Origin of the sequence: Alkanindiges illinoisensis (genome assembly GCF_004377485.1) — a bacterium.
Taxonomy (GTDB): domain Bacteria; phylum Pseudomonadota; class Gammaproteobacteria; order Pseudomonadales; family Moraxellaceae; genus Alkanindiges; species Alkanindiges illinoisensis_A.
In genome coordinates this window covers 1-115,343 of sequence record NZ_SNTY01000036.1, presented here as the reverse complement: position 1 = coordinate 115,343, position 115,343 = coordinate 1, and the positions used below count along the sequence as shown (strand labels likewise).

Annotated in this window: 91 protein-coding genes and 5 pseudogenes (1 of these 96 running past the window's edge); 37 read left to right on the top strand and 59 right to left on the bottom strand. The window is 48.3% G+C overall.

The features are described from left to right. From E2B99_RS09515 to ilvD, 5 genes are all read right to left on the bottom strand, one after another. Positions 1 to 11: the 5' end (the start) of an alpha/beta hydrolase family protein gene (locus E2B99_RS09515; protein ID WP_134244742.1), read on the bottom strand. Its footprint begins 892 nt before the window's first position; 11 of the gene's 903 nt are visible here — the first part of the coding sequence; its start codon is at positions 9 to 11; its stop codon lies beyond the left edge, outside the window. Between the two features lie 4 nt (positions 12 to 15). Next, the gene (locus E2B99_RS09510) at positions 16 to 441 is read right to left on the bottom strand and encodes a MarR family winged helix-turn-helix transcriptional regulator (RefSeq protein ID WP_134244741.1); all 426 of its coding nucleotides are present in this window, start codon (positions 439 to 441) and stop codon (positions 16 to 18) included. A gap of 234 nt (positions 442 to 675) precedes the next feature. Continuing rightward, the gene (locus E2B99_RS09505; protein ID WP_205669666.1) at positions 676 to 1,266 is read right to left on the bottom strand and encodes a ComEA family DNA-binding protein; all 591 of its coding nucleotides are present in this window, start codon (positions 1,264 to 1,266) and stop codon (positions 676 to 678) included. Between the two features lie 107 nt (positions 1,267 to 1,373). Then, positions 1,374 to 2,693, bottom strand: coding sequence for a hypothetical protein (locus tag E2B99_RS09500; protein WP_134244739.1), 1,320 nt, complete (start codon positions 2,691 to 2,693; stop codon positions 1,374 to 1,376). Between the two features lie 336 nt (positions 2,694 to 3,029). Next, positions 3,030 to 4,736: a dihydroxy-acid dehydratase gene (ilvD, locus tag E2B99_RS09495; protein WP_134244738.1), complete on the bottom strand. Its 1,707-nt coding sequence runs from the start codon at positions 4,734 to 4,736 to the stop codon at positions 3,030 to 3,032. Between the two features lie 184 nt (positions 4,737 to 4,920). Here ilvD and E2B99_RS09490 point away from each other — a divergent pair, with 184 nt between their 5' ends. Both E2B99_RS09490 and E2B99_RS09485 read left to right on the top strand, forming a co-directional pair. Next, entirely contained in the window at positions 4,921 to 5,853 is a 933-nt protein-coding gene (locus E2B99_RS09490) for a LysR family transcriptional regulator (RefSeq protein WP_134244737.1), read from the top strand. 133 nt (positions 5,854 to 5,986) lie between these two features. Beyond that, positions 5,987 to 6,487 carry a hypothetical protein gene (locus E2B99_RS09485; RefSeq protein WP_134244736.1) on the top strand — a complete coding sequence of 167 codons (501 nt, stop codon included), beginning with the start codon at positions 5,987 to 5,989 and terminating at the stop codon, positions 6,485 to 6,487. 137 nt (positions 6,488 to 6,624) lie between these two features. On the opposite strand, the gene E2B99_RS09480 is transcribed toward E2B99_RS09485, so the two are convergent. The 13 genes and pseudogenes from E2B99_RS09480 to E2B99_RS09420 all read right to left on the bottom strand — a co-directional run bounded on the left by E2B99_RS09480 (position 6,625) and on the right by E2B99_RS09420 (position 35,596). Then, complete coding sequence (locus E2B99_RS09480; RefSeq protein ID WP_166739029.1) at positions 6,625 to 7,776, bottom strand: OmpA family protein; 1,152 nt, start codon at positions 7,774 to 7,776, stop codon at positions 6,625 to 6,627. Beyond that, on the bottom strand, positions 7,763 to 13,804 hold the full coding sequence (locus E2B99_RS09475; RefSeq protein ID WP_430981470.1) for an SdrD B-like domain-containing protein: 6,042 nt from the start codon (positions 13,802 to 13,804) through the stop codon (positions 7,763 to 7,765). Before E2B99_RS09475 ends, E2B99_RS09480 begins: the two co-directional genes overlap by 14 nt. 104 nt (positions 13,805 to 13,908) lie before the next feature. Further along, positions 13,909 to 16,623 (bottom strand): beta strand repeat-containing protein, encoded by a 2,715-nt coding sequence (locus E2B99_RS09470; protein ID WP_134244733.1) that lies wholly within the window; start codon positions 16,621 to 16,623, stop codon positions 13,909 to 13,911. A 34-nt stretch (positions 16,624 to 16,657) separates the two neighbouring features. Next, on the bottom strand, positions 16,658 to 17,152 hold the full coding sequence (locus E2B99_RS09465; protein WP_134244732.1) for a hypothetical protein: 495 nt from the start codon (positions 17,150 to 17,152) through the stop codon (positions 16,658 to 16,660). Positions 17,153 to 17,462: 310 nt separating this feature from the next. Further along, entirely contained in the window at positions 17,463 to 22,877 is a 5,415-nt protein-coding gene (locus tag E2B99_RS09460; RefSeq protein ID WP_166739028.1) for an SdrD B-like domain-containing protein, read from the bottom strand. Positions 22,878 to 22,884: 7 nt separating this feature from the next. Further along, on the bottom strand, positions 22,885 to 25,581 hold the full coding sequence (locus E2B99_RS09455; protein ID WP_134244730.1) for a hypothetical protein: 2,697 nt from the start codon (positions 25,579 to 25,581) through the stop codon (positions 22,885 to 22,887). Between the two features lie 27 nt (positions 25,582 to 25,608). Next, positions 25,609 to 28,242 carry a hypothetical protein gene (locus E2B99_RS09450; RefSeq protein ID WP_240687788.1) on the bottom strand — a complete coding sequence of 878 codons (2,634 nt, stop codon included), beginning with the start codon at positions 28,240 to 28,242 and terminating at the stop codon, positions 25,609 to 25,611. A gap of 525 nt (positions 28,243 to 28,767) precedes the next feature. Then, positions 28,768 to 30,135 (bottom strand): 16S rRNA (cytosine(967)-C(5))-methyltransferase RsmB, encoded by a 1,368-nt coding sequence (gene rsmB, locus E2B99_RS09445; protein WP_134244728.1) that lies wholly within the window; start codon positions 30,133 to 30,135, stop codon positions 28,768 to 28,770. Then, positions 30,132 to 31,133, bottom strand: a complete 1,002-nt coding sequence (fmt, locus tag E2B99_RS09440) for a methionyl-tRNA formyltransferase (protein WP_134244727.1) — start codon at positions 31,131 to 31,133, stop codon at positions 30,132 to 30,134. Before fmt ends, rsmB begins: the two co-directional genes overlap by 4 nt. A gap of 170 nt (positions 31,134 to 31,303) precedes the next feature. Beyond that, positions 31,304 to 32,113: pseudogene (zupT, locus tag E2B99_RS09435) on the bottom strand (zinc transporter ZupT). A 197-nt stretch (positions 32,114 to 32,310) separates the two neighbouring features. Continuing rightward, on the bottom strand, positions 32,311 to 32,412 hold the full coding sequence (locus tag E2B99_RS09430; protein ID WP_134244726.1) for a methionine/alanine import family NSS transporter small subunit: 102 nt from the start codon (positions 32,410 to 32,412) through the stop codon (positions 32,311 to 32,313). Next, positions 32,409 to 33,935 carry a sodium-dependent transporter gene (locus E2B99_RS09425; protein WP_134244725.1) on the bottom strand — a complete coding sequence of 509 codons (1,527 nt, stop codon included), beginning with the start codon at positions 33,933 to 33,935 and terminating at the stop codon, positions 32,409 to 32,411. The genes E2B99_RS09430 and E2B99_RS09425 overlap by 4 nt, the downstream gene beginning before the upstream one ends. 218 nt (positions 33,936 to 34,153) lie before the next feature. Next, a complete protein-coding gene (locus tag E2B99_RS09420; RefSeq protein ID WP_134244724.1) occupies positions 34,154 to 35,596 on the bottom strand; it encodes an aldehyde dehydrogenase family protein in 1,443 nt (480 codons plus the stop codon). 268 nt (positions 35,597 to 35,864) lie between these two features. Here E2B99_RS09420 and E2B99_RS09415 point away from each other — a divergent pair, with 268 nt between their 5' ends. Next, positions 35,865 to 37,280 carry a dihydrolipoyl dehydrogenase gene (locus E2B99_RS09415; protein ID WP_134244723.1) on the top strand — a complete coding sequence of 472 codons (1,416 nt, stop codon included), beginning with the start codon at positions 35,865 to 35,867 and terminating at the stop codon, positions 37,278 to 37,280. A gap of 182 nt (positions 37,281 to 37,462) precedes the next feature. Further along, entirely contained in the window at positions 37,463 to 38,341 is an 879-nt protein-coding gene (locus tag E2B99_RS09410; protein WP_134244722.1) for an SDR family oxidoreductase, read from the top strand. A 276-nt stretch (positions 38,342 to 38,617) separates the two neighbouring features. Here E2B99_RS09410 and E2B99_RS09405 read toward each other — a convergent pair whose 3' ends face one another. The 11 genes from E2B99_RS09405 to ribBA form a co-directional block, all read right to left on the bottom strand. Beyond that, positions 38,618 to 39,355, bottom strand: coding sequence for an FKBP-type peptidyl-prolyl cis-trans isomerase (locus tag E2B99_RS09405; RefSeq protein WP_134244721.1), 738 nt, complete (start codon positions 39,353 to 39,355; stop codon positions 38,618 to 38,620). Between the two features lie 197 nt (positions 39,356 to 39,552). Next, positions 39,553 to 40,308 (bottom strand): FKBP-type peptidyl-prolyl cis-trans isomerase, encoded by a 756-nt coding sequence (locus E2B99_RS09400; protein WP_134244720.1) that lies wholly within the window; start codon positions 40,306 to 40,308, stop codon positions 39,553 to 39,555. A 173-nt stretch (positions 40,309 to 40,481) separates the two neighbouring features. Beyond that, the gene (gene phrB, locus E2B99_RS09395) at positions 40,482 to 41,903 is read right to left on the bottom strand and encodes a deoxyribodipyrimidine photo-lyase (RefSeq protein WP_134244719.1); all 1,422 of its coding nucleotides are present in this window, start codon (positions 41,901 to 41,903) and stop codon (positions 40,482 to 40,484) included. 27 nt (positions 41,904 to 41,930) lie between these two features. After that, positions 41,931 to 43,769 (bottom strand): glutamine--fructose-6-phosphate transaminase (isomerizing), encoded by a 1,839-nt coding sequence (gene glmS, locus E2B99_RS09390; protein ID WP_134244718.1) that lies wholly within the window; start codon positions 43,767 to 43,769, stop codon positions 41,931 to 41,933. Between the two features lie 12 nt (positions 43,770 to 43,781). Continuing rightward, positions 43,782 to 45,146 carry a bifunctional UDP-N-acetylglucosamine diphosphorylase/glucosamine-1-phosphate N-acetyltransferase GlmU gene (gene glmU, locus E2B99_RS09385; RefSeq protein WP_134244717.1) on the bottom strand — a complete coding sequence of 455 codons (1,365 nt, stop codon included), beginning with the start codon at positions 45,144 to 45,146 and terminating at the stop codon, positions 43,782 to 43,784. 36 nt (positions 45,147 to 45,182) lie between these two features. Beyond that, on the bottom strand, positions 45,183 to 45,716 hold the full coding sequence (locus E2B99_RS09380) for a phosphatidylglycerophosphatase A family protein (protein ID WP_240687787.1): 534 nt from the start codon (positions 45,714 to 45,716) through the stop codon (positions 45,183 to 45,185). Beyond that, positions 45,709 to 46,650 carry a thiamine-phosphate kinase gene (thiL, locus tag E2B99_RS09375; RefSeq protein WP_134244715.1) on the bottom strand — a complete coding sequence of 314 codons (942 nt, stop codon included), beginning with the start codon at positions 46,648 to 46,650 and terminating at the stop codon, positions 45,709 to 45,711. The genes E2B99_RS09380 and thiL overlap by 8 nt, the downstream gene beginning before the upstream one ends. A 111-nt stretch (positions 46,651 to 46,761) precedes the next feature. Further along, positions 46,762 to 47,118 (bottom strand): roadblock/LC7 domain-containing protein, encoded by a 357-nt coding sequence (locus E2B99_RS09370; protein ID WP_134244714.1) that lies wholly within the window; start codon positions 47,116 to 47,118, stop codon positions 46,762 to 46,764. A gap of 26 nt (positions 47,119 to 47,144) precedes the next feature. After that, positions 47,145 to 47,603, bottom strand: a complete 459-nt coding sequence (nusB, locus tag E2B99_RS09365; RefSeq protein WP_134244713.1) for a transcription antitermination factor NusB — start codon at positions 47,601 to 47,603, stop codon at positions 47,145 to 47,147. A 4-nt stretch (positions 47,604 to 47,607) separates the two neighbouring features. Next, on the bottom strand, positions 47,608 to 48,078 hold the full coding sequence (ribH, locus tag E2B99_RS09360; protein ID WP_134244712.1) for a 6,7-dimethyl-8-ribityllumazine synthase: 471 nt from the start codon (positions 48,076 to 48,078) through the stop codon (positions 47,608 to 47,610). Between the two features lie 494 nt (positions 48,079 to 48,572). Then, entirely contained in the window at positions 48,573 to 49,679 is a 1,107-nt protein-coding gene (gene ribBA, locus E2B99_RS09355; protein WP_134244711.1) for a bifunctional 3,4-dihydroxy-2-butanone-4-phosphate synthase/GTP cyclohydrolase II, read from the bottom strand. 584 nt (positions 49,680 to 50,263) lie between these two features. Here ribBA and E2B99_RS09350 point away from each other — a divergent pair. After that, positions 50,264 to 50,836 (top strand): TMEM165/GDT1 family protein, encoded by a 573-nt coding sequence (locus E2B99_RS09350; RefSeq protein WP_134244710.1) that lies wholly within the window; start codon positions 50,264 to 50,266, stop codon positions 50,834 to 50,836. Positions 50,837 to 50,954: 118 nt separating this feature from the next. On the opposite strand, the gene E2B99_RS09345 is transcribed toward E2B99_RS09350, so the two are convergent. Continuing rightward, positions 50,955 to 52,280 carry a hypothetical protein gene (locus E2B99_RS09345; protein ID WP_134244709.1) on the bottom strand — a complete coding sequence of 442 codons (1,326 nt, stop codon included), beginning with the start codon at positions 52,278 to 52,280 and terminating at the stop codon, positions 50,955 to 50,957. Positions 52,281 to 52,367: 87 nt separating this feature from the next. On the opposite strand from E2B99_RS09345, the gene serB reads away from it, so the two are divergent. From serB to E2B99_RS09315, 6 genes and pseudogenes are all read left to right on the top strand, one after another. Then, on the top strand, positions 52,368 to 53,582 hold the full coding sequence (serB, locus tag E2B99_RS09340; RefSeq protein WP_134244708.1) for a phosphoserine phosphatase SerB: 1,215 nt from the start codon (positions 52,368 to 52,370) through the stop codon (positions 53,580 to 53,582). Between the two features lie 624 nt (positions 53,583 to 54,206). Beyond that, positions 54,207 to 54,536, top strand: coding sequence for an AciT family ciprofloxacin tolerance protein (aciT, locus tag E2B99_RS15035; RefSeq protein ID WP_134244707.1), 330 nt, complete (start codon positions 54,207 to 54,209; stop codon positions 54,534 to 54,536). Positions 54,537 to 54,822: 286 nt separating this feature from the next. Then, positions 54,823 to 55,311 carry an SCP2 sterol-binding domain-containing protein gene (locus E2B99_RS09330; RefSeq protein ID WP_134244706.1) on the top strand — a complete coding sequence of 163 codons (489 nt, stop codon included), beginning with the start codon at positions 54,823 to 54,825 and terminating at the stop codon, positions 55,309 to 55,311. 6 nt (positions 55,312 to 55,317) lie between these two features. After that, a complete protein-coding gene (gene bioB, locus E2B99_RS09325) occupies positions 55,318 to 56,304 on the top strand; it encodes a biotin synthase BioB (RefSeq protein ID WP_134244705.1) in 987 nt (328 codons plus the stop codon). A gap of 20 nt (positions 56,305 to 56,324) precedes the next feature. Then, entirely contained in the window at positions 56,325 to 57,479 is a 1,155-nt protein-coding gene (bioF, locus tag E2B99_RS09320) for an 8-amino-7-oxononanoate synthase (RefSeq protein ID WP_134244704.1), read from the top strand. A gap of 30 nt (positions 57,480 to 57,509) precedes the next feature. After that, positions 57,510 to 58,257 (top strand): annotated as a pseudogene (locus tag E2B99_RS09315) (IS5 family transposase). Between the two features lie 9 nt (positions 58,258 to 58,266). Here the strand turns inward: E2B99_RS09315 and E2B99_RS09310 are convergent. The 4 genes from E2B99_RS09310 to dtd form a co-directional block, all read right to left on the bottom strand. Continuing rightward, positions 58,267 to 58,668, bottom strand: a complete 402-nt coding sequence (locus E2B99_RS09310) for a DUF1622 domain-containing protein (RefSeq protein ID WP_134244703.1) — start codon at positions 58,666 to 58,668, stop codon at positions 58,267 to 58,269. Positions 58,669 to 58,778: 110 nt separating this feature from the next. Beyond that, positions 58,779 to 59,495 (bottom strand): hypothetical protein, encoded by a 717-nt coding sequence (locus tag E2B99_RS09305; protein WP_134244702.1) that lies wholly within the window; start codon positions 59,493 to 59,495, stop codon positions 58,779 to 58,781. A 28-nt stretch (positions 59,496 to 59,523) separates the two neighbouring features. Further along, the gene (locus E2B99_RS09300) at positions 59,524 to 60,414 is read right to left on the bottom strand and encodes a DMT family transporter (RefSeq protein WP_134244701.1); all 891 of its coding nucleotides are present in this window, start codon (positions 60,412 to 60,414) and stop codon (positions 59,524 to 59,526) included. 99 nt (positions 60,415 to 60,513) lie between these two features. Next, positions 60,514 to 60,954, bottom strand: a complete 441-nt coding sequence (gene dtd / locus E2B99_RS09295; RefSeq protein ID WP_134244700.1) for a D-aminoacyl-tRNA deacylase — start codon at positions 60,952 to 60,954, stop codon at positions 60,514 to 60,516. 212 nt (positions 60,955 to 61,166) lie between these two features. Here dtd and E2B99_RS09290 point away from each other — a divergent pair, with 212 nt between their 5' ends. The 4 genes from E2B99_RS09290 (at position 61,167) to E2B99_RS15105 (ending at position 64,696) form a co-directional block, all read left to right on the top strand. Continuing rightward, the gene (locus E2B99_RS09290) at positions 61,167 to 62,015 is read left to right on the top strand and encodes a sulfurtransferase (protein ID WP_134244792.1); all 849 of its coding nucleotides are present in this window, start codon (positions 61,167 to 61,169) and stop codon (positions 62,013 to 62,015) included. A gap of 32 nt (positions 62,016 to 62,047) precedes the next feature. Continuing rightward, positions 62,048 to 62,887 carry an archaetidylserine decarboxylase gene (asd, locus tag E2B99_RS09285; protein WP_134244791.1) on the top strand — a complete coding sequence of 280 codons (840 nt, stop codon included), beginning with the start codon at positions 62,048 to 62,050 and terminating at the stop codon, positions 62,885 to 62,887. 81 nt (positions 62,888 to 62,968) lie between these two features. Then, positions 62,969 to 63,646 carry a CocE/NonD family hydrolase gene (locus tag E2B99_RS15110; RefSeq protein WP_430981469.1) on the top strand — a complete coding sequence of 226 codons (678 nt, stop codon included), beginning with the start codon at positions 62,969 to 62,971 and terminating at the stop codon, positions 63,644 to 63,646. A gap of 24 nt (positions 63,647 to 63,670) precedes the next feature. Beyond that, positions 63,671 to 64,696: a hypothetical protein gene (locus E2B99_RS15105; RefSeq protein ID WP_430981468.1), complete on the top strand. Its 1,026-nt coding sequence runs from the start codon at positions 63,671 to 63,673 to the stop codon at positions 64,694 to 64,696. A gap of 96 nt (positions 64,697 to 64,792) precedes the next feature. Here E2B99_RS15105 and E2B99_RS09275 read toward each other — a convergent pair whose 3' ends face one another. Continuing rightward, a complete protein-coding gene (locus E2B99_RS09275) occupies positions 64,793 to 65,392 on the bottom strand; it encodes a nitroreductase family protein (protein WP_134244699.1) in 600 nt (199 codons plus the stop codon). 51 nt (positions 65,393 to 65,443) lie between these two features. After that, positions 65,444 to 66,019, bottom strand: coding sequence for a YceI family protein (locus tag E2B99_RS09270; protein ID WP_134244790.1), 576 nt, complete (start codon positions 66,017 to 66,019; stop codon positions 65,444 to 65,446). A 300-nt stretch (positions 66,020 to 66,319) separates the two neighbouring features. Between E2B99_RS09270 and grpE the strand changes: the two genes are divergently transcribed. The 4 genes from grpE (at position 66,320) to E2B99_RS09250 (ending at position 70,807) form a co-directional block, all read left to right on the top strand. Next, positions 66,320 to 66,898 (top strand): nucleotide exchange factor GrpE, encoded by a 579-nt coding sequence (grpE, locus tag E2B99_RS09265; RefSeq protein ID WP_134244698.1) that lies wholly within the window; start codon positions 66,320 to 66,322, stop codon positions 66,896 to 66,898. Positions 66,899 to 67,135: 237 nt separating this feature from the next. Beyond that, complete coding sequence (gene dnaK, locus E2B99_RS09260; RefSeq protein ID WP_134244697.1) at positions 67,136 to 69,091, top strand: molecular chaperone DnaK; 1,956 nt, start codon at positions 67,136 to 67,138, stop codon at positions 69,089 to 69,091. Between the two features lie 251 nt (positions 69,092 to 69,342). Next, a complete protein-coding gene (locus tag E2B99_RS09255; protein WP_240687786.1) occupies positions 69,343 to 69,726 on the top strand; it encodes a lysozyme inhibitor LprI family protein in 384 nt (127 codons plus the stop codon). Between the two features lie 190 nt (positions 69,727 to 69,916). Beyond that, positions 69,917 to 70,807 (top strand): matrixin family metalloprotease, encoded by an 891-nt coding sequence (locus E2B99_RS09250; protein ID WP_240687785.1) that lies wholly within the window; start codon positions 69,917 to 69,919, stop codon positions 70,805 to 70,807. A 64-nt stretch (positions 70,808 to 70,871) separates the two neighbouring features. On the opposite strand, the gene E2B99_RS09245 is transcribed toward E2B99_RS09250, so the two are convergent. Beyond that, positions 70,872 to 71,798 carry an ATP-binding protein gene (locus E2B99_RS09245; RefSeq protein WP_134244695.1) on the bottom strand — a complete coding sequence of 309 codons (927 nt, stop codon included), beginning with the start codon at positions 71,796 to 71,798 and terminating at the stop codon, positions 70,872 to 70,874. A gap of 128 nt (positions 71,799 to 71,926) precedes the next feature. On the opposite strand from E2B99_RS09245, the gene E2B99_RS09240 reads away from it, so the two are divergent. Continuing rightward, positions 71,927 to 72,703: an AraC family transcriptional regulator gene (locus tag E2B99_RS09240; protein ID WP_134244694.1), complete on the top strand. Its 777-nt coding sequence runs from the start codon at positions 71,927 to 71,929 to the stop codon at positions 72,701 to 72,703. Between the two features lie 40 nt (positions 72,704 to 72,743). On the opposite strand, the gene E2B99_RS09235 is transcribed toward E2B99_RS09240, so the two are convergent. From E2B99_RS09235 to E2B99_RS09225, 3 genes and pseudogenes are all read right to left on the bottom strand, one after another. Continuing rightward, complete coding sequence (locus E2B99_RS09235) at positions 72,744 to 73,556, bottom strand: DUF4850 domain-containing protein (RefSeq protein WP_166739027.1); 813 nt, start codon at positions 73,554 to 73,556, stop codon at positions 72,744 to 72,746. A gap of 246 nt (positions 73,557 to 73,802) precedes the next feature. Further along, a pseudogene (locus tag E2B99_RS09230) lies at positions 73,803 to 74,993 on the bottom strand (lytic murein transglycosylase); the annotation flags it as partial. A 258-nt stretch (positions 74,994 to 75,251) separates the two neighbouring features. Then, positions 75,252 to 76,052 (bottom strand): nucleotidyltransferase domain-containing protein, encoded by an 801-nt coding sequence (locus E2B99_RS09225; RefSeq protein ID WP_134244691.1) that lies wholly within the window; start codon positions 76,050 to 76,052, stop codon positions 75,252 to 75,254. Positions 76,053 to 76,491: 439 nt separating this feature from the next. Here E2B99_RS09225 and E2B99_RS09220 point away from each other — a divergent pair. After that, positions 76,492 to 76,917, top strand: a pseudogene (locus tag E2B99_RS09220) (GFA family protein). 199 nt (positions 76,918 to 77,116) lie between these two features. On the opposite strand, the gene E2B99_RS09215 reads toward E2B99_RS09220, so the two are convergent. After that, the gene (locus E2B99_RS09215) at positions 77,117 to 78,268 is read right to left on the bottom strand and encodes a 5-(carboxyamino)imidazole ribonucleotide synthase (RefSeq protein WP_134244788.1); all 1,152 of its coding nucleotides are present in this window, start codon (positions 78,266 to 78,268) and stop codon (positions 77,117 to 77,119) included. 46 nt (positions 78,269 to 78,314) lie between these two features. After that, positions 78,315 to 78,833, bottom strand: coding sequence for a 5-(carboxyamino)imidazole ribonucleotide mutase (gene purE / locus E2B99_RS09210; RefSeq protein WP_134244690.1), 519 nt, complete (start codon positions 78,831 to 78,833; stop codon positions 78,315 to 78,317). A gap of 411 nt (positions 78,834 to 79,244) precedes the next feature. Here purE and E2B99_RS09205 point away from each other — a divergent pair, with 411 nt between their 5' ends. Both E2B99_RS09205 and E2B99_RS09200 read left to right on the top strand, forming a co-directional pair. After that, the gene (locus E2B99_RS09205) at positions 79,245 to 79,652 is read left to right on the top strand and encodes an EF-hand domain-containing protein (RefSeq protein ID WP_134244689.1); all 408 of its coding nucleotides are present in this window, start codon (positions 79,245 to 79,247) and stop codon (positions 79,650 to 79,652) included. A gap of 225 nt (positions 79,653 to 79,877) precedes the next feature. Then, entirely contained in the window at positions 79,878 to 80,777 is a 900-nt protein-coding gene (locus tag E2B99_RS09200) for a hypothetical protein (protein WP_166739026.1), read from the top strand. 36 nt (positions 80,778 to 80,813) lie between these two features. On the opposite strand, the gene E2B99_RS09195 is transcribed toward E2B99_RS09200, so the two are convergent. Then, complete coding sequence (locus E2B99_RS09195) at positions 80,814 to 81,173, bottom strand: DMT family protein (RefSeq protein ID WP_134244687.1); 360 nt, start codon at positions 81,171 to 81,173, stop codon at positions 80,814 to 80,816. A gap of 181 nt (positions 81,174 to 81,354) precedes the next feature. On the opposite strand from E2B99_RS09195, the gene mpl reads away from it, so the two are divergent. The 4 genes from mpl (at position 81,355) to E2B99_RS09175 (ending at position 85,833) form a co-directional block, all read left to right on the top strand. Further along, positions 81,355 to 82,749, top strand: coding sequence for a UDP-N-acetylmuramate:L-alanyl-gamma-D-glutamyl-meso-diaminopimelate ligase (gene mpl, locus E2B99_RS09190; protein ID WP_134244686.1), 1,395 nt, complete (start codon positions 81,355 to 81,357; stop codon positions 82,747 to 82,749). 313 nt (positions 82,750 to 83,062) lie between these two features. Then, on the top strand, positions 83,063 to 84,409 hold the full coding sequence (locus E2B99_RS09185) for an NCS2 family permease (protein ID WP_134244685.1): 1,347 nt from the start codon (positions 83,063 to 83,065) through the stop codon (positions 84,407 to 84,409). A gap of 203 nt (positions 84,410 to 84,612) precedes the next feature. After that, positions 84,613 to 84,873, top strand: coding sequence for a GlsB/YeaQ/YmgE family stress response membrane protein (locus E2B99_RS09180; protein WP_134244684.1), 261 nt, complete (start codon positions 84,613 to 84,615; stop codon positions 84,871 to 84,873). A gap of 402 nt (positions 84,874 to 85,275) precedes the next feature. Beyond that, positions 85,276 to 85,833 carry a DUF4142 domain-containing protein gene (locus E2B99_RS09175; RefSeq protein ID WP_134244683.1) on the top strand — a complete coding sequence of 186 codons (558 nt, stop codon included), beginning with the start codon at positions 85,276 to 85,278 and terminating at the stop codon, positions 85,831 to 85,833. 314 nt (positions 85,834 to 86,147) lie between these two features. Here the strand turns inward: E2B99_RS09175 and E2B99_RS09170 are convergent, their stop codons facing one another. The 13 genes from E2B99_RS09170 to E2B99_RS09110 form a co-directional block, all read right to left on the bottom strand. Then, positions 86,148 to 86,564: a terminase small subunit gene (locus E2B99_RS09170; protein WP_134244682.1), complete on the bottom strand. Its 417-nt coding sequence runs from the start codon at positions 86,562 to 86,564 to the stop codon at positions 86,148 to 86,150. A gap of 622 nt (positions 86,565 to 87,186) precedes the next feature. After that, positions 87,187 to 87,753 (bottom strand): hypothetical protein, encoded by a 567-nt coding sequence (locus tag E2B99_RS09165; RefSeq protein ID WP_134244681.1) that lies wholly within the window; start codon positions 87,751 to 87,753, stop codon positions 87,187 to 87,189. Next, entirely contained in the window at positions 87,750 to 90,677 is a 2,928-nt protein-coding gene (locus tag E2B99_RS09160; RefSeq protein ID WP_166739025.1) for a DUF927 domain-containing protein, read from the bottom strand. Before E2B99_RS09160 ends, E2B99_RS09165 begins: the two co-directional genes overlap by 4 nt. Beyond that, a complete protein-coding gene (locus E2B99_RS09155) occupies positions 90,674 to 91,027 on the bottom strand; it encodes a CHC2 zinc finger domain-containing protein (RefSeq protein WP_134244679.1) in 354 nt (117 codons plus the stop codon). Before E2B99_RS09155 ends, E2B99_RS09160 begins: the two co-directional genes overlap by 4 nt. After that, a complete protein-coding gene (locus E2B99_RS09150; RefSeq protein WP_134244678.1) occupies positions 91,024 to 91,263 on the bottom strand; it encodes a hypothetical protein in 240 nt (79 codons plus the stop codon). Before E2B99_RS09150 ends, E2B99_RS09155 begins: the two co-directional genes overlap by 4 nt. Beyond that, positions 91,263 to 91,535 carry a helix-turn-helix transcriptional regulator gene (locus E2B99_RS09145; protein WP_134244677.1) on the bottom strand — a complete coding sequence of 91 codons (273 nt, stop codon included), beginning with the start codon at positions 91,533 to 91,535 and terminating at the stop codon, positions 91,263 to 91,265. Before E2B99_RS09145 ends, E2B99_RS09150 begins: the two co-directional genes overlap by 1 nt. A gap of 719 nt (positions 91,536 to 92,254) precedes the next feature. After that, entirely contained in the window at positions 92,255 to 93,511 is a 1,257-nt protein-coding gene (locus E2B99_RS09140; protein ID WP_134244676.1) for a tyrosine-type recombinase/integrase, read from the bottom strand. Between the two features lie 217 nt (positions 93,512 to 93,728). Continuing rightward, entirely contained in the window at positions 93,729 to 95,081 is a 1,353-nt protein-coding gene (gene mnmE, locus E2B99_RS09135) for a tRNA uridine-5-carboxymethylaminomethyl(34) synthesis GTPase MnmE (protein WP_134244675.1), read from the bottom strand. Between the two features lie 104 nt (positions 95,082 to 95,185). Continuing rightward, positions 95,186 to 96,883, bottom strand: coding sequence for a membrane protein insertase YidC (gene yidC, locus E2B99_RS09130; RefSeq protein ID WP_134244674.1), 1,698 nt, complete (start codon positions 96,881 to 96,883; stop codon positions 95,186 to 95,188). Between the two features lie 36 nt (positions 96,884 to 96,919). Continuing rightward, positions 96,920 to 97,216: a membrane protein insertion efficiency factor YidD gene (yidD, locus tag E2B99_RS09125; protein WP_134244673.1), complete on the bottom strand. Its 297-nt coding sequence runs from the start codon at positions 97,214 to 97,216 to the stop codon at positions 96,920 to 96,922. A gap of 11 nt (positions 97,217 to 97,227) precedes the next feature. Continuing rightward, a complete protein-coding gene (gene rnpA / locus E2B99_RS09120; protein ID WP_134244672.1) occupies positions 97,228 to 97,632 on the bottom strand; it encodes a ribonuclease P protein component in 405 nt (134 codons plus the stop codon). A gap of 38 nt (positions 97,633 to 97,670) precedes the next feature. Continuing rightward, positions 97,671 to 97,805 carry a 50S ribosomal protein L34 gene (gene rpmH / locus E2B99_RS09115; protein ID WP_026472118.1) on the bottom strand — a complete coding sequence of 45 codons (135 nt, stop codon included), beginning with the start codon at positions 97,803 to 97,805 and terminating at the stop codon, positions 97,671 to 97,673. 353 nt (positions 97,806 to 98,158) lie between these two features. Beyond that, positions 98,159 to 98,389 carry a hypothetical protein gene (locus E2B99_RS09110; protein ID WP_134244671.1) on the bottom strand — a complete coding sequence of 77 codons (231 nt, stop codon included), beginning with the start codon at positions 98,387 to 98,389 and terminating at the stop codon, positions 98,159 to 98,161. A gap of 239 nt (positions 98,390 to 98,628) precedes the next feature. Here E2B99_RS09110 and dnaA point away from each other — a divergent pair, with 239 nt between their 5' ends. The 5 genes from dnaA to E2B99_RS09085 all read left to right on the top strand — a co-directional run bounded on the left by dnaA (position 98,629) and on the right by E2B99_RS09085 (position 105,622). Then, entirely contained in the window at positions 98,629 to 100,014 is a 1,386-nt protein-coding gene (gene dnaA / locus E2B99_RS09105; RefSeq protein ID WP_134244670.1) for a chromosomal replication initiator protein DnaA, read from the top strand. A gap of 140 nt (positions 100,015 to 100,154) precedes the next feature. Continuing rightward, positions 100,155 to 101,309 (top strand): DNA polymerase III subunit beta, encoded by a 1,155-nt coding sequence (gene dnaN, locus E2B99_RS09100; RefSeq protein WP_134244669.1) that lies wholly within the window; start codon positions 100,155 to 100,157, stop codon positions 101,307 to 101,309. A gap of 21 nt (positions 101,310 to 101,330) precedes the next feature. After that, complete coding sequence (recF, locus tag E2B99_RS09095) at positions 101,331 to 102,452, top strand: DNA replication/repair protein RecF (protein ID WP_134244668.1); 1,122 nt, start codon at positions 101,331 to 101,333, stop codon at positions 102,450 to 102,452. Between the two features lie 33 nt (positions 102,453 to 102,485). After that, positions 102,486 to 104,993: a DNA topoisomerase (ATP-hydrolyzing) subunit B gene (gyrB, locus tag E2B99_RS09090; protein ID WP_134244667.1), complete on the top strand. Its 2,508-nt coding sequence runs from the start codon at positions 102,486 to 102,488 to the stop codon at positions 104,991 to 104,993. Between the two features lie 191 nt (positions 104,994 to 105,184). Continuing rightward, positions 105,185 to 105,622: a CinA family protein gene (locus E2B99_RS09085; protein ID WP_205669664.1), complete on the top strand. Its 438-nt coding sequence runs from the start codon at positions 105,185 to 105,187 to the stop codon at positions 105,620 to 105,622. Positions 105,623 to 105,767: 145 nt separating this feature from the next. Here E2B99_RS09085 and E2B99_RS09080 read toward each other — a convergent pair whose 3' ends face one another. Then, complete coding sequence (locus tag E2B99_RS09080; protein WP_134244666.1) at positions 105,768 to 107,801, bottom strand: ATP-binding cassette domain-containing protein; 2,034 nt, start codon at positions 107,799 to 107,801, stop codon at positions 105,768 to 105,770. A gap of 329 nt (positions 107,802 to 108,130) precedes the next feature. On the opposite strand from E2B99_RS09080, the gene E2B99_RS09075 reads away from it, so the two are divergent. The 4 genes and pseudogenes from E2B99_RS09075 (at position 108,131) to E2B99_RS09060 (ending at position 111,924) form a co-directional block, all read left to right on the top strand. Next, positions 108,131 to 109,123: a putative solute-binding protein gene (locus E2B99_RS09075; protein ID WP_134244665.1), complete on the top strand. Its 993-nt coding sequence runs from the start codon at positions 108,131 to 108,133 to the stop codon at positions 109,121 to 109,123. 221 nt (positions 109,124 to 109,344) lie between these two features. Next, positions 109,345 to 110,343 (top strand): putative solute-binding protein, encoded by a 999-nt coding sequence (locus E2B99_RS09070; protein ID WP_430981471.1) that lies wholly within the window; start codon positions 109,345 to 109,347, stop codon positions 110,341 to 110,343. Between the two features lie 131 nt (positions 110,344 to 110,474). After that, positions 110,475 to 110,810 carry an iron-sulfur cluster insertion protein ErpA gene (gene erpA / locus E2B99_RS09065; RefSeq protein WP_026472127.1) on the top strand — a complete coding sequence of 112 codons (336 nt, stop codon included), beginning with the start codon at positions 110,475 to 110,477 and terminating at the stop codon, positions 110,808 to 110,810. Between the two features lie 211 nt (positions 110,811 to 111,021). Further along, positions 111,022 to 111,924: pseudogene (locus tag E2B99_RS09060) on the top strand (metal-dependent hydrolase). Positions 111,925 to 111,980: 56 nt separating this feature from the next. Here the strand turns inward: E2B99_RS09060 and E2B99_RS09055 are convergent. Next, a complete protein-coding gene (locus E2B99_RS09055) occupies positions 111,981 to 112,247 on the bottom strand; it encodes a hypothetical protein (RefSeq protein WP_134244663.1) in 267 nt (88 codons plus the stop codon). Positions 112,248 to 112,277: 30 nt separating this feature from the next. After that, positions 112,278 to 113,408 carry an anhydro-N-acetylmuramic acid kinase gene (locus E2B99_RS09050; RefSeq protein ID WP_134244662.1) on the bottom strand — a complete coding sequence of 377 codons (1,131 nt, stop codon included), beginning with the start codon at positions 113,406 to 113,408 and terminating at the stop codon, positions 112,278 to 112,280. Positions 113,409 to 113,481: 73 nt separating this feature from the next. Between E2B99_RS09050 and tyrS the strand changes: the two genes are divergently transcribed. Further along, complete coding sequence (gene tyrS / locus E2B99_RS09045; RefSeq protein ID WP_134244661.1) at positions 113,482 to 114,693, top strand: tyrosine--tRNA ligase; 1,212 nt, start codon at positions 113,482 to 113,484, stop codon at positions 114,691 to 114,693. Positions 114,694 to 115,343 lie beyond the last annotated feature (650 nt).

Sequence of the window (115,343 nt, the reverse complement as noted above, 5' to 3'; positions counted from 1 at the left end):
GGTTTGTTCATTGAATTAATCCTGAAATTCCTGCCGGATATGGTGGAGCCAGCGTTCAACAATAGCCAGCTCATCGCTGGTAAACCCTTGCGTGAGCCGAAGATTAAGAGCCATAAGCTGGGCCTTGAATAACGTCAGCTGGTCTCTGCCCAAGGGTGTGAGCCACAAGCGGGTAGCGCGGCCATCCTCAGGACATTTTTTGCGCTCCAGCAGTTGTTGGCGTTGCATCCGGTCAATCAGGCCAGACACGGCTGACGGCACCAGATCCAGCGTCTGGGCAATATCACCAGCCAGTGCGCCATCCTGTTTTTCCAGCACAAACAATACGCCGGCCTGTGCTGCCGATACCTGAAAATCCGGCTTCCGATGTGACTCAATCCAGCGTTGCAATCGACGCTGGCTGCTGTTAAGCAGGAAAATGAAAAACGGTTTCTGACGCATCTTGGCGGTACTATTTATTTCATATGCGAACTAATTTAAAGGATTTAGGCTACTGCTGCAATAAATCATCAAAAATGTTTATTGACTGCTGCGTGCAAGCGCTTAAAAAATTAAGGTTTTACGCAACCATAAATAATTAATTCAAGCCTTTGAATTTAAAATTTTTTTACTGAACTATCATCAATTAAAAAAACAGTCCTATGTGATAGGCATGACTAACCCCTAACCTTTGTCTCACCGCTTTTTAAGGATAGTATCCACCACTTGCTGGTCTGGCGGTGCGCCATTGAAGCTTTCTCCATTCACCATTAAGCCACCTGATGATGCATATACTACATTTTGGGCAGCACTTAGGCCAATGATCCGATGCACGACATCTGGCCAACTTTCAAATGGGGAGTTTGTTCGTTCCTGAATAATTGTCCTTGCGGTATCCGGCCCAACACCCGGCATGCTGGCAAGTTCTGCCTCGCTTGCAGTATTAATTTCAACCGGATGCACCGTAAAAGGCGTACTGCTTGATGTGTCTGCCTGCGCCCGTCTGGTTAAAATTTCATTAGCCTGTGCCGTCTTGTCTTGAACCAATCGTTGTTCACGTGCAGCGTTGCGTTGAGCAATTTTTTCTAGCGTATTGGCGGCGGCAAGCTCGGCATAATGGCGCTGTACTGCTTCAAATGAAGCTTGATCAATACAATTAAAAGTTTCATTAATATGATAACCGTCTTCCTGTGCCCGTTGACGGGCTTCAACTGTTTTTAAGGGAATTCCATGGCAGACCGCCTGATACTCTGCTGACGCTTCCAGTTTTTGATCAGAGCATGCCACATTGAGCAGGCAAATTATCCCAATCCCTGAACAGGCTATAAGATTTCTTGGATGCATATTTTTCTAAAGAGTTGAATTAAATGTTAAAAGTGATGGATGGAATGATTTTATACGTTTGCATTCCTGTCCATTTCCAGCGCCTCAGCCAGCAGGCTTTCAATACGCCAGACCCGGTACAGGCTGTTAAACACCTGTTGTTGCTCACCAATTTGTAACACCATTACGGGCAAATCCGGCTGCTGATATGCCTCGCAGGTCGCTTGATTGGACGCTAGCCAGGCTTCGGTTTCTGGTAAATCAACCAGTTGTTGCTGGTCCAGTGCCATTGTCATTAAGCGCTGTACATGCGGTGTAAAACTGGCATCCAGCCCCCTGCACCAGACGCATTTAAGCAAATCCAGCAGGGTTTCACTGCGCTGTTCCTCATCCACACTATACAGAATGCGCGCCAGATTCAGGCTAGCGACCTGCGTTGGACGACAAAATGGTGCAATGCTGATCTCAGTCCGCCGTGACAAACGGGCAATCAAGCCCCAGTCAAACTCATCGCGCCCTTGATACGGCAATGGATGCACCCTTAGCGTGAGATTATAATAATCCACCAGTTCGCGCTTGATGTAGGCCAGAATCAGCCAGCTCACCGGGTCTTCCAGCGCCAGATAAATGTCCAGCCGGGCATGCAGCGCCTGTATTTCATTGAGGCTTTCCGGGTCATTGACCAGATGCTCGCCCCATTCAATATGATTAATTAAAAAAATTGGCTCGTTATTGAGTAATTTTTGCTGTTTTAGGCGCCGGGTCAGGCGCAGGAAATCATCAATGGCCCGGTAATGCCGCCCGCCAAACAGTAAAAATCCGCTGGCAATGGGTTCATCCACAAAGCGGATGGCGGGTAAATCAGGTGCTGTATTGCTGACAGATGCCGGAGATGGGCGCCGTGTGGCCATATAATGCAGGGTATTGAGCTTACCTTGCTGGTTTTGCCACAGCATGTGAAAAATATCCTGCAACAAATGCAGGTAATCCGTACCGCGCAAGGGCGAAGTTTTTAAAACAGTGGTGGCTTGCTGAATCAGGGCCGGACTGGGCAAACTGGCGCGAACCGTTTCGCTCACATCAAACACAAAACGGTGCTGGGCTGCCAATGCTGCTGCATCATCCAGCATATACTGCTGCCACGCTTGCGCACTCAATCCGTTGGGCGGTGGGCAGGCTTGCGTGCAAATCACAATCTTGAGTGGCTTTAAGCGCGGAATCAGCAATTCTTCCAGTTGCGGCAGAAGCTGCACCAACAGATAACTGTAGGCATCATCAAAGCGCAAATAAACCGTAATGCCATTGCGCGAAGACAGATGCCGTTGCCGGTAAGGCCGGTTGAAAAACCATCGGGAACGGATCGGGTCTAACCACCTTCGCGCCAGCGACATGAATATTTCCTTGCAATCACACAGGAGTTGTTAAGGGTTATCAATCTAGAATACTAATGGCAAGGACGCAAGTTTACTGTGTGCAAAAACCTGATGAAAAAACTAATAAGGCAAGCGACTGGTTCACCATTCAGTAAGTAAGCTATTGATTGACCAGAATAATTTTTGATAAGGTGCAACTGTTAAGGCCGCAGTTTTTAGATTGTGATCATCATGTCTTGACTGGATGAAAATATTGATAAAGATTGCCTTAAGCTAAAAAAATGCCCTGTCAGCATCAATCTAACAGGGCATTTTGGGAATGGCCGCTTATTAATACCAGACCTTTAGAACAGTTTAGTCCAGATTAACATCCGTTAATGCACCAGTTGATGCACTCGACACCAGACGGGCATATTTCGCCAGTACGCCACGGGTATATTTAGGCGCTGGACGAGTCCAATTGGCACGACGGGTGGCCAGTTCTGCCTCATCCACATGCAGGGTAATTTCACGGCTGACGGCATCAATACTAATGCGGTCACCGGTATTGACCAGGCCAATCAGGCCGCCTTCAAAGGCTTCCGGGGTAACATGACCCACCACAAAGCCATGGCTACCGCCACTAAAGCGGCCATCAGTAATTAGTGCAACAGATTGACCCAGCCCCTTACCCATAATGGCTGATGTTGGTTTGAGCATTTCGCGCATGCCGGGGCCGCCTTTGGGGCCTTCACCGCGAATTACCACCACTTCACCGGCTTGCACTTCACCATTTAAAATACCGGCCATGGCGCCTTCTTCACCCTCAAATACACGCGCCGGGCCTTCAAAGCGCAGGCCTTCCTTACCGGTAATCTTGGCCACCGAACCTTCTGAGGCCAGATTTCCCTTTAAAATGACCAAGTGGGAATCTTTTTTGATTGGTGCGTCAAACGGCATGATAATTTGCTGGTCAGCTGGATAATCCTGCACATTGGCCAGATTTTCAGCCAGAGTTTTACCAGTAACGGTCAGGCAGGAACCATCCAGCATGCCTGCATCCAGCATGCGCTTCATCAGGGGCTGAATCCCGCCAATGGCTACCAGCTCGGACATCATGTATTTACCGGATGGGCGCAGGTCTGCCAGCAGTGGGGTCTCCTTGCCAATGCGCACAAAATCGTCAAGGCTTAGATCCACGTCCACGGTACGTGCCATACCAATCAAATGCAGCACAGCATTGGTTGAACCACCCAGTACAATCACCACCTTAATGGCATTTTCAAAGGCAGCCTTGGTCATAATATCGCGCGGTTTAATGTCGAGGCGCAGCAGATTTAACACCGCTTCACCGGCACGGGTACAATCGTCCTGTTTTTCCTGTGACACGGCATCCTGCGCACTGGAACCCGGCAGGCTCATGCCCAGCGCTTCAATGGCTGATGCCATGGTGTTGGCAGTATACATGCCACCACAGGAACCCGGCCCCGGAATAGCCACTTCTTCAATTTGCTTGACCTGAATTTCGTTTAACTCGCCTTTGGCATGCTGGCCAACAGCTTCAAACACTGAAATCACATCGGTATGGCCCTTGCCCGGCTGAATGGAACCACCATACACAAAAATGGACGGACGGTTTAAGCGCGCCAGGCCCATGATGCAGCCGGGCATGTTCTTGTCACAGCCACCAATCGCAATCAGGCCGTCAAAACCTTCACAACCCGCTACCGCTTCAATGGAATCGGCAATAATTTCACGCGATACCATGGAATACTTCATGCCTTCGGTGCCGTTGGCAATGCCATCGGAAATGGTAATGGTATTAAAAATGACACCCTTACCGCCTGCTGCATTCACGCCGCTTTCGGCATCGCGCGCCAGGCCATCAATGTGCATATTACATGGCGTGACATTGGCCCAAGTGGAGGCAATGCCTACCTGTGGTTTTTTGAAATCTTCATCAGTAAAGCCTACTGCACGTAGCATGGCACGGGCCGGGGCGCATTCCACGCCATCAACTACCTGTGATGAATGCTTGCGTAAATTAAGGTTGTTCTGATTGTTATTGCTGTCATTACTCATGGGATGTTCCTAGTGTGCTTGGGATGTGCCTGCGCCGATAGCGTGGGTAGCATGTTTTACAAATTGGGGATAATTCTATGCCTTAAGCGCATTAAGGGAAAGGCATAACATCGTATCAACAGCATACCTATAACCCTATATCGAGTAAAATATATTAAACATATCAGAATGGGTCTAAAAATATATGACTACAACCACGCTAAGATCGCTTAGGCACTTCGTTGTAGTGGCAGAAGAGCTGCATTTTGGGCGAGCGGCGGCCCGTCTGCATATGACACAGCCGCCTTTAAGTCAAAGTATTCAGGCGCTGGAACAAGAATTAGGTATTGCCTTATTTAACCGCACTAACCGTAGTGTCAGCCTAACCCCGGTTGGGGCATTATGGTTACCGCATGTCCGCCACGTGCTGGATCAGACCGAGGCCTTACCGCAAGTTGCGCAACGATTGGCGCGCGGCGAAATCGGAACACTTCATTTAAGCTTTGTCAGTAGTACGGTTTATGGGCTTTTGCCAGAATTGGTCAGCCGTTTTTCGATGGCTTTTCCTGATGTTGAAATCACCTTAAAAGAAGCCACGAGCAACCTTCAGGTGCAATCCCTGTTAAACCATGAGATTGATATCGGGCTAGTGATTGCCCCGACCCACCGGGATTTTCCGCCAAACCTTGATTATCACCCGATATCCTCTGAGCCGCTGATCATTGCGCTTCCGCAGACATGGCTTAATGAAAAAAATAAAATTGGCGATAGTGACACCATCAATCTGCGTGATATGGCACATTTGCCCTTAATCCTTTTTCCCCGCGAAAGTTCACCAGCCCTGCACGATCTTATTACGGGATATTACGCCCAGCTTGGCATAGAACCCTTGCTTGGTCAGCAGGCCATCCAGATGCAAACGATGATTGGACTGATTTCTGCGGGAATGGGTTTTGCCTTGGTGCCTGATTCAATGCGGACTTTACAGCGGACTGGGGTTGTTTATAAATCCTTATATGGAGACGCACCAATGATGGAAACAGGACTGGTTTTACACACGCACCATGCCCCACCTTCAGCACGCAATTTGCTTCAACTGGCAATACAAATCCGTGAGAGGAACCCAAATTTCCTGTAGAGACCTTGGTGCGCTTGCTGGCAAAATTGATAAAAATTAATAGTGGATTCAGGTTTCTCCCCTGTTTAGGGGATAGCAATTTTCTGGCAGCGCCGTACCATTCTTGCTAACCCAACCGTTCAGGATGAACCCCATGAATAAGTCTTTTCTTGCTGCCATGATGCTTGTGCTGGCAGGCTCAACCACGGCACATGCCGGATTGCTGGATACCTTGAGCAAGGTCAATCAAGCGGTTAATACCGTGCGTGGCAATACTGCCAATGTTCCAGTGGCGACGCCTGCCCCGGCGCAACTGGCTGCTGACCACTCACAACTGATGCAAAGCTATGCAGCGCTGGATTGTGCCAGCTTGCAGGTGATGACAAATACACTAACGCAGCAGTTGCAGGCTGTACCGCAGGAAAATCAGGTGAGCAAAACCGCCGGTATGCTAGGCAAGGCTGGCGGACTATTTGCTTCGGTGGGTGCACTGGCGGGTGTGGATGTCCGGGCAGTCCAGCAGGTAGGACAAATGGCGCAGCAAGCCAACTCACTGGCGGCCAATACCTCTAGCGCAGCACCCCAAAATGTGATTGAACTCAACCAGCAACTGGCTGCATTACAGGTGATCCAGCAAGCCAAGGCATGCAAGTAAAGCTGTTAGAAGAAAATTAAAAAAATTCAGGCACGTTAAAACAATAAGAAACGTGCCTGATTTTCAATTGTAAGAACAACTGGACAAGCTACTAGAATTTTAAGCCAAAAGACTAAAACCAAAAAAAACAGCCTGAATTAATGTTCAGGCTGTAAGTCATTGGTTTGGGACGTGGTCTTAATTTCCTGTCCATCCGGGCTGGCATACACCAGCACCACCCGGCGACTTAAGGCATGGCCAGTGATAGCCACTGGATCGGCAATGAGTTGCTGCTCACCGGCAGCCACCGTGGCAATCCGGCTGGCATCCACACCTTGCTGAATTAAAAAGTTTTCAACGGTTTTGGCACGGCGCTGGCTTAAGTCCAGATTATAAGCCTGACTGCCGCGGGCATCGGTATAACCATACAGGGTTAGTGAATACGTGCTGTTCTTAACCAGCATCGTGGCAATATTGCTCAGTACCTGTGTTGAGGCTGGCGACAAGCTGGCCTGATCCAGCGCAAAATGTACCACGTTGGGCAGAACGTCCTGCGTTACTGGTTCAATGGCTGGCATGTCAGTAGTAGTTGCAACTGCTGGCGCAACTGTTGCAGCACTCACCAATGGCCATGGGCCAACCACGCCATGACAGCCTTTTTCAGGGCCATTTAACTGCTCAAGACTGGGATAATTAGCCTTACTCCACGCAGGCAAAGGCTGAGCTGCTGTTGATTGCGTCATAGCATGACAATTGGCTGCCTGATAATTGGCCTTGTCAATCAGGCGCTCAGCCGCCGCAAACAATTCACGCGAATGTCGCCAGCCCAGCTCACAATGTTCGGCAGCAGCCCACACCAGCATGACTTCTGCCTGTGCAATCTCGGTGGCCGCACAGTCAAAACCTGCCTGCTGTTTAAGCAGCTCGGCATTGACCCATAGATCACGGCGCATTACTTTGGAAGACTGAATTACTGGCGTGGTGCTGGAAATCGGCTGTTGCTGTTCGAGTTGCTCAATCAGTTGTCGCGCTTGTGTCTGTGCCTGTTGTTCGGCTGCCGTGAAGCTGCCTTCACTGTGCTGGTTGGCGGCATAGGTCAGCCACATTTGCGCTTTTTGCGCATGGTACTGGGTTAGTGCCTTATTACTTTGCAAAAATGGCTGAACTCGCTGTTGCAACGCTGCCACACTATTTTGTTCCAGCGGATTATCAGAATGATTGGCTACAGGCTGGCTCAGGGCTGGCAGACTAAACGCCAAACCACTGACCAGGCAGGCTGCCAGCGCCAGTTTTAACTTAATGGCCTGCATCGTCTGGCTCCTGCGATTTGTTGACATTGCTGTGATCAAAGTTCAGCAGGTCTTCATCAAACTTGAAACGGAAGCGTAAATATGGCCCCTGAATAGAGGTGCTGCTATCCGCCAGATCCTTGTCCTTGTAGCCGGAGAAGTTATAACCGGCAGACAGCCATAAATTGGCCGCCAACAAATAGCCGACTTCACCGCCCAGCAGCAGGCGACGGCCTTCGCTGGCATCGCTCCACAGCAGGCCGGCATTAATGCCTGCATCCCAGCGCTCGTTGATATCATACATGGCACGGCCACTTAGCAACTGGGTAGCGCCTGTGGACTTGATGCCTTCAAAGTCTGCCTTGACATACTTCACTGCATACTGACCAGACAGCGTGGTTTTGCGATTTGGGTGGAAGTTGGCATGGTTGGACAAAATGTACACATTGCGCAGGTATGGGCTGGACAGGTTGGTTTCGTCATTTTCATAACGGTATTCCAGCTTGGTCAGCGCATCAAAGCGGTTCTGGTCAAAGTCACGGTAGGCTGCACCAACCTGGAAACGGTCAATCACGCGGTCGCCGGTGGTGTCGCCCTTGTTGTCAATCTGGCTAAACACGTTCTTGGTCAGCAGGGTGACATCATCGGTCAACTTGTAGGCCAGACCCAATGTATTGAGCAAGGTGTCAGACTGATCCGCCCAGCGCATCTCTAAGCGTGCTACGCCTTTCCAGTCCGGATTGGTCAGGTATTCCAGACCAACCGAAGCCGCCGTGCTATCCAGTGACTGGTTGTCATTACCAGCAATCGCCTTCACTTTTTCCAGACTGGTGTTGGCATAAATTCCCTTGGCCACTTGCCAGCGGTTACGGGTTCCAATTGCCGCTTCGGCTTCACGCGCGCTAATGCCATCACGTACCCGGTATTCACTAAACACCGAACCATCCTGACTGTAATTGCTGTCAATCCCCACCACGGTAGTGTTGCGGCGCTGGGTGTCGTTTAGTTCATACAGGCCATTGATGCTGGAAATAATTTCCTGACGCGCGTACAAGCGGGCTTTTGGATTAATCTGGTAATTGCCACCTAATGCAAAAACCCGGCGATCCGCATCACTGATATCCTGCTCGTATTCAATAAAGGCATTGGAGCCTTCCCACGGCAGCGCACTGTTGAGCTTGGCGCGTACGGTGGTGCCATCATACGGGGTGCTGTTATTAATACTAGCCTGCTGGCTGGTAGCACTGGCAGCGCTCACGGTTTCTTCGTAGTAGCGCACACCCAGTTCCAGCGACATCAGGCGGTTTAAGGCGCGTTCCACACTGGCGGAAATGCCCTGACGCACGCCCTGATTGGCCTGATCTTCGGTACGAATGGCTTCAAAACGGGTTAAGCCCAGTTTTTCTACCCGTGCCTGTGCCTTAATACCACTTTCCTTGCGTCCAGCAGTAATTGGTGAAGCTGTGTTGTAAAAACCGCTATCTGCCTGATTGTGGTAAGCACGCAATTCAATATTATTGATGCTGTAATCCAGCTCAATGCGGCCAGCAGTGCCGGATTGCTCACCAGTGGCTGATGTGCTGGCATTAATGCTGGTTAAGCTGTTGGCCGGATCAATGGTGTTTTCACTACGCGCCACTTCAGCCACCAGCTTGGCACGGTCATTCAGCTTGATAACGGTATTGACACTGGCCAGTTGCTCATCGGTCAGCGGATGGTCACTCTTCACATAAGAACCACCCACTTGCACCTTATTGGTGAGTTTTACCGAGCCGGACACACCGCCCACGGTATATTCTTCACCGCCCTGATCGGCTTCAACAGTAATGCGCAGGTAAACCGGGTTTAAGTCGCTATCAACGCTGGAAACGGCTTCTTTTAAATAAATACTGTTGCTGAAGGTATCGACTTCATAGTCAGTAAATCGCGCCAGTGTACGCTGGGAAATGATCAGACCCGGATTATTACGGTCACGTACAATTACTTCGACTTTTTCACTGTTGCGCAGCACATCATCACTGCTCACCTGACCCAGTGAATACGGGCCGGTAATACCTAAGCCACGCTGTTCGCTGGTAATCTGGGTAGCATTGGTTTGCGCCACAAAGCCGGTGATTTTGGTGCGATCAGTTTCAATGCTGGTGCGCGCGCCAGTTAATGAGCGGTTGTACTGGCCTAACGACAAACCGTCATCATTGTCTGTGCGGGTCACATAGTCGCCATACATGACATACGAGCGGCCCTTGTCGACCCGCACATACAACTTGCTGGTAGATTGCGCATCAAAGCCCTTGGCCGCGGCATCCCCATACACCGGATAATATTCATCAGGACGGATGTCACGGAACAGGCGCTGGTCTTTGTCCTTGTCGGAGTCATAAGCCAGCGTCAGCAAATATTCGCCTTTTACCTTGCCTTTTAAGAATAATGCAGCACGGCCAGTTGCATTGGTTTTGCCGCCATTGCTGGATGCAATGTCATTCAGCTCTTCTTCAAAGCCATCGTTGCGGTTCACCTGACTCAGCTGCTTGGGATCAAATTTCTGGAAAGAAATGGCACCCTCAATGATACCAGCGGCAATCATCGGACGCAGTGCCGGCAGGAAGCGCACAGGCAGGTTGGCATTATAAATACCACTGGTCACATTTAAAGTGCCTTCGCCTGCCTCACTGGGTGCAGTAATTGGCACCAGCAGCGTTCCGCCTTCCACAAACACCTGAATGCCGGGCTGGCTGGCGTCCAGGTCTTTTAGTTCAACCTTGCCAATGGTGCTTTCCAGCGTAATCGGGGTACGGCTGGCCACCATGGTGCCGTTGTGATCAACAATTTTCAGCACGGCACTGAACACATCAGAACCGTTGGCCTGTGCTTCCTGCTTGGGTGCACTCAAGGCCAGCTTGCTCATTTGATCCGGGGCAATCACCTGAATCTTTTGCTGTTCACGCAGGTTGCCCATGGCATCTAGCTGGCGCACTTCAATCTGGTTGCTGCCCGGTTTGAGATCTACACCAATATAATCAAAACCCGCCACCTGAAAATCTGGCAGAATGGCTTTTTTGCCAATGCGCTTGTCATCAATGTGCTGGCCATTGACCCACAGCTCAATGGTTGCACCAGCCACGCCTTTCACCTGAACAGTGGTTTGCGCATACGGCAAGGTTTGGCCGTCTTTTAAGTTTAAAATCGTCAGCTGGTTGCTATTGGCTTCAGCCAGTGCTTGTTCAAGATCAACCAGTACGGGTGCCTTCACAGGTTCAATTTGTACCGCACGCAGTTCTTTAATCTGGTCTTTAGACAGTTCAATATTACAGTTGGCAGTAACACCTTGCGCACTGATGCAACCACTGGCGGGCTGGCTGCGTACATCGCCCACGCTATAGCGCAATGGGTCCAGTGACAAATCAGCCCGCAATACCTGTTCCAGATTGGCATTTTGTGCTTCAATTTTTTCCTTGCGCTTGTCGACCTGTTCAATTAGCGGCTGCGTACAGGTGCCTGCGCCATCGGCAATGGCAAAATCAGCACGATGCAATTCGCCACGCTTGAGGTCAACAAAACGGCTACCAGCATCACCGGCATTACGGTTGCCCAGCAATACCATTTCAGCATTGCCCGGCAGGGTGGTGCGATCCAGTTTTAACACGTGGGTTTTGGCACTCACGCCATAAAAATCATATTTGCCTTCACGGTCAGTGATGACATAGCTGCCATCTTCCATGAACAGGCGAATACCGGGTACACCACGCTCGCCCACATCCTGCATGCCATTGCGGTTGCAGTCCATAAATACCTTGCCGACAATAAACGCATCCGACATCAGCACGCCGGGAGTCACTTCAATTTTGGCCGAGGCTTCATTGGATTCTACACCGCTGGCATCACGCGCGCGTACGCGGTTAATGCCATCGCCATTCAAGGCATTGGGACCAATTTGCACACGGTACTGGATTTTAACTTCTTTATTGGCATCCAGATTACCCAGACCCAAAGTTAAATACGGGCCTTTGCCGCCCAGCGGATCATTCACCTTAACGCCATTAACCCGCGCCGTGCCCGCCACATAAATAAAGCCGCGTGGCAGGGTATCCTTGATCGATACATCCTGCGCCGCAGTTTTGCCACGGTTGGCCACGGTCACGGTGTATTCTTCAAAATCACCCAGCTCGGCAGTGGTGTGGGTGGCCGTTTTTTTCACAAACAACGGTGAGGTTGGCGTGGACAGTACCGGATCAACTGGAATGTCAATATTTAACGCCGGGTCGCCATTGTTCAGGGCAAAGTTGCCACCATACGACCACTGCGGATGAACGGCTTTATCACTGGAAAAACTCGGGTAAACCGTTTTATCACTGATAAAGGTATATTTGGTTGAACCAGGAATAGTGGACGTGTCTACTTGCAGGCTATAGTTACCGGCAATCACCTGCGGATAAATAAACTCACCCAGTTCATTGGTGAGCTGCGTGGCGGGAATTGGAATTAGCTCGCCGGTTTCTGCATTAACATTAAACGCCACATTGTTACCGACCGGATTGCCACTGGCATCCATCAGCGTAACTTTGGCACCAACAACCGGCTTGCCAGTTTTGGCATCAAATACAATTCCGTATGGGTTAATCAGCACATTGGTGCTGACATCATTAATGGTTGCCGTCGGGTTGCCGCTGGCGTCCAGACAGTTCACCAGACTGACCACCACGGTGTCGCGTTTTACCGTTTGCAGAATCTGGTCGTTGGGATTAGCTGTCGCGCTTTCTGTAGTATTTAGCTCATAATGAAATACGCCGCTATTGGGTTCGGTTTCCACACCAATCACTTCAACCATATCCCCGGTAACTGTGGATTTAACCCGGATTTTTACCTGATCGCTCACCGTACGGCTGGCATTACACTGGGCACTGTCCGCTGAAATATACAGGGGCTTATTCAGGCTGCCAGTAGCCAGAACACGGTTATAATTACCCGTATTGTTGCTGATGTCAGACTTGCCGGATACTACGGTTTTGGCAATATTGGACAGGATGGTTTTTTCACCGGTTGCCAGCTGGTATTTCACTGCAAACTGATTGTTTAAGGTGGTGTTAGCAATGTTATTGTTCATGCTAACGCTAAGCTGCACCCGCTCAATGCTGCGCGCTTCAATAGCCGGATAGGCCACCACCAGTTCATTAATACTTTTGAGGTCAGCCGGTTGCTGACGGCTATAACTGTTTTCACCAGTCTTAAATAAAATTTGTGCGGCCGGATTGCTGGCCTGGGCGCTTTTATAAATGGTGTTGGCCGGCAATGAATCCACCATAACCACCATGTCCTGCGCCTGCCCGTCAATAAACACGCGGGTTGGACGAATGGCCTGACTGCCTTTGTTTTCCAGCGTCAGGGTATAATTTAGGTCATAGCTTTTGCCGCTACCTGGTGTAAAGGTTTCCTGATCAACCGTTTTGCTGGCGGTAAGTTCTGGCAGGTAAGCCACCAGACTGTTGGTTGCTGTGGCAGTGACATTCGGGTCTTCAACCACAACAGCCTTGATGGGCAGGTTTAATTGCTGCTTGTCCTGCAGGCTGGCTGATGCTGTTGCCACCACCCACAAGTTAATGGATTGTAGGCGATCCAGTACAATAGAACCGCTCAGGACTTCATCAGTGGCGTCAAATTCGCCATTCTTGTTTTTATCAACATAAATCTTGATATTGCTTAAACCATTGGCTACCAGTTTTTCAATATTAATGCTGGCCTGGGTATTGCTGGTATTGGTCAGGGTATTGAGCCACACCACACGGGCACCAGCTTCTATTTCCTGGGTTGCAGGCTGGGTAAGCGAAATGGCGTACAGGGCTGCTACTTCAACCTGAACAGTATTGGATTCGGTATTACGGGTTTGGCCCTCTGGGGAAAGATAGGTGGCGTATGCTGTATTCTTGATTGCCACACCAGCAACTGGAATTACGGGTGTTGCCGCGTAACCCTGCTGAGCCATCATGATAGACGCTGCAAGTGTAGAAAGTAAGAATGTCGCTTGGTATGCGTTATATTTCGTATGTCGCAACACAGCAATATACCTTGAATAAAGTTTTAATTCAGATGGAAGCCGGTACTAGACCAGCTTCCATTAAAAACAACACATCTACTTTAATAGAACATTAAAATAAGCAGTTATGGCGTAACTGGATTAATTTTCACACCAAATTTCAGTTTGGCTGTTGCTGTAGGCGCCAAGTTGCCGACAGGGTTAGAAACATTACCCGTTGCACCAGCAGCCGGTGCAGTCACTGTACCTGTTGTGCCATCATTTGATGGAGTTGGCGCTGCAGCTAATGTAGTGAAAGCAGGAGTGGCATCATTAATGACTAATGTAGTTACCGGAACGCTACCATCATTGGTGGCGGTAATACGATAAATCACACAAGTACCTGGTTTGGCAGATATGGTTCCCTGAGTATAGCTAGCCAAGCCACTGTCTTCAGTACCATCACAATTTGCATCAAGTGCTTGCTCTTTCAGCAGACGAATCTGACCATTATTAATGGTCGTTACATCAGTGACTTTAAGTGCCGCAGGCGCGGTATCATCACCAATAACACCTGTTGGGGTAATCGTAATGGTAGCCACATCTTGCTGACCATCGGTGGCGCCAGCAGGTGCTTCAACTTTTACGAAGATTCTAACTGCTTCACCCGGTTGCAGACCAGCTCCGCCAGCAGTACCTGCCAGTAATGCAGTCAAGTTAGTACCAGTAACCAGCTCACCAGCGTCTGCAATACCATTGTTGTCTACATCCACATAAACAGAAGTATTAGTGCCAGTGAGGGTATTGCCAATTGCAATATTTAAATCAGTGCCAGCCAGACCTTCAGTGACATTACCAGTGTTGGTTAAAGTATGGGTATAAACAACAGTGCCGCCTGGAGCAATCTGTCCATTACGGTCTGGTGTAAAAATCAGACTACGGTTTTCATCAACGATCACCCGGTCTTTTAAACTATCCGTTAACCCAGTCGCTGGAGACAAAATGGTAAACACAAGGTCGTTATTGCCTGGCAATGCATTGGCTGGTGGGGTAACCACAGCAACCAATTTAACGGTTTGCCCGGCCGGAACATTACCTGTATTGGTAATTGGCGCACCATCAGGCTGCCCATCACCGTTGGTATCCTGATAAAACACTGCTGTCCAGCCTGATGGCAGGTTAGCAACGCTTAAATTATAGTTATCAGGATTGGTACCATCATTAGTGACAGCCAGTTGCAGGGTCGCAGGCTGGCCAGCTTCTACCGTAGCAGTCTGGACGATTAAGTCAGTTGCGGTGCCAGCAATGTATTTACCATCACCGTCAGCCACATTAGTGCTACCATTTTTGGTTAAGTCTACAGTAGCTGCTGTAATATTCACATTTAACGTAGTGACGTCATTAGCCGCGGCAGATGCATTATCTACTGGATCAGCCGTAACGGTTACGCTACCAGAAGTAATAGATGTGCTAGGTGGAGTAATCTTCACTACCACCAGTTGATTGGTATTCGGTGCAATAGGACCGGTATCAACTGTAGTGTCACCACTAGTATCGGTTAACGGGGTTACGCCATCAGCTTTAAAGAACTGAACTGTCGTACCTGCGACCAAGCCAGTCAAAACAGAAGTCAGATTATAGCTTTCAGTGCTGTTACCACGGTTCCAGACATAGGTATTAAAGGTTGCCGTTTCACCCTGTGCAATAGCTTTGGTTTGGCTATCTGTCTGTGTGGTGGTATTCCGTTCGCCATCATTATAGTTCAAAGTTGCCGAATCGTTGATGGCGCCCAAATAAGTTGCTGCTACAGTAACCGTACTTGGATTAGACGGTTCAGGTGTGGTAACGGGTGTAGTCCCTGTATTACCATTGGTTGGACCATCTGGATCATAGCTATAATATGCTGTGTTGGTAATCGCGCCAGCAGGAGCAGCAGCATTTACCGTCACTTTAAATTTCAAAGTACCAGTGGTGTTAGCAGCAACGCTTGGGATTTTAAAGGTTAAACGGCCAGCCTGAGTGATATTAAAATCATAGCCATCAGTATCAGCAGCATCGGTCAAATTCGTCCCTGAGCCACTCCACACGGCTGTGCCAGCTGTGTAAGTAAGATTGGCTGGGATAACGTCAGTCAAGGTAACATCCGTAGCTGTGGTATTACCTGTGTTTTTATAGGTTAAGGTATATTCAATAGTATCGCCAGATTTAACAGCAGATACGCTGGCAGACTTGGTCACCTGAATAACCGCATTGGCAGTAACGTTAACCGTATCAGTGTTGGTTTTTTGAGTCACACTATCAGCAGCATCAACTGCCACTTTAGAGGTTGCGCTGATGGTTAACTTACCATTTTGACCAGAAGTTGCAACAGCTGGAGTGGTGGTCACTACAATCAGGTTAACAGATTGTCCCGCAGTCAGCGTAACTGTTTGACCTGCCAGATTAGTAGTATTGTCAGCAACGCCATCGCCATTGGCATCCAGATAAACCTGAATCGTGGCGAAGTCAAAGTTATCGCCACCAATGTTGGCAGTATTAATGGTAAAGGTGTCAGTGCCATTACCGGTGTTGGTTAAGGTATGAACCAGAGATACCTGACCATTTGGGTTGGAAGTGGTCGTACGGTCAGCAGCCAGTGTAAAGCTGGCAACCTGAATAACCGTAGTTTTTACTTCATTGGACGTTACTGTTTGAGTGCGACCAGCTGCATCGTTATAGGATGCACTGGCAATGTTACTGATATTGGTTCCTGCTAGTGGTGCTGCAGCATGTGCTGCCGGTACCAGTGCCAGACCTCCAACCACGACTGCAATGGATGCAGCCAGCTGATTTAAGCGCGGTAGTGCGATGTGCTTTGACATCTTATTGCCCCTAGTTGTTTGTTAGACGGGTAAGTTACTGACCAACGGCACTGGCAGTGCTGTTGACACGGGTTTGTGCTGTCACAGTGATGGATTTTCCAGCAGGAAGTTCAGCAATGGTCCAGCGTAATGCACGATACTCTTGCAAAGGTACATTGACGGTTTGCGAGCCGGTTTTGCGTTTTAAGGGCATCGCTGCAAAATTCACCCCGTCAGTACTGGCTTGCGCCTGCGCAGGTGTTGATTTTGCTAAAAACTGGGTGTCCGCAGGGATTGGCAGGGTAGCAACCAGTCCTTTCACACTTTTTGCGGTATTGTTGGTATAGGTAGCACGATACTCAATGATGTCATTTGGCTTGGCTTGTTTTAATGGCTTGGCTGATGATTCGCCTTTTTGATTTAGCGTAATCTGGTAAGCCGAGAGTTCAACTGACACTGGCGGCTTGGCGGCTGGCGCTTCTGCCTGGGCTTCACCAGACATGAATGCAATTGCTACTATTGTTGTTGCAATGTAACTCAATTTACGCATTACTTCTCCCTAGGCTAAGCATCGTGATAACTAGAAACACTTGTTACCGTGGGAACTTAGCGCTTTACTGATAAAAAGGTCTTTTATATGCAACAAAATGTTGCATGCGTCACAATATTACGAGTTAATATAGCTTTTTAACTAAAAAATTTCTACTGTTACTTAACTACACAAATAATATACAGATAAGTGACTCATTTTAAATACCGACTGGTAAACCCGGCCCCAAATTGGGGCAGATTCACAGAATTCTCCCTGCTTATTTCAAGTTACCTACGACTAAAGATATAAGCTGTTATTCAGGTATTGATTAAGGCACCTGAACACAAAACCTTACTTTACCTTGCTGGTTTGGCAACAAGCTACCGCCAGTCTGCCATAGCAATGCGCCATTTGTATGACTGGGATTACAGCTACCCGATGGTGTGCTGGTACAGGAAGCGGTTTTGTAGACTGTTCCGGTAGGTACGCTATCTTTAATAATGACATCAATCAGGTTTTTGGTGGTGTTATTGCGGTAAGTAATTTCATACTCCAGATAACCCCCATTTTGCACCTGATTCTGCACGCCAAAGCTACCCGTATCGGTGGCTGTGGATGGACAGCTGGCCACACTGCGTACGCCTTTTTGCATGGTTAAGCCTGCACTGCCCAGTAACGTGGTGTCCTGACGTTGCAGGGTCGTACCTGTAATCTGGCTGCTGTCGGCCAGTGTTACGTTATAGCTGGCCTGCAATTGACCTAGGTGCTGTGCGCCCATGCTGGCAGTTGCTGGCGCATAAACCCGCTGCACCAGACAAACTTCTTCTGCGTTTTTGAGGCTTAGGGGCAGGCTTTGACTAAACAGGCCTTCCCCACTATCCACCTTGCCATTACAGTTGCTGTCGCGGTATACCACGGCTTGCCAGTTTTGGTCGCTACTGTTGGCGGGTTGCTGTGAGACAGTCTGGTTCAGGCTGCTAATGGTCAACACACTTTGAGCCGTCAAGCGATGTGGATAATCAGCTACGCCTCCGGCAGTAATGGTTTGCTGGCCATCTTCACTGAGCAATGCAGTTAAGCGTGCATCACCAAAGTTATGATTGCTATAACTGGCTGCGCCTGTATTACTTATTGTAATAGTGTCGGAGGTACGATTATAGCCTGTCGTGCCGCTAACTGAGGAATAACCTGTCAGATTGGTCTGGGCAATGCAAAAATTACCTGCGGGCAGATCAGTGGGCGATAGGCTAAAGCGATAGTCACCGTTGGCGTCTGTTTTGGTCGTCGCGATTGCTGTGGTGTTGGTACAGTTGTTAATGGTTACTATACTATTTGCAATGCCCAGTTCACCTGCATCTTTAATACCGTTGTAGGCATTGCTATTGACTGCGGTGCTGCCACTGTTGTCTTCAAATACTTGTCCGCTAATGCTAACGACCTGCTTTTCAACAATATTGATGCTGGCTGGGATTTGTAGTCGTGCTGTTGCATCCAGATTGGCAGCAGTACAAGCCTCTCCGTTAAGGGATAGTCCTATTTCGCCATACAGCCCTTGCGCATAATCTTCATTGCTACCTGGTGTATTGCGGTTTGCTATACGGTAAGTAATCCGGTTATAGCCGGTATTTAAAGTCACGCTGTTTTGAATATACGGGTTGGAACTCCATTTGCCATCTACACCCACCTGGGCACCATTAAGCATAATGTATGCACCGTCATCCAGCTGGCTGCCCGCATTGCCAATACATAATGAAGCTGTACTGGTGGCAGGCACATAAATACCTGTAGTTAATTGCCAGACCCGACGGTTATCACCTGCTTGAGTAGCGGGGTTCAGTGCCAGCAGGGTCTGTGATTTGGCTGTGTCGGTATTTAGGCTGGTAATAATGCGGCTAATCATTGGGCTATAAGTGCCTGAAGGGCCAAAGACACTATTATTGCCGCCAATCGCTGCCTGAGTCAGATAAGCACCTGTCGGATTAACCTGAGTGGGTAACCATGCAGTTGACAGATTAACATTTTCATTGGCATTGGCAGTGCCATAACCAAGTGCAAATGCCCCATTAGGACGGATTTCGTTGAACTGGCTACTGCCATTCGGGTTGGTGCTTCCCCAGACATTATAGAGTGATTCACCGACCCCGCTACCCGGGTTGAACTCATTACTCCCTACCCGGATATCGGCCTGAATGGCAGTACCCAGTGTAGAGGATGCCGTGGTGTCATAACCTACTTGCAGCTGGAAACTGCCGCCATTGGCAACGCTACCCACCGGGCATGACCACTCCCCGGAAGACAGGCTACAGTTGGCACCATTGACAATCTTGACGCTGGTGACAGTTACCCCAGTCTGGGTTCGTGGTTTGAAAACAGCCACTGTGCCGCTGGCATCATCCGGCCCCTGATTGGTAATGTTAATCAGCTGGGTACCAGCCTGCCCGCGATAAATGGTAGGCAGATCAGGAGTAATCACAAACCGCGCTTCTTTTTGCGGCGTGTCAGGGGTAATTGCAGATGGGGTGCTAATTGTCGTGCTGGCACTGCTGCTATTGTTACTGCTTACCGGATCAGTGCCTGAAGTCACGGCAATGTTGGCCGTATTGGTGATATTACCAGAGGTACTGGCTGCTCCACTTACTGTAAAGGTCAGGTAGCTGCCACTGGTGGGTGCAGTGCTGCTGGCATTAACTGGCAAGGTACCTGTAGTCACATTAATAGTGTTGCCACTACCGCTTGCTGTTCCACATACCGCGCTACCACTGGCACTACAGCTCCAGCTTACATTAGTCAGGGCGCCAGGTACGGTGTCAGTAAATGTACTGCTGCTGGCTACACCCGGCCCTTTATTCCAGACCTTGATGCTATAGCTGACAGTGTTGCCTTGCGTCACGCTGCTGGTTCCAGTCTTATCAATGGCAAGGTCAGTGCCAGCAACAGTATTGGTATAGCTACAGCTAATGGCAGTGTCAGCAGGATTAATGGTCAGGGTATTGCCACTCAGCGCAGTACTGTTGCCACTACAGGCCAGCGTGGCATTGTAGTTGCTGGCAGTACCGGTACCAAAAGTTTCGCTAATGGTGCCAGTTTCACCCGCATACACGGTGACACTGGTGCCAGTGGTGGTATTACCCGCAGCAGTCGCAGTTGAGGTGCCCGAGGTAGCATTATTGCCAAAACCACTACTGCTAACTGTTGCAGTATCTCCAGCAATGCTACCACTAGACCATATTTTACTTAGGGTTAATGTAGCAGCACGGCGCGCATTGGTGTAAGTACAGGTAATCGCCGTGTCAGCCGGATTTACCGTTAGGGTTGTTCCAGTCAGTGCAGTTGCATTACCTGTACACGCCAGAGTGGCATTGTAGTTAGTGGCACTGCCTGTGGTAAATGTTTCACCCAATGTAATGCTGTCACCGGCATAGACCGTCTGCCCTGCTGCTGCATCAGTTTCACTGGCGGTATTGGCAACAGCCGACAAGCTGGTCAGGCCAGTAGCCGTAATAGTTGCTGCATCATTGAGCTTGGCATTTGCCCAGATCTTTTGCAGGGTCAGGCTGGCAGACTTGCGAGTATTGGTATAAGTACAGGTAATTGGACTGGTTGCGGTGGCTGCGGCAGTAATTGTCAAGGTGTTGCCGACTGAATGACCATTGTTACCGGATAATATCCCTGCATTACAATTGATCGCTGTTGTGTAGTTGGCAAGTGTACCTGAGCTCATAGTTTCAGCAGGCAGGGTTGCTGTTTCACCAGCATAAACTGTTACTGCAGCACCATTCGTGGCCGTACTGGCTGTACTGGTAAATGCAGCTGTGTTATTGGTTAACCCTGTGGTTGCCCCAATGTTTGCCACATTTCCAGTGAGGCTATTGGCTGCCCAGGCTTTAGCTAATCGAAAGGTTGTACTTTTGCGGGTATTATTATAAGTACAAACGATTGATTTACCTGCATCGCCGGCAGCAATTACCAATGTATTGCTAGCCTGGCCATTGGTCCCGCTTAAGGCATTAACTGTTGGACCACCATTTGCCGTACAGCTCAGTACTGTATTGTAGTTGGCAATATTAGTACCTGTTTCAGCAGGGAAGGTAATGGTATTACCGACGGCTACTGCTACTGGGGCACCACTGCTGGCATTAGTTCCACCAGGAGTAGTAAATGCGGTTGTATTATTGGTACCTCCCGTTGTGGCACCGATAGTAGCGTTATCTGTGGTTACGCTATTGGCACCCCACGTTTTAGCCAGTTGCAAGGAGGTAGTGCGTGTATTGGTTACATTACACTTGATGACCTTGCCGTAATCAGCACTCGAGGTGGTAAGTACCGAACCACTTAGGCTTCCTCCATTACATGACCAGTTGGAAGCACTATAGGCACCAGTGTTTGAACTACTCAGGGTTTCTGCCAAAGTACGCGATGCACCGGCAGCCATGATAATGGTATTTGAAGTATTGGCAACATTGGCTGCGGTAGCCGTAGAGACATAATTAATGTTGGCAGCACCGGTAGCACCACCGGTGGTTGTTAAAGTAGCCCTATCATTAACACTGGCATTAACCCATGTTTTTTCCAGTTGCAGACCAATATCATCATCCTGAATGCTATAGGTCGATGTTGCATTACCACCTGTATTGGTACAGAAGTTAGTAGGCATGATGGTAAATTTGGTAGCATCCGGCGTTAAAATTACCTTAAAAAAGCGACTACCTTCAACCACGCTGTTATTAAGTAGCTCAACCGGAATACTAATCGTATGACCACTACTGTAGTCACCAGCGGCCAAGGGAATATTAAAACTGGTACTGACACCATTATAAATCTTGTAGTCAGTACCAATAACGGCTGTTGAGGTTGGATCAATACTAAAATTTAGATTAATGTTAGCTGGTACAATTCCTACGACCTGAACCTCAACCGTTGGTGAACTACTCGTATTTTCAACTTGTGCATAGTTAGCCAGCTTGAATTCAACCGCTGGCTTTAAGGTAACCTGAATATCATCCAGAAAGTTGCCTGAGGTTGAAGAACCATTCAGGGATTCAAAACCAATGTATGTATTGGCAGAACTGCTTGAAGTAAATGTTCCGCTATAATCAGCCCAGCGTGAGTCACCAGTGATGGTGGTTCGTGCCGATAGTGGCGTACTACAATTGCCTGTATCACAGGAAGTCACACTACCTGTACCGGTAATAGAGGTAGAGACCTGAACAATGGACTGCGTACCTGCCTTAAAACGCATTTTGTCATCAGTGGTATTTCGACCATTGTGGCTAAATTTCCAGCCGACTGTTTCACCACTCTCCAGACAAACCTGCTGGCGGATTTCTGACAAAGCAGCAGCATTGAGCTCAACAAACTGACTGCCACTACGCGCACTGATACAATTTTCTGAATTGGCAGTACAATTGCCACTGCCACCATCAATATCGCGTGGACCTTTCCATACCTCAATAATGGGTGCAACACTGGTGGTGTCAACGCCGGCATTAACCCCTGGCGGACATAAAACCCGATTTGTTCCCGAATAGCTGGGATGTGTGGTTGACCAGCCGGGCACACTGGCACCTTGCGAGGCATAGACCCGGCACGGTGAACCATTGGAAATTTGCACTGATTCAAAGCTCAGGTTCACAAAGCTACGCTGAATCACACCCTGTGCTGTACTGGATATCAGCATTAAAAGCATGGCTAAAACGAAGGTTATTCGTTTAGCGGCATGGTCAGATACATTATTCTTTAACATTTTCATCTCATTGGCCGGCATAGCGCACCCCGAATTCAAAAACATGGCTTGCGCCGCTGGCAATGCCTGGAACAGTGCCACTGATACTGCCGGACTGGCCGATGGCTGGCGCGCTGATGGTATTTGCGGTGCAACTGCTGCATACAGGTGCAGTGGCCATTACGGTAGCGGCCGGTGTGGTATCCCGGAAGTTAAACGCCCCAATATTGAGTGCACCCTGATTTTGTACGGTCAGGCGGTATAGCACGCATTGCCCTGAGCCGTTGGCATTACGGCCAATGGTTAAGGTTGCAGCGGTATAGCTGCCTTCGGCCACGCCATCACAATTGGCATCTTTTGCCTGGAGTTTTGCCAGACGAATCTGGGTCGCGCTCACGGTGGTAATATCGGTTACCCCATCAATGACCGTATTACTGGCATCACGCAATGTAATAGTCCCGGTATTGACTACCCCTACCCCGCTGTAGCCCGTATTTTGTACCTTGGCAAAAATCCGCAACTGGGCACCTGCGGCAATCATGCTGCCATTAATGTTATAGGTGCCATTAATCAGCAAATCAGTGCTATCAAGCTGGCCATTGTTGTTGAGGTCATAATACAGGGTGGTTTCAAAACCGGGCTGATCGTTAGTTACCGCCAGATAATAGTTGCCATTGAGTGCTGTTGCACCGTTATTAATCAGGTTATGGCTATAGACAATCGTGCCATTGGGAGCAATCTGTCCGCGCAGATCCGGCATTAATACCACGCTGCCGGTACTATTCAGGCTGCTGATGTTGATGGCATTCATTAAGGTATCAAAGCCAGGATTGCTGGCATTGTTACTGCTTACATAAGTGCTGGATGCCACCTTGAAATATACGGGAATATTGCTGGCAGTGGCCACATCAGCCTTTAATGTCACGACCGCGCAGTACAACTGGCTTTCACCATCAGCCAGCAGGCGGGTTTGCTGGATTTCACTGCCCAGCGTCGTGCAGCTATTGCTGGTTGACTGATAAAAACGAATGGCAGCCACACCCTGCGGCAAATCCACGGTATTGAAATTGCCATCGGCATCCGCGCTCAAGGCATACGCTGTGGGCGTCCCCGTGTGCTTGACCGACAATGGAAAAATTACCGTGCCCGATGAGCTTCCGGTCAGGGTTTTCCATGGATTGCCTGCATTCTTGATACTGCCGTTGCCTGTTCCGTTGTTGTTGGTTTCCGGGCTGTTGGTTAAATCCACCAGTCGGCTGGCATCAGTAATGGTGATACTGCCACGATCTTCTACGATATCAGTTTTGCTGCGATCGCCCAGCGATTGTGCCTGTGGAGATACGCTATAATTGCTTGCAGCCGTCACAGCAAATGTCGTGGGTGTACGCAGCTTCACCACGATTTCCAGCTTTTCGCCGGCCTGCAACAGGCCAGTATCAGGTATGCCATCACCATTACTGTCCAGCAGTGGCGTCACACCATCGGCCCGGTAAAACTCTACCTGATGCGGGGTTGGGAAAGTGTCATTGGTAAAGCTTAAGTTAAAACGGTCTTCACTATTGCCGGTGTTCCACACATAGTTTCTAAACATTATTTCACTGCCAGAACTCACTGCAGGTGCTATGACCAGATTATCGGCTGCGGCACTGCTGGCGCTGGTAGAAATGCCATTGATTTCTACGCCGTAACTGGGATTAATGGTTAAAATTGCCGTGTTACTGGTGGTGCTAATATCTGTAGTGGCCGCGCTATTGTCGTGGTCGTAGCTCACCTGTACCGTGTTGGGAATACGGCCGGGTAGTGCCTGATTGACCCTAACCTTAAACTGGATAAAACCAGAACCGCCCGCCGGAACGCTGCTCAGTACCGCATTGATGGTATTGCCATTTAAATAATAATTAATCCCTGTTGGATCATTACTACCAGTGGCTGGATTAACACTCTGGCCATTCCAGTTTTCGGTGCCATCGCTTACATAGGATAATTGCGCAGGGTCAAGGGTATCGCTTATGCTAACCTGTCCGCTCGCCACCACGCCGGGATTTTCATAATCCAGACGCACAGTGACAATCTGGTTTTGGTTGACCGTATTTACTGAAAATGATTTGCGCACCAGAATTACGGCCTGATTGCTGACTGTACTGCGGTCGATATTTTGCTTGGACTGGAGAGTAGTCTGCGAAATGGCGGTCAGTTGAACATCGCCAGTTGCGGCATCACTGCTACCGGCTGGAATGGTCGCGCCCACCAGCAAGCCCACTGATTCACCAGCGGCCAGACTATAACTGCCAATCGCATTGCCATCGGGCACACCATCACGGTTGGCATCCAGATACACCACCATATTGTTGTAGTCAAAGTTGTCGCCGCTTAGATTGGTAGGCGTTAGATTATAGCGGTCTGTGCTATTGCCGGTATTGCTGAGCTCATGGGGGAAAAACACCCGTTGTCCGGCACTGGCTTGCACGCTGCGGTTGGCGGTCAGGGTAAAGGTATACACCGGAATAATGGTGGTTTGAACCAGGTTAGAGCGGCTGGTTTGTACCACGCTTGAGCCTTCTTCCTTATATTCACCAATAGCCATGTTACTGATAATGGTGCCGGCCAGCGGTACAGCATGTGCATCGTGACAAAACAGGCTGCCAATGCCTAACGCCAGCAAGCCCAGTTGTGCCCATAAAAACCGTCTGGAACCAAAAGTCGCTCTAGTATTACAAGTGATCATGCTTAATTACCTTTAATCTCTAGCGCCTTAAGGATTAACCCGGATGGAGAAATACAGCGAAGCATCCTGCTGTGGCAGCAAAGTACCAACATTACCGATGATTTGACCATTGTTTGCGCTGGCACTGCCCTGACTGACACTCACGCCCGGTGGCGTCAGCAGGGTGGTATATACCGGAACCATATCCTGAATTACCACGGCATCCACTGCTTCAGCGCCTTCATTACGCACAGTCAGGCGGTACACTACACACTGGTTGGGTTTGACCTGAACGCCACTGGTGCTGTAAGTCAGACTGGCAAAATTGCTGCTGGCACACAGTTCATTCTTGGCTTGTGCCTTGGTCAGGCGTAACTGGTTGGGGTTTACGGTGGTGGTATCGGTATTTTGTACGCTGCTGGCACTCAGTCCGGCCACCTGTCCAGTGGGCGTCACGATCAGTTGAACCTGACTGCGGATGCCATTGGTAGCCGTAGCGGGGGCCTGTACCTTGACCAGTAATTGCACGGAATGACTGGGGCTTAATCCACTGCCTGCAATACTGTGCAAGTCACTAACGATGGGATCACCACTATCGAGCAAACCATTATTGTTGGCATCAAAATATAAGGTATAGCTAAAGCCGTCATTGACATTCAAGGCTTGCAGGCTTAGCAACACATCACCGGTATTCTGGCCTTCGGTCACTGCCCCGGTATTTTTTAAGGTATGCAAATAAACCGTGGTGCCGCCTGCGCGTACCTGACCCTGCTGGTCATTGGTCAGCTCAAGACGACGTGCCTGCGGCAAATTAACCTGATCCTTGATGACATCACCCTGCCCGTTGACTGGCGAAGTAATGGCAAACCACAGCGGCAATACCGTTTGTGACGCATTCACTGGGGCACTCACCACCGCACAGTAGGTCTTGCTGGCTCCAGCGGCTATAGTGCCGGAATTAACAATTTGCTGGCCCAGCGTCGTACAACTGGCGTCCCCGTTATAAAACTTGACATCCCAGCCCGTGGGCAGGCTGCTGGCTGTATTTAGCGTATTCAGGCTAATGGCACTAGCTGAGACAATTAAGTTGTAATTATTGCTACTGCTTCCCGTGTTATTAATCACCAGTGGAAAGGCAGTACTTTGTCCCGCCACTACAGACTTGGCCAGCCATGCACTGCCATTGTTATCAATGTTACCAACGCCAGTACCGCTGCCGTTACCATTGGTCAAATCGGTAGCGCCCTGACTGGCAATCTGGTTGATCTGGTTGCGCACCGGATCAGACACTGTGCTGTTGGTGGCCGAACGTGCCTGTACATCAATATTGATCACATTATTGCTGCTACAGGTGGGCGTGGTAATCACTATCACCTTGATCAGGCGGGCCTGACCACTCGCCAGCGCCCCGGTATCAACCAGTCCATCACCATTGCTATCGTTCAGCGGGCTTCTGCCATCAGCAGCAAAAAACTGCACTTGCGCACAGGCAGGCAGATTGCTGGCTGAATAACTTAAATTATAGGTATCGCTGGTGTTGCCAGTATTCCAGACATAGTTGTCAAAGCTGATGTCTTGTCCAGCCACTGCCCCGTCTTTAACAATCAGGTTGTGCGGGCTACTGGCCGGATTGCCATTATTACTGCTGGAGAGTGAGTTATTGTTAAGCACCACACCCAGCTGATCCTGACGGGTAAACACCACGGTATTGGTGGTGGTGGTTTTTACTGGCGTGGTGTTAGTGCCGTTATACTGGCTATAGCTGCCGGTATTGGGAATTTTCTTGTCGGCCGTACTACGAACCGCGGCCTTAAAGCTCACCGAACCACTGGTTAATGGGGCAATGCTGTCCAGCCCAAACTCAATCTGGCTACTGCCTACCAATCGATAGCTAATGCCCGTATTGCTAGCATTTACCGTGCCTTCATTGTCATCGGCATCGGTTAAGGTAGTGCCGCTCGACCAAACTGCACTGCCCGTCTGATATTGCAGCGAGGCATTTAACAGGTCTGTCAGGGACAAACGTCCGGCCGCAGTTCCGGTATTGGTATAGGTAAAGGTATAAGTAATAATGGCACCATTGCTGCCACTGCTAATGCTTTGTGACTTGGTGACATTAATCACCGCCTGATCCACCACAGTGACCACATCGGTGACCAGCTGGTTTAAGGCTGGATTTTGCTGGCTGGTGGCTTGCAGGGTAATGCTGGACTGACTGGCGGCAGTGCTATTAACCGGCACTGAACCCACCACCACTACGGCCAGCGACTCACCGGATTCCAGACTTACCTGCGTATTGTTCAGGTTGACATTGTCATCAGCAACGCCATCCTGATTGCGGTCGGCATAGACCGACAGGCCCGTCATATTAAAGGCTGAACTTAGCTGGGTCAGGGTCAGCAAATACTGGTCCGCACTATTACCAGTGTTGGTGAGTAAATGCGGGAAGGCCACCGGCGCGCCCAAAGTTGCAACCTGCTGCTGGTTTTGTTGCAGGGTGAGTGCATAGACTTTCTGGATGGTCAGCGATACCGGATTGGAATTGATAACCTGTACATTGCCCTGTTCATCGACATAATCACCACTGGCAATATTGGTAATCTGGCTACCGGGAACCGGCAGGGCTTGAACTGCCTGAGTGACCAGTAACAGGAGGCCGGTTAGCCCAGTCGTTTTTATCATTGTTGTGCTAACCAGTGTTTTAAAATGCCAAGGCCTGCGCATGCCTTACCTCATTCCAGTTTATTAAAGGTGGTGAGATCGCCTCACGAAAAATGTGAACTATTGCAAATTACGGGCAACATTTGTGTCAGGATAAACTTTATTTGATCCATTTACTTTTATCAATTGGGATATATGCCTTTACGATAAAATAACCAATCCAACGGATAGTTAACGCTACGTTAATTTTTGTTTAAATCGGTTAATGTTATTGTTGCGCCATTAACGCGTAGTATGCCGTGGCGCTGATTAATTTATCAACAGTTTTTTCAACAAAAACCTTCTCACTTTCCAAGGCTATTCGTATTGTTGCTTTTAACAGGATTCACTAAAACTATTTCACGACAATGAAATAGAAAAACAGTTAGGTACAAGCCCTGATTGCCACGCTGTATTGGGTAAGGTATCATCTTACCCGTTGATTCAGCCTGATGAGCAGCTTAAGGGCATTGGCTAACCTAGCCCTCAAACATCAGCTTTTTTCGGTCAGGCTAATTTTTTCAACTGGCAAAAATAAAAACCATCACCGCCCTGCGGTTGCGGTAACAATTGAATTCCGGCTTCTTGCGCGATGGCACCTTCAACACTCAGGGGCTGCAATTGAGCCTCAGGATGACGCGCCATAAATGCCAGCATTTGCTGCTGGTTTTCCTGTTTTAAAATGGAACAGGTTACATACAGTAAGGTGCCGCCCACCTTTAATTGTTGCCACAAGTGATCCAGCAGTTTTGCCTGTAACTGTACGGTTTGCTGCACATCGCCCGGCTGGCGTAGCAGGCGAATATCGGGATGACGACGAATCACACCCGTGGCGGTACAGGGCGCATCCAGCAAGATATGATCAAACAAGTTGTCCGCTTGCCATGTGGCAGCATCCGCAGTAATGACGCTGACCTGTGGGCCAGCCAGTTGCAAACGCTCAAGGTTTTCATGCACACGGCTCAGGCGTTTTTCATCATTGTCCAATGCCACCAGTAAAGCCGGACTATTTTTTTCCAGCAAGTGTGCAGTCTTGCCACCGGGCGCGGCACAGGCATCCAGCACACGTTGATCATTTAAACTTCCCAAAAACGGCGCACACAGCTGGGCATGTTCATCCTGTACTGAAAACCATCCTTCCGCAAATCCGGGCAATTCTGTCACCTGCACCGCCTGCTGTAGCACAATCCCATCACTGGACAACTGACAGGGCGCTGCCGCAATGTTCTGCTGCTCAAGTGCCTGCAAATAGCCACTGCGTGAGCGCTGGCGGCTATTGATGCGCAAAGTTAATGGCGCTGTTTGCCGCAAGGTCTGGCTAATGTCATTAACCTGTTGTGGCCAGTCTTTTTTTAGTTGTTGATATAGCCATTTTGGCAAGCCATGATGCTGGGTAAAACTAGCCTGAATGCTTTCCATTTCACGGGTAGCACGGCGTAACAGGGCATTGATCAGACCACTGGCCTTATCCAGCCGGAGCTGCTTAATGGCTTCAACCGTTTCGCTAATGGCGGCATGCGCTGGAATGCGGGTTTGCAATAACTGGTACAGACCCAGCAGCAGGGCAATGTGTACCCGGCTGTCACTTAAGGGCTTGGCCAGCATGGGCTGAATCTGGGCATCCAGTGCAAACCAGTGGCGCAACGTACCCATCACCAGTTCGTTCAGCAGACCTTTGTCCTTAACCGGGGTTTGTTCCAGCGCTTGCGGCAGAATCTGGTTCAGTGACTGGCCTTCATTTACCTGTTGCAACAACACAATGACCCGTGCACGCAGGTTCAGGCGTACCGTTTTAGGCTGTGCTTTTTTAGGCTGTGGCTTTTTATGCTGTACTGTTGTTCTGGCATGCGGCTGGTTTTGTTTGAATGGACTCATTGCAGCACCTGCCCGGCCTGAATTTTTTGAGCCTGCAGGATTTGTACACTGTTTAGCGGTTTGCCGCCCGGCCATTGCAAACTGGTGAGCTGTAATACCGTTTGATTGCCACAGGCCACCTGAATGCCATGCTTATCTACCTGAATGACCGTACCCGCTGGCTGCTCACTTTGCGCATCACTACACTGGGCAGACCAGACCCGTAAAACCTGCGCATCGCCCCTGTTATTCTCATTACTACTGCCACTGTCACTTCCACTATACAGCGTGCAAAACGACACTGGCCACGGCTGATAGGCGCGAATCTGGCGGTCAAGCTCGGACGCAGGCAATAGCCAGTTAATCTGGGCTTCTGCTTTTACCAGCTTTTGTGCATAGGTGGCGTGCGCTTCGTCCTGCTGTTCACGCTGGGCCTGATAATCCTGCAAGGTTTGCAGGCTGGCTAAAACCGTGGTGATGGCCTGGCCACCCTGTTGTGCCAGCTTGTCATGCAGGCTGCTGCTGGTTTCTGTGGCTGCAATCGGACAACTGGTTTTATACAGCATATCACCCGTATCCAGTCCGATATCCATTTGCATGATGGTAATGCCGGTTTGCACATCGCCTGCCAGCAGCGCACGGTGAATTGGCGCTGCACCACGCCAGCGTGGCAATAGTGAGGCATGAATATTCAGGCAGCCAAAACGTGGAATGTCCAGCACGGCTTTGGGCAAAATCAGGCCATAGGCTGCTACCACCATGACATCTGCTGCATAGTCCTTAAGCTGGGCTTGGGCTGCCAGTCCTTCCTCACTGCTGCTTTTTAGGCTTAAGGGCTGGTGCACTGGCAAACCATGGTGCAGCGCCAGTGACTTGACTGCCGAGGGAGTCAGCTTCTGGCCACGCCCGGCAGGACGATCCGGCTGGGTGTATACCGCCACAATCTCATGGCCTGCCTCAATCAGGGCTTGCAATGCAGTAGCGGCAAATTCGGGAGTTCCGGCAAAAATCAGCTTCACGGGTATATTCTGGGATCATGCTTAATGAATGGCCTATTATAGCCGACTCCTGACAGAAACTGGCGAATGCCAGATTTCAAACCGGAAAATGTTTTGTCGCCACATAAAATTTAATCAGTTAATCACTACGGACGATGGTTTTAAGCTGAGCTATGACTGCGCCCCAGCATTTACCACTTAAATAAAATCATGCTTAACGCCAATACAGCCATGCCACTCACCAGTCCATACACGGTTTCATGGCCCTGTGCATAGCGCTTGGCGGCGGGCAACAACTCATCCAGTGCCAAAAACACCATCACGCCGGCAATCATGCCAAACACTGTACCAAATACCGTTTGCGACAAATACGGTGCCAGTAAGGCATAACCAATCAGCGCGCCCAGTGGTTCGGCCAGCCCGGAAATCAGGCTTGCCCCCACGGCATACCATTTGTTGCGGGTGGCAAAATACACTGGCACGGCAATGGCAATCCCTTCAGGAATATTATGAATGGCAATTGCCGCCGCCAGCGGTGCACCAATACCGGGACTGTCCAGCATGGAAAAAAACGTGGCCAGTCCTTCTGGAAAATTATGCAGGGTAATGGCCACTGCGGTGAGCAGGCCAACCCGCTTGATATAAGCCGTATTGTGCTATTGATAAAGGGGATCGCTGGTTTCCAGTGCCTGATGCGGATTGGGAATCACATGATCCAGCAGCACAATGGCAAACACACCGGCCAGAAAAGCCAGTGTGCCATAGGTAAAGCCCAGCCGCTCACCGTAGACACTGTTAAACGCGGCAATGGATTTGTTTAGGATTTCCGACAGCGACACATACACCATCGCGCCACCTGCAAAGGCCAGTCCAAATGCCAGCAAGCGCGGACTGGGTTTTTTACTGGCCAATACCAGAAAGCTGCCAACCACGGTGGCAAGTCCAGCCGCCAGTGTGACTGCAAACGCAATGATCAAGGTGGAGGTTGCAATTTCAGGCATGAGACATATTCCAGACATGCTGTATCAGTACCATGAACCTGAACTATTTAAACTTCAAGTTCAGCTGGTCAGGATTTTGTGGTCTGGGTATCTCGTGCCTCCACGTGCTCGGTTATGCTGTTTTGGTGGACAATACCTTGGGGTGAATGCGGGGATAATCCACCGGCGTGATTTATGCTGACCCGTTAAAAACGGGCCTACTCATCAGGATGGTGGGATAAATGAATAATCGCCGCCAGCAAGCCGCCCCACAGCAGCACAATCGACAATATCATCATAAATACAGCGCTGCTATTCATGCGTGTTCTCCAGTGTTTGGATCAGGTTTAGCGTCTGGCGCTGCCGGGCTACGCGGCAAATAGTGCAGCACAATCGCACCAATCAGGCAACACAGCACACTGCCCCAGCCAAAGGTGCCCACCAGCCATGCCGGATAGTCACCATAACCTTCCTGAAACAGGCTATTCATGGTTAATCCCAGCGCCACAATCAAACTTAATGGCGCAATAATACTCAGCAGAACCTGCCAGCTCTTGCCCAGTTTAATACTGGAAACCTCGTTGCTGTGCGCCGTATATTCCCTGAGTTTGCCCCGGATCAGCCACGCCACCAGCACAATTGACAATAACGCTCCCAGCACCACCCCAATGTTATTGATGAAATGGTCAATAATGTCTACCAGACTCATGGCACTTGCGGTAGAAAACAGAAGAGTTGACAGGATGGCTGTACCGCCACCAATGCCCAGCACCGCTTTTTTGCGGCTACAGCCCGTCTTGTCCTGAATGGCACTAATCGGCACTTCCATCACACTCACCAGTGAGGTAATCCCGGCAAAGACCAGTGAGCTAAAAAACAGGAATCCAAACCAGTCGCCACTGCTGCCCAGACTGCTGATCAGCTTGGGGAATGCAATAAAGGCCAAACCAATTCCGCCACTCACCACCTCTTTAACCGGAACTCCCTGTGCATGGGCCATAAAGCCGAGTGCAGAAAACACCCCAATCCCGGCCAGAATTTCAAACGAGGAATTGGCCAGCCCTACCACCAGACCAGCGCCAGTCAGGTTGGCTTTTTTGCCCAGATAAGACGCATAGGTCACCATGATGCCAAAGCCGACTGACAAGGAAAAAAAGATGTGGCCATACGCGGCCAGCCAGACTTTATAGTCAGTCATGGCCTGCCAGTTCGGGGTAAAAAAAGCATTTAGGCCTTCTACGGCACCCGGCAAGCGTACCGCCTGCACCACCAGAATCATGAACAGCACAATCAATAGCGGCAGGAAAATCTTGTTGGACAGCTCAACCCCGCGCTTGACGCCCAGATATAAAATCAGCAGCACCAGCGCCCACATGCCCACAATGGGAAAAAACAAATGTGGAATAAGCTCAAAGCTTAAAGTGGTTCCACGATTGTTTTGCAGGTATTGCTGCAAAAAAAACTGTTCGGGGTTGCCCTGCCATTTTTGCCCAAAGGAAAAATACACATAGCTTGCGGCCCAGGCCAGCACACTGGCGTAATACAGGCCAATAAACAGGCACACCATGACCTGCCACCAGCCCAGTGATTCGGCCTTGGGTGTAATCTGCTGATAGGCCAGTGGCGGTGAACGCCGATATTTGTGCCCTACAACATAATCCAGAAACAGTAATGGCAAACCAGCCGTCAGCAGGGCAATCAGGTAAGGCAATAAAAATGCACCGCCGCCATTTTCATAGGCAACATAAGGAAAGCGCCAGATATTGCCCAGACCCACCGCAGAACCGACTGCCGCAAAAATAAAGCCTGAGCGCGCTGACCAGTTTTCACGAGCTTGTGTCATGCTAAACGTCCTTGCCGGATATCATTAATAAGCGGGAATTATAGCTAAAACCCCATGGCTGCCTCGTAGCTCCCGGGCATAAAAACTGCCCCGGGCGGTCATCGTTATTTGGTCATATATCCCATGGTGGTGATTTGTGCTATGACCACCCTGAAACTGACTCTTTTGCCAAGGTAATCCATCTTGCCATGGCTTTGGGTTTACTGGCCGCAAGTGGCTTACTGCTTGATCACCAGCACCCGTTCTTCGGTCATGTCCAGCACTGCCGCACGGATGCCTTCACGGCCCAGTCCACTGTCCTTGACACCACCATACGGCATGTTATCCACCCGGAAAGTTGGCACGTCATTGATAATCACACCACCCACATGCAAGCTGTCCCATGCCTTGAACATTTTGTTCAAATCGTTGGTATAGACTCCGGCCTGCAAGCCAAAACGGCTCTGGTTAATCCGTGCGATACCTTCATCAAAATCACTGTATTTTTCCAGAATCACTACCGGGCCAAAGGCTTCATGCTGATACACATCGGATTGGGGATTGACGTTTTCCAGCACGGTGGCTTCCAGCATGACACCACTAATTTCACCACCCGTGAGCAAATTTGCGCCTTCATTCACTGCGGCATCAATCCAGCCTTTTAGCCGTACAGCTTCTTTTTCCTTGATCATTGGCCCAACCACGGTATCGGTTAACGCCGGATCAGCAGCTTTCAGGGCTTTGGCACGGGCCACAAACTTGGTTTTAAGTTCATCATAAATTGCTTCATGGGCCAGAATACGCTGCACGCTAATGCACACCTGCCCGGCCTGTCCAAAACTACCGGCAATCAGGCGATCCAGTGCCTTGTCCACATTGGCATCTTCTTCCAGCATCACTGCTGCATTGCCACCCAGCTCCAGCACCACCTTCTTGCGGCCGGAACGCGCTTTCATGTCCCAGCCCACCTGATCGGAACCGGTAAAACTTAGCAGCTTAAAGCGGTCATCGGTGACCATACTATCCGCAGCATCGCGGTGGCATGGCATGATGGAAAATGCCCCTGCTGGCAAGTCGGTTTCTGCCAGCACTTCACCAATAATAATGGCGCTAATGGGCGTCAGGCTGGCTGGCTTTAGGACAAATGGACAACCTGCAACAATGGCTGGGGCAATTTTGTGAGCGGTTAAATTTAAGGGAAAATTAAACGGGCTAATCAGGGATACCGCGCCCACTGGCACACGCTGCACCATGCCGCGATAACTGGCTGCGGCTTCGGTCACTGCCAGTGGCATCACCACGCCCTGATCCATTTGCGTGACAGCATCCGCGGCCAACTGAAAGGTACTGATCAGGCGTAAAACTTCGGCTTTGGCTGCCCCTATTGGCTTGCCGCCTTCAATCACCAGAATTTGTGCCAGCTCATCACTACGTTCTTTAAAGCGCTGCACACAATGTTGCAGGATTTTTTGTTTTTGATAGGGCTTTAATGCAGCCATGGCCTGCTCGGCATTGACGGCAGCAGCTATGGCCTGATCTAAGGTATGCGTATCGGCCTGTGCCACCCGGCTGGCCACCTTGCCGCTAAATTTGTCAGTCACCTCCAGCCATGATGTCGTTTCGACGGGCTGGTTCGCCAGATACAGGGGATACTGGGCTTTAAGCTGAAATGGCTGGCTCATTTGCGGTCCTTGATAGCACGGGGTTTACTCAGTACCACAGCATAGCGTTTTTTAAGCAGCAAACAAACCGCTGTGTGTGCGTTGATTGTAGAGGCAATCCGGCATCCTGTTTTAGTCACTATAAACTGCTGGACTGGGCATTAACGCTGTTGTTCCATTGGCCGTCAATGTTTAGCTTTTATTAATTTTTGCCCGTGAGACCTGCCAGAACGGGTATTGTTCGCTATATTAGCCGCATGATTCTCAGCTTTTCAGGAATAATACGCGCATGAGCCAGCATAGCTATGATGTGGTCATTATTGGGTCAGGCACTGCCGGACAGTCGGCATACAACCAGGTGGTCAAACACACCAGTAATGTGCTGGTTGTTAATGCTGGCCCCTGGGATACCACCTGTGCGCGTGTAGGCTGCATGCCCAGCAAGTTATTAATTGAAGCAGCCAAGTATGCACAGGCCAGCCAGCATGCCAGCGAATTTGGCATTCATAACCAAACCCGCATTGATGCCAAAGCAGTCATGCAGCGCGTGCAACACTTGCGTGATTACTTTACTGGGCATGCGCAGGCTGTGGTCGATCAATGGCCTGCCGAACACAAAAGACAGGGCAAGGCGCATTTTATCGATGCCACCACGTTTAAGGTGGGCGAAGATACTATTTCCACCAAAGCCAGCATCATTGCCACAGGCTCTATTCCGCGTGTTGATCCGCAATGGCAGCAGGCACTCAAGCACAAACTGCTCACCAGCGATACCATTTTTAACCTTCCGGCCTTGCCCAAAAGCATAATTGTGGTTGGTAGCGGCGCCATTGGCATTGAGCTGGCACAGGCACTGGCCCGGCTGGGGGTTGAAGTGACCCTCATGGGCAAAGGCAATGACATTGGCGGCCTGAGCAACCCTGACTTGCGCAAGCTGGCCACTGCATTGCTCACCCGGGAACTTAATTATATTGATAACAGCAGCATTGAGCAGGTGTACCTTGAGGCAGATCAGGTGGTACTGCATTATCATCGCAGCCTGCCGGGCCAGCACAACCAGCATAGCGGGCAGGTTAAAGCCGAGTACCTGCTGGCTGCCATTGGCCGGGAAAGCAATATCAATACGCTGGGTCTGGACAATATTGATACCAAATACCAGGGCATCAAAGGCGCTATCCAGCATCCACTCACCATGCAACTGGATGACCTGCCCATTTTTATTGCCGGGGATGTATCCACCACGCAAGCATTGCAACATGAAGCAGCCAATGCGGGCCGAGTTGCTGGCATTAACGCCGCGCATTACCCGGAGATTCAGCCATTTGAACCTTATACCGGCTTAAGTATTGTATTTAGCCAGCCGCAAATGGCCACGGCAGGCCAGTCGCATCAGGCATTAACCCGTGCCAACACTCCATTTGCCTGTGCCGAAGTGTCTTATCGCACTCAGGGCCGCGCCACCATTCAGGACAAGAACGAAGGGGCCATTCAATTGTATGGCTGTCCGCAAAGCCATAAACTTCTGGGAGCCGAATTGCTGGTTCATGAGGCCGAACATCTGGCACATTTGCTGGCGTGGTCCATCCAGCAGGGCCTGACTATCGAGCAGTTACTGGCCATGCCATTTTACCACCCGGTACTGGAAGAAGGCCTGCGTACAGCGCTAGTGCGCCTGCGTGCACAATTGCCGGAACTGGCGCCATGAGATCTTTATCACAGATGTTTTAAGCATTTTTGGGCGCGTCACTCAGAAAATCTGGACAAAGATAAACCCTGCAAACTTACAAAGGCAGCAATGCTCTTACCAAAAGTGCACTTAGGCTTTAATGAACGCTACACGTCCTGTTGTTAGGGTAAATAGCAATTAAACCCATGAGGAGCATTTCAATGAGCAACAATGTTGATCACTATCCCAAAGGCGCCCCGGCACAACAACAAACCCATCAGCCGGGTGATCAGGATGCCATGTATCCAGCACCGGAACTTATCAAGGCCAGCCATAAGGGCAGCGGCAAACTGGATGGCAAGGTCGCGCTGATCAGTGGCGGTGATAGTGGCATTGGCCGTTCGACAGCCGTGCTGTTTGCCCGTGAAGGCGCTGATGTGGCCATTATTTATCTGGATGAAAATGACGATGCCGAACAAACCAAAAAACTGGTAGAACATGAAGGCCGCCGTTGCCTGATCATTCAGCAGGATGTGGGCGACCACGAGGGTGTGAAAAAAGCGGTGCAACAGGTGATTCAGCAATTTGGCAAAATTAATATTCTGGTGAATAACGCCGGGGTGCAATATCCGCAAAAAGACATTACCGATATTGATGATGAACAACTGGAAAAAACCTTTAAAACCAACATTATTGGCATGTTTAATACCACCCGTGCTGTATTGCCGCATTTAAATGAAGGCGACAGCATCATCAACACCACCAGTATTACCAGCTATCAGGGCCATGAGGAACTGATCGACTATGCCTCCACCAAGGGAGCCATTACTACTTTCACCCGCAGTCTGTCCAGCAACCTGATGAAACAAAAGCGTGGTATCCGGGTTAATGGCGTTGCACCGGGGCCAATCTGGACGCCACTCATTCCCAGCAGTTTTGATGCCGAGGAAGTAGAAAATTTTGGCAAGGACACGCCAATGGGCCGTATGGGGCAGCCGAGTGAAGTTGCACCTGCGTATTTATTTTTGGCGTCGGATGATGCCAGTTATATTACCGGTCAGGTGATTCATGTGAATGGTGGATCGATTGTTAATGGCTAGAATAGCCTGACAATACACAGCACCCATCACTTAAAAGCTCTGACTTAAAAGCTTTAACTTAAAAGCGCTGCGCTAATAGTAACTGCATTAATAGTGATTGGGTGAATAGTAATTGAATGACTACGGATTGGATCAACAGGGCTTAAATAAACAGTGCGCTGGCTTGAAAGTCATTAATAAGCTTCCATCAAAAAAGCTGAAAACGCACGATGCTGTTTTCAGCTTTTTTCATTAATCAGCTCGCGGCTTTTAACGTTGACTTAATCTGATCCAGCCTTATTGTTCGACTTTAATCAGTTCAACGTCAAAAATCAGCGTGCTGTTTGGCCCAATGGTATTGCCTGCGCCGGTTTCACCGTAACCCAGCTTGGCTGGAATAAAGAAGCGGTAATGTGCGCCTTCTTTCATCAGTTGCAGACCTTCGGTCCAGCCTGCAATTACCTGATCCAGCGGGAAAGTAATCGGCTCACCGCGGTCAATCGAGCTGTCAAACACGGTGCCATCAATCAGTTTGCCTTCATAATGCACAGTCACCTTGGCCTTGGCGGTTGGGCGCTTGCCCGTACCCTGTTTGATCACTTCATACTGTAATCCGCTAGCCGTAGTAGTGATTCCGGGTTTTTTAGCATTCTCCGCCAGAAACTTGGCACCGGCGTCGCTATTTACCTTGCCCTGCTGCTCAAAGACTTTCATATCCTGCGCTTCCTGGTTGTGCTTGTATTCCAGCAAGGCTGCTTTCATTTGCTCTTCGCTTAAGCCAGCAGGCTTGCCGGCGTAACCATCACGAAAGCCCTGAATGAAGGTATTTACATCCAGATCCTTAACGGCTTCGGTGTTACTTTTACCCATGATATAACCAAAGCTATAGCCCACTTTTTGCAGTTCGGAGCTATTTTCATTAATGCTGCTGGCCGGGCTGCTACTGGCTTTCTTTGTGCTTTTGGCAGGTGCTGCGTAAGCTGCGCCATACATGCTCAATACACCGCAGGTTAATCCCAAAACAATTTTTTTCATGATTTCAATTCCATTACTTGCATTAACCTGAGGCAGTTACTGATGTGTCTTGCAGGTTAGTTGCCACTGACTTGGCAAATGACTGATAAAAAGGTGTTAATACAGCAACACGATAAAATGACGGTAAACATAATCCTAGCCAAACCGGCAGTAACTGGCCTGAAGCCAATACTGCCTGATGGTTAGGACTCACCTGTTTAAGGATTTACCTTAATCAGTGTCACATCAAAAATCAGGGTGCTGTTAGGCGGAATGGCTTCACCTGCACCGGTTTCACCATAGCCCAGGCTGGCTGGAATAAAGAAACGGTAATGCGCGCCTTCTTTCATCAATTGCAGGCCTTCAGTCCAACCCGGAATCACCTGGCTTAAACCAAAGGTCAGCGGTTCGCCACGCTTGATGGAGCTGTCAAACACCGTGCCATCAATCAGCTTGCCTTCATAGTCAACTTTAACTTCGGACGATGCCGTGGGCGTCGCACCGGTGCCTTCCTTGATAACCTGATATTGCAGGCCGCTGGCTGTGGTGATTACCCCCGGCTTCTTGGCATTGGCTGCCAGAAAGGCCTCACCCGCCTGAGTGGCGCTACTGGCTGTTGCCTGTTGCTGCTGTTGTTGTTGTTGCTGTAAGTGCTCTTGCTGCTGCTTTTGCACTTCCTGCTGATAGGCCATTAATGCCTGATTAATTTCCTGTTCGGTAAAACGCGGCGTTTTTTTGGCCTGACCATCGCGCATGCCTTCAGCAAACAGCTCGGTGTCCATCTCCGGTGGCGTCTGGCTGCTCACCTGATAGCCCAGTGCATAGCTGATTTTCTGAATATTACTGGTGGCAGCATTGCTGGTCTGACCAGTCTTGGCATGCTGACCCGGAGTGGCCTGTTTGGCCAGATAAACCGGAGTTAATGCGCCACCGATGATGATAGCTGCAAGAACAACGGGAAGCGCTTTACTCATAAAAATTCCATCATTGATACAATCATTGTGCCTGCTGTGCATGACATGCTCTTTTTATCACACTGGCCAGCAGTTTTCATTACCCTAACGTGAGCATAGATTAGCGCTTTTATCTGCCTTGCCAAGTAGTTGCAATGATTTTGCGCAAATTTTTTGTTAAATCCTGACTTGTCCTAATTTTTTAAGGCAGCAAATGCAGCAATGGCCCGGTCACGGCTTGTTGCCAGATCAACCATCGGTGCCGGATAATCCAGCGTTCCGGCTTTTACACTACGCGATAAATGTGGGGCATGAATGGATTTATTGTCCAGATGCGCAAGTTCCGGTAACCACTGGCGAATAAAGGTGCCATCGGGATCAATTTTTTGTGACTGGGTAATGGGATTAAAAATACGAAAATACGGCACGCTGTCGGTGCCTGTGGAGGCGCTCCATTGCCAGCCACCATTGTTGGCCGCCAGATCGCCATCAATCAGGTGCTGCATAAACCACTGCTCACCCAGCCGCCAGTCAATCAACAGATTTTTGCTTAAAAACATGGCCACAATCATGCGCAGGCGGTTGTGCATCCAGCCGGTTTGTTGCAACTGGCGCATGGCAGCATCAATTAGGGGAAAACCGGTCTGGCCCTGCTGCCAGCGTTGCAAGTCATCGGGTACCTGCCGCCATGCCAGTTTTGCAGTGTGCTGCTTAAAGGGCTGATGACGGCTGACCTGTGGAAAACCCACCAGAATATGCTGGTAAAACTCGCGCCATAACAACTGGGTAATCCAGGTATTAATTCCTTCATCCGGGCCAAACAGCTCGCCATTGGCCGCCTTTAGTGCCGCATGCAGGCATTGCCGAATCGAAATAATCCCTGCGCTCAGGTACGGCGATAACTGGCTGGTGCCGCTTAAAGCCGGAAAATCACGCTGCCCGGCATAATCGGTAATGGCTTCATCAGCAAAGTCATCCAGCCGTTGCCAGCCATGGGCCTCACCAGCCGGCCAGCATTGCACAATGTGCGGATCAACCGGCTGAAAACCAGCAATCTGTTGTGGTACAGGGTCGCTTTGAATGGGTAATATTGCCTGTGGCTCAGGTGCGGGCAATATTTGCGGAAGCTGGTCATACAGATGTTGCTGGCATACCCGTTTAAACTGGCCAAACACCTTGAAATAACCACCGCTTTTGGTGGTGATACTGCCCGGCTCAAACAGCAACTGATCCAGATAACTGCTAAAACCAATATGCTGCTGTTGTAAGTGCTGCTGAACTGCGGTATCACGAAGCCGTTCATTCACGGCATATTCGGCATTACAATGCACCTGCTCAATCTGGTACTGCTGGCAAATGTCTAGCAACACACCGGGAATGTCCTGCCACCAGTCACAATGGCGAATCAGGAGCGGGATATTTAAACGACTCAGGTCTGCCGATAATTCAATGAGTTGACGCCGCCACAGGTCAACCTTGCAGGCAGCGTCATCATGCTGTTGCCACTGCTTGGGCGTAATGATGTACAGCGCAAGCACTGGCCCCTGACTGGCTGCTGCGTCCAGTGCAGTATTGTCGTGAATACGCAGGTCGCTACGAAACCAGTGCAGGTGCATACGGTTTATTCCAGATGGATGCTTGTTTTACTCAACGGTCACACTCTTGGCCAGATTACGCGGCTGGTCTACATCAGTACCGCGCAACACCGCCACATGGTAAGACAGCAACTGCACCGGCACGCTATACACAATTGGCGCAATCCAGGCATTGGCGCTTGGAATATACACCACATGCTGACGGTCACTATTGGCAATACCGCTATGTTCATCGGCAAATACAAATAGCTCGCCACCGCGCGCCTGCACTTCCTGCATGTTGGATTTGAGCTTGTCCAGCATGTAGTCATTGGCAGCCAGCACCACAACTGGCATGTCGTTATCCACCAGTGCCAGCGGGCCATGCTTTAATTCACCGGCTGCATAGCCTTCGGCATGAATATAGGAAATTTCCTTGAGCTTGAGCGCGCCTTCCAGTGCAATCGGATACTGCGTGCCACGGCCCAGAAATAGCGTGTGGCGTTTTTCCACAAACTGGCGTGACATGGCTTCAATGTCCTTGTCCAGCGCCAGACACTGATTAATGATTTTGGGCGTCTGCCACAGCGCCTGCACCAGTTCCTGCTCCTGTGTAGCATCCAGTGAACCATTGATTTTGCCCAGTTTTAATACCAGCAGCATCAGGGCAGCCAGCTGGGTGGTAAAGGCCTTGGTGGAAGCCACACCAATTTCTGGCCCGGCCTGGGTCAGCAAATGCAGGTCGGTTTCACGCACCAGTGATGAAGTGGGCACATTGCACAGGGCCAGCGATACGATATTTTTCTGGGTAGCAGCTGCACGTTTCTTGATGTCGCGCAGGGCTGCCAGGGTATCCGCCGTTTCACCGGACTGGGAAATATACACAAACAGGGTGTTGTTGAGCACTACCGGACTGCGGTAGCGGAATTCACTGGCAATTTCCACTTGGCAGGACAGGCCAATTAGTTGTTCGCACCAGTATTTGGCCACCATGCCAGCATGATAGCTGGTGCCACAGGCAATGATTTGCACATGCTGAATGGCTGGCAAAACCTCAGTGCCACTGCTTAAAAAATCATCTTTTAACTGGTTGTGATCCAGCCCGACTGACAAGGTATGCTGAATGGCATCCGGCTGCTCATAAATTTCCTTGAGCATATAATGCTTAAAACCGCCCTTGTCACTGCTGCTGACACTAATATCCAGCTCATTAACAGCCCGGCTGACCAATTCGCCCTGATGGTAAATTTCAACATCGCTGCGGGTCAGACGTACAATGTCGCCTTCTTCTAGGTAAATAAAGCGGTTGGTCACTGGCAGCAGGGCCAACTGATCAGAACCAATAAAATTCTCGCCAATACCAAGACCCAGCACCAGTGGTGAGCCTTGACGTACCGCAATCAGTTCATCCGGATGGCTGGCATCAATAATGCCCAGCGCATAGGCACCATGCAGGCGCGGCACAATGGTTTGTACCGCCTTAAGCATGTTATTGTGCTGTTGCAGTGCCTGATGCACCAGATGTGCCACTACTTCGCTATCAGTCTGTGACTTGAACACATAACCCGCCTGCTCAAGCTCGCTTTTAAGTTCCTGATAGTTTTCAATAATCCCGTTATGCACCACAGCCACCGTACCAGACATATGCGGGTGGGCATTGTCCTGTGTGGGCTTGCCATGCGTGGCCCAGCGGGTATGTGCAATACCAATGTTGCCATCTATTTTTGATGCTTTCACACTGGCTTCAAGTAGCGCCACTTTGCCTGCTTCACGCGCACGACTAATTTGCCCGTTTTCCAGCAACGCCACCCCGGCAGAGTCATAACCCCGGTATTCCAGCTTTTTTAAGCCTTCAATCAGCACCGCGGCCACATGACGCTCTGCAATTCCCCCAACAATACCACACATAGCTTTTACCTTTTATTTAATCGGGTTTTTCACGGGACGCTGATAGTTTTCAATATTGCGTTGCTGCCCGCGCGCAACAGCCAGAGTTTCATCCGGGACTGCCTTGGTGACCACTGAACCGGCACCCACCGTTGCCCCATTGCCAATCTGTACGGGAGCCACCAGTGATGAATTGGAGCCAATGAAAGCCTTATCGCCAATAATGGTTTTGTGCTTGTTGGCACCGTCATAGTTGCAGGTAATGGTGCCTGCACCAATATTGCTGCCAGTGCCAATGATGGCATCGCCAATATAGGCCAGATGGTTGGCTTTGCTGCCCTGACCCACCTGTGAATTCTTGATTTCTACAAAATTGCCGACGTGCACGTCATCTGCAAGTGCCGTGCCGGGACGCAAGCGGGCAAACGGGCCAATATGCGCGTTACTCCCCACCACCACCTCATCCAGAATGCTATACGGCAGAATAACTGTGCCAGCGCCCACTTTGGCATTCTTCAGAATACAACCCGCACCAATCTGCACACCATCAGCCAGTTCACATTCACCTTCAATGACTACGTTGACATCAATGCGCACATCCTGCCCGGTACTTAGATGACCACGCAAGTCAAAGCGCGCCGGATCACTCAGGGTAACACCGGCTTTAAGCAACTGCTCAGCCTGATAGGCCTGATAACGGCGTTCAAGCGCTGCCAGTTGCAGGCGGTCATTCACGCCTTCCACTTCAAACTCATATTCTGGCTGAACGCTGCCAATATCTAGCCCCTCAGCCACCGCCATTTCTACAATATCGGTTAAATAATATTCACCCTGCACATTATTATTGGACAGCTTTGGCAACCAGCGGTGCAAACAGGCATTGTCCACGCAGTAAATACCAGTGTTAATTTCAGTAATCTGGCGTTGCTGTTCGCTGGCATCCTTGTGTTCCACAATACGCTGGATCTTGCCGTCCTTGCGCACAATGCGGCCATAACCAGTGGGATTGGCCACTGTTAAAGTCATCATGGCAATACCGCCACGGGCTGCTTCCTGCAATTGTTTTAGGGTCTGGGCACGAATTAATGGCACATCACCATATAAAATCAGGCTTTGCCCACTGGCAGGCAAGACTGGTAGCGTCACCTGTACTGCATGGCCAGTGCCCAGTTGCTCGGTTTGCTCTACCCAGTCTACCGCCTGCTGGCTAAAGGTGTTTCTTACATAGTCACTGCCATGACCAATCACGGTAATGACCCGTTCTGCACCCAAACGGGTGGCCTGCGCAAATACATGGCCCAATAATGGCTGTCCGGCCAGTGGCTGTAACACCTTGGGCAGGCGCGAATTCATGCGTGTTCCCTTACCTGCCGCCAGAATAATTACCGATAATGTCATTGTTGTTTAAACCCTAAACCTTTTAATCCCAAATCGTTAAATTGCGCCATAAGCTGTAGCCACAACTAATCCGGCGTATAATACCGCAGCCGCAATGATTCCTGCCAAAATATCGTCAACCATAATGCCAAAACCGCCAGTGAGCTGATGGTCGGCATAACGGATTGGCCACGGCTTCCAGATATCAAACAGGCGAAACAAGCCAAACGCCAGCAGAATTCCCAGCCAGTGCATCTGGTTAAATACCATCAGCGGCAGCAATACAATGCTTTGCCCGGCAAATTCATCCCAGACAATGCGTGCATCATCATGCACCTGCATAATGTCAGCGGTACGGTCACAAATCCACACGCCTAGTACCGTCATTAATACAATGCTAATAATGGTTGCACTAATACCAAGCCACAGCCATAGTGGGGCCAGAAACAGCACCACAAATGAAGCCACTGTACCCGGTGCTTTGGGAGACAAGCCAGAGCCAAAGCCCACGCCCAGACTGTATAAAATCTTGTCCAGCAACGAAAGCTGATAAAAATTCACGGTAATTTTCTGCGCAGGCTGTTTAGTCAAAATGCTGATATCCTTGCAAATTCATTGTATAGGGTTGTTGCTGATACCATAAGGTCAAACCTGGGCTAGCTATGATCTGGCCTATAACCTGTAACTGAAACTGTCCGGCATAGTGCTGACAAAACTGTTTAAAGCGTTCAGGTGCTATTGTAAAACACAGTTCATAATCATCACCGCCAGTCAATGCCAGTTGCCATGCCTGTTCACGCGGCAATTGCTGTAACGTAGCTGACAATGGCAACTGCTCCAAATGCAGAGCTGCGCCCACCCGGCTAGCCGTTAAGATATGCCCCAAATCCTGTGCCAGTCCATCCGAAATATCCAGCATGCTATGGGCATAGCCATTTAATGCCATGCCCAGCAGGTTACGCGGCTGTGGATAATCCAGGCGTTCCTGCAACTCACTGCCGGGATGCTGAAGCGCATAGGCTGCATCGCCCAGCGTATTGGATACCACAATCAAATCACCGGGCTTTGCCCCATCACGCCGTATCGCCTTCCCCGGCTCTACCCAGCCCAAGGCCGTCACCGTCATGCTTAACACGCTGCTTTGAGTCGTATCTCCACCGATTAACTGTACTTGTTCAGGTGCGCAACAGGCAAAAAAACCATGGCTAAACTGTGCCAGCCAGTCCTGATCAACCTCAGGCAAACTAATGGCCATCAGTACAGCAAATGGTCGGGCGCCCATGGCTGCAATATCTGACAAATTAACCGCTGCTGCCTTCCAGCCAATGGCATGAGCAACCGTGTCAACTGGGAAATGGCGACCCGCGACCAGCGTATCACTGGTAATGACCAGTTGCTGGCCAGCAGGCGGCTGGATAAGGGCGGCATCATCGCCAATGCCCAGCACCACACTACTGGCCGGGTCATTTGATGCGGCTAAAGCAGTGTGCTTAAAATACTGCTGGATTAACGCAAATTCATTCATGGGCAGAACATAAATTTCAGCAGCAACATTGGCATAACCTGTTTTACTGGCACAACCTGTTTTTCCATAAAAAAACCGCCAAGGCTAAGCTGACGGTTTTAGTGAATGCACTCAGGCGAACTCAAGCTCTCTTTCGAAAATACGTAACTCGTGACGTGCCATGGCCAGATTAGACTTGGCCCGGTCCAGTACCAGATACAAGAACAGTTGCTGATTGCGTTCCAGTGGCCGGATCAGGTGATACTGCTTGCTTAGGCTAATCAGGATATCTTCAATATTATCATCCAGTTGCAAGTTTTCAGCCACCTTACGCTTGGCCAGTACCACCTCGGTATTGCCAGCGGCTGCCAGCTCAAGGTCAATACCGCCACCCAACGTGGACAATGTCAAACCACTGGTGCAATCCACCATGGCTGCCGCAACAAAACCGTCGATTTTGCTTAACGGTTCAAGAGAAAGTTTGCCCATATCCTGCCTCAAAATCATGCTTTCCTTTACTGGTTTTTCTCGGCAGCCCGTAATTGCTGGGCGAGCCGATCCAGTACCCCATTCACGTACTTGTGACTATCCGTTGCACCAAAATGCTTGGCCAGCTCAATGGCTTCATCAATGACCACCCGGTAAGGCACTTCAAGCCGGTCACGCAACTCAAACGCACCCAGACGCAAGGCGGCCAGTTCCACACCATCTAATGCACTTAAGTCACGATCAATCAATGGCTTAATCAGCTCATCCAGTGCTGTAGTATGCTGGATCACCTGCGTTAGCAACTGGTGGTAATAGCCAATATCAACCTTGTGCATGGCATTTTCAGCACGGGTACGCGCTTCAATTTCATGTACCGGGTTATGGGTCATTTGCCATTCATACAAGCCCTGCAAGGCAAAACGACGTGCCTTGCGTTTGGCAGCAAATGTGGTGGGATACTTAAAGCTGTCTTGCTGCTCACTCATGTCATTAAATCGCCTTGAGTAAATTAACCATTTCAATGGCAGTAACTGCGGCTTCACTGCCCTTGTTACCGGCTTTGGTCCCTGAGCGTTCAATCGCCTGTTCAATGCTGTCAGTGGTCAGTACACCGTTAATGACGGGCAGGCTGTATTCCAGACCGACCACGCCCAGACCCTTGGCACACTCACCCGCCACAAAATCAAAATGCGGAGTGCTGCCTCGAATGACTGCACCCAAAGCAATAATGGCATCATACTGGCCACTGGCAGCCAGTTTTTTGGCCACAACAGGCAATTCCCAGGCACCAGGTGCACGCACAATCGTAATATTGGCTTCATTCACGCCGTGTCGTTTTAACGTATCTACAGCGCCGTCCAGCAAATGCTCGACCACAAAGCTGTTAAAACGGCCCACCAGAATGGCATAACGGTCTTCACCACCCTGATGCAATTGACCTTCAACAGTACGAATGCTCATGTTTAACCTCAAAATTAATTAATAACCAGTTAATAATGTAAATGCCTGATCAAGCTGCCTTTACTTTCCACGCTTTAAGCACATAGAAAGTAAAGTTATGAAACAAGATGATTTATCTCTGCATGCTGGTGAAGCAAGACTTCACGGTACTTAATGCTGAACCCCTGCATTGCGCTTAAGACAGGGCTTTAGCCTGATAGAAAACCACACTTGCGAATGAGGAATATATTCCGCAAGGTCTCATCGCTTGCAGCCTATGAGATAGACAGGTCGCAAGGTGCAGTGCCTCCGCTTTATCCACACAGAAAATCATACTTACGTCACAGTGTGACTCATCTCTTGCGCTCGGGCAGCGATTATCAATCGCTGCTTATCCTCTTTGCTCAGCCATAGCCTTCGCCTTGCGCTCGGGCAGCGATTATCAATCGCTGCTTATCCTCTTTACTCAGCCATAGCCTTCGCCTTGCGCTCGGGCAGCGATTATCAATCGCTGCTTATCCTCGCTCAGGTGCCAAATACTCCACCACTTCCAGATCAAAACCGGACAGGGCATTAAAGCGCAGTGGCGAACTGAGCAGGCGCATCTGTTGCACCCCCACATCACGCAAAATCTGTGCACCCACACCAATGGTGCGGTACTGCTGCGACAAGGCCTTGGAAGAAGGTTTGCCATCCTGCTTAGCAATATTCGCCAGTGCTGTACCCAAATCTTCTAGTACTGGCTGGCCAATCCATACCAGCACACCACGCTCACTGGCAGCAATGGTTTTTAAAATGCTGTCAAGATGCCAGCCAGATGTCTCCTGCTGTACATGCAGTAAATCACGCACCGGATTAAAGCCATGCACACGCACAGTGCTCACGCCTTCCGCCGGGTTGCCTTTAATGAGTGCGACATGAATGTCAGGACTGCCTAATTCGCGGTAGCGGCGCAGACGGAACTGGCCATATTCGGTATCCAGTTGCTGCTCATCCAGGCACTCAATGGTTTGCTCATTGGTCATGCGGTAATGAATCAGATCAGCAATGGTGCCAATCTTGATGCCATGTTTTTGTGCAAATACTTCAAGATCAGGACGGCGTGCCATTTCGCCATCTTCCTTGATGATTTCACAAATGACCGAGGCTGGTTCAAGACCCGCCAGTCGCGCCAGATCACAGCCTGCTTCGGTATGGCCTGCCCGATGCAGTACGCCACCCGGCTGCGCCATTAATGGGAAAATATGCCCCGGCTGGACAATATCGGTTGGCTTGGCCAATGGGGCAACTGCGGCTTGCACCGTACGTGCCCGCTCCGCTGCCGAAATGCCCGTAGAAATCCCTTCGGCGGCTTCAATGGACAAAGTAAAATTAGTGCCATGCTGGGCGCCATTGCGCTCCACCATCAGCGGTAAATCCAGCTGCTTGCAACGCTCCTTGCTTAAGGTCAGACACACCAGACCGCGCGCATGCGTGATCATAAAGTTAATGTCTTCCGGGCGCACATGGCTGGCGGCCATGATGAGGTCACCTTCATTCTCACGGTCTTCGTCATCCATCAGAATGACCATACGACCGGCACGGATGTCGGCAATTAGCTCTTCAACGCTGTTGAGCTGCATGAAATTTACCTTGATAAAAAACTATCCGGTGCATTGTTAAGGCTTGCACTGAATTAAAAAAACGTTTGGCGGGCTATTCTACCGATTTTTTCGCTGTTTTGCCCAACTTTAGTCGACATATTCTTATTTTCATGTTAACGCACTGTTGAGCATCACAGCGTCTGAATGCCTTTATGCTGCAAAATACACAGGCACTTTATGATAGTGCTTAAACCGCTTATGGCTTTTGACTGCATTTTCCCGCGCATCTTGATTTGTTTTATCAGTCTGGGTTGTTCTATAATAAGCCATCACTGGGGAGTAGCCGCAGTGTTAGCCTTGTAAAGGTTCACACTGGCAGTCGTCAACATACTTGCTTAACAGCCACCCGATCTGGGCTGAACTGGCATGGCGGCTGTAATCCTGCTGCTGGGATAATGCAGATGTTTGCTTCAGGCATCGTACCGTTATTATCTGGCAGGACTGGCAAGACCTTTGATTTTATCTTTGTTTCACGCTAGTCCAATCCTTCTGGACTGGTGCGGCACGTCTGGGCTGGCAAAAGATAAAATCACTGGTTTAATGTGCCAGCCCGGAACCTGACTATGGATGCTTTCCTGATTTCTACCGGCCTTGTCGCGCTTGCAGAAATGGGCGACAAGACCCAGCTCCTTGCTTTATTGCTTGCTGCCCGCTATCGCCAGCCGCTGCCGATTCTGATTGCCATTTTACTGGCCACCCTGTTTAACCATGCCCTGGCAGCAGCCTTGGGAGCATGGCTTGCCGATTTTTTAAATGCCGAAGTATTGCGCTGGATTCTGGGCATTTCCTTTATTGCCATGGCCGGCTGGATGCTGATTCCCGACAAACTGGATGATGAAGAAGACAGTATTGGTCGCTGGCAGCGCTTTGGCGTATTTGGGGCCACTTTTGTGCTGTTTTTTCTGGCTGAAATTGGTGATAAAACCCAGATTGCCACTGTGGCACTGGCTGCACGTTTTGACAGCATCCTCATGGTACTGGCAGGCACAACGCTAGGCATGATGATTGCCAATGCACCAGCTGTTTTTATTGGTGACCGGCTGGCTGGCCGTTTGCCAATTAGCCTGATTCACCGCATTGCCGCGCTGATTTTCCTGCTGATTGGCATCAGTGTATTTTTGTTTAAATCACCTTAAAGCCTGTTTTAGTCTGGTGATGCCCAGACTATTCATTAAAAAAGCCAGTCTGCATAAAACTGGCTTTTTTAATTTCATTGTTATTGCAGCCTGCTTTTAGGCAATTGCAATTAATCCGTTAGTCTTCCAGTTCTGCGGTGGCATCAGTTTGGGGCTGCTGTACCGCTGGGCGACTGGCGGGCTTGTCTCCGGCCAGAATCCGTTCACGAGCCTTGCTGACAAACCGCGCTCCCTCAACATTCATGGCCGTGACCAGTAATGCTTCACGGGTTTGCGCATCGGTTGGGCTATCAAACGGGGATAGCTGGAAATACTGTTGCAGGTTTAACACCTGATCATCGGTTAAGTGCACTGCCAGCTGGTTGGCATCAACCTGATGAATCAGGCTTTGTGCCAGTGCCTGCGCAGGCTGGTTGTGTTGCGGCTCGGCCAGTGCCGTGCGGGTGTGCAAGGCAAAGCGCTTAATGTCACGATGGCGGCGATACACCACTTCGGTAAGCAAATTAAATAACTGCGCCAATTGCGCCAAAAACAGCGCACTTTGCGGATGGTTGCCTGATGCACTCACAATCGCGCCGCTTTCGCCAAATGGCTGCACAATTTTGCAGTCTACGGGCTTGCCGGATTGACCATCCAGTCCTTCAAAATGCTGGCGGTTTTGCTGGATTGCCTGCTCCAGCAAGGTCTGGCACAAACTAAAATACGGACGCGCCAGGCCAGGACTTAAAGTGCCCAGCAATTGCTTGGGGTCAACAAAACCAATCCGCAGGATAAAGGCATTGTCCTGTGTTTCTGTCGTTGAGCCATCATTATTAGAACTGGCTTGAACAGGTTTCGGGATTTCCGCAGGATTAGCCATTGCCCGTGCCATCACTGCATTTTTCTGCGCCTGTTCCGCATGCAGTTTCAAGGCCAGCAGTTGTTCCTGCAATTGCTGCTCACGTGCCAGTGTCGCCAGATATTCGCGCCGGGTTGGACGCGCCACCACGCGATATAATAGCCACAGTAACAGATGCGTGATTAATGACAGCAGTATTGGCAGCCACTGGGTACGGATCATTTCACCAATGCTGGGCTGAATTAGCGTGAGTTCAATTTGCCCAATGGCTTTTTGATCCAGCAAGACTTTCTTTTTAAAGACCTCACCTGACCGTGTGGGCGCATTGCCACTGCTGGTGAGCACCCGGCCATCTGCTGCCATGATTTTTAGGGATGCTACATCAGGACGGCTGGTGTAGCGATTGGCCATTAATGCCAGCGACACCGTGTCCACTGGTGCCAGCATGGCAAGGCTGTCATCAGCCAGCTGTCGTGTCATTAAATCACCCTGAATGGCGCGTGTATGACCCAGCTGGTGGTTGGTTGTATGCACCATCAGGATGACATGCACGGCAAAACTAATAATCAGCAGGCTGGCATACAGCCCTTGGCGAGGCGCGTTCAAGTGAAAGTTCCTAATGTGTAAACAGGCAAATAGATGACAAATAGATTATGATTCTACACGACTTGCTTCTCAAGCCTGAGACGATTAATGCGTGAAATAATTCTTATCTCTTTTTTAGGCCCTGATCAACCCAATCAATTTAACCGAATGATGCAGGTGTTGACCACCCATCAACTGGATATTTTAGATGTTGGCCAGGCAGTCATCCACAATCAGCTCACCCTAGGCATTGTGGTGGCCAGTGATCAGCCCACTCAGGCGGCACTCGCCATGAAAGATATGCTGCTGCTGGCGCATGAGATTGGCCTGACCCTGTACTTTAAACCCATTAGTTTTGAGGAATACCAGCACTGGGTTAAAGAAGGCGGCAGAACCAAATACATTGTGACAGTGCTATCACGTGAATTGACCGCGGCACATTTGCAGGCCGTTACGCAAATTATTTCGCAGCATGGCTTTAATATTGAAACCGTCACCCGCCTGTCTGGCCGTCTGGGCATGGATGACAGTGACACTGAGCAACATCGCAAGGCCTGTGTGGAATTTGGCTTAAGCGGCCAGCTACTGGATGCACAGGCGCTACGTGCCGATTGCCTAAAACTGAGCACTAACCTGTCGATTGATATTGCGGTACAGGAAGACAATGCCTATCGCCGCAACCGCCGTCTGGTGTGCTTTGACATGGATTCAACCTTAATTGAGCAGGAAGTCATTGATGAGCTGGCGCTGGAAGCAGGGGTTGGCCCGCAGGTTGCTGAAATTACCGAACGTGCGATGTCCGGTGAGCTGGACTTTAAGCAAAGTTTTGCCGCCCGGGTGGCACTGCTCAAAGGGCTGGACACCCAAGTGCTGGAAAAAATTGCTGCACGCCTGACCATCACTGAAGGCACCGAACGGCTGATTGCCACGCTTAAGGCACTGGGCTATCGCACAGCGATTTTATCAGGTGGTTTTCAGTATTTTGCTGAGATGTTACAGCGCAAGCTGGGCATTGATGAAGTGTATGCCAACCAGCTGGATGTGGTAGATGGTATTGTCACCGGTGAAGTAATTGGACAGGTGGTGGATGGCAACCGCAAGGCTGAATTACTGCGTGAACTGGCCGAAAAGCATGGCATCAGCCTGCAACAGGTGATTGCCGTGGGAGATGGTGCCAATGACCTACCCATGCTGTCCATTGCTGGACTGGGGGTGGCATTTCGCGCCAAGCCCTTAGTGCGTGAAAATGCACGTCAGGCCATCTCCAGCGTGGGTCTGGACGGAATATTATATCTGCTTGGGGTGCGTGATAAAGATTTGTAAACCTTTAATCTACATAGACTATAAGGTTTTTACGTTCTGAAACTGATTATTTTTTACACAATATTTTTATTGGTTTCAGAACGGTTACAATCCATTTTAATATTTTGTCATAAATCGCGTAACGTGCTCATTGCTAATAAAATAATCAAATGACTGCTTCACCCTTAAAAAAAATATTTTGCCGATTTTTTGCTGGTCAGTGAATGTAATGACAGGCAAATCCAGTTACATAAGTGCTTTTTTAAGCTTTGCAGTCTGCAAAAATGTAATGACATTTAGCCTACGCGTCACTCCATGACGCAACAGGCATTTTAACCTCTTTTCAAATTGATGCAGTTACGCATAATAGCGCCATGACGCAGCATTTCTGGTTTTACCGGCATTTTGCCTTAACGGGCACCTCGTATTACTAGATGATAATTCGCTGGAAAACCTGCCACGTCATGAGGGTGAGTTACTGAAAAAATAGCTGCTAATTAAATTGACGCTACTTAAAAACAGATAAACAAAACCTGAAAACGCATCGTTGCAGCACAACATGGGGTCTGGTGGTGATGTCATGCTGCACAATAGTGCAATAACTTAGATTACGGTGTCCCGCACACCCGTACAGGAGGGTTCATCATGTTAAATGGTGAAATGAGCACAATGATTGGTGGTGGTCTGGTGGCCTTGGGCATGATCATCATATTCTTTTCTCCGTATCGCCGCTGGCTGGGCTTCATGCTGGCAGGAATGCTGTTCTGGTGTTTCCTGGAAATTATCCGGGTGTGCAGCCAGTACCTGTTCAGTTTTACCGATTTTCAGGGTTATATGACAGGCGTAGGTGCTGCATTGGCCTTGCTGGCCACCTGGCTTGCTGCGACCAATGAGCAGCCTGTAGTAACCCAGCAACGCTGCATTGAACATACGCCAGTGTATGATGATGACCTTGGCTCTTTGTCAGGTCACTAAGATCAATCATGCGGGCTTAACTGTGGCCAATGACTCTGTTAAGCCCGCATGAACCAGTTATTTTGAAAGAAATATTAAAAATAGACTTAAAAAAAACAACATAAATGAAAAACTTATCACCTAGCCTGCGCGTTTGCTTGATAGCATGATAAAGCACCCTGCTGATTCACTGGGCTTGCTTCATTTTTGACTTGTCAATTCATTGCAAAGGCTAGCCACAGGCGCTAGCATGCAAGCCATAGTGATTATCAGCTATTTGCCAGAATTTAAAATCAAGAGTTAAATCATGAATCTATCATCGCTTCCTGTTATCAACTTACCCCTGATTAATGTCAGCACCGATCCGTTTGACCTGTTGCTGGTGGCTTTGGGCCTGCGCATGCAGCAACTGTCCAAAACCAGCCCCAAGTTTATTGAACTGCTGCATGGCCGTAACTTCACTTTACAGCTGGAAAGCAAAAATGGTATTTCTCGCCATTTTATTATTCAGGATGAACACGTCAAAATGGCATCAGGCACAGCAGCCAAGCCGGATTTTACCTTACGTTTTGAGGATAGCCTGTTTGCAGTACAAACCCTGCTAAAAGGTGATCCAACCGTATTCATGACCGGCATGCAGTCTGGCAAAATCCAGATGGAAGGTGATTTTTCCTTGCTGATGTGGTTTAACCAGGCGGCCAAGCTGATTGCCCCCAACATTCCAAAACCTGTGCTGAAAAAAATCAAGCAGGCACAGCGTTTTATCATGGACAAGAAAGCCGCTTTAAAAGGATAAGTTTTCATGCAACGCACAGACTGGACACGAGCTGAAGTGGCGCAGATTTATGAGCAGCCCTTTAATGACCTGCTGTTTACTGCCCAGACTGTGCACCGCCAGCATTTTGATCCCAACACCGTACAAGTCAGTACCTTATTGTCGATCAAGACCGGCGCCTGCCCTGAAGACTGTGGCTACTGTTCACAATCCAATAGCTATGACACCCCACTCACCCCGCAAAAGAAACTGCAAATTGATGAAGTGCTAAAAGCAGCACAGGCGGCCAAAGACAGTGGCTCATCACGCTTTTGCATGGGTGCCGCGTGGCGTAATCCGCATGAACGCGACATGCCCTATGTGCTGGAGCTGGTACGTGAAGTCAAAGGCATGGGGCTGGAAACCTGCATGACTTTAGGTATGCTTACGTCATCCCAGGCTGAACGCTTAGCCGATGCAGGCCTGGACTACTACAACCACAATCTGGATACCTCACGCCAGCACTACAGTAATGTGATCACCACCCGCAGCTTTGATGACCGCCTGCAAACTTTAGAGCATGTGCGCAACAGTGGCATGAAAGTGTGTAGCGGCGGCATTTTAGGCTTAGGTGAGCAGCAAGCTGATCGCATCAGCTTATTGCATGAACTGGCGACCCAGCCCATTCATCCCCAGTCAGTACCCATCAATATGCTGGTGCCGATTGCAGGTACTCCCCTTGCAGACGCCCCCAAGGTCAGTGTGATTGAATGGGTTAGAACCATTGCCACTGCCCGTATCCTGATGCCCACCAGTTATATTCGCCTGTCTGCAGGTCGTGAAAGCCTCACCGATGCTGAGCAGGCGCTATGTTTTCAGGCTGGTGCCAATTCGTTTTTTTCTGGCGAGCAATTGTTGACCACTCCCAATGCAGGTGAAAGCCGTGATGCAATTTTGTTTGCACAACTGGGCATTAGCAAAGAAAAAGCCAAGCTGGATGTTAAGGCTAATGCAATCAATGCGATGAGTGCCTAAGGGCGGCCTGATTTTCTAGCATGAGCCTTGAACAGTTTAAGCTGGCACAAAAATATGCTGACCTGCAACAGCAATATTTAGACCGTCACACGCAAGTGATTGATCAAGGGGTGACACCGCTGGTGCAACGCCACGGCAAAACCCTGATTAACTTTTCCAGTAATGACTATTTGGGGCTGGTCAGTCATCAAGCTATTACCGCAGCAACTGTTGATTATTTAAAACAGCATGGCATTGGCGCAGGGGCTGCGCATCTGGTCACGGGACATCATACGATTCACGAGCAGCTTGAACAACGCCTTGCACAAATCACGGGTTATCCCAAAGCCATGCTGTTTTCAACCGGTTATATGGCCAATATGGGCGTAATTGATGCTTTGATGGGTAATCTGTCCGATAGCAAAGACGGTATTATTTATCAGGATCGTTTAAATCACGCTTCTCTTTTAGATGGCGGACGCTTGTCTTGTGCCAAGTTAAGACGCTATCCGCATCTGGATATTAATCAGCTTAATGCATGGTTAAATCAGGATTCTAGCGCACAAAAATTAATCGTTACTGATCAAATATTTAGTATGGATGGTACCGAAGCACCATTACATGATCTGATAAAAACCGCCGAACAGCATCAGGCGGCACTTATGATTGACGATGCGCATGGCTTTGGCTTGCGCACTCAGCCTTTGCCCAAGGTTGATATATACATGGGCACGCTGGGCAAGGCCATTGGAACTTTTGGCGCATTTGTGGCTGGTTCGGAATTACTGATTAACTATTTAAAAAGCCGGGCACGCACGTTTGTATATACCACCGCTACACCGCCACTGATTGCGGCAGCAACACTGGCCGCACTGGATGTAATTGCGAAGGAACCGTGGCGACAATTAAAATTACAGCAACATATTGGCCGCTTGCGTAGCGCTTTAATGGGGCAAGGCTGGCAACTACTGCCGAGTCAGTCCGCCATTCAGCCGATTATTGTGGGGAATGCTGAGGACACCTTGGCATTGTCAGCAAAATTGCTGGAGCAAGGCATCTTGGTGAGTGCAATTCGCCCGCCGACTGTTCCACGTGGAACATCACGGTTAAGAATTACCTTAAGTGCAGCGCATACGGATGAGCACATTTCTCAGTTAATTAGTGCTTTAGCTAGGGTCTGTCATCAATTAGCTTGAGAAAATCTAACCTGTCCTCATTATTTTTTCATGACTAAACGCTATGCATTAAGAGATGATCAGTGGGAACAGATTAAGGATCTGTTACCCGGACGAGCGAGTACTGTTGGAGTAACTGCCAAAGACAACAGGCTATTTGTTGAAGCAGTATTGTATCGGTATCGTTCAGGTATTCCGTGGCGAGACTTACCAGAACGCTTTGGTGATTTTAGAGTCGTGCACACTCGCTTTAGCCGTTGGGCTAAAGCAGGCGTATGGCAGAGAGTTTTTGAAGTGCTATCACATGAAAGTGACAATGAATATGCCATGCTAGACTCAACCATTGTGCGCGCTCATCAACACAGTGCCGGAAAAAAAAGAACAGGCGATCGGACGCAGTAAAGGTGGCTTAAGTACCAAAATTCATGCCCGTACTGATGCTTTAGGCAACCCAACAGGATTTTATCTCACTGCCGGGCAGGCTCATGACTTAAATGGTGCTGATGTGCTGCTGGACTTATCGTTAAGTCAGACTTGGCTCATGGATAAAGCTTACAATTCCAAGGATAGGGTGATTGATCCAATCCATAAGATCAATGGCCAGATCGTGATGCCGTCCAAAAGTAACGCGATTGATCAGCGTGATTATGACCAACATCTTTATAAGGCAAGACATCTGATCGAGAACTTCTTCGCCAAGCTCAAGCAGTATCGAGGTATTGCTACGCGCTATGATAAATTGGCTCAAAACTTCCTGTCAGCGATCTACCTTGCCTCAATCATGATATGGCTTAATTGATGACACGCCCTAGTCATCAAACTTTGTTTCGGTAACTACCGAATTAATATTTTCTGGTTTATTTTTGGGTTCAACAGCCCGTTCTTCCTGCATTTCTTTCATTAAAAAGAAATTTAAACCAGTCCGAATAATGGCAATTGCAGCCAGTTTACCAATTTGTTCCCAACTGGGTGACACGGCGGTTGATAAAATATCGGCAGCCAGTTGGAACTCCAGGCCTAAAGCCAGATAACGCGCGAAGATCAGCCGAACCGGCGTAAACCCATCAGGATGGCGGCTAGCAAACGCTTTTAAAAATCCATAGAGCGCGGCAAAAATACCAAAAGCAATAATGAGCGCACCGACGCTTTCCACCATGAGACGTAACCAGCTGACAGCTTGAATAACAAAGGTTTCTGTTTGTTCAAACATCAGTGAAATATCCTGTGTTTTAATTTTTAATCCTGATTAGTTCTATCCTGTTTTGGCTTTGGAATTCAGTAATGGTTATGTGAAAGATCATTTAATACCTTATGGGCAATTTAAGCCATCTTTAGCATTTCAAGATAATTTTTACGTCCAATAAAATCTGTCATTATTAAGGGATAAGGTGCTAAACACTTTGCACAAGCAGCATAATGTACTAAGTGCTCGTTAGGCAATTTAAACTGAGCTAATAAGCTCCATTCTGTTTTAGTTTTTATTATTGAATTCCCAATATATTTACAACTTTCACAGTAAGTGAGTTGCCAGAAATTTTCAGGAAGCTTTAATTCTAAAAGTTGCAAGAACTGTTCAGCGAATTCCTTAATATAGATGCTCTGATTTTCTTTAGTCAGTCCACTGTTCCAGATAGCACCATGCTCTTCATTCTCAATAAAATAGATATCCTCACTTAATGCATCCCAGATTCTAAACAAAGGTTCTTCATGTTCGGTTAAAAATGCTAGGCGACTTAAATTATCAACTGCCGTTGCTGGTAGCGTATTTTCTTTTAATATTTCAATGCAACACAATTTAGCATAAATTTTTAAAGACTCATTCTTATCAGGTAGCTGAATATTCAATTCAGAAAGACATTTTTCAAAACACGTTTCAATTTCATATCTATCAATATTTTTCTCTAATCCAAAACTAGCAAGAATCATAATATTCTCGCTCTCGACACCTTGATTTAGTAGCGATTCTGCCCAGTCACTGTAATCACACAGTTGAACATTACCAAAAGCTATTTTTGCAGCAAGTACTTCAATATTCATTTTTTAAAATTATCTCTATCAATTACTTTTAAGCCCAAATCACCAGCACCGCGCCTAACATCACCAGCCATAATCCGGCGTGATCGGTTTTTACCAGTTTTTCCTTAAAGAAATATAAGGAGATTAGCAGAGTAAATAACACTTCAATTTGCCCCAAGGTTTTGACCAGCGGCACCGACTGCAAACTCATGGCACTAAACCAGCCTAGTGATCCCAAAAAACTGGCCAGACTCACCCGTGCGGTCAAGCCTTTACGCTGGCGCATGGCGGCTAGCGTTTTTGGACTTTTTATAGAAAGCCAGACCAGCAACAACAGGTTTTGTAAGCTAATGGCACACAGCAACACCCAGCCCGCACGGTGCAAAAATGGCAACTGGCTTAGCTCAAGACTGGCTTCTCGCACCATGAGTGAGGCAATGGCAAAACACAGGCCACTGGCAAGTCCTGTCCACAGCGTTGGCCATGACAGTGTGGCCATGGAACGCGCTCCGCTCAATAAAAATACCGCAACTGCGCCTACCAGTACTCCCATCCAGCCCAGCCATGACAACTGTACTCCCAGCACAGCTACCCCAATGATGGCCGCCAGAATCGCCTCACTTTTGGCAAGGCCCACCCCTATAGCATAGTTTTTTTGCTGGAACAGTTTCACCATGAGTATTGTGGCCAGAATCTGGCTTACCGCCACCAGACCAATGTACAGCCAGAAGCGAGTCCCAAAACTGCTCACAGGCGCTGATTGAGCCACTGGCTGAAAGTGATACAGCAATAGCAGATACAATACAGCCAGCGGCGTTGCACCAATAAAGCGTGCCAGCGTCACGCCATAGGCATCTACGGTGGTGCTGAGCTGTTTTTGAAAGGCATTGCGCCAGGCCTGCATAAATGCAGCCATGATGGTAAAGAAAATCCAGATCATTACTGTGCCTTCAGGCTATTGATGGGGCTGGCTGAATTAAGATTATAAATATTATGTCTAAATTTTCCTGTAAAAATAGGATGATAGCACAACAGCACGTTATTCGAATTCCAGCATAAAGGTCACTGGCCCATCGTTTTGCAGGCTCACCTGCATGTCGGCTCCAAATGCGCCGGTTTGCACATTTGGATAAACATTTTTGGCATGGGCAACCAGTTGGCTAAACAGTTCACGCGCCTCATCGGGTGGCATGGCCGGGCCAAAATCCGGACGCAATCCCTTACGTGTTTCGGCCATCAGGGTGAACTGTGACACCAGCAGCAAGCCGCCATTCACTTGCTGCACATTTAAATTCATGCGATCACTGTCATCGCTAAAAATGCGGTAGGCCAAAATTTTCTTGAGCATTTTTTCGGCAGTTTGCAGGGTATCGGTTTTGCCAAGGCCGACAAACACCAGTAAGCCCTGCTCAATTTGCCCAATGACGTTGCCATCCACTTCAACTTTGGCATGCTTAACGCGTTGAATCAGTGCCCGCATAATGTGATTCCAGACTGTTTTGGCTATTGTGAAACAAGCAGCCCGATGCTGCAATTGTTGTGATGGGTTTATCCATTAAGCTACGCTACAGCCTTTATTCCTAGACCTGATTTAGGCTGCAAAAATTTTGCAAAAAATACAAAATGCTTTGGGTGGTCAACCAAGCCAAGTTCTTGTACAGTGGTTTTTTACTGTCTTTTTTCATGCTCATGATGTCTGCCGAACCCCTTAGCCTGCCCCTGCTGGTGGATGCCGAACAACTGCTGCCGGTGCTGAATCATCCCTTGCTGCGTATTGTCGATTTGGGCAAGCCCCGGGTGTATGAACAGGTGCATTTGCCCAATGCATTGTCCTTAGCACCTGCGCTGTTGGTTCGGCAGGAAGAACATGCCTCAGGTTTGCTGCCAGATCATGAGCAACTGCAACAATTGCTGCAAACATTGGCAATTACACCTGAGCATCAGGTGGTGGTATATGACGATGAAGGCGGTGCCTGGGCAGGCCGTCTGATCTGGACGCTGCATATTCTGGGTTTTGACAAGGTAAGTTTGCTAAATGGCGGGATTCATAGCTGGCTGGCCAAGGGCTTGCCGACCAGCAGTGAGGTGCCCAGCTTTGCTGCGGTTGAGTCTTTTCCACCCAATCCATTAAATCTTGAGCTACGCATTACCTTGGATGAGCTAACAACCATTCTGACTGAACAACCGGATGCCTATAACCTGTGGGACTGTCGCACGCATGGCGAATATACAGGTGCAAGGCTGGCCGCACGGCGTGGCGGTCATTTGCCGGGCGCATTTCATTATGAATGGAACACTATGCTGGATCGGCAAAATAACCTGTGTTTGCGTCCCCTGCCTGAGATTATGGCGGAACTACAGCAGCAAGGCCTAAACCCGCAAAAACCTGTGATTGTGTATTGCCAGAGCCATCATCGTTCCGGGCTGGCCTATGTACTGGCGCGGCTGTTCAATTGGCCGGTTCGCGCGTATGATGGCGCGTGGAGTGAATGGGGCAATCGACTTGATACGCCTATTGTGACAGGAGAACACCCGCTTTGAGTCAAGACAACACCAATCAGAAGAAAAGTTTGATGGATAAGGCTTTTATCCAGTTTCAGCATCTGGCACCGCAGCATGGTTTAAGCCGTCTGGTCGGCACGCTGGCCGCCAGCAAAAATCCGCTGGTGAAAAAGGCGTTTATCAAGCTGTTCCATGACCGTTACCAGATTGATATGAGTCTGGCGGAAATTGAAGAGCTGTCCCGGTTTGGCTCGTTTAATGAATTCTTTACCCGCGCGCTCAAAGTGGATGCCCGCCCGGTAGATGCTTCGCCCACCAGTATTGTTTCGCCTGCCGATGGTGCAATTTCCCAGTTGGGTAAAATTGACGGCGACGAGATTTTTCAGGCCAAGGGACAAAATTTTTCCCTCAACCAGCTGATTGGTGATGCCGCACTGGCGCAACACTTTGTAGGTGGAGAATTTGCTACCGTATACCTGTCACCACGTGATTATCATCGCGTACATATGCCATTTGCCGGTCGCCTAACTGACACCATTTATGTGCCGGGCAAGCTGTTTTCAGTTAATACCGTCACTGCTGAAAACGTGCCTGCCCTGTTTGCGCGTAATGAGCGTCTGGTCTGCCTGTTTGACACCAGCGTGGGCCGCATGGCCGTGGTGCTGGTGGGTGCCATGATTGTGGCCGGTATTGAATGTGTGGCTACCGGCAAGATCAAGCCATCCGGCAAGCTGGAACACCGCAAGCATGACCTTCAGCTTGATAAAGGCGCGGAACTGGGCCGTTTTTATCTGGGTTCGACTGCCATTGTGCTGTTTGAAAACAGCAAGATTAACTGGCTGGCCCCATTTGAAGCGGGTAGCACGGTGATGATGGGTCAGGCCATGGGTACTGTTATTAACGCGCAATAATTATGCGCTTGTTTAATCTGTTAATTTAAAACTTTCAACGCCATGTTTTGCTGAAGCATGGCTGCTATAAAAAGGAATTTTATGGCACTTCAAACATCGCTTAGCCTGTTGGGCTTAAGCCTGCTGCTTACCTTAACCGGTTGTGCCACGCGTCAGGTTCAGCCACTGCTGCCTACCACAGCACAGGGCACGCTGAAGCAAAGCCATTATCAAATGCGCATGACCACGGATGATGGCGTTACCTTGTCCTTTACCGTATACCAGCCCGCACTTGCACCCGGCCAAACTGCACCGCTGATTCTTCACACGCATGGCTTTGGCCTGTCCCGCATGAAACGCCCGTATTTAAGCCTGTATGGCAGTGTCATGCCCACCGGACAAGGTGCCGAAGCCGCCTGGAAACGCGGTTACTGGATGATTAGTTTTGACCAGCGCGGGCACGGCGGGCTTGATGGCACGGGTGGTAAGATTCGCCTCATTGATCCGCAATTTGAAGGGCGTGATGTCAGCCGGGTGATTGACTGGGCTGAGAAAAACCTGCCGCAACTGGCTCGTAATGCCAATGGCGCACGAGTTGGCATGATTGGTGAATCCTATGGTGGGGCCATTCAATATATTGCCTCAGCACACGACAAACGTATTCAGGCTCTTGTACCCGTTACCACTTGGTACAATCTGGAATACAGCCTTGCGCCTAATGGCGTGCCCAAAAGTGGCTGGCTGGATTTATTGAATATTGTGGGCGACTGGTGGAACTGAAACAAGTTTGATCCTGCCCTGAAAATGGCCTATCAGGACACCAAAAATGGCGCGATTTCAGCATCCTCTTACCAATTCTTAAAAACCCATCAGGCACGCTGGTTTTGTGATACCCAGCAGGCGCCACAAGCCGATACGTTGATTATTCAGGGTTTTCGTGATGTGCTGTTTCCGTTTAATGAAGGCATTTCAGCGTATCAATGTTTAAAGCAGGCCGGCCATGATGTGCGCTTGCTGGGTGTTGAAGGCGGCCACCTGCAACCGGGCGTACAGCATTCACCGGGGCTTGAGCTACCGACCTGGTACATTGGCAAAAATATGGATTGTCAGGGTAAAATAATTAATATTCAGGCCATGATTGCCCACTGGTTTGATGCCAAGCTCAAGGACCAGCCTGCACAAGCCAGCCAGATTCCAGAAGTGTGCATTGACCATAGTCCGGCCAGCAGTATTGAGGCTATGAAGCCTGCCGTGAACTACACGCTGCCAGCCTTGCACATGACCGCTGGCGGTGGCTACGAATGGCTGTTTAAGTCCACGGATCGCTTGCGGCATTTATTGACACCCCGGCACTTGCCAGCCAACTGGCAGCAACCACAACAGGGCGGTTCACGTCCGTTACTGCTACCACTCACCCGCATGACACAGGATCAATGGCTGACTGGCATTCCACGCCTGCACCTCAACATTGATACACCTGATGCAGCTAAAGCCGAAAACTCCCCGACCCTGTTTATCGCACTGGCACGCTGGACTCCCGGCAAAGGCAGCTATCAGGTGTTAAATGAACAGGTAATTCCCATTAACCTGCAAAAATTGCACTATCGCAATCAAATGCTTGGCCAGTTATCTGTGCCCATTGATGACCCGGCCAAGGGGATTGATTTACCAGCCGTAAATGCAAAACTTAAGCAAGGTGAGGTATTGGGCCTGATGATTAGCAGCCGCAGCCGTTACTTTGGCCGTAGCAGCAAGGCCCATGCACAGGCCAATATCAGTGGTTCTATTACATTACCAACCATGCTACCAGCCAATTATGCATCTAATTAAGCTTTGATTTATCAGCTTTTAAGCATTAAAAAACGCAGCAAGGTTATGTCTTGCTGCGTTTTTTAGCATTAGCCTGTTCAAAACAGGCTTCAACCTCTAGCCAAAAATCTTGAAACGCTCATCGCGTTGCATGTAGTTCTTGTCGCCCGCTGGTGATTCAATCGAACCAAATGGCATTTGCGCACGCAGTTTCCAGCTGGCTGGAATACCAAAGCGGGCAGCAACTTCATCATCAATAATTGGATTGTAGTGTTGCAGCGTAGCACCAATATTTTCATTAGCCAGTGCCGACCACACCGCAAACTGCGCAATACCAGTAGAATGCTCAGACCAGACCGGGAAATTTTCTGCATACAGGGCAAATTGCTCCTGCAGGTTTTTGATAATGTCCTGATCTTCATAAAACAGCACAGTGCCAAAACCGGCTGCAAATGAAGAAATCTTGTTGCTGGTGGCTTCAAAGGCGGCTTCCGGCACAATCTTGCGCAGGGTTTCACGCACAATTTCCCAAAAATCCACGCTGGCCTGACCAAACAGGATCACGGCACGCGAGCTTTGTGAGTTAAACGATGACGGGCTTTGTTCAACGGCGGTTTGAATCAGCTCACTGAGTTGATCCTGTGACAAATTTACATTTTTGCCAATGTGATAAATGGAGCGGCGTTTTGCAATGCTGTCTAAAAACGGGTTGGCCATGATTTTGTATTCCTAGCAAAATATTAAAATTTGAATGAATTTTAAAATCGGTTATTTGGCCAGCGCTTCGGTGGTAATGTTGACCTTGATTTCATCACTGACCGCAGGCACATACTGGGCAATACCAAAGTCAGAACGCTTAAAGCTGGTGGTAGCATTAAACCCAATCGCCTGTTTTTTGGCCATGGGATGCTCGCCCTTGCCATTTAAGGTGGCATTGAGCACCACGGGCTTGGTTACGCCTTTAACGGTTAAGTCACCGGTAATTTTGAAGTGTTTTTTGTCCTTGGTTTGTACCTTGGTACTTTTAAAGGTGATGTTGGGATATTTGGCTTCGTTAAACCACGCATCGGTTAAAAACTCCTTGTCCAATGCTTCCACATGGCTATCCACGCTCTTCACCGGAATGGTTACGCTCACGCTGGATTTTTCCGGGTGCTTATCGTCGACGCTAATTACGCCCTGCACATCATTAAAGTTGGCGGTTGGATTGGAAAAACCAAAATGGCTCCAGCTAAACAGGGTAGCAGTGTGCTTGGAATCAATCTGGTAATCCGTGGTGGCTGCCATACTGGTGCTACTGGCTGCAATCAGTGCTGTACTGATCACCGTAGTGTGGGCAAGCATTTTTAGTTTTTGCATCATTAACTTTTGCATTGTCATTCGCCTCATTTGTTAGTCGTGCTTCATTGTAGCCAATGATTTTTAAATGTCAGTGTCATTTCTCACAACAGTTTGTTGCATATTTGGAACATTGCTGATTTAAAAATCAACAGACTCACCAAAAAAACAGCATTATTTTCTTGAATTTCAGCACGATTACCCTCACTCAAGGGACAGGTTTTACTGAAACGTACAGCAACGTCAAAACATTGCCGCAAGGCCTAAGGACTGTACATGATTCAATTTTTTAAACGGAGGTCAGCCATGTCTAGCCAAGACAATTCCATACCTGAAAACGGCACCAACAACAATGCGCAGATCGACCCACAGGATCAGATCAAGAACGATAGCGATTTTGTGCCTTCCGCTACGCCTGTAGATGACAATGACAACAACGCTAGCCCGGAAGATTTGCAGGCGCGCATTGCCGAACTTGAAGCAGAAATTACCGATGTCAAAGCCCGTGCCAATGCCGACATGTACAACTTCCAGAAACGGGTTGAGCGCGAAACCGACAACGCCAAAAAATATGCACTGGAAAAGTTTGCCGGTAGCTTGCTGGACGTGGTTGACAATCTGGAGCGTGCACTCACAGCGGCAGGCAATGATGAAAACCCGGTGATTGAAGGTGTGCGTCTAACCCATAAAAGTTTGCTGGGTGCGCTGGAAAAACACGGTATTAGCGTGGTTGATCCGGCAGGTCAGCCGTTTAATGCCGAGCTGCATCAGGCGGTGGGCATTGATCCCAATACCCCGGCAGGTCAGGTGGCCAATGTGCTGCAAAAAGGCTATAGCCTGTCCGGCCGTTTACTGCGTCCGGCCATGGTTACCGTTGGCCAGTAATGGCAACAAATGAATTAAACCCGCGCGCTGGCTCTTGACCTGCCTAAAGCGCGCTGATGATTGATTAAGTTTGACTAGCCTGCTGCTGTGCATAAGCAGTGCTGTGATTCGTTGTTTTTCGACGCTTTTTTTGAATTATTTTTAAAATTTTTTGCAGGATTTGCTTGAAATTTACCGATTCACACCGATATCGGATAACAAGCAGCCACTACTGCAAAATGATGAGGAGAGATACACATGGCCAAAATTATTGGCATTGACTTAGGCACCACCAATTCCTGTGTTGCCGTACTGGAAGGCGACAAAGTAAAAGTAATCGACAATGCTGAAGGCGCACGCACCACGCCATCCATTATTGCTTATAAAGATGGTGAAGTACTGGTTGGCCAGAGCGCCAAGCGTCAAGCCGTGACCAACCCAAAAAACACCCTGTTTGCCATCAAGCGTTTGATTGGCCGTCGCTACAGCGATGACGTGGTTCAAAAAGATATTGCCATGGTACCGTACAAAATTGTACAGGCTGACAATGGCGATGCGTGGGTAAACGTCAACGACAAAAAACTGGCTCCACAACAGGTTTCTGCTGAAATCCTGAAAAAAATGAAAAAAACCGCCGAAGATTATCTGGGCGAAACGGTAACTGAAGCGGTAATTACCGTGCCTGCGTATTTCAACGATGCGCAGCGTCAGGCTACCAAAGATGCCGGTAAAATTGCAGGTCTGGACGTTAAGCGTATTATTAACGAGCCAACTGCTGCTGCCCTTGCCTTTGGTATGGACAAGAAAGAAGGCGACCGCAAAATTGCCGTGTATGACCTTGGCGGTGGTACATTTGACGTGTCCATTATTGAAATTGCCGACGTTGATGGCGAACAGCAGTTTGAAGTACTGTCCACCAATGGTGACACCTTCCTGGGCGGTGAAGACTTTGACCTGGCACTGATTGACTTTCTGGTTGAAGAATTCAAGAAAGAACAGGGTGTTAACCTGAAGAATGATCCATTGGCACTGCAACGCTTAAAAGAAGCGGCAGAAAAAGCCAAGATTGAGCTATCTTCTGCATCATCAACCGAAGTAAACCTGCCCTACATTACTGCTGATGCCTCTGGTCCAAAACACCTGGTGGTGAATATCACCCGTAGCAAACTGGAAGGTCTGGTGGGTGATCTGGTAGCGCGTACCATGGAACCCTGCAAAATTGCACTGAAAGATGCTGGCTTGTCAGCTTCTGACATTGATGACGTGATTCTGGTGGGTGGTCAAACCCGTATGCCACTGGTACAGGCCAAAGTGCAGGATTTCTTTGGTAAAGAGCCACGTAAAGACGTGAACCCGGATGAAGCAGTTGCTGTCGGTGCAGCCATTCAGGGTGCAGTATTGGGCGGTGACAAGAAAGATGTACTGCTGCTGGACGTAACGCCACTGACGCTGGGTATTGAAACCATGGGCGGTGTATTGACACCGATCATTGAGAAAAACAGCATGATTCCAACCAAGAAATCACAGGTTTTCTCAACCGCCGATGACAACCAGCCAGCGGTCACCATTCAGGTGTTCCAGGGTGAGCGCAAAATGGCTGCACAGAATAAGCTATTGGGACGTTTTGACCTGACAGATATTCCACCAGCACCACGTGGTATGCCACAAATTGAAGTAACCTTTGATATCAACGCAGATGGTATCTTGAATGTATCTGCCAAGGACAAAGGTACTGGCAAAGCGCAGTCCATTCAAATTAAAGCCAACTCCGGTTTGTCTGATGCTGAAATTGAGCAAATGATCCGTGATGCGGAAGCCAATGCCGAAGAAGATAAAAAATTCGAGGACTTGGCCAAGGCACGCAACGAAGCGGATGGCCTGATTCACAGCACACAAAAAGCCATCAAGGATCTGGGTGACAAAGCCACTGATGAAGAAAAAGCCTCTATTGATGCGGCAATCTCTGAGCTCGAAGCGGCCACCAAGGAAAATGATGTTGATGCCATCAAGGCCAAGATTGAAGCCTTGTCCAATGCCTCACTGCCATTAATGCAGCGTGTGTATGAGCAGAACCAGCCGCAAGGTGGTGATGCCGGTGCGCAAGGTTTTGATCCAAACAGCTTTGGTCAGGGTGCCGGTGGTCAACAGCAACAGCCTGCCGACGATGGTGTGGTTGATGCCGAATTTACCGAAGTGAAAGACGACAAAAAATAATTTGTCGGCCTGACCCTTTCGGGTAAAAATAAAAGCCGCTCTGGTTAAAAAACCGGGGCGGCTTTTTTATGGCCTTAAATTTTGTTTGGGCTTTCATGTAAGGCTGTTCAAACCACAGAATAACAAATGCACACTGGTATTTAACCTATCGCGCTTTAAAATTTATCTCTTAAGTCATTCATAATGACCAACAATAATGGCTTTAACCAATAGATTTAAGACAACAACCGAGGACAATAATGATGCAGGCAATGATGAAAAAATTATTACTGGGGGCTGGCTTGGCTGCTGTGTGCTTTACAGCGCAGGCTGATAATTGTGACCATACCCGTAATAGTCTGGATGCCATTCACTGTAGCAATATCATTTATCAAAAGGCCGATAAAGAGCTCAATGCCACCTATCAGCAATTGGTCAAAAAACTCAAAGTGAATGAGAAAAAAACCCTGCGTCGTGCACAGATTCGCTGGATCAAGCAACGTGATCAGGCTTGCACCATGAATAGCGTGGATATGGGTGAAGTGATTGATAGCGCCTGCCTGCTGGATCAGACCACCAACCGTACCAACTGGCTTAATGACCGTCTGCGTGAATGTAATACCGTGGGCTGTATAGCCAGCAAACTGGATAATTAACAGCTTTGCGCCAAAACTGTTTTTGAGCATCTGTTTGTTATTAACCGCTCCATGTGAGCGGTTTTTTATGCCTGCTTTTCAGGTCAGTTTTTACTAAAAAGTTTGCTTTAATCTAAGCACGCGCCATTTTATACTCAATAAAATAACTCTATTCGTGTTCATGCTAATGCGTTCCTGGTTGCCTGTCTTAATGGTCATCATTGTCCTGTTTTATTTATATCAGGCGGGACAATCGCAGCGTCGCCACACCAGTCTGGCCACCCAGCTGTTGCATCCATTTGATCACCGGGTGCATTACCGGATTGGGCAAGTTGACCCGCAATTTAAGCTGTCAAAAACCGAAGTGATTGATTTAGCCAAACAGGCCACTGAAATCTGGCATCAGGGCACCGGCAAAACCTTATTTGTTTATGATCCCTCAGCGCGCCTAAGCATTAACCTGCGCTTTGATGAGCGGCAGCTTGAAAGTAACCTGCGCCACTCCCAGCAGCAACAGTTACAACAGGAACTGGCCAGCCAGCAAAGCAATAGTAGTGAATATCGTCAGCGTCAGATGCAACTGGAGCAGCAACGCCAGCAACTGGATTTGCGTGAAGCGGCTTTTCAGCAGCGGCTAGCCAGCTACAACCGCACCGTGCAGGACTGGAATGCACTGGGCACGCTGGATGAGTTTAACCGCCAGCAACTGGAGCAACAGCAACGCCTGCTGGATGCAGAACAGCAGGATATCCGCACTGCCATTGACAGTTATAACCAGCAGGTCAATGCCTTGAATCAGGTGGCAGGCAGCCTCAATCAAATGGCCGATCACTATAATGATGCAGTGAGTCGTTATCAGGCACGCTTTGCGCCGCGTGAATTTGAAAAAGGGGTTTATGATGGCCAGCACATCAATATTTATGAATTTAGTTCAGCTGCCGATTTACGTCTAACCATTGCGCATGAACTGGGACATGCGCTGGGCCTTGGTCATAACACCGATCCCTATGCCCTGATGTACCCGGTACTTAAACAGCAGGATGTCGATCATTTCCGTCTGACGGTGGCTGATAAAACCCTGCTGGCACAGCACCTTCATTAATTAAAATAAAAGCCACTGATGCTATTTTTAGCTTTAAGGTTCCACGTGGAACCTATAAAAAATTTTAGTGTCCCTGCTCCTGCTCAATCATACGCTGCCCAGCCACCTGCTTGGCAAACTGCATGGCAACCCGGCCAGAACGGTTGCCCTTTTGCGTGGCCCATTGCAATGCCAGCTTTTCCTGTGCCTTGATGTCTTCATCAGACCAGCCAAATCGGCTGAGCCAGACATGGATCAGGTTTAAATATTCCTGCTGATTAAAGCCATAAAAGGTAATTTGCAGGCCAAAACGATCTGCCAGAGATACTTTTTCCTCAATACTGTCGCCCGGATGAATTTCGCCATCTGGACTTTGATGGTATTCCAGATTATCGCGGTTTTTTTCAACCATGAGATGCTTACGGTTGGAGGTGGCATAAATCAGCACATTGCTCGATGGCCCGGCAATCGAACCATCCAGCACGGTTTTTAGCCCGGCATAGCTGGTATCGCCTTCTTCAAACGACAGGTCATCACAGAAAATAATAAATTTTTCCGGGCGGTTATTAATGGCCGCCACAATACGTGGCAAGTCATTTAAAAACTTCTTTTCCACTTCAATCACGCGCAGGCCCAGCGCATGAAATTCCTTAAGGCAGGCCTTAACCAGCGACGATTTTCCCGTACCGCGTGCACCAGTGAGCAGCACATTATTAGCAAAAAATCCTTTCACAAACTGTTCGGTATTCTGCCGAATTTTAAGCTGCTGCTTGTCCACATTGCACAGGGCATCAAACTCAATCAGTTGTGGCTGGTGCAAGGGAATAAAACCAGCACTCTGTAGCAAGGCCTCGGTTTTTTCCCATCGAAAGGCAATGGCAGTATCCAGCACCGCCGTATCCGGCACTACCGAGGGAAAAAGATGGCCAAACACCTGTGTCAATTGATCCAGCCGTGCAGTGAGCTGGGCAATGGCTTGGATTAAATCCTGTTCGCTACGTTTCTCAGTCATGTTGATCTCAATGCTCCACTCTGGCAAAACGGCCACCGGCTGACAGACCACGTTTCTATTATGCGACTATTAGCCGCGATTGTATTGCGCTAAACTTTCAAAAATTGTCGCCAAAGCAACATTTGTTTATGCAGTCTGATCCCAATTATTTTGTGGCCTTTGAACAGGCGCATGTGCCGCTTTATAGCATGGCAATCGATTATACGGCTGGCCATCATTTTGCCACCCATGCGCATGATACAGCCCAGCTGCTATATGCGATTGAAGGCCTTATGCTGATTGAAACCGCCAAAGGCCGCTGGATTGTGCCCTCACAGCGCGGAGTCTGGCTGGCGCCGCAGACATGGCATGCGGTCACCATGTTAACAGCAGTTAAAATGCGTAGCGTGTTTATTCAACCCAGTGTGGTGATGCATTTTAATGCGGCCATTTGTGTGCTGCAAACCTCAGCGTTGCTGCGCGAGCTGATTCTGGCCAGTAGCCAGATTATGGCACCCTATAGCGAAAATTCACGTGAAGGCCGCATTACAGCGCTGTTGCTGGATGAACTTAGGCTATCTCCTTTATTGCCCTTTTACTTGCCATGGCCCACAGATTTACGCCTTCAACAGCATTGCCAGCAGTTGCTGGACTTTCCACAGCAGCACAGCACCATTGCTCAGATTTCCCAGCAACTGGGCATGAGCCAGATGACCTTGCAGCGCTGGTTTATCCAGCAAACCGGATTGCGTTTTGGTCAGTGGCGGCAACAGGCCCGGCTGCTTTTAGCGCTTGAAAAACTGGCGCGTGGTGAAAAGATTATTTCTGTCGCGCTTGAGGTGGGTTATGCCAGCCAGAGTGCCTTTACCGCCAGCTTTAAGCAGCAGTTTGGTTTAACCCCTTCCCTGTTTTGCCGCCAGTCCTGAGCTGATGTTTCACGTGGAACATCAACTTCCCAAACTCAGATTAATGGCTGAACAAGTAAAAATTAAGCATTACCTGTGCCAGTGCCTTGTCCTTTGGGTTTAGGCTAACCGTCATCCGCCTGAAATTCACAATATCCGCCTGCATGCCAGTAAATTTTGCCACGCCATCACTGGGATAATGTGAAACTAGTTGATAGTGGTAAAGCGCTGTTTGACCGCCATCTGGAGCAGTTTTCAAATGCACAGTCTTTACAGGGACATTACTGCCTCTATAAAACCAGAACTCATTTTTTTTGGCTTCCTGTTGCGCGGCTTTAAAAAACAATGATGCACTGCTTAATGCACAGCCTACACAGGCGGAACTATCGTCCATGCTCAGATACTGTTTTCCATCAGGACTAAACATGACAAGCGCTGCAATGCCCGATGGCCCCATGCTGGCTTCAATGGTATTCCAGTGCCTGGGCGCCAAAAACCATCCCAAGCCTTCGACCTGATAAAGCGCCAATTGCTGTGCCTGTGCAGCATTGAGTGTGAAGTTGAAATTACAGGCTTTTGGCTGACAGGATGTGAAATCCTTGAGCAAAGCATCTTCTTTTATGCCGTCACTGACCGGATTTTCAATACTAATGCCATAGGCCGGAATGAAAATGTTCCCCTTAAACCGGGCATTGCCCAGCGCTATCCACTGGTGAATCCGGGCACGTTCTGCCGCTGAGCTGTGTAATTTTGGGAAAGCAAACTGGTAAATATGATCATCAGCAAATCCTGTCGTGCTTACACCTAACACCAGACCCAAACCAACGAATAAAAACCGCATCCTGTAAATATAACCACTGAGCTGCAAAGACATAGCGTTTGTTTTCCTGATAAAAAAAGCAGGATCACATGTATCCTGCTTTAGATTTAGCATGAATTAACCTGCTTAAAACGGTTCACCCTGCATGTTTTTTGGGGTCTGCCGGATTGTTTGCTGAATAGTCAAGTTTTCACTGTGCTCGGTGGTGGGCGCAGTGATAACGACAGGGACAGGCTGGCTTACGGTGCCTGTATTTGCTGCTGCGCTACCATTGCTAACTTGGCCAGACTGCTGGGCATTTTGCCTTAGCACTTGCAGGATACGCTGCCCGCCCCTTCCAGTTTGCGGCAAGCCAAAGCGTGCCTGTTCCTGCCGGATGGCTTGCCGGGTTTTGTCACCAATCAAACCATCCGGTTCGCCAATATCATAGCCTTTGGCCAGCAAATATTGCTGGATTTCGCGACGTTCCGCCCGTGATGTACCCGGATCATCGGTTGGCCACGGGGTAACCAGCGGCCCGGCACCTTTCAGCCGATCAGATAAATGGGCAATAGCCAAGGCATAACTTTCTGCGGCATTGTAGCTATAAAACGCATCAAAATTTTTAAACACCAGAAATACCGGGCCACTGGTATCTGAAGGAACCAGCAAGCCTGCCATGCTGGACGTGCTCAAATTGCCCTGAACCAGGGGAGAACCATCCACACGGGTCAGGCCACGTTGCTGCCAGCTGGCCAGTGAGCGTTTGCTGCGCCTGCCCTCGCCGCTGTCATCAAACCCCGCAGGCAAGCGAACTCCAAAGCCCCACGGCATACCGGTTTGCCAGCCGGATTTCTTTAAAAAATTGGCGGTTGAAGCCAGCGCATCCGGCACGCTATCGACAATGTCACGGCGGCCATCGCCATCAAAATCCACTGCCAGCCGTTCAAAAGTGGATGGCATAAACTGGGTATGGCCAAATGCACCCGCCCATGAACCACGCAGGCGCTCTTCACTAATATGCCCGGCCTGCAGGATACGCAATGCGGCATACAGTTCGGTACGGAAATAACCCTGACGACGGCCATAGCAGCTTAAGGTGCCTAGTGCCTGTACCAGTGAATATTTACCCGAAATATCGCCAAAATTGCTTTCTACGCCCCATACAGCCACCACAGCCGCAGGTTCTACCCCATATTGCGCCTGAATACGCCGCAAGGCATCCGCATACTGGGCCATTTTTTGCCGCCCCAGATTAACCCGTTCCTGATCCACCAGACCCGACAAATAATCCCAGATGGGTGTGCTAAATTCCGGCTGATAATTCAGTTTTTCAATCACGGTCATGTCCGGATCAAGGTTGGCTGTATACTGGTCAAACGCCTGCCCGGACACCCCGGCTGCAATAGCATCACCCCGCAAATTGCTTAAACAGCCCTGAAACTGGCTTTCAGAAACCCCGTCATCAGCAGCAAAACCGCTCACAGGTATTGTCAACAGGCCAGCCATGGTCAATAAGGATAGTTTTTTGGTGATATCACTACGTTTCATTGTTTTACCTTAACGCGCATGAATGTCAGAGCACCCATTTGCATACTATCAGCATACAAATCAGGCCATTCAATGGCTATGGGTACTCACGTTATTGGGTATTACCTTAACATGCCCAGCCCGGCCTATAAAAAGCCGCTTGGTTTTAATATGTAGCAGTACAAAGGCCACCTATAAAGCCCAATAAACCTTGCTGTTTTTAGTGTGGTTGCCCCAATGTTATTCTTGTGCGTGTAGTAACTGCGAAAATAACTGGTTTAGGTTTGCCAATGCGACAGGTTCCATATCCTGTGCCGGCACTACATGCTGCAAGCGTTCCAGTTCAGCTTTAATCCATGCTTGCAGTACCGGAACTGCTGGTTGTGCTTCTGCCTCACCATGCTGGCGCTTTTGCAGCAGTAGGGCATCAATGGCCTGTTGTACGGAAGTCTCATTTAATGCCTGACGCAGTCGTTCAAACTCAATCGGTGCAACGCCACCAAACTGCTCAATCCAGCGCACAGCCAGCAGCGGACGCAGCACATATAGGTATTTTTTCAGCCTAACCTGCTCACCTTGTAGAAACTGCTGAAAATGTGTTTTCGCAGTACTGCGATAATGATAAAACCCGCGTGCCTTATTGTAATGCTGTGCAAGCAACTGGCGCGCCTGAACTGCATAACGACCCTGCTCGCGATAAACAATCGGTGAATTTAGCCATTCCACAATGGCTGGATTACTTTTGGCCTGCAAGCGCAACGCCTTACGCAAATCCCAACCGTTGATATCAATTTCGTCAACAATCGGGTATTCAATCACATCACGGCGATCTTCAACGTCAATGCTTAAATACCAATCTTGCGGCCGGACATAAACAAAACGTACATCATAGTCGCTATCCGGCGAATGAAAGCCCCAGGCACGGCTACCCGATTCAATGGCATACAGGATTTTAACTTCATGTTCCTGTTCAGCACGCAAAAGCCGCTGTTGAATTTCGTGATGCGCTGCCGCTGAAATGGCAGGATGAAAATCTGTCATGTGTTATCTCAAAACAATTAATTAAAATAAATTCAAAATAAAATATTTAAATTTAAAACAGGACTTTTGAATTCAAATTTTTTACACCCAAGCATAATTTTTGAATTCAAAATTTTAAATTCATTTTGTCAGTTTTTTAAATTTAAAATAATCCATTCTATTGCAGCAACTTTAAATTCAAATTTTATGGTTTTAAATTCATAATTCTTGGCTAAAAGCCGATTTTTTAGTAATGAACATCAGCTGGCAGTCTAAAAAATGAATTCAAAAGTTTAAATTTAAAACTTTGAATTTATTTCTAATTACTGCTTTTAGCTCATCAGACTTATCCACAATCTGTTAATTTTACCAGCTTTGGAGTTTGAATTTAAAAATAAAGACTTTTAAATTCAAATAAAACCATGAAAAATACTACTGACTTGTGGATAACTACTAATAATTGATCAAAGAGGACACTATGTATTCCGGAACCTGTTTGTGCGGTAGTGTGGCCTATCAGATTAATGGCGAAATTGGTGAGGTAGTAATTTGCCATTGCCAGCGTTGCCGCAAGGCAAATGGTAGGGGCTTTTGATATAAGCGGGCGGTCAATGCCCCGATCAAACGTGCAGATTTTGAGTTAGTCATAGGCGAAATCAGCTTAAAGGAATTTTCCTCAAGCCCCGGGGTACACCGGGTGTTTTGTGGCAATTGCGGTGCGCCGATTTATAGCAAGCGCGACAATGACCCCGCACATTATCGCTTGCGTCTGGGCACACTGGACACACCTCTCACCCATGGCCCAAGGATGCATATTTTTGCCGCATACAAAGCCGAATGGGATGTAATTTGTGATGGTTTGCCACAATATGCAGAACGACCTTAATGGCTTATAAATCTAGTGTTTAAAAATGGTTTTGAATAATTTTAGGCAAAAAAGAAGGTGGCAGGAGCCACCTTTGAAAGAGGGTTTGGTCGATGTGCCCCATCGAAAGGGTGTAACAAACTAAACTAGCCGTTCACGTTACCATTATAAAATGGCAAGACACAAAAACCAAAAAAATTGTCTAACAAGACCGTGTTTTTTAGACCTCATCTGCCAGTGGAATTACCATATCTGCTGTGAGTGCCAATGGTTCTGGCAACAGAGTAGCAAGTTGCTGACACAACTGGCTTAACTGGCGGCTATCGACGGGCATCAGGGTAATATGACCCAGCTTACGTCCCGCACGCTCGGTTTTACCATACAGGTGCAAATGCGCACCTTCCAGCGCCAGAATGTCGGTGCTGTTAGGATGCTGACCAATGATGTTAACCATCACAGTGGGCTTCACCAATGCCGTGGAACCCAGCGGCAAGCCTGCAACTGCGCGCATGTGGTTTTCAAACTGCGAGCAAACAGCACCTTCGATGCTCCAGTGCCCGGAATTATGCACCCGTGGCGCCATTTCATTGGCAAACAGGCCCTGTTCAGTCACAAACAGTTCCAAGGTAAGCACGCCGACATAATTCAAATGATTCAGCAGGCGGGTAATATAATCAGTGGCAATCGGCTGCAAATCCTGACTGTGCGGTGCTGGCACAATCGAATGCGATAAAATGCCCTGATTGTGATGGTTTTCAGCCAGTGGCCAAGTGCGCACTTCACCATCCTGCCCACGCACTGCAATAATCGACACTTCACGGCTAAAGCGCACAAAGCTTTCAGCAATCAGTGGGGCAGCCTTGCCCAACTCCGCCCAGGCCTGCTCAATTTGCGCTGCTTCACGGATCACAACCTGGCCCTTGCCATCGTAGCCACCGGTTGCGGTTTTCACCACCAAGGGCAAACCCTGAGTCTCAGCAGCTTGTTGCAAATCTGCAAGTGAGTGAATGGCTGAATAGGGCGCCACGGGGATACCAAGCTGGTCAAACAATGCCTTTTCTGATAGGCGATGCTGTGCAATGGCCAGTGCCTGTCGCGGTGGATACAGGGTTTTGTGCTGGCCTTGATGCTCAGTTAAGGCATCGGCATCAGCCAGTGGCGTATTTTCAAACTCAAGGCTAAATACATCTGCGCTGTCCATAAAGGTTTGCAGGGCATTGGCTTGTGTGTTGTCAATCACCCGGCCTAGCGCGGCTGATGGGCACTCGCTTCCAGCCTCATAAAACGTACATTGTACCCCGAGTGGCAAGGCAGCCTGTGCCAGCATTCGTCCCAACTGGCCGCCACCAAAAATACCCACTGTCTTGACCATTGGGGAGTTGCTGCCTGAAGTTTTTATGGTTGCCATGCTGTCAGCCTTATTGCGTTTGACCGGGAATGTTGTTGCTACTGACTTTCTCAGTTTGGGCCAGCCTAAACTGCTGTATCGCTTCGGCAATGGCCGGGTTGTTTAAGCCCAGAATCTGCGCGGCCAAAATCGCTGCATTGGTGGCACCGGCCTTGCCAATGGCCAGCGTTCCCACGGCAATACCTGCCGGCATTTGCACAATGGACAATAGCGAATCCACACCATTTAAAATGGATGATTGCACGGGCACGCCCAGCACTGGCAAATCGGTTTTGGCAGCACACATGCCCGGTAAATGCGCGGCACCACCTGCCCCGGCAATAATCACCTGAATGCCACGCGCACGTGCTGTTTCAGCATATTCAAACAAACGGTCCGGCGTACGGTGCGCGGACACAACTTCGGCTTCAAACGGCACACCCAATGCTTTGAGCATGTCGGCAGTGTGTTCAAGCGTCGCCCAGTCAGACTGAGAGCCCATAATAATTCCAACCAGCGGCGGGTTGGCAGGGTTAGCGGACGAGTTCATAAGCACGGCAATCCAGAGCGTTTGTTAAAAAAAAGACCGCATATTTTGCCTGAAAAAGCAGCAGCAGCCAAGAAAATTATCAGGTTTTCAGTGCAAACTCATGAAATAGCCGCCATTAACACCACTTGTGAACTGCTTGAGTTTATTAAATTGCCAGATTGCTTCACGAGTGGTTTGAAATTGCACAGATATAGGATAAAAATTAACTTATCAGTCAAAATAACACACTGTATTTCAAATAATTACATAAGTGCCTTAGCCGGGCTGCCAATCAGGGTAGTTCTACACGCTTTCTGCCAACTGTCGCGATGACGACTCGCTATGATAGCGCTATAACGTGATTAACAGTTGCCTTTAGCAAGATTACAGATCACGTATCACTAAATGAACCCATATATTCAGGAATGAAACATGAAGACATTATCAAAAACCTTATCTGTTGCAATTTTAGGCTGTGGTATTGCGGTTTCTGCCTTTGCTGCCACATCTACGACCCAACCTACACCCACTGAGCATAGTGCCAAACAGGCGCAAAGACAGGCCAAAATGCAGGCACAGCAAGCAGCCCTGTTCCAGCAGGCTGACAACAACAAGGATGGTAAATTGTCTGCTGCCGAATTTGCCAGATTTAATGAGCTGAAAAAAGCCGCGTGGGAAGCCCGCAAGCAGGAGATGGAAAAGAACCGCTTTGCACGGCTGGATGCCAACAAAGATGGTGCTTTAAGTATGGATGAACTTAAAACCGCACAAGCCAAACATGCCAGTTTTAAGCATCATCACAAGGGTGGCCAACCCGACATGCCAAAGCCAGTGCTTTAATGCAGGCTGGCTACATTAAGCCATTGCTCATCAGGCGCATTGACCACATCGGTTAATGCGCTTATTTTTTAGAAATTAGCCTTTTCATTCACACCAATGAATGATTGGCTTTACAGCCTGATTTTGCTTGTGTCCATGCTAAAACACTTTATGCTTAAAAAATAATTAAAAGTTAAGGCCTGTTTTAGCATGCAAAAGATCCATAAAAATCAAAACAGCTCTCTGATGCTTGTTATCACCCTGTTCATTGCCCTTAATGGTTGTTCCAAACAACAGCAAACTGCTGAAACAACGACTGCCGATGTGCAATCTGTAGCAGCGATTCCCTCTACTGAACAGGCCGATCAGGCAAATAATGCGCAAAATATCCCTGATGTATTGTTGTCAGAACAAAACAATCCGGCTGAAAAAAACCGGCCAATGGTTAAAACCGCAACCATTGATTTTGAAGTAAAGGATGTTTATCAATCTGCATTACAGTTAGAACAACTGACAGCCAAATTCGCGGGCTTTGTTGAACAGAAGGACATTCAAAAAACACTCGAAAATGAAGTGAGCCGTAATAATGGCGACGGCACCCAAACTATCTTCCAGAAAATCAGGCCACACGCCAGTATGATTGTGAGGATTCCCAATAATCAAACCCAGCGTTTTATCAACACCCTGCCCCAATTCATGCTGTTTTTAAATGAACAGCGCTATGAAGCAAAACGGCTTCAACTCAAGTTATTGCAGGAAAAACTGGGGCAGCAGGCCACGCTTGGCGCAGTAGGAGATAGCAGGGCTAATAACCGCTTGGCAGCTGACATTGCAGACCTTACGCAACAGGAAGTTCAGGATCGCTTGAATTACAGCACCATTCAGCTTGATTTTAGCCAGCCTGCAATCTTACGGCAAACACAGGATATTCAATTACAGCGGGTGGCGCTGGAGCAATATGGCTTCTTTAACCGCCTATGGCATTCTATCCAGCTTGGTGCCGTGGGCTTTCTGGATTTTCTGGTTACTGCCATGCAGTTATGGCCGTTGTGGCTTATTTTGTCTATTGCTGTCGTGCTGATCGGGAAATATAAGAAAAAGCGTTACAACCCGTTGGCTAAAACACCTGAAAATCAGGATATTTGAGGCAGGCTATAGTGCATTATGGTGCTTAACGCGGTGTTAAGCACTCATGATTTGACTTCTAAATACAAAAAACACTGCGCCCAGCAAACACAAGCCAGCCCAGAGGTAATCCAGCTTAAATGGCTGTTTGAACAGCCACAGCATAAACGGCACAAACACCAGCAGGGTAATCACTTCCTGGGTAATTTTCATTTGACCCAGGCTCCAGCCCTGTTCATTTAAAAACCGGTTGGCCGGCACCATAAAGGCATATTCCAGCAAGGCAATCAGCCAGCCAAACAGAATGGCCTGCCATACGGGCGCGTGATGTAAAAACTTCAGGTGCCCATACCAGGCCAGCGTCATAAAACAGTTGGACACCACCAGTAAACACAGCGGAAACCATAAATTTGTCATGGATTTTCTCAAATAGTGCCATACAGTCCTGCTCAATGCAGCGACTGCAATACAGCAGTAAAACACAAGGCTAACAGTATCTTTTTAGCCTAAGCCTTGCTATCGTTCTTGGCAATTTTTAGCAGGCCCATTTTTTAGCACTCGCCTGCACGCACCGGTTCTGGCATGGAGAAATACAGCAATGCATCTGCATATTTTGGGGATTTGTGGCACGTTTATGGGTTCACTGGCGCTGCTGGCCCGCGAACTGGGTCACACCGTCACCGGATCAGACCAGAATGTTTACCCGCCCATGTCTACCCAGCTGGAAGCCGCTGGTATTGAACTCATGCAGGGCTATAGTGGCAGTCATTTGCAGCCGCATCCTGATCTGGTGATTGTGGGCAATGCCATGAAGCGTGGCATTGAGGCGGTGGAATACATGCTGAATGCTGGGTTGCCATATACCTCTGGCCCGCAGTTTTTGTCCGATTATGTGCTGCGTGGCCGTCATGTGCTGGCTGTGGCTGGAACGCATGGTAAAACCACCACCACCACCATGCTGGCGTGGATTCTGGATCAGGCTGGCTTAAATCCGGGCTTTTTGATTGGCGGTGTGCCGTTGTGTTTTAGCCATAGTGCGCGGCTTGGTGGCAATGGCAACGGTGAAAAAAACTACTTTGTGGTGGAAGCAGATGAATATGATTCCGCGTTTTTTGACAAGCGTTCCAAGTTTGTACATTACCAGCCACGCACCGCTATTTTAAACAATCTTGAATTTGACCATGCTGATATTTTTGATGATCTGGCCGCCATTCAAAAGCAGTTTCATCATCTGGTACGCACCATTCCTAGCCAAGGCCAGATTATTGCCCCCATCACTGAACGCCATATTGATGAAGTGCTGGACATGGGCTGCTGGACGCCAGTACAGCGCACTGCCATTGGTAGCAATGAAAGCGCCAGTACAGCAACAGACTGGCAAGCTGAGCTACTCAGTGCCGATGGCAGCCAGTTTAAGGTGATTCATCAGGGCATCGACGCAGGTACGGTTAACTGGAGCATGAGCGGCCAGCATAATGTGTCCAATGGCTTGGCCGCGATTGCAGCAGCTTATCATGTAGGAGTTAGCCCACAGGTTGCCTGTGATGCCTTGTCAAACTTTGCAGGCATCAAGCGCCGTATGGAACTGTTGGCCACCATTGATGGCATTGAGGTTTATGATGACTTTGCCCATCATCCTACTGCCATTGAAACCACACTGGATGGCGCACGCAAGAAAATTGGCCAGCGCAAGTTGTGGGCCATTATTGAGCCACGTTCCAACACCATGCGCATGGGCAGTCACAAGGATAATCTGGCGCATTCTGCCCGCATGGCCGATGAAGTGATCTGGTATCAGCCGGAAGGTCTGGACTGGGATTTATCGCCCGTGATTGCTGCATCACCCAATTCCGCCACCATTTCCCAGCAACTGGCGCAAATTATTGGCCGCGTTCAGCAGGAAGCCCAGTCTGGCGATGCTGTGGTCATTATGTCGAATGGTGGTTTTGGTGGCTTGCATCAAAAAATTATTGCTGCCCTAAAAAACCGATAAATCTTTAGTACTTCATAACAAAGCCAGCCAGCGCTTGATGAGGGCTGGCTTTTTTTATGATTATTGATAGGCCAATTCGCTATTGCTGGGCATATCGCTGGGCAGGTTTCTGACTGCCTGATCATCTTGCCTTCAACAAAAGGGGCTGCTTGCTGACTGGTTAAGCCAGCTTTTTCCCACGCAAAACAGGGATGCAGGCGTGTATCATTGGCACGGTTTAACCAAAAAAACCGGCATTGGTTAGTGCAGGGTGAACCATCAGAAATTGTATTTGTCAGAACATTGGCGCGATAGCGCTGTAAAGAGGAACTTTATGACTGCCCCTCACTCCAACCCACGCGGGCTTGATGGCTTTTTCGGCATCAGTGCACGCGGTAGCAATGTCCGGCAGGAAATTATTGCAGGCATTACCACCTTTTTGGCGATGGTCTATTCAGTCATTGTGGTGCCCGCCATGCTGGCCAAGGCCGGTTTTCCGCCAGAACTGGTGTTTGTGGCCACCTGTCTGGTGGCTGGTTTTGGCTCCCTGCTGATTGGCTTTTGGGCCAATGTGCCGATGGCGATTGGCTGTGCCATATCCCTCACTGCTTTTACCGCCTTTAGTCTGGTGCTGGTCCAGCAGGTGAGTATTCCGGTAGCGCTGGGTGCGGTATTTTTAATGGGTGTTTTATTTACCCTGATTTCAGTGACTGGCATCCGTACCTGGATTTTAAAAAACCTGCCAATGGATATTGCGCATGGCATTGGCGTGGGCATTGGCCTATTTTTGTTTTTAATTGCAGCCAGCGGTGTTGGCCTGATCATCAAAAACCCCAATGAAGGCCTGCCCATTAGTCTAGGTCAGTTGACCTCATTTCCGGTGCTGATGGCGCTGCTGGGGCTTGCTGTGACCATTGGCCTTGAACGCCTGAAAGTGCCGGGTACCATTTTGCTGGTGATTATTGCCATTTCCATACTGGGCCTGATTTTTGATCCAGCAGTTAAATTTCAGGGCCTGTTTGCCATGCCCAGCCTGAGTGATAGTACGGGTCATTCACTGCTGTTTAGTCTGGATATGGTGGGCGCACTGGACCCAAAAATCCTGCCCACCGTGTTTGCACTGGTAATGACCGCCATTTTTGATGCTACGGGCACCATTCGTGCAGTGGCTGGGCAAGCCAACCTGATTGATCAGGACGGGCAAATTATCAATGGCAAGCGCGCACTAACCTCAGATTCCGTGAGCAGCATTGCCTCGGGTTTCCTCGGTACTGCCCCGGCTGCCGTGTATATTGAATCTGCTGCTGGCACTGCTGCGGGTGGCAAAACCGGTCTGACTGCCATTGTGGTAGGCCTGTTGTTCCTGCTGATCCTGTTTTTGTCACCCTTGGCCTATCTGGTGCCTGAATACGCCACCGCACCTGCGCTGATGTATGTGGGTCTGCTCATGCTGAGCAACGTGAGCAAGATTAATTTTGCTGACTTTGTGGGTGCCATGTCCGGCCTGATTTGTGCGGTGTTTATTGTGCTCACCTGCAATATAGTCACGGGTATTATGCTGGGCTTTAGTGCGCTGGTGATTGGTCGCCTGTTTGCTGGCGAATGGCGCAAGCTAAATATCGGCACCGTCACCATTGCCATTATTCTGGCTGCGTTTTATATCGGTGGCTGGGCCATTTAATCATTTGATCCGCACCTATTCCACCTTGCGCTAAAGTTGCCAATCGGTAATTTTAGCGCAAGGTTTTTTATACCAGAAACTAAAAAATCCAGCCGTAACAATAACTACAATCCTTCACCCAAAGTCTACCAAAGCCCTTTTGATTGTTTTTGGGCACATGGTATTTCTTAATTAACTGGAAATCATAAATTAAGGAGACGACCATGTTTTCACTGATTGGTGCCATTATTATTGGTTTTTTTGCCGGGTTAATTGCGCGTGCCATTCATCCGGGCGATGACAAGGCCAGCTTTATTGTAACGACTGTGCTTGGCATTATTGGCTCACTGCTAGCCACTTATCTGGGTCGCGGCTTGGGCTGGTATGATGATGGGGAAGCAGCCGGTTTTATCATGTCAGTAGTCGGTGCAGTAGTGGTGCTGTTTATCTATAATCTGGTGATGCGTAAACGCCATCAGGTTTAATATTCCGATGCCTTTAAAAGTCGTGTAGGGCTGATTATTAAAGCTGTGAGAACCTGACCTTTGGTTTCTCTACAAGTAATCAGGCTTACATGACTAATATGGCTTTATCGAGTTTGTATATCTAAAGATTAAAGTTCCTATTGCGGTAAATCTATCAATTGATCAGGCGTTAAATTTTTATTTGAGCTACTGTCTTTTTGCAGCTTAGGTCGATTTAGACCAATGATTGTTAACTTAATTTAATAAACTGTTATTTAAAGCAGAAATTGTTATATAACGCTACATTAATCGCCAATTCTTCACGTAACCCCTTTAAAACCTGAGTTAAAATCTTACAAATTATTTATTTTCATGCCCTAGTCTTTAGCTTTACACGTGTATATAGCAAATAGAGGAAAGGTTATGAAAAATATTGCTACTGGAGCATTACTGGGTGTACTGGTTGCCATGACAGGCTGTCAAAGCATGGATGGAATGCATGATGGCGACGGCACGCATATGATGAAAGCCAAAATGAGTGATGCCCAGATTTTATCCGTTCTGCATACAGCCAATATGGGCGAAATTTCCCAGGGTCAAATTGCAGTACAAAAAGCCCAGCGTGCTGATGTAAGAAACTTTGCCCAGCGCATGGTAAGTGAACATACTGACAATGACCAGAAAGGCAAAGCGCTGCTGGCCAGTGCCAATATGGCACCACAAAACAATCATTTGAGCATGAAGCTGCAAAAAGACAGTAACGACGTGGTGATGAAGTTAAACAAGGCAGATGCCAAAGACTTTGATAAAACCTATATGGAAAGTCAGGTTAAAGTGCATAAAATGGTTCTGGAAACCATTGATAAGAAACTGATTCCCAATGCACAGCATCCTGATCTGCGTAACCACCTGACCATGACCCGTGCTGCCGTGGCCATGCATTTGCAAATGGCTGAGCAACTCGTTGATTCACTTAAATAACTCAAATTACTCTTAAATTTAATGATTGTGCTGGCCAATGGTCAGCACATTCTTATAGCTATCCAAGCCCTAGGTTTTGCGTCCTGTTCTGTCAGTTTTGCTTTGCTCAGGTACGGGCTTAGCTTTATTTGCCAATACAGAATGTTATTTAGAAATCTAAGACGTTGTTAAATAACATATAAATTTTAAAATAAATTAACCAGTGACTGATGCACGCCTAATTTGAGCAGTAATTGTGTTTTTTTAGTTTACACCCATACTACAGCCAAGGAAGCAATTTAATATTTTTGTGAGTCCATAAAAAGGAAGTCGTTTTAAATTACTAGGCAATCCTTTTCAATCCGTTGGTCATCGTCCATAAATTCAATAATAATTTTAGTTACCTCATCTTTAGGCTGACCTGTTTGATCTTTCGGTTTATCCAGTCCTAGCAACTTAGCCTTACCCATCGTTGCACTTATGGCCGCACCGCACTGACCTTGTGCCAATGCTTCAACTCTGGCCGCTTCAAGTTCTGCCAGTAAATCTTGCATGGTGGTTTGGGTTTCTATGCTGGCCGCCTGCTGCTGTGCTTCTACAGCATGTCTGATAGCTGGCTGCTTTAATAGCCTGCTGGCTTGTACCTGTGCTGTATTTGCGCTGTAGCCTGCTGCTATGGCCGCCTGTTTGCCGTTGCCTGTGGTTAGGTACTCATTGATAAACTGCTGCTGTTGGTGGTTGATAGGGCGCATTGCTGGCACTCACGCATGATAATGGTCTTATTGTACCTGTTATCAATTGTTATGGTTTTTCCGAGTCCATAAAAAAGGTGGGGGGTAGATTGAAAGTTGCAATAAACAGTTTTCCTAGACCGCTACCCATCGCATGTATAAAAAATTTCCTAATTGACAAAGTTAACAGGCAGAAAAAGGCATAAATCCACATCAAGCCATTGCGCTTATTGGCTTTAATACTTAATCACACTGAATAACCCAAGTTAAAAAAGTTAAAAAGCTGTCAACAATTGTCAATCTGGATTTGCATTGGTATTTGATAAAACTACAGGTTAAAACCTCACATTGCCAAACGTAGAACCTCATAAAACCTAAGATTTGAAAAGGCTCAAAACCTTTTAAAACCTATTATTCAAAAAAGTTAAAACTTGACATTCAAAAAGCTAAAATCTGGTTTATTGTTGGTGCGCATTAATTGGTACACAGCCAGGTGCGCACGGTTTTGGCTGTTTTGAATTTCGGTTCGCGGCTTGGTTCGCATGGAAAACACGGTTTTTGAAAACAAACCCCATGAAAGAAAATAGCAAGTATTAAAAAACCGACCATGATGTAGGCGGCTTATTCGCGGTTGATCTGCTGGCTAGTGAATCGTATTGTTATCCTCTAACCAATCTAAAAAGCCCTTGCCTGTACCATCATGCAAACATTGCCCGTTCATGACGCTGCTGCGTTCTGCTACTGGCTGGCCGTTGCCTTCAATAATCCAGCTCCCTTCTATAGCCAGTATGCCCAGGCTAATCAATTCGTGTTCCAGTTCTGCGACTTCATACCTGGACAAGCCAATAATGCGGCCTATATCGTTCCGCCATTCCTCAAGCCTCACCTTTGCCCGATCTGGTGCATAATCATTGCCTAGCAGATTGTCGCGTTTAATGCCTAATCGCCAGTAATAGCCTTTTAGCGCCCTTGCCTGCAATGGGGCTAGGTTAGGCGGTATCGGGTCATCATTGGCGGCTGGTGGCGCTCCTATGCACTCTGGCTGCTGCTGGCTTAAGTATTCAATAATGTCGCGCTTGTATAGCTTAAGCTGGTTAATTAGTTCCGGTGGTAATTTGTCGATAGGCTCAACCGCGATATGTCCATGGTCTGCGATTTCAACCAATACACCCATGCTATTGCACACGGCCAGCAATTCTATGGCGTTCATAAAACTGCCCTCCGGCTATTTTTAATCTGGCTGTTCAGTTCATCATTATTGCAATGGGACAACTGGGACACTTGGGACAAGCCTTTATTATCAAGGCTTTTATGTTGTCCCACTGCTGTTTTTACTGCTGGGACAGACTGGGACATAACTAGGCTAATTTCACCTGTCCCACTCTGCCCCACTACTGCTTTTTGCACTGGGACAGGCTGTAAGCCTTGCGGCTGTTGGTCTGTCCCACTTGTCCCACCTGTCCCACTGGATTTTGATAGTTCTGCGCTGGCTTCGTTGTCCCACTCCCACATTCTGTTATTGAAAACGTACATGCGAGGCCGCGATCCATCGGGCAAAGTTTCCTTTTTTTGATTGCGCCCGCCATCGCCAAGAATGAGCCAGCCAGCCGCTTTTAATATCTTAATGACCTGCTTGTCATCGCGCCCTTTGCAGATTTCACTTTTAAACTGTTCAGGGTAAACAAGGTAAGCGCGGCTGTTGTCGTCTTGCCTGTAGTACCCTACACGGTTAATAATGCGTTGGAGCATGTCGCTACCATCATTCATTACTGGCGGTTGCATGTTTTCAAAGCGGCTTGAGCCGTGAGCCTCAAAAAATGCTTTAACCTCTGCCAGTATGTTGCGGCTCTCAAGGTTTGCACCATCGCCAAAACCATTAAGCCAGGCATTAAAACACTGGCCTATAGCCTCTATTGCGCGGCCTTGCTGCCATGCGGTAATGCCTGCCAGTGTTGCCAGTTCACCAGCCGCCGCGACAATAGCAAAGCGTCTTGCTACCCGTTGCACTTGTCCGTTTTTGCTGCTGGCGTAGTCCTGCATGAATTGCTGTATATAGACTTGAGCCTGTTCGGTTACTGCTGCCTTGTTGCTGGTTAGATACTCAAGCCATGCTATACCTGCTGTACCGTGATTGCTGGCGCTGGCCTGTTTTAACTGTTCGGCATAGGCGGCTGGGGGCTGATCTGTGGACAATGGGTCAAATATACCCAACCCATGTCCGGCGTCGGCTGGTATATCAGCTAGGCGTATTTCCTGGCCTGCATTAGTACGTTTGCCAGTCTGCTGCATAATGGCGGCTAGGGATTCTTCACCATTGCTTAAAAACATTACCCGCCACTGGCTAACAGGTCGGGTTATTCCGGTGCGCTGCATACGCGCCTTGCCCTGACCGTTAGATAGCATATAAACCGTGTCGCCAATGTCTTTTGCATTACATTGGCCGATCTCATCCAGTCCTAGAAAATTATCATTGTGCAAGGCGGCTATGCCTTCTAATGCGTTACTGGTAGCGCGCCATTGCCTGATTACCTGTTCAGGGTCGCCCCATACGCTGCCAGCCAGCTTTAAGGCGGTGCTTTTACCGCTTGAGCTATCGCCCCTGATATGAAAGCCGCCGCCCTGTTCATTTAGTGGCTCAAGTAACTGGCCTGCAAAGGCACACGCCAGGGCAAATACAAGGCGGCTATGGTTGCCGCATGGCTGGCTGATCTGCTGCTGCCAGTCGGCTAAGCTGCCCAATGGGTAGAAGCTGGCCGCCATGACGCTATTTTGCTGAAATACGGTTAATTGCCCTTGCTGTTCGCCATAGGTGTGCTGGGGCATGACATAGCGCAAGCCGTGCCAGCCAAGGCGGTCTACACATAAAGCGAACGTGTCCGACGGATAGCCGTTCAGGTAGGTGGTTAGCAGGTCGCGGCTTTTGCGTTCTGGGCTAATAGTTACGCCCTGATCTGCCAGTTCGCGCCTAACCTCTGAGCCATCGCCCTGCAATAGCTGCATGGGCATTGCCCACTGGTGTAAGCGTCTTTCGTCATCATGCCACTGTAACAGCCTGCCCCATGCGTTGCCGTGAGTGTCGCGGGTTTTGGCAATGACTAAAACAGGGCTACAAATAAAATGCGCCCGTTCATTGTCGTGCTGGTCTTTGGCAATATAAAAAATACCATGTGGCAGTATTTCAAAGCGTGCATCATTGCCGCCGCTATACAGTGGCTCGCATAAATGGCCTTTGGGTATGTTGCCACTTGTATTGCTCAAGATTTTCCGGCTATCAGCAGAACCCGATATAACCTGACATTTGATAAGAGATAGTGCTTCAATGTCGGCTTTAGTCGTAGTTTGGCTGTTGTTGGTACGTTGCTGTACCCAGTCGACAATATCGCCCTTTTCAGGCAGTCCAAGCGCGTCAATATCAATACTTAAAACACTACAGCCAACAGCCTGTAATGCGGCTGCTATTTCATCACGCGCTTTTATGCCTGCTTCATCGTTATCTGGCCATATCACAACGGAACGGCCTGCTAGTGGCTCTAGGTGCGTTGTGGTAATACTGCCGCTACTGCCGCATGTCGTGGCGACAAGGCCAAGGCTGGCCGCATAGTCGGCCTTTTGCTCACCCTCAAAGATATAAACAGACTGGGCTGTATCGGCCTGCACCATATCCACTAAGCGGTAAAGCGGTTTTTTGCCATTGCCTGCTGGGTAGGCTGCTGTATAGTCCGGCTCTTTAAGCCGCCATTGCCGTGTATGACAGTTAAAGGATAACGCCCTAATCCATTTGTGCCTGTTGGCACGGGCTTTACTTGCAATCTGTTCCTGTTCATCTGCTGGCAGGTTGTCAAAGTTTGCGTGTTCATACCGTGCTTTAAAGTACACGGGCTTGCCGTTAACATCGGTATAGCAAAACAGGTACTTAAACACATAGCCTAGCTTTATTACACTGCTGGCATACTTGAGCGCGTATGCCTTGGCCTGATCTTGTAGTAGGGTAGAATCTGCATGATTCGCGCGCGCACGCACGTTTTGCTGGCCTGCCTCGTACTGCTCCGAAAACTCGGTTTGATTCACTGGGAGCGCACCAGTACCGCAAAAAGGTTCATCCCATAAATCTATGGTGTTGTCTGTATCTTTCATTGTTTTGACTCCCATGCGCCCAATGCCTTGCAGGTTTCAACAAAACCAAGGCTGGTAAGCTGCTGATGAAACGCGATCAGGTCGCCACCCTTAGCACCGCAAGCCATACACTTAAAGCCTCCTGTTGTGGCGTTCATGCGTAGACTGGGGCTTTTATCATCATGGAAGGGGCAAAGCACATCACGCCACTGGCCTGAGCCTTTAAAGCTAATTTGCTGACTTTGCAGGTAGTCAATGGGGTTAGGCAGTAAGGCGCGGTTTAAACCAAATTTGCGGCCATTATTGGCACGTCCGCCGAAGTATTCACTTGCCAGTCCGTTGCTTTGGTATCGTGGAGTTGCATATTTCATGTTGCTGCCCCCATTACGTCGAGTAAGCGACCTACGCTGCCAATATGCAGCACAATAACCCGCTGACCGTGTTTGCTGGCTATTGCATCATGGGCGCGTGATACCTCAGTAATGCTGCCATCCATGGCCATTAGTTCCACAAAATTTACAGGGGTATCGTCAATGATTGCCTCGGCTGCTTGGCCTGCTTCGACAATAGGGGCATAGGCAACCAGCACAAAATTTTTGTAGGTCATTATTCTGCCCCCTGTGCTGGGATTACTTCATCATTGGCAGCGATCCGGTTTGCAATACGCTTGTTTATCCATGCCACTACTTCACTCTCAATCCATGCCACACGTCGTTCAGAAAGCTGCACAGATTGCGGGAAGTCGCCTTCACGCTGTAGCTGGTAAATGGAAGATGCGCCCAACCCTGTGAGCTTCTGGACTTCACTGCGACGAATAAAACGCGGGGTTTGGCTGGCCGCATTGATTGCGGTAGGGCTATCACTGTTTAAAAGATGCATGTAAGCACTCCTTACAAATTGCTTGTAAGGCACAAAACAGGATAATCAGGAATGTAAATCAGTTTAAAAAGGCTTGTTATATCAATCGCTAATAGGTCACTAAACCAATTCAATTAAGTTCAGTGACTACCAGAAAAGTTTAAAATAGTAAACTTTTTGTGTATATCAGCATTGCGATATTTATAACCAATGATTATATTAGCCATTAATGGTACAACTTTTAGTTGTACCAATTAACTGCTTACATTTCTGGTTCTCCAGTATGTGCCTGTGATGGCGGTTAATGAAATTCGGACACTTGGCGGTGTCCACACTAGGCTAGTTCCGTTGGCGCGGTTCTAGCCTTTTTAATGCCTGCCAGTTATGCTTACTAGCACTGGAAAGCATTAGCTGAATTGCATTATTGGATAGAACTTTAAAAAAAGCCATCTTAAAATTGGTAATCTTCGTTAAACGCCGGATAAGTTATCCACAAGTGTTTTTCATCTTTAACAAATCACTTTTGCCTTTAAACCATTTGTTTAACCTCTTGAGTTGCCTATATTTATTTTATAAAAAATAAACTATTAGTTTACTAATAAGTTGAATTACTTAAACTTTTTTAGCATTTGCTAATAAAAAGTTTTTAAGACTTTTACAAATTTTTACACTTTTTACCGCTATATCTTGTGCCCAGTTGACTATAGCGCCACTAATTAAACTCATCTTCATATTCATTTTTAAGCAATGCGCTGCTGGCCAGCATTGAAGAAAATTAGGTTCGGCTCATAAATAATGCTGTGAACATAATTGCTCCATTCCTGCATCATGGCGGTTCGAATATCAGCATAAACCGCCTTGTTGTATACGCCCCTCATTCCCTTGGTAGTGTGGTTCAAACATGCCTCGATAGCATCAGCATGAAACCCCTTTTCATTCATCAAGGTGCTGGCTGTTCTGCGTAAGTCGTGAATGGTGAAGTGGGGAACATTGGTTAAGGCCAGCGCGGTTTTTTGCGCTGAATTTAAAACATTATGAGCAATGCGCGTTCCTGACTGCCTGCCTACAAATACATAAGGTTCATTGCCAGCAATCGTTTTTAATTCTTTAAATATTTCTATGACCTGATCTGACATAAAAACCATCATGGGGCGGCTATTCTTACCGCCTGTGGTGTTCTTGGTGACAGGGATATGCCAGATACGCTGTTCAAAGTCGATATGCTCCCATTTGGCATTCAACATTTCGCTTTTTCTAAGGAGGGTCAATAATGACAATAACAAGGCCAGCTTACGCGGGCGGTAAACTCTGGAATCTAGCAGGGCTGTATAAAACTCGCGGATTTCATTAAGGCTTAATGCTCGGTCACGCTCCACATACTTAAATACATGGCGTGAAGGAATGGAAAGCACTGGATTAAACGTCATTAGGTTTTTAGTGACAGCATAGTCAAACATGCGCTTAAGCAGGCCGCGTACCTGATTAGCTGCTGCATCATATCCCTGATCTTTTTTGCGCCATATCACAGCTACCGCATCAGCCTGCGTAATGTCGGTTAATCGCTTGTCACCTATAAGCGGGTAAATGTCATTATCAAGTAAGCGCTTCATGGTAATAGGATTTGCCCTATCCTTGCTGATTACGCCCTGATAATACTTGTCGCCAAACTCCTTTACCGTTTCTCCGGCGGCTTTCTTTTCGCGCCTGCTGCGTTTTTCCTGCTGTGGGGATATGCCTTTAGCCACCAGTAAGGCGGCGGCATCGCGTAGTTCCCTAGCATCTTTTAATTTCAGGTCTGGGTATTGCCCCAGCACAATGCGTTCCTGTTTGCCGTCTATGGTGTAACGGTAATGCCATGACTTAAGGCCGGATTCCTTCACCTCAATAAACAGGCCGCGTCTGCTTTTATCCTTCACGGTATAGCGTTTATCGCTGGCCTTTAGCGCGTTAATTTCCCGATCTGAATTAAAGCTCTGGTCTTTACTGGCAGCCGTCATGGTTTAGTCACTCATCACATAATTTTAGGTTCTATCAGTCACTAAGGCTTATCAGTGACTAAAAAAAGCATAGCACTGTTAGAACGTATTGCACACTATTGAATATAAGGCGAAGTGAATTTAAACCATAACTTATTGTTTTTATGCTTTATAAATATGAAAAAAGCACCTTACTGGTGCTTATTGAATCTGGTTGAACAAAGGCTAAAAAATGAAATTACTTTCCAATACAGAAACTGCCAAAAATCTTGCCCAGTAAATCATCTGCACTAAATTCACCAGTAATCTCACTTAACGCATGTTGCGCCAGCCGCAAAGATTCTGCCATCAGCTCCCCGGCATGAAATTCAACCAGCTGCACGCGGGCATCAGCCAGATGTTGCTGGCAACGCACCATTGCGTCCAGATGCCGTGTTCGGGCAATAAAGGTACTTTCCTCGGGCTGATAGCCTGCGTGCGCGCTAATCGCCTGTATGAGCGTATTAAGGCCTTCTCCTTGCCGTGCCGACAATATAATGCGCTTAAACCCATTTAACTCATCCTGATGTGGGGTTTGTTCCGCCAGATCAGCCTTGTTGGCAATCAGCAGTAACCGCTTGGGATCACGCTGGTGAAAAAATCCATCGGCCAGTGCCAGTGGATCATCATCGGTGGTCAGGTCATAGACCAGTAGCAGCAAGTCAGCCTGTTCAATTTCCCGATAAGCACGCTTGATGCCTTCCTGCTCCACGATATCACCAGTTTCACGCAAGCCAGCAGTATCGGTCAGGGTAATGGGCAGGCCATTCAAGGTAATTTTTTCATGCAGCACATCACGGGTGGTGCCGGCAATGTCGGTAACAATCGCGCGGTCAATCCCGGCCAGCGCATTAAGCAGGCTGGATTTCCCGGCATTGGGCTTGCCCGCAATCACCACCTGCAAGCCTTCACGCAATAACTGTCCCTGCTTGGCCGACTTTTGCACTTGGCTAACTGCCCCCTGTACTTGTTCCAGCAGAGTTAAAATCCGACCATCTGCCAGAAAATCAATTTCCTCTTCGGGAAAATCAATGGCAGCTTCCACATGCAGGCGCAAATGAATCAGTTGCTCCAGTACCTCATTCACCCGCAGCGAAAATGCACCTTGCAGGGAACGCACGGCCGAACGGGCAGCTGCTTCACTACTGGCATCAATCAGGTCGCTAATGGCTTCTGCCTGCACCAGATCCATTTTGCCATTTTCAAAGGCACGTAAGGAAAACTCACCGGCCTTGGCCGCCACTGCACCCAGACTCAACAGGCGCGCCAGTAACGCATTTTGCACCACCACCCCGCCATGTCCCTGCACTTCCACTACATCCTCACCAGTGAACGAATGGGGGGCTTTAAAGCACAGGATCAAGCCTTCATCAATCACCTCATCCTGTGCATCCTTAAACTGACGAAATCCAGCCATGCGCGGTGCAGGTAGTGATTTATTTGTTAAAGCTTCAGCAATGGCAAAAGCATTGGGGCCAGACAAGCGGATAACACCAACACCGCCACGTCCCTGAGGGGTAGCAATTGCAGTAATCGTGGTGGTTGGCGTCATAAGCGCACCTCAGGTAAACAGAGCAGTAAACGGTTTAACAGCAGGTATAAAAAAACCGCCCAAGCGTATCACTTTAGGCGGTTTTTAAAAACACATGGCAGCATTTAACTGGCGGCTTTAGCTGCTGCTTCCTTGGCAATCGAACGATTAACCAGCCACTGCTGGAGAATGGTCAGCAGGTTATTGCAGATCCAGTACAGTACCAGTCCTGACGGGAAAAACAGCAGGAACACGGTAAAGATAATCGGCATCAGCTTGAACACCTTGGCCTGCATCGGATCAGTCGGCTGCGGATTAAGCATTTGCTGCACATACATGGTAACGCCCATGATCAGCGGCAAAATGAACAGCGGATCCATGGCGGACAAATCCTGAATCCAGCCCAGCCACGGGGCATGACGCAGTTCCACGCTTTCCATCAGTACCCAGTACAGTGCCAGAAAAATCGGCATTTGTAGCAATAAAGGCAAGCAACCGGACAATGGATTCACCTGCTCTTTTTTATACAGTGCCATCATTTCCTGCGAAAACTTCATGCGGTCTTCGCCATGCTCTTCTTTTAGGCGCTGCATTTCCGGTGCAATCACCCGCATTTTGGCCATGGAGCGGTAGCTTTTGGCTGATAGCGGAAACAATACCAGCTTCACGGCACAGGTCAGCAGGATAATGGCCCAGCCCCAGTTGCCTACAATACTGTGGAAGAATTTTAGGCCCATAAACAGGATCTGGGCAATGGGCCACAACCAGCCATAATCCACTGTTTGGTTCAGACCTGGTGCCAGATCCTTGAGCTTGGATTGTACCTTGGGACCGGTATACAACGTGGCGCTAACGTCCATCTGCTTGCCAGCTGGAACATTAATCAGTGGGGTACGGAAACCAATCACATTGTCATTGCCAACCTTGCGCGATTCCAGCGTGGCATTGTACTTGGCATCCGGAATCCAGGCCGTCACAAAATAATGCTGAACCACGCCAATCCAGCCACCCTTGGCCTGTTGGTTTAAGCCATCACTCTGGAAGTCATCAAACTTGAGCTTGTTATACTGCTCGTCTGGTGTGCCCCACGCTCCACCCAGATAAGTTCCCAGCTGGAAAATACCCTGATGGCTCTTGCTGGGATCAGCACTGCCGTCACGCTTGATCTGGCCAAACATCTGGCCCTGCCATGGCTGGTTGCCCCGGTTAATAATCCGGTAGCTGACCCCAATCGGATATTCACCAGCCTTAAAGGTAAAATTCTTGATAATTTCAACACCATTATTGGCCTGATAAACCAGTGGCACCACCAGTGTTTTTTGGCCAGGCAGCAGCTTGTACTGCTTGCTTTCGGTTTCAAAACTGGCACGACCATTGGCATTATCCGGGCCATTGGCGCCAATCAAGCCGGACTGGGCGATATAAACCCGGTTGGCATCATTTTCCAGCATAACAAACGGCTTGTTGTCCTGATTTTTGTTCAGGTCATGCTGAAGCAATTCAGCACGCACCACGTCCCCACCCTTGGGATTAATCCACAAATGGTAAACATCGGTTGTTACTTCAATCAGGTTGCTGCTGGCAGCAGTATTTGCCACAGCAGGGTTTGCGGCATTTACCGACGTCGTTGAGGGAATATCGGTAGCTGTGCCAGTACGGGTTGCACTGGGAACATCTGCTGTTGATCCTGCTTTTGCTGCAATGGCTGCTGGTGGCTGGTTTACCTGAGCGTTTGGACCATAGTCCTTTTGCCACGCCAAGATAATTAAATACGCGGTCACAAACATGGCTGCCAGAATTGCAATTCTGCCCCACTGTTGCATAGTGCTTACCCCAAAAAATAAAGCTGTCTAAAACACCTAGCATTGCCGAAACGGAATACTAGATTTTACCTGCTTTGCATCAAGCGGCTGAAACGATATAAATTGGCGCATCGGCTGCCGGATCGAAGGCACCGGATCATAGCCCTGCCCGCCCCAGGGATGGCAACGACAGACCCGCTTGAAAGCCAGCCAGCTGCCATGGCCTGCCCCATGCAGGGCAACTGCCTCAAGGGCATATTGGGAACAGGTAGGGATATAGCGGCATCGGGGTCCAAGCAGTGGACTGATGGCAATTTGATAACATCGGATCAACCAGCGTAAAAAACCAGCCATTGGCCCGCCCTTTACGTGACTTTAGGAGAAATTGGCTGCTGGATCAGCTGCTGTTTTTTAACCCGGGTATGGAGCATGCGCCAGGCATTTTGCAATTCCTGATGCAATTGCGGGTTGTCAATGTGATCGGCGCCTTGCTTTGCCATCACAATAATATCAAGTGCAGGTAGCTGTTGCTGGTGCAGCCGGAAACTTTCTCGGGTCAACCGTTTAAAGCGGTTACGCTCATGTGCGCGCTTGATTTTTCGTTTGGCCACCACAATGCCGATACGGCTTTGAGAAGATTCAGCATTGCGCCGGATTGCCAATACCAAAAAACCAGATTGATGGACTTTATACATGGCACAGTCAAACACTGCTTTAAAATCAGCAGCTGTCAGTAGCCTGCATTCTGGCTGAAATGCAAACGATGTCATGTTACCCGACGCGCACGCGTCTTTGCACGTTTAACTGTTTATACGGTTAAACGATGACGGCCTTTTGCACGACGACGCGCCAGCACCTGACGACCATTCTTGGTAGCCATACGGGCACGGAAACCATGGACACGCTTACGCTTGATCACGCTGGGTTGGAAAGTACGTTTCATGATGAAAACTCAAAGCTGACAAAAAGAACGCGATTTTATTGACCTCTGCTCGCTGTGTCAAACAAAAGCCCTTGTTTAATGCCTTTTTTTTATGCTAATGCCTAAGCAGGCAAACCAGTATCCAAATTATTTCTTTAAATAAACACTTGATATATTTAATCATTTTTTAAATAAATATCTGATTTTAAGGCTTTTTTATGTTATCCACAAAATTATTCACAATTAATTATTAAAAATTAACTCATTAAATAACAGCAGCATACATCTAATAATTTAACTTATAATTGAAAGTTATCCACAAGATTACTATATTTACGTCCATGTTAGGAAGAATCAGGTGTAAGCGTTAATTTTTAACTTTGAATTGATAGCATAGAATCCAAGTTATCCCCATAAGACCCTAAACATAATTTAAATTTAAATTTATTAAATTCATATTTATTATTATTAGGAGCGTATTTTTCTGTGGAAATAGGCTTATTTTTTAATTTAACCATTAAGTTAGCTTGTGGATAAAAGGGATTAAGATTTGTGTATGATTTGTGGATAACTTTGGGTATGATTTTATCCACAAGTTTATCCAAAAAGTTTTCCACAGGTATTTTTAAATTTAAATTCGTAAAAAAATGAATTTAATGTTCAAGAAAGCAGCAAGCATAGGGTATGGACGCCATGACAGATGTTGATAAGTTAGTTAGAATGCTGTCCTCATCAGGAAGTGAGCATTCATAAAATCCCGGACATGCATGAGATATGCCGTAGTTGATTAGCGCTGGTTATCGTTGGTTCATTTTTTTATTGTTCATCATTGTTTGGGGGTGTCATGATCTGGGCAGAATGTCTGAATACACTGCGGCATGAGTTGTCGGATAATGTATTCACGATGTGGATTCGTCCGCTTCATGCTGAAGAACGTGACAATGCGCTGGTGTTGCTGGCGCCCAATCATTACTGGACCCGCTATATACAGGAACATCATCTGGACCAGATCCGTTATCTGGTGAATAAGGCCAGTGCCGGACGCATTTCCGAAGTTCACATCCAGGTTGATTCGCGTCCTGGTGAAATTATTTCGCAGGCTGCTGAGCCTGCAAATGTAGCGCCCACCAATGAAGCCATCAATGGGGAAGGGCGGGAACGCAAGGTCGCGGTAGAAGCCGATAGCAGTAAGAACCCACCAGTTCAGAAAAAACGTCAGCTAAATCCACAATTTACTTTCGCCTTGTTTGTTGAAGGCCGTTCCAACCAGATGGCAGCTGAAACCTGTCGCCGGGTATTAACCCAGCTGGGTGAGTCACAGCATAATCCGTTATTTTTGTATGGTCCTACAGGTTTAGGTAAAACTCACCTGATGCATGCGGTAGGGAATGCGTTGCTACAGGCCAAACCGAATGCGCGGGTCATTTACATGACCTCGGAAAATTTTGTGCAGGATTTTGTCAGTGCCTTGCAGCGCGGCAAAATTGATGAGTTTAAGCAAAATTGTCGTTCACTGGATTTGTTATTGGTTGACGATATTCACTTGCTGACCGGTAAAGCCAGTCTGGTAGAATTTTTCCATACTTTTAATGCCTTACTCGATGAATCCAAGCAGATTATCCTGACGTCAGATCGTTATCCGAAAGAGTTAACCGAGCTGGACCCACGTCTGGTATCCCGGTTTTCTTGGGGCTTATCGGTTGGAGTAGAGCCACCGGATCTGGAAACCAGGATTGAAATCCTGCTTAAGAAAGCCGAAAGCAATGGCATTGAGTTACCACGCAACTGTGCATTATTTATTGCCCAGCAGGTGGTGGCCAATGTACGTGAACTGGAGGGTGCTTTAAATAAAGTCGTGGCAATTTCACGCTTTAAGGGTACAAGCATTGATCTTGAAGTAGTACGTGAGTCCTTAAAGGATGTGTTGGCCATCCGTGCCCGCACCATGAGCATTGATAATATTCAGCGGGTAGTGAGTGAATTTTTCCGGATTCCCTTAAAGGAGCTGATTGGCCCCAAGCGCACCCGCATCTATGCGCGGCCACGCCAGATTGCAATGGGACTGGCACGTGAACTGACCAATGATAGCTTTCCAGACATTGGTGAAGCCTTTGGCGGGCGTGACCACAGTACCGTGATGCATGCTTGTGAGAAAGTTCGGGAGCTGTGTCAGTCAGATCCAGCCTTTAACGAAGATTATCAAAATTTATTGCGCTTATTGCAGAGTTAACTGGCACAATAAACCCTATTATTTTATATGATTGCGTCTGTAATCATTATTGCTTTAATTTCATCTCCGCATTAAATCAAATTGCCATGTTTTAAATAAGCATGCGGTGTTGAAATGTATGATCTCAAGGGGAAAGCAGCGTGCGCCTGAAAATCAGTAAAGACTTGTTATTGAATGTCTTATCTCATGTGGTTGGGGCGGTAGAGCGTCGTCATACCTTAAGTATTTTGTCCAATATCAAGTTACAGGTTACCGAGCAGCAACTCACCGTAACGGGTTCTGATCTGGAAGTTGAACTGGTAGCAAGTGCCCAGCTTGCCAGTGGTGCCTGCTTGCAGCCGGGAGAAACTACCGTGCCTGCGCGCAAACTGGTAGATATCTGTAAATCCTTGCCCAATGCTGCGCTAATTGACCTGCAAGTAACTGATGACCAGCGCTGCATCTTGAAGTCGGGAAACAGCCGTTTTGTACTGGGTACACTACCAGCAGAAGATTATCCCTTACTGGCCAGCAATGGGGTAGTTGCCGGTGAATCCGTACAGGTTGCGCAAAGTGAACTGAAAAAGCTGCTGGATAAAACCGCATTTGCCATGGCTGTGCAGGACGTGCGCTTTTACTTGACTGGTACTTTAATTGAAGTGGGCGAGGGGCAACTGCGTGCCGTGACCACCGACGGTCACCGTTTGGCACTGTCTGAAACCTCTGCTATTTTCGAAGGTCAGCAAACGCTGCAAGCGATTGTACCACGCAAGGCTGTAGGTGAGCTACAGCGCCTGCTTTCAGTGGATGAGCAGCCGTTAACCCTCATTATTGGCCGCGAGCTGATGAACGTCAGCATTACCCTGAACAGTAAAGATAAGGAAAAGGACAACGAGATTGTTGTTCGTTTTACTACCAAGCTGATTGATGGCAAGTTTCCGGATTACCGTCGTGTGCTGCCGCGGCATGGCAACAAGATTGTACTCATCAACCATGATCAATTCCGTCAGTCTTTGCAGCGGGTTGCAATTTTAAGTAATGAAAAATTGCGTGGTGTATTTCTGGTTTTCAAAAACAATGAACTGCAACTCCGTGCTAATAATCCCGAGCAGGATGAAGCCGTTGAAGACATGGCAATTTCCTATGAAGGCGATAGCTTGGAGATGTCCTTTAATGCCCAGTATCTGCTGGATGTGATCGGGGTATTAAGCAGTGATCAGGTACAACTCACCTTGTCAGAGGCCAATGCCTCCGCTTTGGTACAAGACCCAACTACTAGCAGCAGTCTGTATGTGGTTATGCCAATGCGGGTTTAATCCTGTTTCTGGCCATTTGCCATGCATTTACAGCGCCTGCATATTGAGCGTATCCGTAATTTAAAAGGGGTGGAGCTGGCTCAGCTTCAGCCCTTTAATATTTTTTATGGTGCTAATGGCAGCGGCAAGTCATCGATTCTGGAAGCCATTCATATTCTGGCCACGGGTCGTTCATTCCGTACCAATCTGGTCAAGCAGTATATCCAGCACAGTGAGCTTGACGGGCTGGTTTACGCCGAATCCACATATTACAGATTAGGCCTGCAAAAGTTTGCATCTGGCGAACAAATTATCCGGCTTAATGGCGATACCGTTGCCACCCAAAGTGAACTGGCCAAACTGTTGCCCATTCAGCTGATTGACCCAGATACCATTAGCCTGCTGGATACAGGTTCCAAGCCACGACGCCAATTACTGGACTGGCTGATGTTCCACGTGGAACATGAGTTTCACGGTTTATGGCTACGCTATCAACGCGCGCTAAAACAACGCAATAACCTGCTGAAGCATCCGCTTAGTGATCAGAAGCTCTGGCTGCAAAGTATTCAAAGCTGGGAGCTTGGCCTGGCTGAATATGGTGAGCTAATTGATGGCCTGCGTGAAAAAGTCATGCTGCAATGGCAGCCCTTATTTAAGCATTACTGCCAGCAGTTATTGCCACATATTGAAATCAGCCTGGCCTATACAGCAGGGTTTGACAGTGAGCAGGGATTGGCTGCCAGTCTGGTGCAGCATCGTGGTCGGGACATGGATCGAGCCACCACGCAGCATGGGCCACATCGCGCAGACTTGCGTTTAAAAACGCCCTTAGGTCTTGCTGATGAGGTACTGTCCCGTGGCCAGAAAAAGCTGCTGATGGTGGCATTAAAGCTATCGCAAATACATCTGCTGCAAGACTTGAATAAGGAAACTGTGGTATTATTAGACGATTTTAGTGCCGAGCTGGATGACACTGCCCAGGGACGGTTATTGTCCACCTTGGCCGGCTTAAACAGTCAAGTCTTTATAACTACCCTCAATGGCAGTGCGGTACAGAAAATGCAGGAAATCCTGAGCCTACCGGCGGCTGTTTTTGAAGTCAGCAACGGTCAGGTTCAGCCCCGTCCATTTTCTGGCAATGACGTGCCATCTCATTTGAATTAAGCATTTTTAAATATGAATCATCAGGGAGACAACATGAGTTCTGATTCCCAGACCCAGTCAGTGACCGAAATATCACCAGATTCAGTACAAGATTCGCTGCAACCGCAAGACAGCCCCAAGGCATATGATTCTTCCAGCATTAAAGTGCTGCGCGGCCTGGATGCCGTTCGTAAGCGTCCCGGCATGTATATTGGCGATACTGATGACGGCACCGGCCTGCACCATATGGTGTTTGAAGTGGTTGATAATGCCATTGATGAAGCATTGGCCGGTCACTGTGACGAAATTAAAGTGATCATTCATTCTGATGAATCCGTGAGCGTGAGTGACAACGGTCGTGGCATTCCGGTGGATATTCATCCGGAAGAAGGCGTATCCGCTGCTGAAGTCATCATGACCATCCTGCACGCTGGTGGCAAGTTTGATGACAACAGCTACAAAGTTTCCGGTGGTTTGCATGGGGTAGGGGTGTCGGTGGTTAATGCCCTGTCCAGCAAGCTGACCTTGAACATTCGCCGTAATGGCCAGCTGTATGAACAATCATACAGCCATGGCGTACCGGATTATCCGCTCCGTGTCGCCGGTGAAGCCAGCACAACAGGTACCACATTACGCTTCTGGCCCAGTAGTGATACGTTTACCCAGACTATTTTTTCAGTGGATATTCTGGCACGTCGCCTGCGCGAACTGTCATTTTTGAATGCGGGCGTGCGTATTGTTCTTAAAGATGAACGCGCCAATGTTGAGCACGTGTTTGACTATGAAGGCGGTCTGTCTGAATTTGTCAAATACATTAATGAAGGCAAGCATCCGCTCAATGAAATCTTCCATTTTACCGTGCAGGCCGATAATGGGATCGGGGTGGAAGTGGCCTTGCAGTGGAACGATTCCTATCAGGAAAGTGTGTACTGTTTTACCAATAATATTCCACAAAAGGATGGCGGCACCCATCTGGCTGGCTTTCGTGCAGCGTTAACCCGCTGCCTGAACACTTATATGGAAAGTGAAAACCTGCTGAAAAAGGAAAAGGTGAATGTTACTGGTGATGATGCCCGTGAAGGATTAACTGCCATTGTTTCAGTAAAAGTGCCTGATCCCAAGTTTTCCAGCCAGACCAAGGAAAAGCTGGTATCCAGTGAAGTAAAACCTGCCGTGGAATCATCCATGAGCCGCGAGTTTTCAACTTTCCTGCTGGAAAAGCCCAATGTGGCCAAAACCATTGTCGGCAAGATCATTGATGCAGCGCGTGCCCGTGATGCAGCCCGTAAAGCCCGTGAAATGACCCGCCGCAAGAGTGCGCTGGATATTGCAGGTTTGCCTGGCAAGCTGGCGGACTGTCAGGAAAAAGACCCGGCATTATCCGAGCTGTATATTGTGGAAGGGGACTCTGCGGGTGGTAGTGCCAAGCAGGGCCGTAACCGCAAAATGCAGGCTATTTTACCGCTAAAAGGTAAAATCCTGAATGTGGAGCGTGCGCGCTTTGACCGCATGATTTCCAGTCAGGAAGTGGGCACGCTCATTACTGCGCTGGGCTGTGGCATTGGCAGGGAAGAATACAACCCAGACAAATTGCGCTACCACAAGATTATCCTGATGACCGATGCTGATGTAGACGGCTCACACATTCGCACCCTGTTGCTAACCTTCTTTTTCCGTCAAATGCCTGAGCTGCTGGAACGCGGCTATATTTATATTGCCCAGCCTCCCTTGTATAAAATCAAGAAAGGCAAGCAGGAACAGTATCTCAAAGACGGTGAAGCTCTGGAACAATATCTGGTGTCGAGTGCGCTGGATGAACTAAAACTGCATGTTAGTCCAGATACGCCTGCCATTAATGGTAGTGCACTGGAAAAGCTGATTGCTGACTATCAAACCACCCAGAAAACCATGGACAGGCTAGGCCAGCGTTATCCGGCCAGTCTATTACAAGGCTTACTGCAAGTGCCGATGTTCCACGTGGAACAAGCAGTAGATCAGGCTTATGTCACCCACTGGGCTGGTCAACTGGTTGAGCAAATCAGCCAGATTCAGCCAAGCCTGCTGCCTGAGTTTAGTCTAGAAAGCTTTAGCACTACCGGGGAAGAAGGTATTGGCAAAACCGTTTACTGGCCTCGTTTAACCGTGTATGTGCATAACCTGCCACAGCATTATTTACTGGAAACGGCGCTATTGCAGTCTACAGAGTATGCGCGCCTGGTCAATAGCAGCCAAAGCTGGCTAAACTTGCTGGAAGAAGGGGCTTATCTGCAACGTGGTGACAAACAGATTCCGATTGGCAGTTTCCATCACTTATGGAACCAGATCATGCAGGATTCCCGTCGTGGCCTGATGATCCAGCGCTATAAAGGGCTGGGTGAGATGAATGCCGAACAATTGTGGGAAACCACAATGGATCCGGAAAACCGCCGCATGCTGCAAGTGACGATTGATGATGCCATCAATGCCGATCATATGTTTAGCTGCCTGATGGGGGATGACGTGGAACCACGCCGTGCATTTATTGAAGAAAATGCCCTGACAGTAACCAATCTGGACATTTGATGTTTTGAGTTAGTCCTTCGTAAAAAAGCTGCACAGGTTGCAGCTTTTTTATAGGTGGAAATTGGATACACCGTTGTAAAGAACTGAAAATAAGACTGCACCACAATAATAAACCTCAACCAAAACATTACGCTGATGCAAGAATATCCATGCTAACTTTCATAAAAGGAAAGTAACTGAAATGGATGAATATGTCGTCTCAGCATGTTGCACAATGTGCTCAGCTTTTGGCAGAGCAAAAACTAAAAATTGCTTTTGTGGAAAGTGCCACAGCCGGGCGTTTAGCCGCAGAATTTTCTCTGACCAATCATGCAGGAAAGTGCCTGTTAGGCAGTCTGGTTTGTTACGATGCCTGTATCAAGCAGGATTTGCTAAAAGTTCCCAAGGAATTAATTGACCAGTTCACGCCTGAATCTGCCGAAGTAACCGAAGCCATTGCTAAAAACCTGAAGCAGTTTTTTGATGCAGATATTATTGTTGGCGTAACAGGTCTGGCTTCAGCTGGGGGTAGTGAAACCCCGCAAAAGCCAGTGGGTACTATGTTTTTCATATCATTATTCGGGAACAATCCTATAATCACCGTGAAGTGTTTCAGGGTTCAGCTGAAGAAATTATTTTGCAGGCTATAGACCGGATTGCCCAACTGGTGATGCAATACCTAAAGCAGCAACGTGCAGCTTAAAAAGTAAATACGCTCAACTATTGTTATTGAAAAGAAAAAATAAACTCCTTGTTCCACGTGGAACAGGGAGTTTTTAATGTTTAAAAAAAAATCTATGCTTGATTAAATCCCTGTTGCATTTCTTCTAGCTCAAGCATGAGTTCGAGCGTTTCATTTTCACTGTGCTCCAGCGTGGCCTTTAATTCAGTTTGTTCAGTCATAAGTTTTAGCAACGCAGTCTTTTGCTCGGGCAAATATAAGGATTCATCAGCCAGCAAATTTTCAATTTCAGTCAACCGCAGCTGAACTTTTTGCTGCTGCTTTTCATGTTTTTCAATTTTGTCCCGTAACGGTCGAGTGGCTTCACGGCGCCGTGCAGCTTCCTTACGTGATTCTTCCTTGCTTAAACCTGTATTAGCAGCAGATGACACAGAAGGGACAGGCTGAGTTATTGCCTGAACAGGCGCTGCCACAAGGGCAGGTTTTTCAACAGGGGTCGATGATGTTTTTTGATCGTTAATTTTTTGCTCATTAGCTTTTTGTGTTAGGGCTTTTTGCTGTTTTTCCAGGTCAATGCGGGCCTGACGCAACCAGTTGGCATAATCCACCAGATCGCCATCAAAGGCTTCACACTTGCCATCATGCACCAGCATCAGTTCATCACATACACTGGCAATCAGCTGGCGTTCATGCGACACCAGCACTACAGCACCTTCAAAATCCTGCAAGGCCATGGTGAGCGCATGCCGCATGTCCAGATCCAGATGGTTAGTCGGTTCATCCAGAATCAGTACATTGGGTTTTTGCCAGACAATCAGTGCCAGCGCTAAACGGGCACGCTCACCACCGGAAAAACTCTCACAGGGCGTATCCATGCGCTCACCACTAAAACCAAAGCTGCCTAAAAAAGCACGCAGGGTGGCTTCAGAGATTTGGCGACCAGCCAGACGTGCCAGTTGCAGCATGGGCGAAGCATCGCCATCCAGTGCATCCATCTGGTGCTGGGCAAAATAGCCCAAATTGAGCAATTCACTGGCAGCACGTTCACCGCTTAAAGGCGCCAGTGTACCCGCCAGTGTTTTAATTAAAGTGGATTTACCCGCCCCATTCATACCCAGCAAACCAATACGGCTATCGGGTGTAATTTGCAGGTTAATCGTTTTCAGAATTCGTTTGCTGGCATAACCCGCATCTACATGATCTAGCCGCAACAGGGGTGAACTCATGCGGGTTGGTTCACGGAAGCTAAAGGTAAATGGCGTATCTACATGCGCAGGCGCCAACTTTTGCATACGCTCCAATTGTTTGATCCGGCTTTGTGCCTGACGGGCCTTGGTGGCCTGCGCCTTGAAGCGATCAATATATTTTTGCAGGTGTGCGCGGGTGGCTTCCTGTTTTTCAAAGGCCTGTTGCTGCTGGGACAATCGTTCAGCGCGGGTTTGTTCAAAGGTGGAATAATTGCCGGTATAAAGTGTTACCTGGGCATTTTCAATATGAATAATATGGTCAACAATGCCGTCAAGAAAATCACGGTCATGCGAAATCAGTACCAGTGTGCCTTCGTAAGCTTTAAGCCAGTCTTCCAGCCACAATACCGCATCCAGATCCAAATGGTTGGTCGGCTCATCCAGCAGTAGCAGGTCGGAGCGGCTCATCAGGGTACGCGCCAGATTCAGGCGCATGCGCCAGCCACCTGAAAAACTCGACACAGGCAGCCTGATCTGGTTTTCCAGAAAGCCCAGTCCTGCCATCATTTGTGCTGCTCGAGCAGGCGCGGTATAACCATGAATTTCATCAAAGCGGCCATACAGCTGGGTCAGGGTATCCATATCGAGCTGGTCAGCCTGATGTTCCAGCTGTTGATGAATGTCCCACCATTCCTCATCACCGGACAATACAAAATCAATGGCTGAGGTTTCCTGACTTTCAACTTCCTGCGCCATGTGCGCCACAATCCAGCCTGCAGGTCTAGTTAAGCTGCCGACATCGCCCTGAATAGAACCCAACAATGCCGCAAACAGGGTGGATTTACCTGCACCATTCACGCCGGTCAAGCCAATCTTCCAGCCATGATGCAATTGCATGGTGGCATTTTCAAACAGCAGGCGGCCACCACGGCGAATAGCAAAATTTTGAAGCTGAATCATGACGCATCCGGAGCAATGTAAAGGAAAGGCAAATTATAGTCTAAATAGCATTCACTTGTGCTAGGCTAAGCCTTAGAATTGGTATGACATAACTTTACAGTGGGTTCATGCCAGCATCATGAAAGCACGATGAATACTGAGCGCGGTTCATTAACAGACAATTCATTAACAAATAATATAAACCACACGTAAAAAAACAAAAAATGGTGGAGCAAATTGGAGTAAATACTCTATTGTTTCACACAATTGTCCGATAGAATATATCAACTTGGATGATGTCCAATTTCACCCTACAAGCATAGCTGAAATTTTCTGCTAGGAAGTTAAAGATGAAAAAAATTGCTTTGGCCATGACGGCTGCGTCTGTTTTCACCCTGTCCCATACTGCTCAGGCACAAACCGTTTGTGTGTTTGACTTGCTGGGTACCGCCGGTGATACCTACACCCTAATGAAAGATTATGCGCTGGCTGCCAAAGGCTGGGGTGCTGATGTCCAGCTTAAAGCCTATACCGATGAGCGCGTAGCTGCAGAAGACTTTAAAGCAGGCAAATGTGATGCCGTTAGCTTAACGGGTATGCGTGGACGTCAGTTCAATACCTTCACCGGTTCTATTGATGCCATTGGCGCGATTTCAAGCAGCAAGGTTGCGCAAAGCGTCATGCAGTTAATGGCAAGCCCAAAACTGGCCAGCAACATGGTTAACGGTAATTATGAAGTTTCAGGTGTGGTGCCATTGGGTACTGCTTACCTGATGGTGAATGACCGTAGCATTAATACCATTGCTAAAACAGCTGGTAAAAAAATTGCCGTATTGGACTATGACAAGGCACAGGCCAAAATGGTTCAGCAGATTGGTGCACAGCCGGTATCCAGCGATGTCACCAACTTTGGTAGCAAGTTTAACAATGGCCAGGTTGATATCATTGGTGCACCAGCCATGGCATTCAAGCCACTGGAGCTGCATAAAGGGCTGGGTTCCAAAGGCGCGATTGTACGCTTCCCGATTTTGCAGGTTACTGGTAACGTGATCATTCGCAAGGACAAATTCCCTGCTGGTTTTGGTCAAAAATCCCGTACCTGGATTGCCAGCCAGCTTCCACGCATGACTTCTTTAATCAGCAAGACTGAAGCTGCTATTCCTGCCAAGTACTGGATGGACATTCCAGCCAATGACAAAGTAGGCTATGTGAAGCTGATGCGCGAATCACGCATTGCTTTAACCAAAGAAGGCCTGTACAACAAGAGCATGATGAGCCTGCTGAAACGTGCGCGTTGTCAGGTTGAGCCATCCAGCTTTGAATGTGCATTGAAAGACGAGTAATTCTCGACGATAAGCTGTCTTGATAGCTGATGTTATAAATATTTGCTATCCTGAAAAGTAATAGAAAACCCGGCTTAGGTCGGGTTTTTTATTGACCTTAGTGACAGGAAAAACTGCCAAAAGATTATTGTTAAACGCAACGGAAGCGACTATACCTAGCACTGTTAAAGCTGCTTGGAAAAGCAGTGTCATCCCCAACAGGACATGAGGACATAAAAATGATGCGACAACAGTTAAAATTCGGATTAATGGCGGGTGTTATTGCCATGGCATCCAGTCAGGTTCAGGCCAAACAAACCTTTTGCGTATTTGATCTGGTGGGTACCGCTGGTGATGTGTATGCCTTAATGAAAGATTATGCACTGGCTGCTAAAGGCTGGGGTGCTGATGTCCAGCTTAAAGCCTATACCGATGAGCGTGTTGCTGCAGAAGACTTTAAGGCTGGTAAGTGTGATGGTGCTGCCATTAGTGGCATGCGCGGCCGCCAGTTCAATAGCTTTACCGGTTCAATTGATGCCATTGGGGCATTGCCTGACTTGAAACTGGCTGTAAATGTTATGCAATTACTGGCCAAGCCGCAATTGGCTGCCGATATGGTGAGTGGACCGTATGAAGTGGCTGGTGTGATTCCCGTGGGTGCAGCCTATTTGTTTGTTAATGACCGCAATTTGAATACCATTGCCAAGGCAGCAGGCAAAAAAGTTGCGGTACTGGATTATGACAAGGCACAGGCCAAAATGGTTCAGCAAATTGGCGCACAGCCGGTATCCAGCGATGTGACCAACTTTGGTGGCAAGTTTAACAATGGACAGGTTGATATTATTGGCGCACCGATTGTTGCCTATAAACCCATGGAATTATACAAGGGTCTGGGAACCAAGGGCGCGATTGTGCGTTTCCCATTATTGCAGGTCACCGGTAACGTGATTATTCGTAAGGATAAGTTCCCGGCCGGCTACGGACAAAAATCCCGTGAGTGGATTGCTGGCCAGTTACCGCGTGCCTTTGGCATGTTGGGCAAAATGGAAAAAGAAGTACCAGCCAAGTACTGGATGGACATTCCGGCCAATGACAAGATTGGCTATGTAAAACTGATGCGTGAATCACGGATTGCCTTAACCAAAGAAGGCATTTATAACAAGAAAATGATGTCGTTCCTCAAGCGTGCACGCTGTCAGGCTGAACCATCCAGTTTTGAATGCGCGCTCAAAGACGAGTAAAATCGGTTATCCGGTTGCAAAAATGCTTGAAAAGGCAGCAGCACAACCCAATTTATAGTTTGGGTTGTGCTACAGTAGCAACCTGATATTGCCAGTATACTGGCCCGGATTTTATGTTTTTGGAGACAGGCATGAACGCTCCTGCTTTGGTATTGACAGATCGTGCAGCGAACAAGGTTCGTCAATTGCGCGAAGGGGAAGGTGGCGACGACTTAATGCTACGCGTTTATGTGACGGGTGGCGGCTGTTCAGGTTTTTCCTATGGCTTTAGCTTTGCAGAAGCTGCCAATGATGATGATGCCAGATTTGAAAATGGTGACGTCGCCATGCTGGTGGATTCATTAAGCTATCCGTATCTGGTGGGTTCAGAAGTGGATTATCTGGAAGGCCTGGAAGGCTCACGCTTTATTGTCAAAAATCCAAATGCCACCACTACCTGTGGCTGTGGTTCCTCATTTTCCATATGAGCTAGCACTGCAATACGCCTATAATATTATGAAGAAAGCGTCCTAAATCAGGGCGCTTTTTTTATGGATTTGCCTTTGATTATAGGGTTTATCGCCTGTTTTATCATTAAAGGACAACAAGGCGTGTCAATGTCCTCAATAGCGCTGGTTTGCCTGGACTGCAATTTTTTATAGTAGTAACAGTATTGATTGTTGCAGCAGGACAAAGCCCATGACCGCATTTGCCCATCATCAGCTTAAGGCACGTAAGGTTCATTTTGATTTTTCAGGGGTTCCCAAGCACTGGATTCCCAATGATGCCTTTTCCACCCATTTTTTAAATGTGGCCCATCTGGTGTTGCCAGCCGGTGAGTTCTGGTTTTGCCGGGTGTATAACAAGGCGCTGCCTTATATTAAGGATGAGCAACTGAAACAGGATGTGCTGGGCTTTATTCGTCAGGAAGCCGTGCATGGGCGTACCCATCAGCATGCCTTACAGTATTTCAAAACCCATCAGATTAATGTAGAGGCCTATAACCGCCGCATGCATTATCTGTTTGAGGTGTTATTGGGTGAAGCACCGGCTGGGATAAAGGCACTGCAATTTAAAGCCACGGAAAAATTATGGTTGCTCACCCGGATTGGGGTGGTCGCTGCAATTGAACATTTTACCGGAGTTGCAGGCCAGTGGTCACTGGATAACACCAGTCTGGATCAGGCTGATCCGGTGATGGCTGACCTGTTTCGCTGGCATTTGGCGGAAGAGGTTGAACATCGTAGTGTGGCCTTTGACCTGTTTGCGCATTTGTTTGAAAATGAATTTGGCTTTTACCTGAGCCGACAGGCACTCATGGCGATTGTATTGCCAATACTGGTTAAAGTCTGGGCTGATGGCCTGCGTGCAATTTGCCGTGAGGATGCCGATGCCAAACAGTATGCGCGCTATAATGTATTGCAAATGTTGTGAGCCATGGAAAAAACGGGTCGTAAAACTGATCATGTGCCGCGTTTTAGCTATTTGCTTAAAGCCAGTTTGCGCTGGTTGCCACCCAGTTTTCATCCAGTGCACGAAGGCAATACCCAGCAGGCACTAGATTATCTCAATCGCTCGCCTGCCGCACTGGCTGCTGCTTAAATCTGGAATTTAATTTTTAAATTTTTGGATAGTAAAGCTGGAGTGGAAAAGCCTGTTTATAACATCAGCAGGCTATAAATCACCGCAGATAGCAAGGTCAGGTTGGCACTTTTATGCGCCTTAATCCAGTAGCGTTCATGCAATGACATGAGCAAGGTGAGGATAATGGCAATGCCCAGCAAATGATTATCCTGTTGTACATAATGAAAATATAGCCCGACAAAAGCCATACCCATTACGGCCCCAGACAAGCCCATATAGAGTATAGAAAATCTGGGCAGCTCGGCACTAATATCAAGTTGCTGTAATAACCATTTCCACATAAATTTAACCAGTACTTTTCAATTTAGCACCTAAACTGAGCCTGTTAGTGTGCCTAAAATCCGTAATCCACTGGCACCAGTCACGACGGGCAAATTACCCGGCTGCTGTTCAATACGCTGTTTGGCCAGCCAGGCAAATGCGGTGGCTTCAACCCAGGTGGGCGACAGGCCCAGTGCCTCAGTACTTTCAACGATCCAGTCATGCTTGCCCAGTTTCCAGCGTAATTGCTCCATCAGAGTTTTGTTGTAAGCCCCGCCACCACACACATACAGCTCCCCACCAGGCAGGCCACAACGTGCAATGGCTTTTTTAATTGGCCGAACAGTCAGCTTTAATAAAGTAGCCTGAATATTTTCAGGATGGTCATCATTGGGATCATAATCGCCCTGATTACGCCAGTCATCCAGCTGATTATCCAGCCAGTCCATATTAAAATCTTCACGCCCGGTACTTTTTGGCGGCTTTTTACCAAAGTAATCATGCCGCTGCATTATTTCCATTAGTGCTGGAATTGAATTGCCATTGGCAGCCCAGGCACCGTCCTGATCATAATTCTGTCCGGTATGCCGCTTGCACCAGCCATCCATCAGTACATTGGCCGGGCCAGTGTCATAACCATACACCTGCGCCGGATTTCCGGCAGGCAGCACACTGATATTGGCAATTCCACCCAGATTTAAAATAATCCGGTGAATGCTGGCGTGGCCAAACAATGCCTGATGAAAGGCGGGTACCAATGGCGCGCCCTGACCACCTGCTGCCAGATCACGGCGGCGAAAATCAGATACCACCGGAATTTTACTGATTTCAGCAATTAAGTTTGGATCACCAATTTGCAGGCTAAAGCCCAGATGTGGCCGATGGCGAATCGTTTGACCATGACTGCCAATGGCTATAATTTGGGAGCAATCTAAGTTATTTTCTTCCAGCAATTGAAGCACTGCTTGTCCAACCAGTCGGGCATAAGCCACATCGGCCTGACCCATACGCTCAATTTCATTGTCACCGGGCGAACTTAACGCCATCAGCTCATCGCGCAATTCTTCAGGGAATGGAACAGTCAAGGTGGCATGCAATACCAGCGGATCAAATGAGGCAGCCACCAGATCAATACCATCCATGCTGGTGCCAGACATAATCCCTATATACATTGCTGTCATATCAAAGCCTGCAATTCGCCCAAAAAAAAGTTAGTATAGCGCGCAATGCCAACTTTATTGTTTTTGATTTGCCATGACAACATTTTTACCTGCTGAGCAACAACTTGAGCTAATTGAGCGCGGCACTGCCGACATTATTTCCCGCGAAGACTTGCTGAAAAAATTAAAAGAAAACCGTCCACTGCGGATTAAAGCCGGTTTTGATCCCACAGCCCCTGATCTGCATCTGGGCCATACCGTGCTGATTAATAAACTCAAAACCTTTCAGGATCTCGGCCATGAGGTGTATTTTCTGATTGGCGACTATACCGGCATGATTGGCGACCCGACTGGAAAAAGTGCCACGCGTCCGCCGTTAACCCGTGAAGATGTACTGGCCAATGCCAAAACCTATCAGGAACAGGTATTTAAAATTCTTGATCCGGCTAAAACCAAAGTGGTGTTTAACAGTGAATGGTTTAATGCCCAAAGTGCCGCCGACCTGATCCGTCTGGCCAGCCAGCAAACCGTATCACGCATGATGGAGCGTGACGACTTTTCCAAGCGCTTTAAAAACCAGCAGCCCATTGCCATCCACGAGTTCCTGTATCCACTCATTCAGGGCTATGACTCAGTAGCACTCAAGGCCGATGTCGAACTGGGCGGCACCGATCAAACCTTTAACCTGCTCATGGGACGCACCCTGCAAAGCCGCTATGATCAGGAACCACAGGTATGCATTACCGTACCTATTCTGGAAGGTCTGGATGGCGTGCAAAAGATGTCCAAATCCTTGGGCAACTATATTGGTGTGTTCGATACTCCTGGCACCATTTACCAGAAAATCCTCTCCATGCCGGATAGTCTGATTGAGCGCTATTTTGAACTGCTGAGCTTTAAACCAATGTCCGAAGTAAAGCAGTACCTGCAAGAAATGGCCGCAGGGCGCAATCCGCAGGAGATTAAACGTATCATTGCACTGGAACTGGTCGAACGCTTCCATGATGCTGATGCTGCCGCCAATGCGCATAAGAGTGCCGGCAATCGCATTATCGATGGTGAAATTCCTGAAGACATCAATGAAGTTGAACTGTCGCTGGAAGGTCAGGAACAATTATTCATTACCAGCGTACTGTCGCGTGCAGGACTCACCAAAAATGCAGCGCAGGCCAAGGATGCTTTAGGTCGTGGTGCAGTCAAGGTCGATCAGCAAGTGATTGATGCCAGCTTTACCCTGAAGCAGGGAGATAAAGTCATTATTCAGGCGGGTAAAAAAGCCATTGCACGGGTTAAGGTGATTGCCTAATCATCAATATATTCAGAAAGCGGCTACATTAAGCCGCTTCTGTATTAAAAAACATTAAGTCACTATTGTTTCAATTTTTGAAATAATCACAATAAATAGACCTCTTGCATAATTCTGGTTTCGACAAGCTCAACCAACGCTGCCTGAGCCTGTCGAAGGCGAGTTGGTACAACTTATGAAAGAATGGATAAAGTGCTTTTTAAATAAGGAAATAATAAAAAAGCTTAAAATTAAGCTTAAATAGATCAAAAACTAGGCATATATCAGAAAAATGCTTAAAACATAAACGCCTAATCAATTATTTTAAAATAAGGGTTGCAAAGCATTTTAAACCCCCTATAATGCGCACCACGGCGATGATGAAGCGAAACAATAAGTTGTTAATAAACAACAAGTTAGCTAAAAGCATAGTCAAATCAGTCAGTAAAATGATTTAAGTGTTTAAGTAGAGATAATCGAAAAAATATTTAAAAAATGATTGACAAAGAGCGAATATGATATAGAATACGCGCTCTGATTTAGACAACACTGACGAGGTGTTGTGAATTTACCAAGAGATTGGTGGATTGATTCATTAAAAGATTGTAAAGAACAACTTGTGTGGATTTTTACTGGTTTTTGGCGATGATAAATTATCATTGATTTGAACT

What these genes read in the sequence shown, in the direction of transcription:
- E2B99_RS09510 (WP_134244741.1), bottom strand. Translation starts at nt 441, where the DNA reads ATGCGTCAGAAACCGTTTTTCATTTTCCTGCTTAACAGCAGCCAGCGT.
- E2B99_RS09500 (WP_134244739.1), bottom strand. Translation starts at nt 2,693, where the DNA reads ATGTCGCTGGCGCGAAGGTGGTTAGACCCGATCCGTTCCCGATGGTTT.
- ilvD (WP_134244738.1), bottom strand. Translation starts at nt 4,736, where the DNA reads ATGAGTAATGACAGCAATAACAATCAGAACAACCTTAATTTACGCAAG.
- E2B99_RS09490 (WP_134244737.1), top strand. Translation starts at nt 4,921, where the DNA reads ATGACTACAACCACGCTAAGATCGCTTAGGCACTTCGTTGTAGTGGCA.
- E2B99_RS09485 (WP_134244736.1), top strand. Translation starts at nt 5,987, where the DNA reads ATGAATAAGTCTTTTCTTGCTGCCATGATGCTTGTGCTGGCAGGCTCA.
- E2B99_RS09480 (WP_166739029.1), bottom strand. Translation starts at nt 7,776, where the DNA reads ATGCAGGCCATTAAGTTAAAACTGGCGCTGGCAGCCTGCCTGGTCAGT.
- E2B99_RS09470 (WP_134244733.1), bottom strand. Translation starts at nt 16,623, where the DNA reads ATGTCAAAGCACATCGCACTACCGCGCTTAAATCAGCTGGCTGCATCC.
- E2B99_RS09465 (WP_134244732.1), bottom strand. Translation starts at nt 17,152, where the DNA reads ATGCGTAAATTGAGTTACATTGCAACAACAATAGTAGCAATTGCATTC.
- E2B99_RS09460 (WP_166739028.1), bottom strand. Translation starts at nt 22,877, where the DNA reads ATGTTAAAGAATAATGTATCTGACCATGCCGCTAAACGAATAACCTTC.
- E2B99_RS09455 (WP_134244730.1), bottom strand. Translation starts at nt 25,581, where the DNA reads ATGATCACTTGTAATACTAGAGCGACTTTTGGTTCCAGACGGTTTTTA.
- E2B99_RS09450 (WP_240687788.1), bottom strand. Translation starts at nt 28,242, where the DNA reads ATGATAAAAACGACTGGGCTAACCGGCCTCCTGTTACTGGTCACTCAG.
- rsmB (WP_134244728.1), bottom strand. Translation starts at nt 30,135, where the DNA reads ATGAGTCCATTCAAACAAAACCAGCCGCATGCCAGAACAACAGTACAG.
- E2B99_RS09430 (WP_134244726.1), bottom strand. Translation starts at nt 32,412, where the DNA reads ATGAATAGCAGCGCTGTATTTATGATGATATTGTCGATTGTGCTGCTG.
- E2B99_RS09425 (WP_134244725.1), bottom strand. Translation starts at nt 33,935, where the DNA reads ATGACACAAGCTCGTGAAAACTGGTCAGCGCGCTCAGGCTTTATTTTT.
- E2B99_RS09420 (WP_134244724.1), bottom strand. Translation starts at nt 35,596, where the DNA reads ATGAGCCAGCCATTTCAGCTTAAAGCCCAGTATCCCCTGTATCTGGCG.
- E2B99_RS09415 (WP_134244723.1), top strand. Translation starts at nt 35,865, where the DNA reads ATGAGCCAGCATAGCTATGATGTGGTCATTATTGGGTCAGGCACTGCC.
- E2B99_RS09410 (WP_134244722.1), top strand. Translation starts at nt 37,463, where the DNA reads ATGAGCAACAATGTTGATCACTATCCCAAAGGCGCCCCGGCACAACAA.
- E2B99_RS09405 (WP_134244721.1), bottom strand. Translation starts at nt 39,355, where the DNA reads ATGAAAAAAATTGTTTTGGGATTAACCTGCGGTGTATTGAGCATGTAT.
- E2B99_RS09400 (WP_134244720.1), bottom strand. Translation starts at nt 40,308, where the DNA reads ATGAGTAAAGCGCTTCCCGTTGTTCTTGCAGCTATCATCATCGGTGGC.
- phrB (WP_134244719.1), bottom strand. Translation starts at nt 41,903, where the DNA reads ATGCACCTGCACTGGTTTCGTAGCGACCTGCGTATTCACGACAATACT.
- glmS (WP_134244718.1), bottom strand. Translation starts at nt 43,769, where the DNA reads ATGTGTGGTATTGTTGGGGGAATTGCAGAGCGTCATGTGGCCGCGGTG.
- glmU (WP_134244717.1), bottom strand. Translation starts at nt 45,146, where the DNA reads ATGACATTATCGGTAATTATTCTGGCGGCAGGTAAGGGAACACGCATG.
- thiL (WP_134244715.1), bottom strand. Translation starts at nt 46,650, where the DNA reads ATGAATGAATTTGCGTTAATCCAGCAGTATTTTAAGCACACTGCTTTA.
- E2B99_RS09370 (WP_134244714.1), bottom strand. Translation starts at nt 47,118, where the DNA reads ATGGGCAAACTTTCTCTTGAACCGTTAAGCAAAATCGACGGTTTTGTT.
- nusB (WP_134244713.1), bottom strand. Translation starts at nt 47,603, where the DNA reads ATGAGTGAGCAGCAAGACAGCTTTAAGTATCCCACCACATTTGCTGCC.
- ribH (WP_134244712.1), bottom strand. Translation starts at nt 48,078, where the DNA reads ATGAGCATTCGTACTGTTGAAGGTCAATTGCATCAGGGTGGTGAAGAC.
- ribBA (WP_134244711.1), bottom strand. Translation starts at nt 49,679, where the DNA reads ATGCAGCTCAACAGCGTTGAAGAGCTAATTGCCGACATCCGTGCCGGT.
- E2B99_RS09350 (WP_134244710.1), top strand. Translation starts at nt 50,264, where the DNA reads ATGGATGCTTTCCTGATTTCTACCGGCCTTGTCGCGCTTGCAGAAATG.
- serB (WP_134244708.1), top strand. Translation starts at nt 52,368, where the DNA reads ATGCGTGAAATAATTCTTATCTCTTTTTTAGGCCCTGATCAACCCAAT.
- aciT (WP_134244707.1), top strand. Translation starts at nt 54,207, where the DNA reads ATGTTAAATGGTGAAATGAGCACAATGATTGGTGGTGGTCTGGTGGCC.
- E2B99_RS09330 (WP_134244706.1), top strand. Translation starts at nt 54,823, where the DNA reads ATGAATCTATCATCGCTTCCTGTTATCAACTTACCCCTGATTAATGTC.
- bioB (WP_134244705.1), top strand. Translation starts at nt 55,318, where the DNA reads ATGCAACGCACAGACTGGACACGAGCTGAAGTGGCGCAGATTTATGAG.
- bioF (WP_134244704.1), top strand. Translation starts at nt 56,325, where the DNA reads ATGAGCCTTGAACAGTTTAAGCTGGCACAAAAATATGCTGACCTGCAA.
- E2B99_RS09310 (WP_134244703.1), bottom strand. Translation starts at nt 58,668, where the DNA reads ATGTTTGAACAAACAGAAACCTTTGTTATTCAAGCTGTCAGCTGGTTA.
- E2B99_RS09305 (WP_134244702.1), bottom strand. Translation starts at nt 59,495, where the DNA reads ATGAATATTGAAGTACTTGCTGCAAAAATAGCTTTTGGTAATGTTCAA.
- E2B99_RS09300 (WP_134244701.1), bottom strand. Translation starts at nt 60,414, where the DNA reads ATGATCTGGATTTTCTTTACCATCATGGCTGCATTTATGCAGGCCTGG.
- dtd (WP_134244700.1), bottom strand. Translation starts at nt 60,954, where the DNA reads ATGCGGGCACTGATTCAACGCGTTAAGCATGCCAAAGTTGAAGTGGAT.
- E2B99_RS09290 (WP_134244792.1), top strand. Translation starts at nt 61,167, where the DNA reads ATGTCTGCCGAACCCCTTAGCCTGCCCCTGCTGGTGGATGCCGAACAA.
- asd (WP_134244791.1), top strand. Translation starts at nt 62,048, where the DNA reads ATGGATAAGGCTTTTATCCAGTTTCAGCATCTGGCACCGCAGCATGGT.
- E2B99_RS15110 (WP_430981469.1), top strand. Translation starts at nt 62,969, where the DNA reads ATGGCACTTCAAACATCGCTTAGCCTGTTGGGCTTAAGCCTGCTGCTT.
- E2B99_RS15105 (WP_430981468.1), top strand. Translation starts at nt 63,671, where the DNA reads ATGGCCTATCAGGACACCAAAAATGGCGCGATTTCAGCATCCTCTTAC.
- E2B99_RS09275 (WP_134244699.1), bottom strand. Translation starts at nt 65,392, where the DNA reads ATGGCCAACCCGTTTTTAGACAGCATTGCAAAACGCCGCTCCATTTAT.
- E2B99_RS09270 (WP_134244790.1), bottom strand. Translation starts at nt 66,019, where the DNA reads ATGCTTGCCCACACTACGGTGATCAGTACAGCACTGATTGCAGCCAGT.
- grpE (WP_134244698.1), top strand. Translation starts at nt 66,320, where the DNA reads ATGTCTAGCCAAGACAATTCCATACCTGAAAACGGCACCAACAACAAT.
- dnaK (WP_134244697.1), top strand. Translation starts at nt 67,136, where the DNA reads ATGGCCAAAATTATTGGCATTGACTTAGGCACCACCAATTCCTGTGTT.
- E2B99_RS09255 (WP_240687786.1), top strand. Translation starts at nt 69,343, where the DNA reads ATGATGAAAAAATTATTACTGGGGGCTGGCTTGGCTGCTGTGTGCTTT.
- E2B99_RS09250 (WP_240687785.1), top strand. Translation starts at nt 69,917, where the DNA reads ATGGTCATCATTGTCCTGTTTTATTTATATCAGGCGGGACAATCGCAG.
- E2B99_RS09245 (WP_134244695.1), bottom strand. Translation starts at nt 71,798, where the DNA reads ATGACTGAGAAACGTAGCGAACAGGATTTAATCCAAGCCATTGCCCAG.
- E2B99_RS09240 (WP_134244694.1), top strand. Translation starts at nt 71,927, where the DNA reads ATGCAGTCTGATCCCAATTATTTTGTGGCCTTTGAACAGGCGCATGTG.
- E2B99_RS09235 (WP_166739027.1), bottom strand. Translation starts at nt 73,556, where the DNA reads ATGTCTTTGCAGCTCAGTGGTTATATTTACAGGATGCGGTTTTTATTC.
- E2B99_RS09225 (WP_134244691.1), bottom strand. Translation starts at nt 76,052, where the DNA reads ATGACAGATTTTCATCCTGCCATTTCAGCGGCAGCGCATCACGAAATT.
- E2B99_RS09215 (WP_134244788.1), bottom strand. Translation starts at nt 78,268, where the DNA reads ATGGTCAAGACAGTGGGTATTTTTGGTGGCGGCCAGTTGGGACGAATG.
- purE (WP_134244690.1), bottom strand. Translation starts at nt 78,833, where the DNA reads ATGAACTCGTCCGCTAACCCTGCCAACCCGCCGCTGGTTGGAATTATT.
- E2B99_RS09205 (WP_134244689.1), top strand. Translation starts at nt 79,245, where the DNA reads ATGAAGACATTATCAAAAACCTTATCTGTTGCAATTTTAGGCTGTGGT.
- E2B99_RS09200 (WP_166739026.1), top strand. Translation starts at nt 79,878, where the DNA reads ATGCTTGTTATCACCCTGTTCATTGCCCTTAATGGTTGTTCCAAACAA.
- E2B99_RS09195 (WP_134244687.1), bottom strand. Translation starts at nt 81,173, where the DNA reads ATGACAAATTTATGGTTTCCGCTGTGTTTACTGGTGGTGTCCAACTGT.
- mpl (WP_134244686.1), top strand. Translation starts at nt 81,355, where the DNA reads ATGCATCTGCATATTTTGGGGATTTGTGGCACGTTTATGGGTTCACTG.
- E2B99_RS09185 (WP_134244685.1), top strand. Translation starts at nt 83,063, where the DNA reads ATGACTGCCCCTCACTCCAACCCACGCGGGCTTGATGGCTTTTTCGGC.
- E2B99_RS09180 (WP_134244684.1), top strand. Translation starts at nt 84,613, where the DNA reads ATGTTTTCACTGATTGGTGCCATTATTATTGGTTTTTTTGCCGGGTTA.
- E2B99_RS09175 (WP_134244683.1), top strand. Translation starts at nt 85,276, where the DNA reads ATGAAAAATATTGCTACTGGAGCATTACTGGGTGTACTGGTTGCCATG.
- E2B99_RS09170 (WP_134244682.1), bottom strand. Translation starts at nt 86,564, where the DNA reads ATGCGCCCTATCAACCACCAACAGCAGCAGTTTATCAATGAGTACCTA.
- E2B99_RS09165 (WP_134244681.1), bottom strand. Translation starts at nt 87,753, where the DNA reads ATGAACGCCATAGAATTGCTGGCCGTGTGCAATAGCATGGGTGTATTG.
- E2B99_RS09160 (WP_166739025.1), bottom strand. Translation starts at nt 90,677, where the DNA reads ATGAAAGATACAGACAACACCATAGATTTATGGGATGAACCTTTTTGC.
- E2B99_RS09155 (WP_134244679.1), bottom strand. Translation starts at nt 91,027, where the DNA reads ATGAAATATGCAACTCCACGATACCAAAGCAACGGACTGGCAAGTGAA.
- E2B99_RS09150 (WP_134244678.1), bottom strand. Translation starts at nt 91,263, where the DNA reads ATGACCTACAAAAATTTTGTGCTGGTTGCCTATGCCCCTATTGTCGAA.
- E2B99_RS09145 (WP_134244677.1), bottom strand. Translation starts at nt 91,535, where the DNA reads ATGCATCTTTTAAACAGTGATAGCCCTACCGCAATCAATGCGGCCAGC.
- E2B99_RS09140 (WP_134244676.1), bottom strand. Translation starts at nt 93,511, where the DNA reads ATGACGGCTGCCAGTAAAGACCAGAGCTTTAATTCAGATCGGGAAATT.
- mnmE (WP_134244675.1), bottom strand. Translation starts at nt 95,081, where the DNA reads ATGACGCCAACCACCACGATTACTGCAATTGCTACCCCTCAGGGACGT.
- yidC (WP_134244674.1), bottom strand. Translation starts at nt 96,883, where the DNA reads ATGCAACAGTGGGGCAGAATTGCAATTCTGGCAGCCATGTTTGTGACC.
- yidD (WP_134244673.1), bottom strand. Translation starts at nt 97,216, where the DNA reads ATGGCTGGTTTTTTACGCTGGTTGATCCGATGTTATCAAATTGCCATC.
- rnpA (WP_134244672.1), bottom strand. Translation starts at nt 97,632, where the DNA reads ATGACATCGTTTGCATTTCAGCCAGAATGCAGGCTACTGACAGCTGCT.
- rpmH (WP_026472118.1), bottom strand. Translation starts at nt 97,805, where the DNA reads ATGAAACGTACTTTCCAACCCAGCGTGATCAAGCGTAAGCGTGTCCAT.
- dnaA (WP_134244670.1), top strand. Translation starts at nt 98,629, where the DNA reads ATGATCTGGGCAGAATGTCTGAATACACTGCGGCATGAGTTGTCGGAT.
- recF (WP_134244668.1), top strand. Translation starts at nt 101,331, where the DNA reads ATGCATTTACAGCGCCTGCATATTGAGCGTATCCGTAATTTAAAAGGG.
- gyrB (WP_134244667.1), top strand. Translation starts at nt 102,486, where the DNA reads ATGAGTTCTGATTCCCAGACCCAGTCAGTGACCGAAATATCACCAGAT.
- E2B99_RS09085 (WP_205669664.1), top strand. Translation starts at nt 105,185, where the DNA reads ATGTCGTCTCAGCATGTTGCACAATGTGCTCAGCTTTTGGCAGAGCAA.
- E2B99_RS09080 (WP_134244666.1), bottom strand. Translation starts at nt 107,801, where the DNA reads ATGATTCAGCTTCAAAATTTTGCTATTCGCCGTGGTGGCCGCCTGCTG.
- E2B99_RS09075 (WP_134244665.1), top strand. Translation starts at nt 108,131, where the DNA reads ATGAAAAAAATTGCTTTGGCCATGACGGCTGCGTCTGTTTTCACCCTG.
- E2B99_RS09070 (WP_430981471.1), top strand. Translation starts at nt 109,345, where the DNA reads ATGCGACAACAGTTAAAATTCGGATTAATGGCGGGTGTTATTGCCATG.
- erpA (WP_026472127.1), top strand. Translation starts at nt 110,475, where the DNA reads ATGAACGCTCCTGCTTTGGTATTGACAGATCGTGCAGCGAACAAGGTT.
- E2B99_RS09055 (WP_134244663.1), bottom strand. Translation starts at nt 112,247, where the DNA reads ATGTGGAAATGGTTATTACAGCAACTTGATATTAGTGCCGAGCTGCCC.
- E2B99_RS09050 (WP_134244662.1), bottom strand. Translation starts at nt 113,408, where the DNA reads ATGACAGCAATGTATATAGGGATTATGTCTGGCACCAGCATGGATGGT.
- tyrS (WP_134244661.1), top strand. Translation starts at nt 113,482, where the DNA reads ATGACAACATTTTTACCTGCTGAGCAACAACTTGAGCTAATTGAGCGC.